Consider the following 115,343-nt stretch of genomic DNA (forward strand, 5'->3'; position numbering starts at 1 on the left):
GCTCCGGGTGCTCCGGGTGCGCCCGGCGTGCCTTCCGGTCCCGGCATGCCGCCGCCTCCCCCGGCCGCTCCCGGTGCTCCGGGTGCGCAGGGCTCGGCGGGAGGTGCGGGCGGTGCCGTGCACCACGCGCAGACCGTGCTGGCCTCGCCCTCGGTGGGCGGTCCCGGCGGCATCGGTGCGCCGCCGCCCCCGCCGCCCCCGCCCGGTGCCGTGCCGCCGCCCGGGCAGCCCGTGCCCGGTCCGCCGCAGGCGTACGGCTATCCGCCGCAGCCCACCGGTCAGCCGACCGTCGGCCCCGGCTACCAGGCCGTACTGCGCTACCGCGCCCAGGACGGTTCCGAGCAGCAGCTGATCCGGCGTTCCGCGCCGGGGACGCCGCACCCGGAGTGGCAGATCTTCCACGAGCTGCGGTCCATGAACGTGCCCCCGGACCAGGTGCTGGAGCTGCACACCGAGCTGGAGTCCTGCGAACTGCCGGGCGCGTACTGCGCGCGGATGATCCGGGAGCAGTGGCCGCAGGCGCGGATCACCTCGATCGCGCCGTACGGGCTGGACCACGCGAGCCGGCAGCAGGGCATGCAGCAGTTGCTGGCGCACCAGGGCGAGCTGCACCAGGTGGCCGACGGGCCCGCGCGGCCGGCGCCGGTGCGTGCTCCGCTGCCCCAGGTGCAGCCGGTGCCGCCGGTTCCGCCGGAGGCCATCGGGCAGGAGCTGGCGGGCGCGTTCGGTCCGGGAGTCTTCCGGTTCGAGCAGGCCGCGGTGTCCCGGCAGGGTGTGCCGCCGGTCGTGGCGCACACGCTGGTGGCCGCGGGGCTGCCGATGGACATGGGTCCGTTCTTCTGGGCGCAGGCCCAGCCGGGGCGCCCGGTGCCGACACTGGCGGAGCTGGCGGCCGAGCGCGGGGTGCAGCCGGCCTCGGACGCGGGGTCGTACCTCGTCGTGGGCAGCGACTTCGGCCGGGCGGTCTGTGTGCAGTACGGGACGGCGGCCATCGTGGCGGTTCCGGTGGAGGCGGGTCCGGGCGGTGCGCCCGTGCCGCCGCAGTTCGTGAACACGGGGCTGCCGGAGTTCGCGCGCTGCCTGGCGCTGCTGGGCCGGATGTGGCGGCTCAGGTTCGGTCTGAACCAGGAGCAGGCGGGCCGCTGGACGGTGGACTTCCAGGCGCAGCTGGCCGCGCTGGACCCGGCGGCGCTCGGGTCGCCGGAGAGCTGGTGGTCCGTGCTGCTGGAGCAGATGTGGGACGGGCTGCTGTGAGGCGTTCGCGCCGCTGACGTACCCGACGGGCGGGGCCCGGTCGACCTGTGAGTCGACCGGGCCCCGCCCGTTCGTGTGCGGTGTGTCGGATTATGTGGGCTTACGTCTGGTCCATAAAGTCGGTCAGGTCCATGTGATGCGGCAGGTTCACCACAAGCGTGACGCGAAGGGTGATTCAGGGGTGATGAGCGTGAGCGGTGCATCGGCTTCTCCCCACGGTTTCGTGACCGTACGCGGGCGCGAGCGCGGTTACCGTCCCGAGCAGGTGGAGGCGTACGCCGCGGCCCTCTCCGAGGAGCGCGACGCGGCCTGGGAGCGGGCCGCCCGGCTCACCGTGCTGGCCAGGGAGATGGAGGAGGACCTGGGCGACCTGGAGGAGGTGGTCGCGCAACTCGCCCCGCAGGACTACGAGGTGCTGGGGGAGCGCGCGCGAGACCTGTTCCGGCTCGGCGAGGAGGAGGCAGCGGCGGTACGGGATCGGGCGCGCGGTGCCGCGGAGGAACTGCTGGAGGACGCGCGGGCGTACGCGGCCGGTGTGCGGGAGGCGGCACAGACGCATGCCGACGCCGTACGCGCCGAGGCCGACGAACGGGCCAGGCAGCGGCTGCTCGCGGCGCGCGCGGAGGCCGACGAGGCGCGGATCGAGGCGCGGCGCGAGGTGAAGGCGGGGCGCGCGGAGGCGCTGTCAGCGCTGCGCGAGATGCGCAGGCGCAGCGCCGGAGCGGCCGCCGAGCAGAGCAAGGAACTGGCCGGGCGGTGGGCCGACGCCGAGCGGGCCGAGGAGGAGCGCGCGCGGGCCCTGGACGCCCGTCACGAGGAGTTGGTGGCGCGCGCGGAGCAGGGACTGCGCGACGCCGAGCAGGAACTGGCCGACGCCGGGGAGGCGGCCGAGCGGCGGCAGGAGGAGGCCCGCGCCCGGGCGGCCGAGGTGGTCGCCGAGGCTCGGGCGCATAGCGAGCGCATCGCCCGCGACACGGAACGGGTGCTGCGCGAGCACGGGGAGCGGTGGGACGAGTTGCAGGCCCACATGGCCTCCGTACGGAGCAATCTCAGCTCGCTGACGGGGCGGGCGGTGGAGTAACCCCCAGGCAGTGGCCGGGCCGGTGGGTCGGGCCGGACCGCCGACGGGCCGGACCGCGGTCCGCCGGTGCCGTTGCCGGTGCCCGCGCCCGTGCCGCGGTCCGTCGCCCCTGCGGACCGCGCCCGCCAGGATCCAGCCCTCCACCGCCTCCTAGTGCCGGCGCTGGTCCCGCGCCTCGCGCCGGCCGGAGCGCAGCGTGCCGCGCCAGCCGCAGGCGAAACCCAGCGGGATGGAGACCAGGCCCGTCGTGGTGAACGGGGTGTGCGGTGGGTGGTGGGGTGGGGGTGCGGGGCGTACGGGGACGCGGGCGGGGGCGGGCGGTGCGGGTACGACGGGGCCATGTACCCGGCCCCGCGCGCCCTCGCTTCCGCTTGCCCCTGACGTCGCGTGAGGGTGGACAGTCGATGCGTCCCGGGGTGGAGGACGACCCCGAGACCGCTCCACCGAAGGGTGGACTGCCCCTAGGGGTACCTCCGTACTACGGGTCGGGGAGGGTTCGTACCGACGGAGGACGAGAGGGGCCCGGCGGCGTCCTTAGTCTGGCTTTACGCCGCTGGGGGGCGGTGAACCGGACTCGCGGGGGTGGGGTTTTCCCCAGGAGAAGACTGCGCTGAACACCAGCGCGGTCGACCCCCGGCTCCGGACAGACTCTTCGAGACGGCAGCGCGGCACCCGCGACCCAGCACACCACGACGGTCGCGGCACCGGCGGCTCACTCGATGACCGACATAGGAGACTTGACATGACATCGGCCGTAAGTATTCCCACGCACGGGAGCACTGGAGGGCGTACGGCCGTTGCCGCGCGAGCGCGGCAGGTCGTGAAGGCCTACGGATCGGGCGAGACCCGGGTGGTCGCCCTCGACCACGTGGACGTGGACATCGCGCGCGGCCAGTTCACCGCGATCATGGGCCCTTCGGGATCCGGCAAGTCCACACTGATGCACTGCCTGGCCGGCCTGGACACGGTGACCAGCGGGCAGATCTACCTGGACGAGACCGAGATCACCGGTCTGAAGGACAAGAAGCTCACGCAGCTGCGCCGGGACCGGATCGGCTTCATCTTCCAGGCGTTCAACCTGCTCCCGACGCTCAACGCGATCGAGAACATCACGCTGCCCATGGACATCGCCGGCCGCAAGTACGACCGCGCCTGGCTGGACCGGGTCGTGGAGACCGTGGGGCTCGCCGGGCGGCTCAAGCACCGGCCCACCCAGCTCTCCGGCGGCCAGCAGCAGCGGGTCGCGGTGGCGCGGGCCCTCGCCGCCCGCCCGGAGATCATCTTCGGTGACGAGCCGACCGGAAACCTGGACTCGCGCGCGGGTGCCGAAGTGCTCGGCTTCCTGCGCCGGTCGGTCACCGAACTGGGCCAGACCATCGTGATGGTCACCCACGACCCGGTGGCCGCCAGCTACGCGGACCGGGTGCTGTACCTCGCCGACGGCCGGATCGTGGACGAGATGTACAAGCCGACCGCCGAGGCCGTCCTCGACCGCATGAAGGACTTCGACGCCCGGGGGCGCACGTCATGACCGTCGTGAAGACCTCGATGCGCAACTTCTTCGCGCACAAGGGCCGCATGGCGCTCTCGGCGGTGGCGGTGCTGCTGTCCGTGGCGTTCGTGTGCGGCACCCTGGTGTTCACCGACACGATGAACACCACCTTCGACAAGCTCTTCGCGGTCACCTCGTCGGACGTGACGGTGGCCCCGAAGGGCGCCAAGGCCGAGGACACCCCGCAGAACGGGGTGCCCGAGTCGCTGCCGGCGTCCACGCTGGAGAAGATCCGTTCGGTCGACGGCGTGAAGTCGGCCGAGGGCGCGGTCGTCTCGATGAACGTGACCGTCGTCAACGCCGACAACGACAACGTGGGGGCCACCAGCGGCGCCCCGACCCTCGCCGGGAACTGGACCAGGAACGACCTGCGGTCCATGGAGATCACCTCGGGACACGCCCCGCGCGGCCCGACCGAGACGATGGTCGACTCCGACACCGCCGACAAGCACGACCTGAAGATCGGCGACGAGCTGCGCACCATCGCGCAGACCGGCGACTTCAAGGCCAGGATCGTCGGCATCGCCTCCTTCACCGTCACCAACCCCGGTGCCGCGGTCGTCTACTTCGACACCCCCACCGCCCAGCGTGAACTGCTCGGCGGCCCGGACCGGTTCAGCCAGTTCAACGTCACCGCCGCCGCCGGTGTCACCGACGCGCGGCTCAAGCAGAACGTCTCCGGCGCACTGGGCGACACGTTCAAGATCCAGACGGCCAAGGAGGCGTCGGACGAAGGCCGCGAGGACGTCGGCGAGTTCATGGACGTCATCAAGTACGCCATGCTCGGCTTCGCCGGGATCGCGTTCCTGGTCGGCATCTTCCTGATCATCAACACCTTCTCCATGCTGGTCGCCCAGCGCACCCGGGAGATCGGTCTGATGCGGGCCATCGGCTCCTCCCGCCGGCAGGTCAACCGCTCGGTGCTGGTCGAGGCGCTCCTCCTCGGCATCGTCGGTTCGGTCCTCGGCGTCGCGGCCGGTGTCGGCATCGCCGTCGGCCTGATGAAGCTGATGTCGGCGGCGGGCATGAACCTGTCCACCGACGATCTGACCATCAAGACGGCGACCCCCGTGATCGGCCTGGTCCTGGGCGTCGTGGTCACCGTCCTGGCCGCCTACCTGCCCGCCCGCCGGGCCGGCAGGATCTCCCCGATGGCCGCCCTGCGCGACGCCGGCACCCCGGCCGACGGCAAGGCCGGCTGGATACGCGGCCTGATCGGCCTGGTGCTCACCGGCGCCGGTGTCGGCGCCCTGCTCACGGCCGCCTCCGCCGACAAGGCGAGCGACGGTTCCCTGATGCTCGGCGCGGGCATCGTGCTCTCCCTCATCGGCTTCGTCGTCATCGGCCCGCTGCTGGCCGGCTTCGTGGTCCGGGTGATCAGCGCGGTGCTGCTGCGGGCCTTCGGACCCGTGGGCCGCCTGGCCGAGCGCAACGCCCTGCGCAACCCGCGCCGCACCGGCGCCACCGGCGCCGCCCTGATGATCGGCCTCGCACTGGTGGCCTGCCTGTCCGTCGTCGGCTCCTCCATGGTCGCCTCGGCCACCAGCGAGCTGGACAAGACGGTCGGCGCGGACTTCATCGTCCAGGGCAACCAGCGGATCGTGCCGCCGGCCGAGAAGGCCATGACCGACACGCCCGGCCTGGAGCACGTCACCCGCTACAAGGTGCTCGACGCCACGCTGACCACGCCCGACGGCAAGACGGACGACGACGGCGTCACGGCCGCCGACCCGACCTACGCCGAGGACGTGCGCCGGGTGACGACGGAGGGCAAGCTCTCCGCGGCCTACGGCACCGACGCCATGTCGGTCGGCTCGGACTACGCCGCGAAGCACGGCGTGCACGTCGGCGACACCCTCACCGTCGCCTTCAAGGGCGGCGAGAGGGCGAAGCTCAAGGTCGCCGCGATCACCAGCGACGACGTGGCCATCGACCAGGGCGCCCGGTACATCGGCATCGAGACGATGAAGAAGTACCTGCCGGCCGAGAACGTCCCGCCGAACACGATCATGTTCGCCAAGGCGAAGGACGGCCAGGCCGACCAGGCGTACGCCGCGCTGAAGAAGTCGCTGGACGCCTACCCGCAGTACCAGGTGGCCGACCAGACCGACTACAAGCAGGAGCTGAAGGACCAGATCGGCCAGCTCCTGAACATGGTCTACGGCCTGCTCGCCCTCGCGATCATCGTCGCCGTCCTCGGTGTCGTGAACACCCTGGCGCTGTCGGTGGTGGAGCGGACCCGGGAGATCGGCCTGATGCGGGCCATCGGCCTCTCCCGCCGCCAGCTGCGCCGCATGATCCGCATGGAGTCCGTGGTCATCGCCCTCTTCGGTGCCCTGCTCGGCCTCGGCCTGGGCATGGGCTGGGGCGCCACGGCCCAGAAGCTGCTCGCCCTGGAGGGCCTGAACGTCCTCGACATCCCCTGGCCGACGATCATCGGTGTGTTCATCGGCTCGGCCTTCGTGGGCCTGTTCGCCGCCCTGGTCCCGGCCTTCCGGGCGGGCCGCATGAACGTCCTGAACGCCATCGCGACGGAGTGACACCCGACCCGAGAGCCACCGCACACGGGGGTTGCGGGGGAGGGCCCGGCGCCGACGTCCCAGGGGACGGAGGCGCCGGGCCTCTTTCGGGTTCACTTCTGGACCCACCGAGTCCGGTGGTGGCGGGCGTCGTCCACAGCCCCCGACGCCGGCGAGCAGACCGACGTAACCTGGACACCCCCGACCCTCACCGAGTCGGGCTACTCGTGTTGCCCCACCCCACCCACCCCAGGACGGAAGCGCCCCCTCCATGAGCCTGCACGGTCTGCTAGACGCCGTCGTCAAGGACACCGCCCTCGCGGAAGCGATCTCGGCGGCCGCAGACGGCAACCGCATGCACGTCGACCTGGTCGGCCCGCCCGCCGCCCGGCCCTTCGCGATCGCCGCCCTGGCCCGCGAGACGGGCCGCCCGGTGCTGGCGGTGACGGCGACGGGACGTGAGGCGGAGGATCTGGCGGCGGCGCTGCGCTCCCTGCTGCCGCCCGAGGGCATCGTGGAGTACCCGTCCTGGGAGACCCTCCCGCACGAGCGGCTCAGCCCCCGCAGCGACACCGTCGGCCGCCGCCTGGCCGTCCTGCGGCGCCTGGCCCACCCCCGCCCCGACGACCCCGAGACCGGCCCGGTCTCGGTCGTCGTCGCACCCGTGCGCTCCGTGCTCCAGCCGCAGGTCAAGGGCCTGGGCGACCTGGAGCCGGTGGCCCTGCGCACCGGGCAGAGCGCCGACCTGGAACAGGTCGTCCAGGCGCTGGCGGCAGCGGCGTACGCGCGGGTCGAGCTGGTGGAGAAGCGCGGCGAGTTCGCCGTGCGCGGCGGCATCCTGGACGTGTTCCCGCCGACCGAGGAGCATCCGCTCCGGGTCGAGTTCTGGGGCGACGACGTCGAGGAGATCCGCTACTTCAAGGTCGCCGACCAGCGTTCCCTGGAGGTCGCCGAACACGGCCTGTGGGCCCCGCCCTGCCGTGAGCTGCTGCTGACCCGGGACGTGCGCGAGCGGGCCGCCGCCCTCGCCGAGGACCACCCGGAGCTGGGCGAACTGCTCGGGAAGATCGCCGAGGGCATCGCGGTGGAGGGCATGGAGTCCCTGGCCCCGGTCCTCGTGGACGACATGGAGCTGCTCCTGGACGTGCTGCCCAAGGGCTCGATGTCCCTGGTCTGCGACCCGGAGCGGGTGCGCACCCGGGCCGCCGACCTGGTGGCGACGTCCCAGGAGTTCCTCCAGGCGTCCTGGGCGGCCACCGCGGGCGGCGGCGAGGCGCCGATCGACGTGGACGCGGCCTCCCTGTGGTCCATCGCCGACGTCCGGGAGCGGGCCCGCGAGCTGGACATGATGTGGTGGTCGGTCTCGCCGTTCGCCGCCGACGACGCGCTGGACGACGCCGACACCCTCAAGCTCGGCATGCACGCCCCCGAGACCTACCGGGGCGACACGGCCAAGGCGCTGGCCGACACCAAGGGCTGGCTCGCCGACGGCTGGCGCGCGGTCTACGTCACCGAGGCCCACGGCCCCGCGTCCCGCACCGTCGAGGTCCTCGGCGGCGAGGGCATCGCCGCCCGCCTCGACCACGACCTCGGCACCCTCAGCCCCTCCGTCGTGCACGTCTCCTGCGGCTCGATCGACCACGGCTTCGTCGACCCGGCCCTCAAGCTCGCCGTGCTCACCGAGACCGACCTGACCGGCCAGAAGGCCGCCGGACGCGAGGGCGCCCGGATGCCCGCCCGGCGCCGCAAGACCATCGACCCGCTCACCCTGGAGGCGGGCGACTACATCGTCCACGAGCAGCACGGCGTCGGCCGCTACATCGAAATGGTGCAGCGCACCGTCCAGGGCGCCACCCGCGAGTACCTGGTCGTGGAGTACGCCCCCGCCAAGCGCGGCCAGCCCGGCGACCGCCTCTACATCCCCACCGACCAGCTGGAGCAGATCACCAAGTACGTCGGCGGCGAGGCCCCCACCCTGCACCGCCTCGGCGGCGCCGACTGGACCAAGACCAAGGCCCGCGCCAAGAAGGCCGTCAAGGAGATCGCCGCCGACCTGATCAAGCTGTACAGCGCGCGGATGGCGGCGCCCGGCCACGCGTTCGGCGCGGACACCCCCTGGCAGCGCGAGCTGGAGGACGCCTTCCCCTACGCGGAGACCCCGGACCAGCTCACCACGATCGCCGAGGTCAAGGACGACATGGAGAAGACGGTCCCGATGGACCGCCTGATCTGCGGCGACGTCGGCTACGGCAAGACGGAGATCGCGGTCCGCGCCGCCTTCAAGGCCGTCCAGGACGGCAAGCAGGTCGCCGTGCTCGTCCCCACCACCCTGCTGGTGCAGCAGCACTTCGGGACGTTCGGCGAGCGCTACGCCCAGTTCCCGGTGAACGTGAAGGCGCTGTCCCGCTTCCAGGGCGACACCGAGTCGAAGGCGACCCTGGAGGGTCTGCGGGAGGGCTCGGTGGACATCGTCATCGGCACCCACCGCCTGTTCTCCGCCGAGACGAAGTTCAAGGACCTCGGGCTGGTCATCGTCGACGAGGAGCAGCGCTTCGGCGTCGAGCACAAGGAGCAGCTCAAGAAGCTGCGCGCCAACGTCGACGTGCTCACCATGTCCGCCACCCCCATCCCGCGCACCCTGGAGATGGCCGTCACCGGCATCCGCGAGATGTCCACGATCACCACCCCGCCGGAGGAGCGCCACCCGGTGCTGACCTTCGTCGGCCCTTACGAGCACAAGCAGATCGGTGCCGCCATCCGCCGCGAGCTGCTGCGCGAGGGCCAGGTCTTCTACATCCACAACCGCGTCGAGTCCATCGACCGCGCGGCGGCCAAGCTCCGCGAGATCGTCCCCGAGGCGCGCATCGCCACCGCCCACGGCCAGATGTCGGAGCAGGCCCTGGAGCAGGTCGTCGTCGACTTCTGGGAGAAGAAGTTCGACGTGCTGGTCTCCACGACCATCGTCGAGTCCGGCATCGACATCTCCAACGCCAACACCCTCATCGTCGAGCGCGGCGACAACTTCGGCCTCAGCCAGCTCCACCAGCTGCGCGGCCGCGTCGGCCGAGGCCGGGAGCGCGGCTACGCCTACTTCCTGTACCCGCCGGAGAAGCCCCTGACGGAGACCGCGCACGAGCGGCTCGCCACCATCGCCCAGCACACCGAGATGGGCGCGGGCATGTACGTGGCGATGAAGGACCTGGAGATCCGCGGCGCCGGCAACCTGCTCGGCGGCGAGCAGTCCGGCCACATCGCCGGCGTCGGCTTCGACCTGTACGTACGGATGGTCGGCGAGGCCGTCGCCGACTACCGGGCCTCCCTGGAGGGCGGTGTGGAGGAGGAGCCGCCGCTGGAGGTGAAGATCGAGCTGCCCGTCGACGCGCACGTCCCGCACGACTACGCGCCCGGCGAGCGGCTGCGCCTCCAGGCGTACCGGTCCATCGCCTCCGCCAACAGCGAGGCGGACGTCAAGGCCGTACGGGAGGAACTCGTCGACCGGTACGGCAAGTTGCCCGAGCCGGTGGAGAACCTGCTGCTGGTGGCGGGTCTGCGCATGCTCGCGCGGGCGTGCGCCGTCGGCGAGATCGTGCTCCAGGGCAACAACATCCGTTTCGCGCCGGTGGAGTTGCGCGAGTCCCAGGAGCTGAGGCTCAAGCGGCTCTACCCGGGCAGCGTCATCAAGTCGGGCACGCACCAGGTGCTCGTACCGCGCCCGAAGACCGCGAAGGTGGGCGGCAAGCCGCTGGTCGGGCGGGAACTGCTCGGCTGGGTGGGCGAGTTCCTCACCTCGATCCTGGGTTCCTAGCCCGCACACGGGAAGCCGTCCACGGGGACAGTTCCGTGGACGGCTTCGACGTGTCCGGGTTACGGGAAGCGGCTACTGCCGCTCCCGGCCGCCGCCCTGCTCGCGCCCGAAGCCGAGTTTGCCCTCGGCCTGCTGCTGCGCGGCGTCGACCTGCTTCTCGTACTTGCCGCCGGTCCTCTGGTTGACCTGGCGTTCGGCGGTGTCGGACATCTTCCTTGACTTGTCCTTGTCCTTGCCCGCCATGCTCTTCATCTTGTCGAGGATGCCCATGCAGAGCTCCTTCCGAGACGTGACTCACTGTCGACCGTACGACAGATATGTCTCGTGTGCCCACTAACGCCCATCTAAGGCCCCCTATGGCCCGGACCCCTCCCTCGCTACGGTGGTGGCCGCGAACGGCAAGGGGAGGGGCGCGCATGAGGCGGCACAGCAGGATCCGTACCGGATGGGCCGCCGGGGCGGCCCTCGCCCTGGCCCTGGTGACCGGCTGCGAAGGCCTGGACGCGGGCGACGGCGCCCCGGCCTCGGGCGGCGGCGCCGAGGCCCCCGCCTCCGGCCACGCCGTCAGCCCGCTGGACAACCCGGACGGCACCGAACCGGGCCTCGCCCCGGTCACGGGCGAGAGCCCGCGGGCGACGGCCCGCAAGCTGATCGACGGACTGAAGACCAAGGGGCGCGGCCCCAGGACGGGGTACGACCGCGACGAGTTCGGCTACGCCTGGATGGACACCGCCGACGGTGTCCCGCTCGCCCGCAACGGCTGCGACACCCGCAATGACCTGCTGAAACGCGACGGGCAGCAGGTGCGCTTCAAGCCCGGCTCGGACTGCGTGGTCATCGCGATGACGCTGGACGACCCGTACACCGGGACGAGTGTCGAGTGGCGCAAGCAGAAGGCGAGCGAGGTCCAGATCGACCACGTCGTGCCGCTGTCCTACAGCTGGCAGATGGGCTCCTCGCGCTGGCCCGAGAACAAGCGTGAGCAGCTGGCCAACGACCCGCTCAACCTCCTCCCCGTCGAGGGCCGCGCCAACTCCGCCAAGCGCGACTCCGGGCCGGCCTCCTGGCTGCCGCCCACCAAGTCGATCCGGTGCGCGTACGCCGTCCGCTTCGCCCAGGTCGCCGTCAAGTACGAGCTGGCGGTGACCGAGGCGGACCGGTCGATGATGTCGAAGCAGTGCCGGGGCTGACGCCTCCACCGCGCCGGTGTCGTCAGCGCCCCGAGGGCCGGGCGGAGCGGGGCCGCGCTGCGGTCGGCCGAGGCGTCCCGGGGACGAGGGCGGGCGCCCCGTGGCTCCGTGAACGGTTCGCGCGGTCCGGCGCTCAGAACTGGCCGTTGCCGAGCAGTTCGCCGTCGGCGTCGTAGATCGTGACGAGGCCGTTCTCACTGTCCTTCCAGTCGGCGAACGCGGAGGCGATGAGCTCGGCCGGGCCCGTGCCCTCGCCCATGATGCCGCCGGTGAAGTCGGTGTAGACGTCGGCGGCGTCGAGGATGTCGTTCTGCTCGTCGGCGCCCTGCACCTTGGTGACGTGGGAGACGGCGTCCTTCTCCTTGGGCGCGCCGTTCTTCCGCACGAACGCCTTGAACTGCTCGGCCTGGGACGCCTTCTCGACGGCCTTGTCCTCGGCGGGCTTCGCGTCGGACGCGCCGTCCGACTTCTCGCCGCCGTCCGTCTTCGCGCCGTCGCCCGCCTTCTCGCCCGAACTCGCGGAGGTCCGGCCGCCGCTCTCGGCGCCGCCGTCCCCGTCGCCCGAGTTCGCCGACAACGCGCCGATGACGGCGATCCCCACCACGGCACCCAGCGCGATCTTGGTCTTCATGCCCATGACGTCAGTCCTCTCCCCAGAGACAGATCAATCGACCGTGAACCGAAGCCCGTCGCCTCGGCCGGTTCGATGTGTCAATGAGACCAGAGGTTGTGAACCGAGTCAACACGGTTCACGGGAGTGTGGCAGTACACGACGTGAACCGGAGTCCGGCCGTGTTCACCGGTAGGATCGGCGTCACACACCAGGACGAGGGGGCCCCGAGCGTGCAGGACAACGGGACAGAGGTGACCGCCGCCGGTATCGCCCGGCTCGCCGGCGTCGGCCGCGCCGCCGTCAGCAACTGGCGCCGCCGCCACGCGGACTTCCCCCAACCGGTCGGCGGCACCGAGACCAGCCCGTCCTTCGCCCTCGCCGACGTCGAGGCGTGGCTGCGCGCCCAGGGCAAACTCGCCGAGATCCCCCCACGCGAACGCGTCTGGCAGCAACTCCTCGGCCACCCCGAGGGACCGGCCGCCGCCCTGGTGCACGCCGGCTGCGCCCTCCTGCTCGTCCACGACCGCCCGACGCTCTGGCTGGAGGCGAGCGCCGGCTCCGACGAACGCCTCGCCGCCGCGCTGCCCGCCGCCCTCGACCAGGTGCTCGACGCCCGCTTCGGCCCCGGCCCCGAGCGTGCCGTCACCACCCCGGCCGGCCCCCGGCTGCTCCCCTCCGCACCCCTCCTGCGCGGCGCCGCCGAACTGGCCGCCGGACCGGGCGCCCGCAAGGCGTACGAGTTCCTGCTCGGCCGGCACCTCGACGCCAACCCGCGGCAGTACACGCTCACCCCGGACCCCCTCGCCGAGCTGATGGCGGAACTCGCCGGCCCCGCGCGCACGGTCCTCGACCCCGCCTGTGGCACCGGGTCCCTGCTCCGCGCCGCCGCCGGCACCTCCCGGCCCGGACAGGAGCTGTACGGCCAGGACAGCGACCCCGCACTGGCCGCCCTCACCGCGCTGCGCCTCGCCCTGAGCACGGACGCCGCCGTGCGGATCGCCGCCGGAGACAGCCTGCGCGCGGACGCCCGCACCGGACTGCGCGCCGACACCGCGCTGTGCCACCCGCCGTTCAACGAGCGCAACTGGGGCCACGACGAACTCGCCTACGACTCCCGCTGGGAGTACGGCTTCCCGGCCCGCACCGAGTCCGAACTGGCCTGGGTGCAGCACGCCCTGGCCCGGGTCAGGGACGGCGGCACCGTCGTCGTCCTCATGCCGCCCGCAGCCGCCTCCCGCCGCTCCGGCCGCCGGATCCGCGCCGACCTGCTGCGCCGGGGCGCCCTGCGCGCCGTGATCGCCCTGCCGGTCGGCGCGGCACCTCCGTACAACCTCCCCCTGCACCTGTGGGTGCTGCGCCGCCCCGAGCGGGCGCCCGCGCAGCCCGGGCTGCTGCTCGCCGACGCGGGGCAGTTCGCCGGGGAGGGGCGCGGCGGACCGGACTGGCGGGCCGTGCGGGAGGCCGTGCTCGACGCCTGGGCCGACTTCGACCGCACCGGACGGCTCGACGACCGGCCCGGCCTGGCCCGCTGCGTGCCCGTCATCGAACTCCTCGACGACGACGTCGACCTGACCCCGGCCCGCCACCTGCCGCCCCCCGACGCCACCGGCGGCACCGGACGGCTCGCGGACGTGCGCGAGCGCCTGGACGAGACCCTGCGGCTGACCGCGGAACTCGCCCCCGCGACCCCCGGCACCGGACGCCCCGCGCCCCACCGGCCGCTCACCACCGTCGGTGAACTCGCCCGCGGCGGCGCCCTCACCCTGTACACCGGGACGAACGCCGGCCACGCGCGCGTACCCCTGCTCACCGACCACGACGTCCTCACCGGCACCGGCCCCTCGGGCACCCTCCCGGAGGGCGACGAGGAACCCGTGCTGACCGAACCCGGCGACGTCGTCGTGCCCGTGCTCGGCGGCGGCTCCGTCGCGCGCGTGATCGACGACGCCACGGCCGGCGCCGCCCTCGGGCGCAACCTCGTCCTGCTGCGCCCCGACCCCGCCGCCCTCGACCCCTGGTTCCTCGCCGGGTTCCTGCGCGGCACCGCCAACCACCGGCAGGCCAGCAGCTACGCCTCCACCGCCAGCCGCCTCGACGTACGGCGCCTCCAACTGCCCCGGCTGCCCCTCGACGCCCAGCACGGCTACGGGGACCGCTTCCGCGCCCTCGACGCGTTCGAGCGCGCGCTGCGGCGCGCGGGCCGCCTCGGGGAACAGCTGGTGCGAGGCATGTACGACGGGCTCACGGACGGCACGGTCGCCCCCGACTGAACGGCCCCGCGCGGGCCGAATGACCAGGACGACAACGGTTCGGCCCAACCCTGACCCGTTGTCCGTCCGGGCCTATACGCTTCGACTCCCACTCCGAACGGCTCGGTCCGTTCGCCACGTCGGCATCACCGGTCCAGGAGCAGTCATGTACGGCAACAGCGCCGGGCCGCCGCCCACCCGCGGCGCGGCCACTGTCATCACCCTGCGTGTGCTGTACGCCGCCGCCGGTTTCCTGACGTGCGGTCTGCTCGCCTGCGTACCCCTGTTCCGGGTCGCCGTCCTGCGCGGCCGCTGGTACGACTGGACGGCCGCCTGGGTGAGCATGCCCCTGTCCATCGCCTGCCTCGCCGTGGTCGGTTCGTTGCCCGAGACGGACCACCGGACGGACGCCGCGATGGCCGGGCTCCTGCTCATAGGGGCGGCGGCCACCGCGCACTTCCTGGTGGTCGACATACGCCTGCACGCCGCCCCGCGCCCCTTCGCCGGCCATCAGCCGCCCCACGCCCCCGTCGTCGCCCCGCACCCCGGTCCGGCGTACCCCGCGGGACCGTATGCGCCGCCACCGGCCGTGCAGCACCCCGTCGCTCCGCCGCCGCACCACTCGGCCCCCGCCCGCATCGACCAGGTCCGCGCCGAACTCGACGAGCTCAGCGACTACCTGCGCCACCACGACGGCAGCCACCACGACGGCCGCGACGGCCACCACCAGGGCGGAAGGTGACCGTGGCGGCGGGACGCGTCGTCGCCGGCCGGTACGAGCTGTCCACGCTCATCGGCCAGGGCGGCATGGGACAGGTCTGGACGGCCTACGACCGGCGCCTCGACCGGCGCGTGGCCGTGAAGCTGCTGCGCCCCGACAAGGTGGCCGGCCAGGAGGCCGACGAACTGCGCCGCCGGTTCGTGCGCGAGTGCCGGATCACCGCACAGGTCGACCACCCCGGCCTGGTCACCGTGCACGACGCGGGCAGCGAGGGCGAGGAGCTGTTCCTCGTCATGCAGTACGTCGACGGCGCCGACCTCTCCGACCACCTCGCCGAGCACGAGCCCTACCCGTGGCAGTGGGCCGTCGCGGTCGCCGCCCAGCTGTGCGCCGTCCTGAGCGCCGTGCACGCCGTGCCGATCGTCCACCGCGACCTCAAACCGCGCAACGTCATGGTCAAGCAGGACGGCACCGTCACCGTCCTCGACCTCGGCGTCGCCTCCGTCATGGACGCCGACACCACCCGCCTCACCCACACCGGCACCCCCATCGGCTCGCCCGCCTACATGGCGCCCGAGCAGGCCATGGGCGGCGCCGTCGGCCCGTACACCGACCTGTACGCACTCGGCGTACTGCTCCACGAACTGCTCAGCGGCGACGTCCCGTTCGCGGGCTCGACGGCCCTCGGCGTCCTCCACCGGCACCTGTACGAACCACCGCTGCCGGTGCGCCGCATCCGCCCCGAGGTCCCCGAAGCCCTCGAAGCACTCGTCCTGCGCCTGCTCGCCAAGGACCCGCAGCACCGCCCCGACTCCGCCCAGGAGGTCTACGAGCACCTCGCGCTGCTGCTGCCCGCGCGCGGCATGCCCACCGGCGGCCCCCTCGACCCCACCCGCCCCTTCGTACGCCCGCACGCCCCCTGGCCCGACCGCGCCCGCACCCCCGCGCCGCGGCCCGCGCCCGTACCGGCCGCCGCCGAGGCCGGGAAGCCGGACGTCGCCCGCGCCGTCGACGACGTCAAGCGCCTCCTCGGCGAGGGCCGCATCACCCAGGCCGTCGACATCCTCGGCGCGATCCTGCCCGCCGCCGCCGAACAGCACGGCGAACGCTCCCCGGTCGTGCGCACCCTGCGCAAGCAGTACGCGGCGACCCTCCTGGACGACGGCCAGTACCGTCGTGCCCTGCCCGAACTGCGCCGCCTCGCCGACGAACGCGCCGCCGAGGCCGGCCAGGCCGACCCGCAGTCCCTGCGCCACCGCTACGACGCCGCCCAGTGCCTGGAACAGCTCGGCGAACCCGCCGCCGCCCTCGCCGAGTACCGGGCACTGCTGCCGTACTACGAGAACCAGTACGTCGCCGGAGACCCCGACCTCGCCCACGACGTCCGCCGCCGCATCGGCCACCTCCTGCTCGCCCTCGGCGACCGGGCCGCCGCCCACGACACGCTGGCCCGGCTGCTGCACGACGTGGAGCGCGTCCACGGCCCCGGCCACCCGCTCGCGGGCGACATCCGGCGCACCCTCCAGTGGCTCGGTCAGATGCGGGGCTGACGACCGCCGGTGCGCGCGGGGGCGAGGCGGTGCCCGAAGTCCTGATGAATCGTTGGTCCAATGGGTTGGCCAGAGCCGGGCCACTGCCTAACATCGATCACCGCAAGACTTTGTGCACCGTCGCACAATCTCCAAACGGGAGGTTCCCTTGCACCGCCGCCGCCGTCGCCCCGCGCTTCTCCTCACCGCCGCGATCGCCGCAGCGGCACCCCTGCTCACCGCCTGCGGCAACGACGCGCATCCGGGCGCGGCGGCCGTCGTCGGCGACCAGCGGATCACCGTCGCCCAGCTGGAGAACCGCGTCGACGAGGTGCGCGAGGCCCAGCGCGCCGCCGTCCCCGACGCCACCCAGTACCAGCAGGTCGTCGCCCGGACCGGCACCCTCACCCGCGACACCCTGCACGGCATGGTCCTCGACCGGGTCCTGCACCGCGCCGCCCAGGACGCCGGAGTGACCGTCAGCCGCAAGGAAGTGCAGGGCATGCGCGGCGAGCTGGAGAAGCAGGCCGGCGGCCCCGAGCAGCTGGAGACCGCCTGGCTCCAGCAGTACGGCGTCGCCCCCGACCGCCTCGACGACAACCTCCTCGTCCAGATCGAGGCCCAGAAGCTCGCCCAGAGCCTCGGCACCGACACCAGCCGGCCCGAGTTCTGGCAGGCCCTGTCCGAGGCCTCCAAGAAGCTCGACGTCGACCTCAACCCGCGCTACGGCGCCTGGGACGTCCAGAAGAGCAGCCGCGTCGACACCCGGACGCCGTGGGTGCGGGAGATCACGGCGGCGGGGCCCCAGCAGCCGGCGTAGCCGCACCGACCTGCGGCGATACGGCCTCCTGTGGACAACTCGGGGGGCCGTCGGCGGCGTGCGTTAGGTTCGGAGAGTGAACGCAACCACCGCCGGCGCGACCGCCCCCGACCAGGGCCGCATCGTCCTGCTCACCACCAGCCACCGTGTCGCCCCCGGCCTGCTGTCCTGGCCCGCCTGGCAGGCCCTGCGCACCGCCGACCGCGTCCTGTGCGCCGACGGAGCCCACCCGCAGCTGCCGTACCTGCGCGAGGCGGGCATCCGGGTCGACGAGGCGGCCCCGACCGCCGAGGAGCTGGTGGACGCCTGCGCCGGCGGCCGCACCGCGGTGGTCGTCGCGACCGGCGAGGGCGACCCCGCGCTCACCGACGGCCTGGCCCGCCTCGCCGGTTCCGGCCGCGTCCCGATGCCCGACCTCGAACTGCTCCCCGCCTCCTACGACCTCCCGGGCGCCCGCCTCCTCGACCTCGTCCAGGTCATGGACCGCATCCGCCTCGAATGCCCCTGGTCCTCCCGGCGCACCCACAAGGGCCTGGCCAAGTACGCCATCGAGGAGGCGTACGAACTCGTCGAGGCCATCGAGGACGGCGACCGCGACGAGCTGCGGGAGGAGCTGGGCGACGTACTGCTCCAGGTCGTCTTCCACGCCCGTATCGCCGAGGAGGACCCCGACGCCCCGTTCTCCGTGGACGACGTGGCCGGCACCATCGTCGACAAGCTCGTCCACCGCCACCCGCACGTCTTCGGCGACGAGACGGCCGACACCCCCGAGGAGGTCCGGGAGCACTGGCTGCGCACCAAGGCCGCCGAGAAGCAGCGCACCTCGGTCACCGAGGGCGTCCCCCTCGGCCAGCCCGGCCTCGCCCTCGCCGCCAAGCTCGTCTCCCGGGTCCGCACCGCGGGCCTCGACGTCCCGCTGCCCTCCGGCGACGGCATCGGCTACGAACTGCTCGCCCTCGCCGCCCGCGCCGAGTCCGAGGGCACCGACCCCGAGGCGGCCCTGAGAGCGGCGGCCCGCACGTACCGGGACGCGATCCGGGCGGTCGAGGGATGACCGGCCGCCCGCCCATCCCCGGCCCTGCTTCCGGCCCCGCCCCCGAGCTGTTCACCTGGGAGTTCGCCAGCGACCCCTACCCGGCGTACGCCTGGCTGCGGGAACACGCCCCCGTGCACCGCACCCGGCTCCCCAGCGGGGTGGAGGCCTGGCTGGTCACCCGGTACGCCGACGCCAAGCAGGCCCTCGCCGACCCGCGGCTGTCCAAGAACCCTGAGCACCACGCCGAGCCCGCGCACGCCAAGGGCAAGACCGGCATTCCGGGGGAGCGGAAGGCCGAGCTGATGACCCATCTGCTGAACATCGACCCGCCCGACCACACCCGGCTGCGCCGACTGGTCAGCAAGGCGTTCACCCCCCGCCGGGTGGCCGAGTTCGCGCCCCGGGTGCAGGAGCTGGCCGACGGCCTCATCGACCGGTTCGCCGCCACCGGCTCCGCCGACCTGATCCACGAGTTCGCCTTCCCCCTGCCCATCTACGCCATCTGCGACCTGCTCGGCGTCCCCCGCGAGGACCAGGACGACTTCCGGGACTGGGCGGGCATGATGATCCGTCACGGAGGCGGCCCGCGGGGCGGCGTCGCCCGGTCGGTGAAGAAGATGCGCGGCTACCTCGCCGACCTCATCCACCGCAAGCGCGCCGCGCTGCCGCCCGAGCCGGCCCCCGGCGAGGACCTCATCTCCGGCCTGATCCGCGCCTCCGACCACGGCGAGCACCTCACCGAGAACGAGGCCGCGGCCATGGCCTTCATCCTGCTCTTCGCAGGTTTCGAGACCACGGTCAACCTCGTGGGCAACGGCACGTACGCCCTGCTCACCCACCCCGAGCAGCGGGAGCGGCTGCAGACCTCCCTGGCCGCCGGGGAACGCGGCCTGCTGGAGACCGGCGTCGAGGAACTCCTGCGCTACGACGGCCCGGTGGAGCTGGCCACCTGGCGCTTCGCCACCCGGCCGCTGACCCTCGGCGGACAGGACGTCGCGGCCGGCGACCCCGTCCTCGTCGTCCTCGCCGCCGCCGACCGGGACCCGGAGCGGTTCACCGACCCCGACACCCTCGACCTCGCCCGCCGCGACACCCAGCACCTCGGGTACGGCCACGGCATCCACTACTGCCTCGGCGCCCCGCTCGCCCGGCTGGAGGGACAGACGGCGCTGGCCACGCTCCTCACCCGGCTGCCGGACCTCCGCCTCGCCGCGGACCCGGCCGAACTCCGCTGGCGCGGCGGCCTCATCATGCGAGGTCTGCGCACCTTGCCGGTGGCGTTCACGCCGTTCGCGTCACCGGCCGACAACGGTCCGTCGACGACGCAAAAGTGACACGCGCTCAACTCTGTGATCTTCACGTGATCTGCGCGGCATGAACTTGTGACAAGCGATGATCTCCCTATACGTTCACGGATCAACGTGGTGTCGAGCGTCATCCGCCACGTGCTCCCCGTCGTCTCGTGAAAGGTCGTCGCATGCTCTCCGGGAACGGTCGTCACCGCCGCCCCCGCCAGGCACCCGCTCTGGTCGTCGCCGCCGGAGTGACCGGCTCCGCCATCGCGATCCCGCTGCTCGGCGCCACCGGCGCCCACGCGGCCGACTCGGCGTCCTGGGACCAGGTGGCCGAGTGCGAGACCGGCGGCGCCTGGAGCCAGAACAGCGGCAACGGCTACTACGGCGGTCTGCAGCTGTCCCAGGATGCCTGGGAGCAGTACGGCGGCCTGGACTACGCCCCCAGTGCCGACCGGGCCAGTCGCTCCCAGCAGATAAGAATCGCCGAGAAGATACACGCGGACCAGGGCATCGCCGCCTGGCCGACCTGCGGTCTCCTCGCCGGCCTGGGCAACGACTCCGGGGTCACGGGCGGCGGCTCGGACCCGGCCGGTGACGGGGCGTCGGAGGGTTCGGGCGCCTCGGAGGGGACGGATACCACCAAGTCGTCCGAATCGCCCACGACAACCGAAACGCCCGAGTCGTCCGGGTCATCCGGCTCGACCGGGGCGACGGAGTCGCCTTCCGAAGCGTCCTCTTCGTCCCCTTCGCCCTCTTCCTCGGAGTCGTCTGACGCGTCGTCCGACGGCTCGGGCGGCTCTTCGAGCGACTCGTCCGATGATGCCGACCGATCCGCCAAGTCGGACACTTCGCCCGAATCCGACCTCTCCGGCAGTGCCGAACCGCGGGAAACCGAGGGCTCGTCCGGCGCCGGCCGGCACCGCGGCGACAGCGCGGAGGAGGGCGCCGCGAAGGAGGGCCTCACGGACCCGGCGACGGGGCGGCACGCCTCGCGCGACGGTGACGCGCGGGAGGCCGGCGGCGGCCGTTACGTCGTGCGCACCGGCGACAGTCTGTGGGCCATCGCCGACTCCCTTGAGGTCGACGGCGGGTGGCATGCGCTCTACGCCGACAACGAGGCGGTCGTCGGTACCGACCCCGACCACATCCTGCCCGGTCAGACGCTCACGGTCACGGGCGAATCGGGCGAAAAGTAGGGGGAGTTCACGTCACGGTTAGAGATCTTATGTCCCTTTTGGATCTCGTGAGAGATAGGTCTCAGAAGCCGTGATCGTCTTTGAAAATCCGCGGAGCGCGTGTCTACGGTCATGACCGCTCGCCACCGCGGGCCCCGACAGCCGCAACGCCGAATCCTGCCAGCGGCCGTACGGGAACAGTCGTCGCGTCAAGCGCCGAAGGCAGGAGCGGGGGACCCAAGGTAAGCGCCGCACCGGGCAGTTGAGCCGGAGTGGCTAGGGGTGAAGCCGAGTTCCGCGAGGAACCCGGCCGGGCAACTCAACCGGCCCGAACCCGACAGCTCACCTCGCAGGCGTCGGTGAGGGGATCAACCATGCTGTTTTCCGGCAAGGGCAAGCACCGTCGTCCGTCCAAGGCCACCCGTGTCATCGCCGTCGCCGGTGTCACCGGTGCCGCCGTCGCCGCCCCGCTGATGGCGGCCGGCAACGCCTCCGCCGCCACCGCGTCCGAGTGGGACGCCGTCGCCCAGTGCGAGTCCGGCGGCAACTGGTCCATCAACACCGGCAACGGTTACTACGGCGGTCTGCAGTTCTCCGCCTCCACCTGGGCCGCCTACGGCGGTACGCAGTACGCCTCCACCGCCGACCAGGCGAGCAAGTCCCAGCAGATCCAGATCGCCGAGAAGGTGCTCGCGGGCCAGGGCAAGGGTGCCTGGCCGGTCTGCGGCACCGGTCTGTCGGGCGCCGCGTACACCGGCGGCGGCTCGCAGGACAGCGGTTCCGGCAGCTCCGAGAGCTCGCAGAGCCAGAGCAGCGGTTCCACCGCCGAGCGCTCCGCCGAGCAGAAGGCCTCCCGTTCCTCCGAGCGTCCGGCCGCGGAGCAGAAGACCGAGAAGGCCGAGAAGAAGACCGTCACCACCCCGACCGGCAAGAAGGTCGAGAAGGGCGACGGCGAGTACAAGGTCGTCAAGGGCGACACCCTCAGCTCGATCGCCCAGGAGCACGAGGTCAAGGGCGGCTGGGCGAAGCTGTTCAAGCTGAACGACGACATCGTCGACGACGCCGACCTGATCTACCCGGGCCAGCAGCTGCACCTCAAGTAAGCGGCGGCGGCCCCCGCGACTCCCGCCCCGGTGCGTGTTCCCCCGTACGCACCGGGGCGGGATTTTTCACGTCCCGCGTCCGCCGGGGCCCGCCCGCGGTTCCGTCCCGGTTTCCGGAAACGTCTTTGTTCCGTTCGGAAACAATTTACTCTCGGTTCTGTCCAGCGGGTGGGCGATCGGCTGGCCGATCGCCCGGAGCCGGTTAGGCTCGGTCCCGCAGAGCCGCCGCGGTCCTGCGGGACCCGCGCGTCACACCGAAGCGTCACATTGAAGAAGGAGATGCTCGTGCCGTCCATCGACGTCGTCGTAGCCCGGGAAATCCTGGACTCCCGAGGCAACCCCACGGTCGAGGTCGAGGTCGGCCTCGACGACGGCAGCACGGGTCGTGCCGCCGTTCCGTCCGGTGCCTCCACCGGTGCCTTCGAGGCCATCGAACTCCGTGACGGCGACCAGAGCCGTTACCTCGGCAAGGGCGTCGAGAAGGCCGTGCTGGCCGTCATCGAGCAGATCGGCCCGGAGCTGGTGGGCTACGACGCCACCGAGCAGCGCCTGATCGACCAGGCCATGTTCGACCTGGACGCCACCGACAACAAGGGCTCGCTCGGCGCCAACGCCATCCTCGGCGTCTCCCTCGCCGTCGCCCACGCCGCCTCCGAGGCCAGCGACCTGCCGCTCTTCCGCTACCTGGGCGGTCCGAACGCGCACCTGCTGCCGGTGCCGATGATGAACATCCTGAACGGCGGCTCGCACGCCGACTCCAACGTGGACATCCAGGAGTTCATGATCGCCCCGATCGGCGCGGAGTCCTTCTCCGAGGCGCTGCGCTGGGGCGCCGAGGTCTACCACACGCTCAAGAAGGTCCTGAAGAACAAGGGCCTGGCCACCGGCCTGGGCGACGAGGGCGGCTTCGCCCCGAACCTCGGCTCCAACCGCGAGGCCCTCGACCTCATCCTCGAGGCGATCAAGGAGGCCGGCTACACCCCCGGCGAGCAGATCGCCCTCGCGCTCGACGTCGCCGCGTCCGAGTTCTACAAGGACGGCTCCTACTCCTTCGAGGGCAAGGAGCGCACCGCCGCCGAGATGACCGAGTACTACGCCGAGCTGGTCGACGCGTACCCGCTGGTCTCCATCGAGGACCCGCTGTTCGAGGACGACTGGGACGGCTGGAAGACCATCACCGCCAAGCTCGGCGACAAGGTGCAGCTGGTCGGTGACGACCTGTTCGTCACCAACCCGGAGCGCCTGGCCCGCGGCATCGAGGAGAACTCGGCCAACGCCCTGCTGGTCAAGGTCAACCAGATCGGTTCGCTGACCGAGACCCTGGACGCCGTCGAGCTGGCCCAGCGCAACGGCTTCAAGTGCATGATGTCCCACCGCTCCGGCGAGACCGAGGACGTCACCATCGCCGACCTGGCCGTCGCCACCAACTGCGGCCAGATCAAGACCGGCGCCCCGGCCCGCTCCGAGCGCGTGGCCAAGTACAACCAGCTGCTGCGCATCGAGGAGATCCTCGACGACGCCGCGGTGTACGCCGGCCGCAGCGCCTTCCCCCGCTTCAAGGGCTGACCCCCGCCCGCAAGAGGCAGCGTCGTACGTACGTCCCCGTACTCGGTCCCGTACCGTGTGCGGGGACGTACGCACGTATGACGGACGACGCACGAAGGCTGAGGCGGGGCGACATGGCGGTGAAGGACCGGGACCGTTTCTCCACCGCGACCAGGATCCGGATCATCGGGGAGCAGACCGCGGCCCGGGTCTACCGCTCGCAGACCAGGCGCCAGGCCCGGCGCTCCCGGCTGACCGGCCGGGCCGCGCTGCTCGCGATGGTGCTCTGCTCGCTCGTCGTGGCGCTCGCCTACCCGATCCGGCAGTACGTCGCCCAGCGCGCCGAGATCGCCGATCTCCAGCGGGAGCAGCGGGAGACCCGGCAGCGGGTCGAGGACCTGCGCGATCTCAAGGCACGCTGGCAGGACGACGCCTACGCCGAGCAGCAGGTCCGGCTGCGGCTGCACTATGTGATGCCGGGGGAGACGGGGTTCGTGGTCGTCGATCCGAAGGCGGCCGAGCAGACCCGCGCCGAGGCCGGCGCCGCCGACCGCCCCTGGTACCGGAACGTGTGGGACGGGGTCGACAAGGCCGACGCCGCCGCCGCCCGCCGGCAGTGAACCGACCGCGCCGACCGCACTGACCGCGCCGACCGCTCCGGCAGTGACTCAACAGGAAGACCAGCAGAAGACAGTCATGCAGACTCCCCCGCCGACCACCCCGCGCACCGAGCCGACCGACGCGGACGTGGCGGCCTTCAAGCAGCAGCTCGGACGCCCCCCGCGCGGCCTGCGCGCCATCGCGCACCGCTGCCCGTGCGGTCAGCCGGACGTCGTGGAGACGGCGCCGCGGCTGCCCGACGGCACGCCCTTCCCCACGCTGTACTACCTGACGTGCCCGAAGGCGGCCTCCGCCATCGGCACGCTGGAGGCGAACGGCGTGATGAAGGAGATGACCGAGCGCCTGGGCACCGACCCGGAGCTGGCCGCCGCCTACCGCGCCGCGCACGAGGACTACGTCCGGCGCCGCGACGAGATCGAGGAGCTGACCGGCTTCCCGAGCGCGGGCGGCATGCCGGACCGGGTGAAGTGCCTGCACGTGCTGGTCGCCCACTCGCTGGCCGCCGGTCCCGGCGTCAACCCGCTGGGCGACGAGGCGATCGCGATGCTGCCCGAGTGGTGGCGCAAGGGCCCCTGCGTGACGCCCACCGACCGGACCGGCCAGGAGGACGCCCAGTGACCCGGGTCGCCGCCGTCGACTGCGGTACCAACTCCATCCGGCTGCTGGTGGCCGACGCGGACCCCGAGACGGGCGAGCTGACGGACCTGGACCGCCGTATGACCATCGTGCGGCTCGGCCAGGACGTCGACCGCACCGGGCGGCTGGCGCCCGAGGCGCTGGAGCGGACCTTCGCCGCCTGCCGGGAGTACGCCGAGGTCGTCAAGGCGCACGGCGCCGAGCGGCTGCGCTTCGTCGCGACCTCCGCCTCCCGCGACGCGGAGAACCGGGACGACTTCGTGCGCGGGGTGCTGGACATCCTGGGCGTGGAGCCCGAGGTGATCTCGGGCGACCAGGAGGCCGAGTTCTCCTTCACCGGGGCGACGAAGGAGCTGACCGGCCGCGCCGACCTCGACAGGCCCTACCTGGTCGTCGACATCGGCGGCGGCTCCACCGAGTTCGTCGTCGGCGACGACCACGTGCGCGCCGCCCGCTCCGTGGACGTGGGCTGCGTCCGGATGACCGAGCGGCACCTGGTGCGCGACGGCGCGGTGACCGACCCGCCGTCCGAGGACCAGATCGCGGCCGTACGGGCCGACGTCGAGGCGGCCCTGGACCTCGCCGAGCGGTCCGTTCCGCTGCGCGAGGCGCGCACGCTGGTGGGTCTGGCGGGTTCCGTGACGACGGTGTCCGCGATCGCTCAGGAGCTGCCCGAGTACGACTCGGCCGCCATCCACCACTCCCGCGTCTCCCGCGACCGGGTCCGGGAGATCACCGACTGGCTGCTGCGCTCCACCCACGCCGAGCGCGCGGCGGTCCCCTCCATGCATCCGGGCCGGGTCGACGTGATCGCGGCCGGGTCCCTGGTGCTGCTGGCGATCATGGAGCGGACGGGTGCGGAGGAGGTCGTCGTGAGTGAGCACGACATCCTCGACGGCATCGCGTGGTCGATCGCGTAGGGCGTTCGCGGGGGGCGGCGCGGTAGCGGTCTGAGCAGCACGGACAACGATTGAGCGGGTCTCGGGGGCCTCCCGGGGCCCCTCCGTGACGTGCCGTCGGGAAAGTTCGTGAAGTTCTTCACAAGGAATTGGCCCCCGTCGGACGACGAAAGCGCGCGCGCTGACCCTTTTGGGGTGTCAACTGCCCTTTGAACGTGTTCAGGTCGGTGTCGCGAAGGGGTCCCGCGGAGTCCTCACGGAAGGGTGGTCCACCGTCCCGGCGACGCGGAGGCGCAGCTCACGCGGCATTGACAACGGGGTGCACTACACGCTGGTTCCTTCGTCCGCCATGATCTCCGTCACGTGGGCGGCGGATGGTAGCACAGCCTCCACCCAACCTTGTGAAGGGGCGCACGATCCACCCCCCTCAGTCGGGTGGATACTCGATGGCATGAGCACCACGGAGCGTCCCAGGATCCTCGTAGTAGGCGGTGGGTACGTAGGCCTGTACGCAGCTCGACGCATCCAGAAGAAGATGCGTTACGGCGAGGCGACCGTCACCGTCGTCGACCCGCGGTCGTACATGACCTACCAGCCCTTCCTCCCCGAAGCCGCCGCCGGCAGCATCTCCCCGCGGCACGTCGTCGTCCCCCTGCGGCGCGTGCTTCCGAAGGCGGAGGTCCTCACCGGTCGGGTCACCACCATCGACCAGGACCGCAAGGTCGCCACGATCGCCCCCCTGGTGGGCGAGGCGTACGAGCTGCCGTTCGACTACCTGGTCATCGCCATGGGCGCGGTCTCCCGCACCTTCCCGATCCCCGGCCTCGCCGAGCAGGGCATCGGCATGAAGGGCATCGAGGAGTCCATCGGCCTGCGCAACCACGTCCTGGAGCAGCTCGACAAGGCCGACTCCACCACCGACGAGGAGATCCGCCGCAAGGCGCTCACCTTCGTCTTCGTCGGCGGCGGCTTCGCCGGCGCGGAGACCATCGGTGAGGTCGAGGACATGGCCCGCGACGCGGCCAAGTACTACAACAACGTCTCCCGCGAGGACATGCGCTTCATCCTCGTGGACGCCGCCGACAAGATCCTCCCCGAGGTCGGTCCCAAGCTCGGCCAGTACGGCAAGGAGCACCTCGAGGGCCGCGGCGTCGAGGTCTACCTGTCCACCTCCATGGACTCCTGCGTCGACGGCCACGTGGTGCTCAAGAACGGGCTGGAGGTCGACTCCAACACCATCGTGTGGACGGCCGGCGTCAAGCCCAACCCGGCGCTGGCCCGCTTCGGCCTGCCGCTCGGCCCCCGCGGCCACGTCGACACCCAGGCGACCCTCCAGGTCCAGGGCACCGACTACATCTGGGCCGCGGGCGACAACGCCCAGGTGCCGGACCTCGTCGGCCGCAAGGCGGGCAACGAGAACGCCTGGTGCCCGCCGAACGCCCAGCACGCGCTGCGCCAGGCCAAGGTCCTCGGCGACAACGTGATCTCCGGTATGCGGGGCTTCCCGCAGAAGGAGTACAGCCACGCCAACAAGGGCGCGGTGGCGGGCCTCGGCCTGCACAAGGGCGTCGCGATGATCGTCATGGGCAAGATGAAGATCAAGCTCAAGGGCCGTCTCGCCTGGTACATGCACCGCGGCTACCACGGCATGGCGATGCCGACCTTCAACCGCAAGATCCGCGTCTTCGCGGACTGGACGCTCGGCATGTTCCTCAAGCGCGAGGTCGTCTCCCTCGGCGCGATGGAGACCCCGCGCGAGGAGTTCTACGAGGCCGCCAAGCCGGCCCCGAAGCCCGTCGCGCCGAAGGCAGCCGACCAGGGCGAGCAGGCCGCGAAGCAGGAGAAGACCGAGGCCAAGGCCTCCTGACCCCGGTCGCTCCCAGCCGTAGCAGTCCTCAGCAGTACCCCTCGAAGGGGCCGTCCGCCATCCGTGGTGCGGGCGGCCCCTTCGTGCTGTGCGCGTGCTGCGCCGCCCGGGCGACAAAGCCGTTGGTGTGTACAGCTATTTTGCCGAGTCGTAACGCGCGCCGGGGACTGTACGGCGGCCTCCCAGGTGTTTACGTGGTGTTGGACATTCCGGGATCGCTCGTCACGGAGGACGCCATGGCTGACGCCGCGCTGCGGCTGCAGAACCTCTTCGAACAGTTGCTGGGAGCACCTCTTCCGGTGCGCATCCGCGCCTGGGACGGTTCGCAGGCGGGTCCGCCGGGCGCGCCGACCCTCGTCGTCCGCAACCGCAGGGCCCTGCGCCGCCTGCTGTTCAAACCCGGTGAACTGGGCCTGGCCCGCGCCTGGGTGGCCGGCGACATCGGCATCGACGGAGACCTCTACACCGCCCTCGGTCTGATGTCCGGCCTCATCTGGGAGCGGGGCGAGGACGCCCGCGGTCTGGTCGAGGCGCTGCGCGACCCCGAGGTCCGGGCCGCCGTACGCGGCCTGGTGAAGCTCGCCGGCCCGCCGCTGCCGCCCGCCCCGCCGCCGGAGGAGATCCGCCGGGCCCGCGGCCACCTGCACACCAAGCGCAGCGACAAGCGGGCCATCAGCCACCACTACGACGTCGGCAACGACTTCTACGAACTCGTCCTCGGCCCCTCCATGGTGTACTCCTGCGCCTACTGGCCCGCCCCGCCCGACGAGGGCGGCACCCTGGAGGACGCCCAGCGCGACAAGCTCGAACTGGTCAGCCGCAAGCTGGACCTGAGACCCGGTCAGCGGCTCCTCGACGTCGGCTGCGGCTGGGGCTCCATGGCGATCCACGCGGCCCGCGAGCACGGTGTGAGCGTCGTCGGCGTGACCCTGTCCCAGGAGCAGGCCGCCTACGCCCGCAAGCGCGTCGCCGACGAGGGGCTCACCGACCGGGTGGAGATCCGCGTCCAGGACTACCGGGACGTCGCGGACGGGCCGTACGACGCGATCTCCTCCATCGGCATGGCCGAGCACGTCGGCGCCGAGCGCTACCTGGAGTACGCCAGCGACCTGCACAAGCTCCTCAAGTCCGGCGGCCGGCTGCTGAACCACCAGATCGCCCGCCGCCCCCAGCGGGACGAGTCCGCCTACAGCGTCGACGAGTTCATCGACGCCTACGTCTTCCCCGACGGCGAACTGGCCCCCGTCGGCACCACTGTCACCCAGTTGGAGCGTGCCGGGTTCGAGGTCCGCGACGTGGAGTCGATCCGCGAGCACTACGCGCTCACGCTGCGCCGGTGGGTAGCCAACCTGGAGTCCGACTGGGCGACGGCCACCCGGCTCGTCAGTCCGGGCCGGGCCCGGGTCTGGCAGCTGTACATGGCCGCCTCCGCCCTCGCCTTCGAGCGCAACCGCATCGGCGTCAACCAGGTCCTCGCCGTGAAGACGCCCGAGTCGGGCGCCTCCGGGATGCCGCTGCGGGCCCGCGTGTGGGGCGCGCCCGGCCGAGTCTGATCCGCACACGACCCGAAGGGCCGGACCCCCGCGCGGGGGTCCGGCCCTTCGGGTCGTGTCGGGGCGAGGTCACTCGGCCTTGATCGCGTTCAGCATGTTCAGCCGGGCGGCGTTGCGGGCCGGCCACATGGCGGCCAGGACGCCCACCAGTCCGGCCAGCACCACGAAGATCCCGATCCGGTCCCAGGGCAGGACCAGCGCGTACCCCGGGATCTCCTCGGCGACGGTCTCGCCGATCGCCCAGCCGAGGAACGTGCCGAGACCGATGCCGACCACCGCGCCGAACACCGAGATGACGACCGCCTCCAGCCGGACCATCCGCTTCACCCGGCGCCGGTCCAGACCGATCGCGCGCAGCATGCCGATCTCCTGCTGCCGTTCGAAGACGGACATCGCGAGGGTGTTGACGACGCCGAGGACCGCGATGATCAGCGCCATCGCCAGCAGTCCGTACATGACGTTCAGCAGGGTGTTGATGGCGCCGCCGAACTCGTCGCGGATGTCCTGCCGGTCCATCACGGTGATCGCGGGGTTGTCGCCGAGCGCGTCGACGATGACCTTCTCGTTCGCCGCGGACTGGCCGCCGTCGACCTTCACGAAGATCTGCTGGATGGACGGCTTCGCCTCGTGCCGGTCCATGACCTTCCGGTCGACGAGGACGGGGGAGAGGAACTCGCTGTCCTTGTAGACGGCGCCGACCGTCAGCGTGGCCTTCCGGTCGTCGTCGAAGGTGACGGGGACGGTGTCGCCGGGCTTCCAGCCCCTGTTCTCGGCCGTCTTCTCGGCGACCGCGATCCGGCCCTGGGCGAGCGAGCCCGCGTCGCCGCTGACGACGTCGACGGTCAGGACCTTCTCGATGTCGCCCGGCGTGACCGCCGAAGCGGACACGAAGTCGCCGTCGACCCGGAAGTAGGCGTCCTGCTGCGGAGACACCGCGGACACGCCGTCGGCCTTCTCCAGAGCCGTCAACGCGGACTGGTCGAGGCCGCCCCCATTGGCCATGGAGACCATGTAGTCGGCCTTGATGTTGTCCGTGGTCATCTTGTCGATGGCGGTGCCGACCGTGACGCCGAGCACCGACAGGCCGGTCACCAGCGTCAGCCCGATCGCCAGCGCCGAGGCGGTGGCGCCGGTGCGGCGCGGGTTGCGGACCGCGTTCTGGCCGGCCAGCTTGCCCGCCACCCCGAAGGGCCCGACGAGCAGCGGACGGACGAGTGCGATCACCGGCCGGGACAGCAGCGGGATGAGGATGATCACGCCGATCAGGGCGAGGAACGCGCCCGCGCCGATGTACATCCGGCCGTTGTCGCCGCCGGTCGAGGCGCCCGCCACGATCCCCGCCGCACCGAGGGCGGTGACGGCCGCACCGATGGAGTTGCGCAGCACCAGTGACTTGGTGGTGGCCACCGCGTGGACGCTGTTCATGGCCGCCACCGGCGGGATCTTCGCGGCCCGGCGGCCGGGCAGCCAGGCGGCGAACACCGTGATCAGCACGCCCACCGCGAACGCCGCGAGCACCGGCGTGGCGGACAGCACCAGCGGGCCGTCCGGCATCTTCATGTCGGCCGCGGCCATGCCGGAGCGCAGTCCGACGGCCAGACCGACGCCGAGGGCGAAGCCGACGGCCGAGGCCACCAGACCCACCAGCGCGGCCTCGGCGAGCACCGAGCGGGTGACCTGCCTGCGGGACGCGCCGACGGCGCGCATCAGGGCGATCTCCTTGGTGCGCTGGGCGACCAGCATCGTGAAGGTGTTGGAGATCAGGAAGATGCCGACGAACAGCGCGATGCCCGCGAAGCCGAGCAGGACCTGCTTGAGGTTGCCCAGGCCCTGCTCGATCTGGTCGGCCTGCTCGTCGGCGAGCGCCTGGCCGGTCTGGGCCTCGGCGGTGTCCGGCAGCAGCGGCTCGACCGCGGCCAGGACCTTGGCGTCGTCGGCGCCGGGGGCCGCGGTGACGGTGGCGTCCTCGAAGTAGCCCGGTTCGAGGTACTGCTTCTGGGCGACGGCGGTGTCGAAGAGGACGAGGCTGCCGCCGGCGTTGACGGCGCCGTCCTCGGTGGTGAACACACCGCTGAGGGTGTACTCCTTCACCGGGCCGTTGGTCGCGACGCGCACCCGGTCGCCGACCTTGTACTCGCCCTTGGCGGCGGACTCCTCGTCCAGGGCGATCTGGTCGTCCTTCACCGGGCCCGAGCCGTCGGTGAACGTATAGGCGGTGTCCTTGCCGTCCTTGCCGGGGGCGAAGTTGGAGCCCTTGTTGGACCAGCCGACGCCGATCAGCTTCCCGTCGGGGTCGGCGACGCCGGCGAAGCCCTCGACGCGGCCGTACACCCCGGCGACGCCGTCCACGGCGGAGATCCGGTCGAGGACCTCGCCGGAGAGGCCGGGCTCCTCCTTGGGGTTGTCCGGGTCGGCGTACGAGGTGACGGCGACGGCGACGTCGTCGTAGCTCTTCGCCGACTGGTTGCGGAAGGCGTTGGAGAGGGTGTCGGCGAAGACCAGGGTGCCCGAGACGAACGCCACGCCGAGCATCACGGCGAGCACGGTCATCAACAGCCTGGCCTTGTGCGCGAAGACATTGCGCAAGGCGGTACGGAACATGGGTCTTCTCTGTCCAGACGTACGGGGTACGGGGTGGGGGAGCGGACGGGGGACGTCAGCTGGTGCGGCCCTTGGCGTCGAACCGCTTCATGCGGTCCAGCACCGAGTCGGCCGTCGGCCCGTACACCTCGTCGACGATGCGTCCGTCCGCGAGGAAGACCACCCGGTCCGCGTAGGAGGCGGCCACCGGGTCGTGGGTCACCATCACCACGGTCTGGCCCAGCTCCCGCACCGAGTTGCGCAGGAAGCCCAGCACCTCGGCGCCGGAACGGGAGTCGAGGTTGCCGGTCGGCTCGTCACCGAAGATGATCTCCGGCCGGGAGGCCAGCGCCCGCGCCACGGCGACGCGCTGCTGCTGCCCGCCGGAGAGCTGGGCCGGCCGGTGCCCGAGGCGTCCGGACAGTCCGACCATCTGGATCACGGAGTCCAGCCACTGCTTGTCGGGCTTGCGGCCCGCGATGTCCATCGGGAGGGTGATGTTCTCCAGCGCGGTGAGCGTCGGCAGCAGGTTGAACGCCTGGAAGATGAAGCCGATCTTGTCCCGGCGCAGCTTGGTCAGCTGCTTGTCCTTGAGCGAGCCCAGCTCGGTCTCGCCGATGCACACCGAGCCGGACGAGAAGGTGTCCAGGCCCGCGACGCAGTGCATCAGCGTGGACTTGCCGGAGCCGGAGGGGCCCATGATCGCGGTGAGCTCGGCCTGCCGGAAGTCGATGGAGACGCGGTCCAGGGCGACCACCTGGGTCTCGCCCTGGCCGTAGATCTTGGAAAGCTCCGTGGCGCGCGCGGCCACGAGGGTGGACCGGTCGGCGATGGGTGCGGTGGTCACGGGAAGGGCGCTCCTGTCGGTACGGCGTGTGCGGTGGGCACGGTGTGTGCGGTGGGCACGGTGTGTGCGAGGGCACGGTCTGTGCGGTCGGCACGGTGTGTGCTCGGGGACTTCGTCCATCGTCCCGGCCGTACGGCGCCTTGTAGTCAGCCGCTGTTCCGGTTCCGGGGGGCGACTTCGGTCGGACTGGGCGGGCCGGTGTCATACCTGCGGATGACGGCCGACCCCGACGGCACGCGCCGTCCCGCCCGGGGAGCGGGGTGGTGCGGGGGCGGCGCGAGAACGGGGCGGGCGCCCTTGTCGTGACGGTGAAATCCCGTCATTCCGCACACGGCGCGGAGCGTCGCACGCAAGGCTGTTGGCATGTGCTGATGGCCTGACCCGGTATCTGATGGACCCTCAGGCATCAATAAAATAAGACAACATCGGTCGTCCCGCCCAAGGTCCGGGAGGTGCGTCCCGATAGGCTCGTGGCGCGCTACGCGGAGCCCATGGCCTGCCCGGATGGTGGAATGCAGACACGGCGAGCTTAAACCTCGCTGCCCCTTCGAGGGCGTGCCGGTTCAAGTCCGGCTCCGGGCACAACCATCGATCGCCGCCCTGTGCGGGCCGCCGGCCGTTCGGGCGTCGATCTCTCCTCTCATGTTCCTCCCGCATCCCTCCCGTATCCCTCCCGCCGACCGTTGACAGCGGTGTGCGGCGGACTGGAAACTCATCGCGTACTGGTGAAGGAAATTTCACCATGCGAACGCGCTGGTTCGAGCAAGGCAACGACGCCGATCGAAGGGAACGACCGATGCGCACCACCGTCGGCATCATCGGGGCAGGCCCCGCCGGGCTGCTGCTCGCCCGGCTGCTCCACAACGCCGGGATCGACTCGGTCGTCCTGGAGAGCCGCGACCGTGCCTACGTCGAGCGCAGGCAGCGCGCCGGGATCCTGGAGCAGGGCACGGTGGACGTGCTGCGCGAGGCGGGGGCAGGTGAGCGGATGGACCGCGAGGGGCTGCGCCACGACGGCATCGAGCTGCGGTTCGCCCGGCGCCGCCACCGCGTCGACTTCCCCGCGCTCACCGGCGGCAGGTCCGTCATGGTCTACGCCCAGACCGAGGTCTGCAAGGACCTCATCGCCCTCCAGCTCAAGGAGGGCGGCCCGCTGCTGTTCGAGGCGGAGGCGCTGGCGGTGGAAGACGCCGGGACGGACCGGCCGCGCGTCCGCTTCCGCCACCAGGGCGCCGCGGACGTCCTGGAGTGCGATTACGTCGTCGGCTGCGACGGCTACTGGGGAATCGCCCGGGCCGCCGTCCTTGACGGGCGGACCTTCGAACGGACGTACCCCTTCGGCTGGCTCGGCATCCTCGCCGACGTCGCCCCCTCGCACGACGAGCTGGTCTACGCCCGCCACGAGCGGGGCTTCGCCCTGCTGTCCATGCGCTCCCCGTCCGTCTCCCGCCTCTACCTCCAGGTCCCCGCGGACACGGACGCCGACAGCTGGAGCGACGAGGAGATCTGGGACGAGCTGGAGCGCCGCTTCGAGACCGACGACGACTGGAGCCTGAGGCGGGGCCCCATCACCCAGAAGTCGGTCACGCCGATGCGCTCCTACGTCCACGAGCCCATGCGGCACGGCCGCCTCTTCCTGGCCGGCGACGCCGCGCACATCGTGCCGCCCACCGGCGCCAAGGGCCTCAACCTCGCCGTCGGCGACGTGGTCACCTTCGCGCGGGCGCTGGCCCACCGCACCGCGACCGGCTCCGACGCGCTGCTCGACGCCTACTCCGCGACCTGCCTGCGCCGCGTCTGGCAGGCCGAGCGGTTCTCGTACGACATGACGACGCTGCTGCACGCCGCCCCGGGCGCCACGCCCTTCGAGGACCGGCTCCAGCTGGCCCGCCTGGACCGGATCGCCTCCTCCCGCGCCGCCGAGACCGACCTGGCCGAGGCGTACACGGGGTTCCCGATCGGGTGAGCACCGCCCGGCACCCCACGGGGCCCCGGCCGTGAGGGGAATCACTGATCGGCGTAGCGTGTTGAGTCGCAAGGCGAGGGAAAGATCCTCCCCAAGCAGTAGGGTCATTCCTTTGCCGTTCTATTACTCTTGAGCCAAGGCTGCGCCGTGTGGCCATGGAGGAGTGAAATGAGGAGCAGAAACCCGGTCTTCTCGCGACGGGGGTTCAGCCGCGACAACGGCTACGCGGGCTTCAACGCCGCGCCGCAGGCCGGGGGACCCGCCGTCGCCACGCAGGCCAACCCGTACGCGCAGGGCGCCCAGGGCAACCCGTACGCCCAGCCGTCCGCCGGCAACCCGTACGCGCAGAACCCGTACGCCCAGCAGGACCTTCAGTACGGCACGCCGCCGCAGGCGCCCGCCACCACCGGCCGGATGACGATGGACGATGTCGTCATCCGTACGGCGAGCACGCTCGGCGTGCTCGTGGTGACGGCCGCGCTCGCGTGGGCGCTGCTGCCCGTGGACGACGCCAACATCAACCGCTCGTACGGCATCGGTATCGGCGCCGCGCTGATCGGCATGGTCCTGGCGCTCGTCCAGTCCTTCAAGCACAAGCCCACTCCGGCGCTGATCCTGCTCTACGCGGCGTTCGAGGGTGTCTTCCTCGGCGTCGTCTCCAGCGTCGTCGACAACCGCATCGCGGACGGTGCGGCCATGCAGGCCGTGATCGGCACGATGGCGGTCTTCGCCGGTGTGCTGATCGCCTACAAGGCGGGCTGGATCCGGGTCAACCGGCGCTTCTACGGCTTCGTGATGGCCGCCGCGCTCGGCTTCGTCATCCTGATGATGGTGAACCTGCTGTTCGCCGTCTTCGGCGGCGGCGACGGCCTCGGCTTCCGCAGCGGTGCGCTCGGTGTCGTCTTCGGCATCGTCGGCATCATCCTCGGCGCCTGCTTCCTCGCCCTCGACTTCAAGCAGGTCGAGGACGGGCTCGCCTACGGCGCCCCGCGCGAGGAGGCCTGGTTCGCCGCGTTCGGCCTCACGCTGACGCTGGTCTGGATCTACCTGGAGTTCCTGCGCCTCATCGCGATCTTGAACAGCAACGACTAGCAGGACCGCGCAGTCCAGCAGGACCGCACAGAGGAAGGGCCCCGGGCTTCGTGCCCGGGGCCCTTCGTCGTCGTGCGGGCCGGCGCCCGCTCACAGCAGCTTGCGGGCGGCCCTTCTCAGGTCGTACTCGTGGACGAGCGCCTTCGCGTGGCCGTACGCGAGGTTGTGTTCGTGGCGGAGCCAGCTGACCTTCTCCTCGAAGCGGAAGAGGGCGGGGCCGTCCTCGACGGCGCGCAGCCAGTCGGAGATCTCACGGCCGGTGCACTGGGGGATACGGGCGAGCAGATTGCGGTGGGTCTCCTCGGAGAAGACTTGGGACATCGGCGCCTCCGGGCGAAAGGGGTTGTAAGCCGGTCCTTCAGGTCACCGTGCCTGAGCGTTCGCCCGTTGGCAACAGTCCCGGACGGCCGCGTACGCTCGCGCCGTGGTTGATACGACGCCTTTGACCCGTGCCGTGGACGATTTCGCCGACCGGCTGCGGGCCGCCCCGCAGAGCAGGCTGCAACGCGGCGCCGCCGCCGAGGCGCTGGAGCTGGCCAGGGAGTTGGCCCGGCGCGCCCAGCTGGTGGAGGAACCCGGGGCCGAGCCCCGCGAGATGCCGGACGCGGGCATGTTCGCCGCCGCCGACCAGATCGCCGTCGCCGCACACGACTTGGCCCTCGTACTGGAGGACGAGGGCCAGGTGGAAGAAGCGGCGGCGCTGGTGGAGGAGGCCCGCAAACGGGCCGGGGTCTGACGCGACCGACGTGACTACAGGGACGCGATGACGCGGTCCGCCAGGATGTAGACGTTCTCCTCGCCGCAGGCGAAGGTCAGCGTGTAGGCACCGGAGATCCCCGAGCCGCCGAGGAGGTACGGCGTCTGACCCGCGCCCAGCGCGGCGGCCAGGCGCTCCGCGGTCTCGCGGTGCCCCGGGGTCATGCACAGGGTGGTGCCGTCGGCGAAGACGTACACGTCGAGGGTGCCCAGCGGACCCGGACGGACGTCGGCCAGCGCGACGCTCGACTCGGCCAGCTCCTCCAGGGTCGCCACGGTGCGGTCGTGGTCGTTCACGGCCGGGGACGGGTTCGGCACGAAGTCCGGGTGGGAGGGGTGCCGGCGGCGGGCGGCGGCCAGCTCGGCGGACTCCCTGGGACCGGCGTGGCCCGCGTCCTGCGAGGACGGCTCGTCGGTGTCCGCGGCCGGCTCGATCACGGGCTCCAGTCCCACCAGGTCCGCCTGCCGGGGCAGGAACAGCTCACTGTCGGACAGACCGAGCAGCAGGGGCGCGTCGGAGGCGTCCCGGGTCTCCTGGGCGGCCCAGAAGGCCCGCGCCTCGGCGAGTTCCCGCTCGCGCTCCTCGGCGAGCGCGTCGGCGACGGCGGCGCGTATCTCCTCGGCGTCGGCGGTGGTGCGGGCGGCGGGCACCCGGCCCCGCGCGGCGGTGGCCCGGCTCTCGGCCAGCTCGGCGCGCAGGGCGGTCACCTGCCGGCGCAGCACCAGGATGCTGCGCAGGACGGCGACGCCCACGGCGCCGGTGGCGGCCGTGGTGAGCAGCAGGGCGATCGGCATGGCGCTCACTGACGTACTCCCGGTTCAAAGTCGACCCCCGACTTCCTACATCAGCTTGAAGGGAGGACTAACCGTCTGTCAGTGCGTAACGTCACGAAACGGACAGGACTTTGGGCCCGGAAGGGAGGGGTGGGACGGGTCTGACCAGCGTAAATCCAGGGGGCGGGAGAGGTAGGTCACATCCTGGGGGAGTTTGGGTCACAAAACGGCCCAGAACCCTGGGGCGAACAGGGTCCCGGACCGTCTCGTCACCCTGGGTCCGCCGGGTGCTACTGACGGTCCCTCAGCGGCCTCTTCGGCGGCGGGTCAGCTCAGGCGCTCGATGACCATGGCCATGCCCTGGCCGCCGCCGACGCACATGGTCTCCAGGCCGAACTGCTTGTCGTGCGTCTGGAGGGAGTTGATCAGCGTGCCGGTGATGCGGGCGCCGGTCATGCCGAAGGGGTGGCCGACGGCGATGGCGCCGCCGTTGACGTTCAGCTTCTCCAGCGGGATGCCGAGGTCGCGGTAGGAGGGGATGACCTGCGCGGCGAACGCCTCGTTGATCTCGACCAGGTCGATGTCGCCGACGGTCAGCCCGGCGCGGGACAGCGCCTGCTTGCTCGCCTCGACCGGACCCAGGCCCATGATCTCCGGGGACAGGCCCGAGACGCCGGTGGAGACGATGCGGGCGAGCGGGGTCAGGCCCAGCTCGCGGGCCTTGGTGTCGCTCATGATCACCAGGGCGGCGGCGCCGTCGTTGAGCGGGCAGCAGTTGCCGGCGGTGACCAGGCCGTCGGGGCGGAAGACGGGCTTGAGGCCCTGGACGCCCTCCAGGGTGACGCCGGCGCGGGGGCCGTCGTCCTTGGCGACGACGGTGCCGTCGGGGAGGGTCACCGGGGTGATCTCGCGCTCCCAGAAGCCGTTCTTGATGGCTTCCTCGGCGAGGTTCTGGGACCGGACGCCGAACTCGTCCATGTCCTGCCGGGTGATGCCCTTGGCGCGGGCGAGGTTCTCCGCGGTCTGGCCCATCGCGATGTACGGGTCGGGGACCAGGCCGTCCTCGCGCGGGTCGTGCCAGGTGGTGCCCTCCTGCTGGGCGACCTCGGCGGTACGGGCCTCGGCCTCGGCGAAGAGCGGGTTGTGGGTGTCCGGCAGGCTGTCGGAGTTGCCCTTGGCGAACCGGGAGACCATCTCGACACCGGCCGAGACGAAGACGTCGCCCTCACCGGCCTTGATGGCGTGCAGGGCCATGCGGGAGGTCTGCAGGGACGAGGAGCAGTACCGGGTGACGGTGCAGCCGGGCAGGTGGTCCATGCCCATCTCGACGGCGACGATCCGGCCGAGGTTGTTGCCCTGCTCGCCGCCGGGCAGGCCGCAGCCGAGCATCAGGTCGTCGATGTCCCTCGGGTCCAGCTCGGGGACCTTCGCGAGGGCCGCCTGGATGATCGTGGCGGCCAGGTCGTCGGGGCGCAGGTCCTTCAGGGAGCCCTTGAAGGCCCGGCCGATGGGGGAACGGGCGGCAGAGACGATCACGGCTTCGGGCATCACGGCTCCAGTGATGAGGGGTTGGCGGCTGCTGGGGAAGTTACCCGGCCGTATGGCCCGGGTCACGGGTGCGGCGGTGTGACATGGGCCGCAACTGTCTAAGCGCTTGCTTTTGCCTCCGGTGGTGGGGCGGTGCTTCTTCCGCCGGGGGTGGCGGCGGGCGTACCTGGGGGCTGCGCCCCCAGGCCCCCTTTTCGGCCCGGACGGCCTCGTCATCGAGCGCCGGACGGGCTGGTGGGGTCCGTCTGCGCCAGCCGAGGCGCGGGCTCGGTTTCAGACGCCGGACGGGCTGGTCGGTTCCGCCTCCGTCACCCGGCGCCGCCTGCGGCGTTTCAGTAGCGCCCAGGGTCCCCGCGGTCCCGTGGGCATCGCGGCGGCGACCTCCGTGCCGGCCTCGGACGCCGCCTCCGCGGCCGCCCTGGCCACCGGCAGGAAGCCCTCGCGGCGCAGCGCGTCCGGGTGCTCCTCCTCGGCCGGCCAGAGGCCGAGCGCGGCGCACACCGACGGCAGTACGGCCATCGCGGCGGTCGCGTACCCCTCGGCGGAGGGGTGGTAGTTGTCGGGGCCGAACAGCTCACGCGGGTTCTGCGCGAACTCCGGGCCCAGCAGATCGCCCAGCGACACCGTGCGCCCGCCCTGCTCGACGACGCCGATGGTCTGCGCCGCCGCGAGCTGCCGCGAGGCCCGCCGGGCCAGCCAGCGCAGCGGTTGCCGCACCCGCTCGATCGTGCCCAGGTCCGGACAGGTGCCGACCACCACCTCCGCGCCGGCCGTGCGCAGCCGCCGTACCGCCCCGGACAGGTGCCGCACCGAGCGGGTCGGCGGCATCCGATGGGTGACGTCGTTGGCGCCGACCATGATCACGCAGATGTCCGGCACCCGGCCGGGATCCGCGAGCACCAGCGCCACCTGCCGGTCCAGGTCGTCCGAGCACGCCCCCGGCTGCGCGACCGACCCCAGCCGCACCGGCCGCTCCGCCACCGCCGCGAGCCCCGACGCCAGCAGCGCGCCCGGCGTCTGCCCGGCCCGGTGGACGCCCTGCCCGGCGGCCGTGGAGTCGCCCAGCATCATCAGCCGCAGCGGGGGATCACCGGCCGTCGGCAGGGTGCCGCCGTACAGCCCCTGCGCGTTCGGCACCCGGGTCGGCGTGCCCACGCCCACCCGGCGCCTGGCCAGCTGCACCTCCGCCACCACCAGACCGACCGCCGCCGCCCCCGCCAGCCCGATACCGCCGCCGCCGTACGCCGCGCCGGCCGCGATCCGCCGCGCCACCCGCGCCCTCGACATGCTCGTCATGCGTCGCCGCCACCTCCTCCAACCCGTACACCCACTCCTTGCCCCGTACGGACGGTCGCCCAATCTCAACGCAGGGTGAACGACCGTCACGGGGCAGCCGCGGGCCCGCAGGCCATAGGCTGGCCGTACCGATATCGACCCCTCATTTGCGGCATCCGGAGACCACGGTGCAATTCCACGACTCGATGATCAGCCTCGTCGGCAACACCCCGCTGGTGCGGCTCAACAGCGTGACCAAGGGGGTCAGGGCCACCGTCCTGGCCAAGGTGGAGTACTTCAACCCGGGCGGCTCGGTGAAGGACCGCATCGCCCTGCGCATGATCGAGGCCGCGGAGAAGAGCGGAGAGCTGCAGCCGGGCGGCACGATCGTCGAGCCGACCAGCGGCAACACGGGCGTGGGGCTCGCCATCGTGGCCCAGCAGAAGGGCTACAAGTGCATCTTCGTCTGCCCCGACAAGGTGTCCACCGACAAGATCAACGTACTGCGCGCGTACGGCGCCGAGGTCGTCGTCTGCCCGACCGCGGTCGACCCCGAGCACCCCGACTCGTACTACAACGTCTCCGACCGGCTGGTCCGCGAGACGCCGGGCGCCTGGAAGCCGGACCAGTACTCCAACCCGAACAACCCGCTCTCGCACTACCACTCCACGGGCCCCGAGCTGTGGGAGCAGACCGAGGGGAAGATCACCCACTTCGTGACCGGCGTCGGCACCGGCGGCACCATCTCCGGCACCGGCCGGTACCTGAAGGACGCCAGTGACGGCGCGGTGAAGGTGATCGGCGCCGACCCCGAGGGCTCCGTCTACTCCGGCGGCTCCGGGCGCCCCTACCTGGTCGAGGGCGTCGGCGAGGACTTCTGGCCGACGGCGTACGACCGCGAGGTCGCGGACGAGATCGTCGCCGTCTCCGACAAGGACTCCTTCCAGATGACCCGCCGCCTCGCCAAGGAGGAGGGCCTGCTGGTGGGCGGCTCCTGCGGCATGGCGGTCGTCGCGGCCCTGGAGGTGGCGGCGCGGCTCGGCGAGGACGACGTGGTGGTCGTGCTGCTGCCGGACAGCGGGCGCGGCTACCTCAGCAAGATCTTCAACGACGAGTGGATGGCCGACTACGGCTTCCTCGAGGACGCCGGCTCCAGCGCGCGCGTCGCCGAGGTGCTGAACCACAAGGAGGGCGGCCACATCCCCTCCCTCGTCCACATGCACCCGGACGAGACCGTCGGCGAGGCCATCGAGGTGCTGCGCGAGTACGGCGTCTCGCAGATGCCGATCGTCAAGCCCGGCGCCGGCCACCCGGACGTGATGGCCGCCGAGGTCGTCGGTTCGGTCGTGGAGCGCGAGCTGCTGGACGCGCTGTTCGCCAAGCGTGCCTCGCTGGAGGACCCGCTGGAGAAGCACATGTCCGCCCCGCTGCCCCAGGTCGGCTCCGGCGAGCCCGTCGCGGACCTGATGTCGGTGCTCGGCGGCGCCGACGCGGCGATCGTCCTCGTCGAGGGCAAGCCGACCGGTGTGGTGAGCCGGCAGGACCTGCTGTCCTTCCTCGCCAAGGGCAAGTAGGGCACGGGGATCCGCGACCCGGTCCGTGATCTTCGCGGACTTCGCGGAAGTGGTACGCGCGCGTCATGTGCGCGCAGCAGTCGCTTAACACGGGACCGGCAGAGTACGGGGTGTCGGCAGGGAAGGCGGGGGCACCGCCCAGGCGTTCAGCACTGGGGGAGGCTCCCCCGACCCGCCGACACCGAACGGCGTCACGGACCTTCCGGAGCGGCTCCCGGACCTCCAAGGACGCCACGGACGCGCCGCCCCGGCCGTGAGGCCCGGCACAGCGCGCGTCCCCCGCGGGGACCGCCGTCGTCCCGCCCCCCAGCGATGGGGGTGCGGCGGTCCCCGCGCAGTCTTCCCCCTCCGGTCCTTCCGCGGCCCTCAGCCCTCCCAGGCGTCGTCCCGGTCCCTGCGGCGGCGACGTCCGAACAGGTCCGGGTTGGTGCGGGCGACCTGGACCACGTTGACCCCGACGATGCCGGCCCAGGCGACCAGCATCCCCGGCAGGTGCGCCACGCCGCCGCCGATCGCGGACAGCGGGACCGCGAGCACCAGCGAGACGATGCCGAAGCCGAAGCGCTCGCCGAAGGAGTCCGTGGGCCCCGGCGACCGGCTGTCCCGGGCGGCCGTCATCTGCTGCTCGGCGAGCTGCCGGCGCACCCGGCGCTCCACCGCTCCGTCGATGCGCTGGTCGACCTTCTCCAGGAACGAGTCGACCAGCGCGGACTCGTACTCCTCACCCAGCTCCCTGCGGGTCTGCAGGGTGGCGTCGAGTTCCTTCTTGAGGTCGGCGTCCCGCGCGTCCATTCCCGTCATGCCACTCAAGGTAGGCGGCCGGGCAGGCGGCGGCACTGGGGACAGCCCCCGTATCCGGTGGGGGTCCTCCCGTAGGGGTCCGGGAGGGCGGGGCGAGGTCACGCCCGCCCGGTTCCCCCGGTGCTCGCGGCGTGGACCTGGCGGACGAAGCGCCGTTGCCAGGGCACCTCCACGGCACGGGGGTGGTAGTTGCGCCGCACCCACTTGACCGCCTCCTTGGGGTCCATGCCCTCGAAGACGCAGAGCGCCGACAGCGCGGTACCGGTCCGGCCGATGCCGCCACCGCAGCAGACCTCCACGCGCTCGCCCGGCGCGCGCTCGTAGGCGTCGCGGAGCGTGCGCATCGCGTCCATCGGGTCGGCGGGGAGCCAGAAGTCCCGCCAGGGCACCCAGACCGACTCCCACGGCGGGCTGGGCGGCTCGTGATCCGTCAGGTGCACAGTGAACGTCGGCGTCTGTCCCTCCGGCAGGTCGTAACGGAGGCCGCGTCCCCTGAGCCTGCGGCCCGAGGGCAGCTCAACCAGCTTGGGGGTGTCAGCGTTCCATAACTCGGTCATCCTGAATCCTGTTCCGATCGGTCGCGTAGCAATGAATTGCCGGCCATTGTCATCATCCCCAGAGGAATCTGCGGAAGCACTTGTTGGGCATGGAAGACCAGTGCGAAGGCCAACCCTTCCGCCTGACCGAGGACGCCCGCCGTCGCGCCCAGGACCGCCGCCTCGAAGGTGCCCAGCTGCCCCGGCAGCGTCGGCAGGATGTTGGACACCTCGATCGACAGCAGGACGAGCACCAGCACGGCCGCCGACAGCTCCAGGCCCAGGGCTTTCGCGACGGCCGTCGCCGCCACGAGGTCGAGCCCCCGGGTGGCGACCCCGGCCGCGCCCACCTCGCAGAAGACCCGCGGGTGGCGCACCGGCCCGAGCGAGGTGCGGGCGTCGAAGACGATCCGCCTCAGCCGGCCCTCCCGTGCCGGGCCGGAAGGCGTGCGCGCGACCCGCACGATCAGCACGGACTCCGCCGTCAGCACCGCCAGGTACGCCCAGGCGACGGCCACGGCCCAGCCGGGTACTCCACTGCCCGGCCACCAGAGGACCACCAGGAACGGCACCAGGCCGAGGCTGGAGAAGAACTTGCGGACCAGCATGAGCGTGACGGTCACCGTCCGCGTCACCCCCTCGCGCAGGAGGTAACCGACCCGGACGAATTCACCGACCCCCTCCGGGCTGACGGCCGCCGCGGCCTGGACGGCGAACTCGATCCGCACCAGCAGGGGGAACCGGATCCGGGACTCGGTGAACATCGCGTTCCAGCCGAGTGCCCTGGTCACCTGGGAGACCACGTTGGCCAGTACGGCCACGGCCAGCCAGCGAGGGTCGGCCGCGGCCAGCGCCGTCCACAGGTGGTCGGGATCCATGCCCCGCAGGGTGAAGACCAGGCTGACGGCCACCGCGGCGAACAGCAGGCCCCGGACCACCCGGTCGCGCGTGCCGCGGTTCTTGGGCGTCGGTGCGGCCGAGGTCACGCTTCCCCCAGCAGCCGGACGGTGCCGGAGTCGCCGTCGACGGTCAGCATGTTCCCCGTGACGATCCGCGACGTCGCGGTCCTCACGCCCATCACCGCCGGAATGCCGTACTCGCGTGCCACCACCGAGCCGTGCGACAGCGCGCCCCCGACGTCGGCCACCACCGCTCCGACGCGGGCCAGGAGCGGTGCCCAGGCCGGCGTCACCTGACGGACGACGAGGATCTCTCCCCGCTCCAGCGCGTCCGCCTCCGCGATCTCGTGGACGACCCGGGCCCGGCCGGTGTAGCTGCCCGGGCTCACCGCGGATCCGCTCAGGCCGTCCTCCCGCTCCTCCTGGCGCTCCACCCCGAAGAGCGCCAGGGAGGTGATGTCCGTCCCGAAGAGCATGATCCGGGCGTCGGCGGGGACCACGTCGGGCGGGTTGAGCCGCCGCTGCCACTGGCGCCGCAGTCGGCGCTCGCTGACCAGGTCGCGCCAGTGGGCGTCGCCGGCGCCCGTGCTCACCCAGCCGCTCAGTTCCTCTCCGGTCAGGTAGAAGACGTCGTCGTCGGCGTCGAGCAGGCCGGCGCGCACCAGCCGGCCGCCGAGTTCGAGGTATCCCGCCCGCATGAACGGCCAGCCCAGCGTGAAGTGGTGCAGTGCCTCGTCCCGTACGCCGCTCCAGTGGTGCGCCCAGCGGTAGATCCGCAGCCGTGTCCGGCCCAGTGGCCCGCGTCCGAGCCGGCGGACCGGATCGCCGTCGCCACCGGACCCGGGTAACGGCGCCCGGGTGCCCGGCTCCCCGCCGTCGCGGCGGCCGGCGACCACCGAGCGGAGCATCGAGGGGTCGTCGATCGCGGTGGCCTCGGCCGGGTCGAGGCTGTACACCAGGTGACCGAACCGCTCCAGGTACTCGCGGAGCAGTTCCTCCTCCGCCGCCGGATCGGCCGCCGCGATCCGCTCCAGGGCCCGATCGGCCTGGTGGGCGAGTCGTTCCCCGCCCACGAGCAGGGAGCCCGCCGTCAGTCCCGCGGTGCGGCGGCCGCCGCGTGCCAGGACCGCGTCCAGTAGCCACTCGGAGGTGTTCCAGTGCCAGGCGAGGCCACCGATCACCGCCCAGTAACGGGCGCTCAGCTCCTCCACGGTCCGGATCCGCCGCAACACCTCGACCGGCGCAAGGTCGGCGAGCGGCGTGTCCCGCGCCCGCTCCAGGCCGTCCCGGAGCGCGGGCAGCACTTCGCCGCGCCAGCGTCGCTCGACGCGCGAGAGGTGGAAGCCCAGCCACCGGGCGGTGAGCCGCAGGGTGCGCAGCGGATGCCGGGACAGGGGGAAGTCGAACCGCAGGTAGGCGAAGCCGTTGACGGTTCCGTGCATCGGCTCCGGGATCAGCGGGCTTCGCCTGCGCAGCGCGGTGGGACCACCCCAGTTGGTCGCCCACCGGTCGATCAGCGTCGGGAAGAGGGTGCTCGCGAAGAGCGGGGAGAGCGGATCGGACAACCACGAGTCGCAGATGCTCATCCGGGCCCACCGTGCCCCGGGAAGCTCGCTCACCCAGTCGCCGAAGCGCGTCGGATGCGGGACGGCGGCGGTGATCGGACGGGCCTGCAGCACATGCAGTCCGTCGTCGTCCAGGGCCCATTCGATGTCCTGCGGCCCGCCCAGTGCCTCCTCCACCGCCAGCGCGGTCCGCACCAGTGCGCGGAGGGGACCCGAACGCCCCGCCGACTCGCCCATCCGTTCCCCGAACGAGTTGCTGAACGCGGGCGCGTGCGGCTCGCGACGGGAGAACGCCGCCCGGCTCGGCTCCACGAGCCCGTCGACGAGCCGGGTGCCGAGTCCCTCGACCGCCTCCACGAGAACCAGGTGATCGGCCCGTGCCACCGGTCCCTCGGCCGTGAACACCACTCCGGCCCAGGTCGGCGCCACCATCGCCTGCACCACGACGGCCATCGCCGGGGCCTCGTCGTCCACACCGATCCGGCCGCGGTAGGCCTCGGCGCCGGCGGAGTGCCGGGAGCGCCGGCAGCGGCCGACGGCGGCCAGCAGTTCCTCGAAGGTGCGGACCCCGAGCACGCTCTCGTACTGGCCGGCGGCGCTGCTCGTCGTGCCGTCCTCGCTGGTGGCCGACGACCGCACGGCGACGCCGTGCGGGGCGTGCAGGGTCTCCCAGCGGGCTCGCGCCCGGGCGACCGCGTCGGGCAGCAGCCCCGATCTCCCGGCGTCCTCCTCCTCCGCCCCGTCCGCGGAGGCGGCGAACGCGTCCACCGTGAGACAGAATCCGGGGGGCACCGGGAATCCCGCCGCCACCAGCCGGCCCAGTCCCCTGGCCTTGCCCCCGACCTGCTCCAGGGGCAGCTCGGCGGCCTCGATCAGATCCACGACGTCCTCAGCCACGCTGCGCCAACTCCACCCACTGTTGGTAGAACCGCCTGAACCGCCGGACCGCCTCGTCCCCGGGCACGTAGATGCCGTGCCGGTCCCCCGGCAGCAGGGTGTCGAAGACCGGGAGGTCCTGGCGTGCGGCCACCTGCACCTCGGCGCGGTGGACCAGCGAGCGCAGCCACCCGACGATCCCCGCACCGTCGGCGTCCACGGCCGCGTTGATGTGCTGGACGCTGTGGTGCTCCCCGATCGGGGTGACGGCGAGGACCATCCGGTACAGGCGCCGGCCGTCGGCGAAGTACTCGATCTCCTGGCAGCTCGCCCAGCCGCGCAGCCGCAGGGTGAACTCGTCGGCGTTGAGTCCGAACGCGTTGGACACCGTGCCCAGCGGTCCCCGGTACGAGGGCCAGGTCAGGGTCGCGTCGCAGCGGTCCTCCGGGCCGCCGCCGGCCGCCGTCGCGCCGCCGTCCGCCGTACCCGGCGCGGCGCCGCTCAGCGCCTTCCCGCCGGCGGCGGGGAAGGTGATCCGGGCCTCTCCGGCCACCGTCAGCCCGTGCAGGGCCACCAGGTGGTCGGGATCGTAGGTGTTCTCCAGGATCCGCCGGGTGGTGGCCCTGGTCGGGTCGGCCAGGCGGAAGCCGCGGATACCCGGGAACCGGCGGGCATCGAGTCCCGGCAGGTCCGGCGGTTCGTAGCGGGGTGGGCCGGCCCCGTACCACACCCACACGTAGCCGGAGCACTCGCGCGTGGGCAGTGCGGTGACGGCGGCCCGGGCCGGCGGGCGCCTCCCCGGCACCGAGACGCACGCCCCGGACCCGTCGAACCGCCATCGGTGGAAGGGGCATTCCAGGGTGCCGTCGACCACCCGGCCGCCGAACAGGGCGGCGCCCGCGTGCGGGCAGACCGCACCCTGCACATGAGCCTGGCCGTCCTCGCCGCGCCAGGCGACGTGGGCGGTGCCGAACAGGGTGGCCCGGCGAGGCCCGGTCCTCAGCTCGGCCGAGGGGAGCGCGACGTACCAGCCTGAGGCGAGGTTGGTGACCGGCCGGGCCGACGCGGCCAGGCGTTCCGACGTCTTCCGCCTCATCCGCTCTTCCCCTCGTCGATCCGCCGCCGGTCCCGCGTCGTGTCCCTCATCGCGGCCCCCGCCCGGTCCAGCGGCGATGGAACTGGCGGAACCGCAGCACGCCCTCGTCGTCCGGGGTGTTGATCGAGCCGTCGGTCTCCTCGGCGTCCCGGTAGATCCGCAGGTCCGCCCGGGTTCCCCACCAGTGCTGGAGCCGGTAGGCCCAGAAGACCGGGGCGGAGCCCAGCAGACCGCCGGCCCGGGGCACGACGGTCCAGCCGTGCATCGTGGTCCTGTCCCGCGCCACCGGCGTCACGGCCAGCAACTCGTGTGCGACCGGCCGGTCGTCGAGCTCGAAGGTCAGCACCTGGTACGAGGGCGTCGAGCGCAGGTGCAGGCAGAGCCGTCCCAGACCTCCGGGGCGCCTGTCCAGGGGGGCGGGCAGGGCGATCGAGTCCGTGGTGATGCGCGCCCCCATCGTGTGCTTGTTCTCCTCGGCGTCCCAGGTGAGCCGCAGATCTCCCGCGATGCCGTGGACCACCGGGAAGTGGGGCAGGTCGAAGCCGTTCTCCAGGACCCGGCGGGGCGTGGCGTTGGTGTCGAAGGCGAAGCGGTAGCGCCGGTGGGCCGGCGACGCCGGGCCGAGGTGCGGGAAGTCCGGCGGCGGGTACTCGGGCACTGCCGAGCCCCTCCAGGTCCAGACGTAGCCGAGCCCCTCCCAGGAGGGGTGGACCCGGGCCGTGGCGCCGCGCGGCACGCGCCGGGTGGACGGGGCGGCCACGCAGGTCCCCTCCCCGTCGAACCGCCAGTGGTGGAACGCGCACCGCAGTTCCCCGTCCACCACCCGGCCCAGCTCCAGTGCGGCCCCCTGGTGGGGGCAGAAACGGTCCATGACCACGGCGGCGCCGTCGCCCGTGCGCCAGACCACCACTTCCGTCCCGGCCACGACCGCGGGCCGGGGCCGCCGTCCCACCCGGGTGGAGCGCTCGGCCACGTACCATCCCCGCGCCAGGTCGCGGGGGGCTTCGAGATCGCGGGGCGGCCGGCCCCGCACCGGCGCGGGACTCATGTGCCGGCCTTTCCGTCGTCCGCCGCGCGGTCGACCCACGACTGGTAGTAGCGACGGAACCGGAGGAGCCCGTTGTCGTAGCGCACGTAGACCGTGGGCTGGGCGTTGCGGGTCGAGTCGTAGACCGGCACGTCCTGGAAGGTCCCCGCCCGGTTCTGGACCCAGAACAGGACGTAGTGGAAGAGGGTGCGGTGCCAGTGTCCCGTGCGGCGCACGCCGGCCCATCCGACCTGCCGGGTGGCCCGGTCCCCCTCGGGGACGATCCCCATGATCACTTTGTAGATCTCGGTGCCGTCCACGTACGCCGTGAAGCGCTGCCCACCGGGCCAGCCGTCGACCAGCAACTGCATGCGGCGGCCCATCGCGAACGTGGAGACGACGGCGGTCAGCCAGGCGAACGGGGCGCGGCGCAGCGGCGGCCGCCATGGCCGTCCGGAGAACCGGACACCGAACCAGGCGTCGTCCCGCGACAGCGGCGGGCCGTTGTCCGCCGCCTCGGACTGAGCGGTCAGGACGCGGAAATCCACCTCCTCCAGGTCGAGTCCGTGCAGCGCGCTGAAGTGCTGGTGGTCGACCGCGTTCTCCAGTAGCTGCCGGACCGTCCCGGTGGTCGCGTCGTCGTAGTGGAAGCCGAGGTAGCGGCGGGGCCTGTCGGACAGGGCGGGAAACTCCGGCAGTTCGAAGAGGGGCTCGGCGGTTCCGTACCAGACCCAGACGAATCCGTGCGCCTCGCGGGTGGGGTAGGACCGCGTCCGGGCGGTCGTGGGGATGCGCGAGACGCCCGGGATGGCGGAGCAGGTGCCGTTCCCGTCGAACCGCCAGTGGTGGAAGGGGCAGCGCAGTTGCCCGTCGACGACGTCACCCAGACCCAGGTTGGCGCCCTGGTGGGGGCAGTGCGCGGTGACGCACCGTGCCGTTCCCCATCCGTCACGCCACAGCACCACCTCGCGTCCGAACAGCCGCATCCGGTGCGGTCCCTTGCCCAGCCGCGAACCTCTGATCGCCGCGTACCAGGAAGCGGCGATGTTCGCCCCCGCGGGGTTCGGCGGGAGGGCCGAGACGGGAGTGGTCTCCAGCTCCTCCCCGGAGCCGTCGGCGCCGATCATGCGGCGGCCCGGTCGTGGACGACCTGAGCGGCCCACCGGAGCATGGACGCGCGCTCGCCGAAACCGTCGAGTTCCGCCACGGCGTGCGCGATCAGTTCGCGTACCCGCTGCCGCGCCTTCTCCACGCCCATCAGCCGGGGGTACGTCCATTTCCCCGCGGCCCGGTCCTGGCCGACCTCCTTGCCGAACTCGTCGAAGGTCGACGTCTCGTCGAGTATGTCGTCCACGATCTGATAGGCGAGCCCGAGGTCTCTCGCATACGTCGTCAGACGCGCTATGTCTTCCTGTGACGCGCCTCCGAGTATCGCCCCGGTGACCACCGAGGCCTCGATGAGCGCCCCGGTCTTCTTGACGTGCATCTCCTCCACGGTCCACGGGTCGACCTGGTCGAGTCCCTGGCAATGGAGGTCGAGCGCCTGGCCGCCGGAAAGCCCGGAGGGGCCGACCACCTCGATCAGTTTGGCCATGACGCCCAGAAGTTTCTCCGGGTGCAGGGTTTCGGCGTTGTGGAGAATGAACTCCAGCGCGTACGCGAGAAGTGCGTCTCCTGCCAGCAGCGCCATTCCCTCACCGAACACCCGGTGATTGGAGGGGCTGCCGCGGCGGAAGTCGTCATCGTCCATGGACGGCAGGTCGTCATGGATGAGTGATGCCGTGTGCAGCATTTCCAGGGCACAGGCCGTGGGCAGGGCAGTGGCCACATCGGTGTCGAACATCTCGAAGGCCAACAGGCACAGGGTGGGCCGGATGCGCTTTCCGTCGGCCAATAAGGAATAGGCCATCGCCTCACGCAGCCTGGGCGGCCCCACCGAGTCCACCGAGGAACGCAGTCGTTCGTTCACCTGGCGGCGGAAATTCTCCATCGGGACGGGATAGTCCACGTCCGCCTGGGTGTTTCCTACGGGCAATGACATGAGCGTTCACTTCCCCCGTGTATTCGCAGAACGAGTCATCGACTGACTGTGTACGGACGTGGTGCGGCCGGTCGCCAGGACCTCGTGCTCAGAGAAATGACGGCCGGCCAGGTGCGCTGCGGGACAGCGACCGGTGGTCGGGCGGGCCGGTCACCGTGCTGTCGCCGGCCACGCTCAGCCGCTTCAGCCAGCGGTCCGTGCCGTCGTATCGCGGCTGGAAGGCACGACGGCCGTGCACGGCGCGGTAGTTGTCGACGATGAGCACGTCTCCCTCGCCGACCACCACGTCCCGTTGGGCGCGGCTCAGCTCGTCGACGACCACGGTCAGGGCTTCGGCGGCCTCGTCGTCGCCGGGCAACGCGGTGGTGTAGGGCGCGTCGATCCGCAGGCACGGGGAGCCCGGAGTGCCGAAGAAGAGGGCGACCGGCTCCGGGTCCTCGTTCATCGCGTGGGCGCGCCGCAGGATCTCGCTGCCGGGAGCGTAGTCGGCCAGCTGGCGCAGATGTTCCAGGTCCGGGCGGATCAGGAAGCGCTTCTCGCGCAGCACGGACCGGTGGCGTTCGCTCAGCCGCACGTCGTGGACGCTGCCGATCGTGGTGGGCACGCGGTCGGGGTTCCGGATGCCGAGCAGTGCCAGGTAGCGGCACCGGTCCTGGTGGAAGCCGTCTTCCGTGTGCCACTCCAGGGCGACCGAGCCGTGACCGCTCTGCTCCCGGCGGTCGCTCTCGACGGGGACCAGGTTCTGCACCATCCGTCCGCGCTGGATGGTGGGCCACGCGAAGATCCCGCCCAGCCGGGAGGCCACCAGCGCCAGTTGCGCCTCCTCCGGGGCCTGGCGGGTGTCGTCCAGGCCCTCCTGCCAGGTGAGCGGGGTGGGCCCGCACCGGTCCGGGTCCACCCGGACGCCCGAGATGCGCAGCGCGCACAGCGTGGGGGATTCCCGGAGTTCCCGCAGAACGGCACGCAGCGACGCCGGTATTCGACGGGCGTGCTCTTCCACTCCCTTATAGAAGGAGGGAATCGAAGGCGATCCTTGGGTGATCAGCGCGGCACGGGCTGCCGCGTGTAATTCATCTGCTTCTGCGGCGGACAGTGAATGCTCTAAAACGGCGTCCAATGCATACCCCCGTGGTCTGGACGACAACCATTTGCGGCAGGTCTTGCAGCTGAGCCTGAGCTGTAGAAGTCGATATGGTACACCATATTGACCACCCGTTCGGATGGCCGCAACCCGGAATTTCCCCTTCCGTCACGGTGGTTGTGCGCCCGCAGGTCATATGGATCATGCGGTTTCGGCTCTAGGAGGCTGGATTGAGCAGCATCAGAACCCTGAGGTTGTCGGCTTCTGGGCGGGTCAAACGCCTGTTGACCTCGGCCGTCGCCCAAGTCGCCCCGCCGTTGCGCCGCGGTACCGAGACGGCCGTCGGTGAAGGCATCCATCGCCCCGCCCTGGGGTCCTCCCTGAAATGGCAACTTCAGGTCACTCCCGCACGCTTGACAGTGCGCTACCTGGCATCCGCGATGAAACGCGGACGTCTCGCGGCCCTTGCTCCGGAACCTGTGGGAGGGCGGATTTTCGGCCAACTTTCAGGTCTCAGGGACGCCTGTATCGAAAGAGTTCTCGCACGTCTCTGTGCCCGCATTCCCGATGGCGCGCGCCTGCATCAGGACATCGCGGAACTGGCCGAAACCGAATTCGCGGTCCGCCGGGGGATCGCGGAACCGAGGCAGTTGCGGCGCCTCATGGAACTGGCCCCCGGCGAGCTGCGCGTGGTCCGCGACCTCGGCCGGTCGTGGGACCGCCCCGGTGCCGAGGCGCTCCGCGAGGCGCTCCGGCCCGCCGAGACGCTGGCCTATGTCGCGTGGGACGTGACGCGGTACGCGACCGGTCCCGAGACGATCAAGCGCACCAACATCTACGCGGCCTTCATCGACACCCACGGTGCCGCGGCCGCGGACCGGCTGCGCGAGGAAGTGGACGACTTCAGAGCCCAGTTGGAGAAACGGCTGCAGTCCGTCGGCGCCGCGGACCGGGAACGGCTCCAGCGGGCGGTGGCACTCCACTGCGCCCCCGCCTGGGGCGACTATCCGGAACCGGCGCCCGAACGGCACGAGGAGGAGGCCACGGCCGACGGAGTGTCGAGCGCCGTCGTCCTGTTCGGCATGCTGTGCGTGGTCGGTTGGCTGGTCGCCTACGTGGCGATCATCTACCGGGGCTTCGCCGACCAGACCTACGGCGTGCCGCTCGCCGCTCTCTTCGCCAACCTGACCTGGGAGTTCGCCTACGGCTTCCTCCTCGACCCGCTGGGCGACTACTTCCACACCGCGAGCATCTTCGGGTTCCTGGTCGACGCCGTGATCGCCTGGCAGGTGTGGAAGTACGGCGCGGCGCAGTTCCCGGACAGCGCGCTCGGGCGCTACTTCCGCCCCCTGTTCGGCCTGTTCGTGGCCGTCGCCCTGTCGGTCAACTACCACGCCTTCATCGACCTGGCCGATCCCGACGGGGAGTACACCGGATTCGGGATCAACCTGATGATGTCGATCCTGTACATCAAGATGCTGGAGGACCGCGGGTCGCCCGCCGGCCAGTCGATGTACATCGCCCTCGGCAAGTGGCTGGGCACGCTGTGCGCCTGGATCGCCACGGCACTCACCGTCACCACCTCGCCGCAGCGGACCTGGCCGACGAGCTGGTCCGACTTCGGGCGCAAGGCGCTGGGCAACCGCTCGTACCCGCTGACCCCGCTGATCAACGTGATGTACGGGTGGACGTTCCTGCTCGACGCCGCCTACTGCGTCCTCCTCCACCGCCGTCTTCGAGCCGCCGGCATGTCGCCCTGGCGCCGGTTCTAGGAAGGGAATGCCCGTGAACGCGAGCCGTCAACAGGTCGTCGACTACTTCGAGGGAACACGCTGGGACTACCGCCACCTGTGGCGCAGCGAGAAGGCCGGGGCCCTGCACTTCGGCTTCTACGACCAGGGGATCCGGAACCACGTCACCGCGCTGCGGCGTATGACCGGCTATCTAACGTCCGTCGTCGGGATCACCCCCGAGGACCGCATCATGGACGCCGGCTGCGGGATCGGCGGGTGCGTGATCCGCATCGCCGAACGGTTCGGCTGCCGGGCGACCGGCGTGAACATCACTCCCTTCCAGGTCACGGCCGCCCGGGAGGCTGCCCGTCGGGCGGGCGTCGAGGACAACGTGGAGTTCGTGGAGGCCGACTTCACCGACACCGGGCTCCCCGCGGGCTCGCACACCGTCGTATGGGCGCTGGAGAGCGTCGTTCACGTCGACGACAAGGAGGCCTTCGTCCGCGAGGCCCACCGGGTGCTGGCTCCCGGCGGCCGACTGATGATCGCCGAGTACCTGGTCCGCGAGGAGCCCGCGCTCACCCCGGCCGAGGAGGACGAGCTGCGGACCTGGTGCCAGGGGTGGGCGATGCCCGGTCTGCTCTCGGAGGCCGAGTACGAGCGGCTGTTGCGCAAGCAGGGCTTCGAGGAGATACGAATCCTCGACATCTCCCACCACGTCGCCCCGTCGCTGCGGCGGCTGGGATGGCTGGTGCGGCTGCTCGGCCCCACCGCCCCGGCCTTCCGGCGGATCGGAGTGCTGGCTCCGGTACCGGCCGACAACCTGATCGCGTCCGCGGCGCAGATCCGGATGTTCGACGCCGGCGTCTGGCGCTACAAGGTGGTCACGGCCAGGAAGCCCGGTGACGCCGACTCGGCCGCGGGCACCCCCGCCGAGCCCGCCCCGTGACCGGGGCCGAGGCTTCGGCCGGGGCGGTGGCCGCCTCCCGGCACCTCGTCGCATCGGCGGTCTCGGCGGTGGCGCTCCTGGTGCTGGCCGTGCAGGTGACGGCCCGGAGCGATGCCGTCAGGACGTTCGACGCCGACGCCCGCGCATGGGCCGACCGTTCGCTCGGGGCGCCGGACGGACCCTGGGCGGGCGCCGGCGGGTGGGCGGACCTGGCGGGCTCGGCCCTGCTCGCCGCGGGTGTGCTCGCGGTCCTCGGCCTGCTGCTGTGGCGTCGGCGTCTCGGCGCCGCCCTCTGGGTGCTGGCCGGACTGAGCGTGCAGTTCGCCGCCGAGATGCTGCTCGAACCCCTGGTGGGGCGGCCCGCCCCGGTCCCGGCCGACGGCGGGCCCCAGGACGCCGGGTTCAGCTTCCCGTCCGGCCACATGGCCTCCGCGACCCTCGTCCTGGTGGTGGTGCTGGTGATGGTGCGCGGGGGCACGTGGCGGTGGTGGCTGTCCCTGGGTGCGGGCGCGCTCCTCGTGTCGGCCGTCGGCGTCTCCCGCGTCCTGGCCGAGGCCCACCACGCCGTCGACGTCGCGGGCGGCTGCCTGCTGGGACTGACGGTCGGCTGTGCGGTCGCCTGGCGCCTCGACGCCCGAGATCCGAACTCCTGCGGAAAGGAAGCCAGATGAACACTCCGGCCGTCCTGGCGGCGACTCCCCTGGGGAAGGCCGCGGGCATCGTGCGGGACTACGTCCTGCGGATGTACTACGTAGTGGACGAGGTGCCGCGCCGACAGCGCCTGCGGCTGACGCCCGTGCTGCTCGGCGTCGAGTACCTGGTCTATCGCGTCGACTCGCTGGCCGAACGGAACGCGGCGGTGGACCTCGATGCCGTGCGGGGCAGCGACTACGAGGCGTTCCACACCTACAAGAGGGCCTTCGAGAAGGTGCTGCGGCTACTGAGGGCGTGGAACGACGATGTGGCCTTCCTCGTCGACGAGGCGGAGCGGTTCATCCGGCTGGAGAACGGCACCACGTCGCGCGGCACCGTCGCCCGGGAGGACGTTCTCGCCATGGTCGAACTACGGCCCACCGACGTGCGCCTGCTGCGCGCCATGACCTTCGCCCTGCGCGGGCGTCCGATGGATCCGGCGACCCGGGACCTGCTCTGGCCGGTGGAGGTGCTCGCCGACATCGCCAACGACCTGCGGCACTACGAGCAGGACGTCGCCGCGGGCACCCTGAACGTCTACGCCGCCTTCGTGGAACTCTTCGGGGACGCGGCCGCCACGGAGCTTCGACGCGAGGTCGACCGCTACGAGGCCATGTTCCTGGAGCGCCTGTCGGCGCTGCCGCCCGATCGGCGGGCACGGATCGCCGACGTCTGCCGGCGCCGCTACGCGGAAGCCGTGAAGCCGTACCCCCGGACCGCCGGCCACCGCCCTGCCCCCGCGCCTGCTTCCTCCTTCGGCACCGGCCTGCGCAAGGGCGTCGCCGTGGGCGGTGCGCTGACCGTGGGCGCGCTCGCCGCCGCGGCGTACCGGCGCGGCAGGACGCCGGCCTCGCCGACGCCCGTCCCCTTACCGCCCCACATCGAGACAGGACGCACCTCATGAGCGGCGCGACGCGTCGGACACCGGTCATGTTCAATCCGCTCTCCGACGGATTCATGGAGGACCCGCACCCCCACTACGCCGAGATACGCCGGCACGCACCGGTGCATGCGCACCCGGGGGGATTCTGGGTGGTCTCCCGGTACAAGGACGTGGAGGCGTTGCTGCGCGCGGACCACTCCGTCGACAAACGCAACGCGCGGGGCGCCGGCGACTCCCGCCGGTCACCGCGCCTCAAGGGGCTCGCGCTGATCGACCAGGACCCCCCGCACCACACCAGGCTGCGCAGGCTCGTCTCCCAGGCGTTCACCCCCCGCGCGATGAGCGGCATCGAGCCGGTGGTGCGCGGCCTGGTCGACAAGGCGCTGGACGGCCTGGACTCGGCCGGGGGAGGGGATCTCGTGGAAACCCTCGCCTTCCCCCTCCCGTTCGCCGTGATCACCCGGATCCTCGGCATGCCACCGGTCGACACCGTGCGCCTGCGCGAGTTGACCAGTCTGCTGATCCGACTGGGAGAGCCCGGGGCCGGCGCCGGGGCGGATGTCGAGGCAGCCGACGCCGAGATGGTGGACCTGGTCTCCGACGCGATCTCCCGCAAGCGGCGGGAACGCGCCGACGACCTGCTCACCGCCCTCATCGACGCGGAGGACGACGGCGACCGGCTCAGCCACGACGAACTGGTCGCCCAGGTCGCCATGATCTACGTCGCCGGCTACGAGACGACCGTCAACCTGATCTCGGGCGGGACCCTCGCGCTGCTGCGCCATCCCGATCAGCTCGGCCTGCTGCGCGCCGCACCCGGCCTCGATCGCAACGCCGTCGAGGAACTGCTCCGCTACGAGCCGCCCGTCCACCTCGCCAGGCGCGTCACGCTCGACGCCCAACTGCTGGGCGACCACGAGATCCCGGCCGGTTCGGTGGTCCTCGCGAGCCTGGCCGGGGCCAACCGCGACGAGGAGTTCTGGGGCCCGGACGCCGACCGGCTGCGACTGGACCGCGAGAACGCCCGTCGTCACGTCTCCTTCGGCGGTGGCGCCCACTACTGCATCGGCGGCGTGCTCGCCCGGATCCAGGCCCGGATCGCCATCGGCGAGCTGGTCCGCCGCTTCCCGGGCCTGGAACAGGCCGAGGAGGTCCGCTGGAACGGACTGCTGAGCCTGCGGGGCCCCGCACGTCTCGCGGTCCGTTTCTGACCTGGCGGTACCGCCTGAGTCGAGGAGTCGAGGAGGCGAGGGCCGGGGGAACGGCGCCGGCGGTACCGGAGCGGGCGCTCTCGGCCGTCCCTCGGCCTCGTGCCCTCCGGCGCCTCGCTGTATAACGGTATGCAGTGACCGGGCGACGTGAATAGATCTAGGGGGAGCAGGCCATGAGCGGGACCAGTGGGGCCGGTGCGCGTGGTGGGACGGACGGGGCCGACAGCCCGGCCGCACGGCTCCAGGCCCTGTTCGAGGGGCACCGGCTGACGCCGACCCAGCGGCGCATCGCGCACAGCATGGTGCGCCGCGCGTCCGAGGTGCCTTTCCTGTCGAGCGTCGAACTGGCCGAAGTGGCCGGGGTCAGCCAGCCGTCGGTGACCCGCTTCGCCGTCGCCCTCGGCTTCGACGGCTACCCGGCGCTCCGCCGCCATCTGCGCGAGGTCGCCCCCGCGGAACCGGTCGCGGACACCGGCGCCGTCAACGAGTACCAGCAGGCCGTGGCCGCCGAGATCGAGAACCTGCGGCACCTCGCGGAGGTACTGGCCGACCCGGCGCCGGTGCGGGAGGCGGGCCGGCTGCTCGCCGGGAGCCGGCCGCTGCCGGTGCTCGGCCTGCGGGCCGCCGCCGCCCAGGCACACGGCTTCGCCTACTTCGCCGCCAAGGTCCACCCGGACGTCCGGCTCCTCGGCGAGGGCGGCACCATGCTCCACGACCGCATCGACGCCGCCGTCCGGGCCGGGGCGCGCACGCTGCTCTGCTTCGCCCTGCCCCGGCACCCGCGCGAGGTCGTCGAGGCGCTCGCCCACGCCAAGGAGGCCGGGCTCACGGTGGTGACCGTCGCCGACTCCGCCTTCGCTCCGGTCGCCAAGGTGTCCGACCTGCTGCTGCCCGCCGCCGTCGGCACCGGCCTCGCCTTCGACACCGCCTGCGCGCCGATGCTGCTCGGCCGGGTGCTGCTGGAGGCGATGTGCGACGACCTGCCGGACGCGCAGGCCCGGCTGGAGGAGTTCGACGCCAAGGCCGCGGCGCGGGGGCTGTTCGTGGACTGACCCGGGAGTGCCCCGGAGGTGACCCGGACGGCGGACGGGTTCTCAGGTTCGTCTCAGCTTGCCCCGTTACAGTGCGGCGCCTGACACACCTTTCAGACGCATCGCACAGGCAGGAACGAGACAGGAGGCAGGACGTGGCGCGCGGAGGACAGGTGGGGCTGGCTCGGGTCGCCGTCGTCGTACGGGCGGGCGCCGCACCACTGTGGTGGCTGGGCGTTTTCGCTGCGGGTATCGGCGTGCTGGTACCGGGGCTCACCGGACGCCGGATCGGGGTGCTGGCGGGCGCCGCCCTCTTCATCGTCGCCACGGCCGTCGTGACGTGGGTGCGCCGGCGGCGCTACACCGCCCTGGCCGGTTCGGCCGCCCGCGCGGGCAAGCACGACGTGCTCCAGGACCGCCGGGTCACCGTTCGCAACTGGCGCCGGGGCCACCGCTGGTGGCTGCTCCTCGCCTTCCTCGCCGCCCTCGGCAGCGCCTTCGCCGTGCCCGCCGCGGGCGGGCTGCTGCTGGCCGGCTGCGGCGCCGGGCTGTGGCTCAAGTCCGCCTGGATCGGCCGCCGGGAAGAGGCCGGGGACGCCCTGCTGTGGGTCCGCGTGGACTGGCTCGCCGACAACGCCGGCCGCCCCGCGGGCAAGAGGGTCAAGGCCTACCGCAGCACGGGCATCGCGGCGGGCGACGCGGCACCGGGTGGAGCGAGGCGTAAGACGGCGGTTTCCGTCTGACGGCGGTGCGGGTCTGAGGGCGGTGCGGGTCTAGGGGCGGTGCCCGTGTGACGCGGGTGCCGGTCCTGACGCGTGCGCGTCTGACACGGGTGCCGGTCCTGACGCGTGCGCGAGCGCGGTGCGGGGCGCTCGCCCGGTAGCGGCGGGCCGGGACTTCAGCAGGGCGCCGCGGCGCTCCGGCCCCTGAGGGTTGCCCGCGCCGACGCGGGAACCGGAGGAGACGCCCGTGCCGCAAAGACGCCCGTGCCGCGGAGGCGTGCAGCGCGGGCGTCCCCGGGCGCCGGCACCCGGGATCGATGTCCCCGCCCGAGCAGCCCTGCCCGACGGCCGCCGCGCCGTCACTCACGTGCGCCTCCACGACGCTGCCGCCTGCCCTGACGCCCTTTCCCGCACTCGCGCCCGCACCGCGCGGGGCACGGCCCTGTTGACTAGCTCTATTCAGGAGGCGAGGATATGAATATCCGTAGCAACAATCCGCCGGGAGCAAGCCACCAGGAGGCAGACCATGTCCGGACCTCGTCCTGTCCGAGCGCCACGCGGTACCGAGCCGAGCGCCCTGGGCTGGCAGCAGGAGGCCGCCCTGCGGATGCTGCAGAACAACCTCGACCCGGAGGTCGCCGAGCACCCCGACAAGCTCGTCGTCTACGGCGGCACGGGGAAGGCGGCCCGCGACTGGCGCTCCTTCGACGCGATGGTGCGGACGCTGCGCACCCTCAAGCAGGACGAGACGATGCTCGTCCAGTCCGGCCGCCCGGTCGGCGTCATGCAGACCCACGAGTGGGCCCCGCGGGTCCTCATCGCCAACTCCAACCTGGTCGGCGACTGGGCCAACTGGGAGGAGTTCCGCCGCCTGGAGGCCCTCGGCCTGACCATGTACGGGCAGATGACGGCCGGCTCCTGGATCTACATCGGCACCCAGGGCATCCTCCAGGGCACCTACGAGACCTTCGCCGCCGTCGCCGCCAAGAAGTTCGGCGGCACGCTGGCCGGAACCATCACCCTCACCGCCGGCCTCGGCGGCATGGGTGGCGCCCAGCCGCTGGCCGTCACCATGAACGACGGCGTCGTGATCTGCGTCGACTGCGACCCGCGTGCCATCGACCGCCGCATCGAGCACCGCTACCTCGACGTGAAGGCCGACTCCCTCGACCACGCCCTCCAGCTGGCCACCGAGGCCCGGGACCGGCGCAAGCCGCTGTCCATCGGCGTCCTCGGCAACGCCGCCGAGCTGGTCCCGCAGCTCCTCGCCATGGGCGCCCCGATCGACATCGTCACCGACCAGACCTCGGCCCACGACCCGCTGGCCTACCTGCCCACCGGCATCGCCTTCGAGGACATGGCCGACGCCGCCGAAAAGGACCCGGCCGGCTTCACCACCCGGGCCCGCGAGTCCATGGCCCGGCACGTCGAGGCCATGGTCGGCTTCCAGGACGCCGGTGCCGAGGTCTTCGACTACGGCAACTCCATCCGCGGCGAGGCCCAGCTCGCCGGGTACGACCGGGCCTTCGCCTTCCCCGGCTTCGTACCGGCGTACATCCGCCCCCTGTTCTGCGAGGGCAAGGGCCCCTTCCGGTGGGCCGCCCTGTCCGGCGACCCCGCCGACATCGCCAAGACCGACAAGGCGATCCTCGACCTCTTCCCGGAGAACGAGTCCCTGGCCCGCTGGATCAAGATGGCGGGGGAGCGGGTCCACTTCCAGGGCCTGCCCGCCCGCATCTGCTGGCTCGGCTACGGCGAGCGCGACAAGGCCGGTGAGCGGTTCAACGACATGGTCGCGAGCGGCGAGCTGGCCGCCCCGATCGTCATCGGCCGCGACCACCTCGACTGCGGTTCCGTCGCCTCCCCGTACCGCGAGACCGAGGCCATGCTCGACGGCTCCGACGCCATCGCGGACTGGCCGCTGCTCAACGCCATGGTCAACGTGGCCTCCGGCGCCTCCTGGGTCTCCCTCCACCACGGCGGCGGCGTCGGCATGGGCCGTTCCATCCACGCCGGGCAGGTCACCGTCGCCGACGGCACCCCGCTCGCCGGGGAGAAGATCCGCCGGGTGCTCACCAACGACCCCGGCATGGGCGTCATCCGGCACGTCGACGCCGGGTACGACATCGCCGAGTCGGTGGCGGCCGAGCGCGACGTGCGGGTGCCGATGCGCGAGGGCGATGAGGCCGCCGCGGGTGGCGCAACGGCCGAGGGTGACGGCGCGTGAACTTCCACAGCATGTGGGCGGAGCTGCTGCCGGTCGGCCGCAGCTCCGCCTCCGGCGGCTACCGCCGCTACGCCTGGACCGGCGCCGACGCCGACTGCCGGGCCTGGTTCCAGGAGCAGGCCGAGGCACGCGGGCTCACCCACGAGACCGACCGCAACGGCAACCAGTGGGCCTGGCTCGGCGACCCGGCCGCCGGGAACGCCGTCGTCACCGGGTCCCACCTGGACTCCGTGCCCGACGGCGGCGCCTTCGACGGCCCCCTCGGCGTCGTCTCCGCCTTCGCCGCCCTGGACGAACTGCGCGGGCGGGGAGCGCGGTTCACCAGGCCGCTGGGCATCGTCAACTTCGGTGACGAGGAGGGCGCCCGCTTCGGCCTCGCCTGCGTCGGCTCCCGGCTCACCTCCGGCGCGCTCACCGTCGAGCAGGCCCACCGCCTCACCGACGGCGACGGCATCACTCTCCCGCGGGCCATGGAGTCCGCCGGGTTCGACCCGGACACCCTCGGACCCGACCCCGAACGGCTCGCCCGCATCGGTGCCTTCGTCGAACTCCATGTCGAACAGGGCCGCGCCCTCGACCTGTCCGGCGACCGGATCGGCATCGCCTCCGCCATCTGGCCGCACGGACGCTGGCGGTTCGACTTCCGCGGCGAGGCCAACCACGCCGGCACCACCCGCCTCGCCGACCGGCACGACCCGATGCTGCCGTACGCCGAGACCGTCCTCGCCGCCCGCCGCGAGGCCGAACTCGCCGGCGCCGTCGCCACCTTCGGCAAGGTCGGCGTCGAACCCAACGGCGTCAACGCCATCCCCTCCCTGGTGCGCGGCTGGCTCGACTCCCGCGCCGCCGACCAGGCGAGCCTGGACACCGTGGTCACCGGCATCGAGAAGGCCGCCCGCGAGTACGCCGCCGCCCACGGCGTGGACCTCGACGTCGTCCGCGAGTCCTTCACGCCCGTCGTCGACTTCGACCACGCCCTGCGCGACGAACTCGCCCGCATCCTGGGCACCGAGACGGAACTGAGGGTCCCCGTCCTCGGCACCGGCGCCGGACACGACGCCGGAATCCTCTCCGACCGCGTCCCGACCGCCATGCTGTTCGTACGCAACCCCACCGGCGTCTCGCACTCCCCGGCCGAGTACGCCGCCGAGGACGACTGCGTGGCCGGGGTGAACGCACTCGCCGACGTACTGGAAGGGCTGGCCTGCACGTGACCACCTCCGAGCGGACCCGCACGTACTGGCTGGAGCACGCCTGGCTCGGCACCCACGTCGAGCCGGACGTCGCCGTGGAGGTGGCAGACGGCCGCATCACCGCCGTCCACCAGGGCGTCGCCACCCCGCCGCCCGGCGCCGAGATCCTGCGCGGACTGACCCTGCCGGGACTGGCCAACGCCCACTCGCACGCCTTCCACCGGGCTCTGCGCGGCACCGTGCAGGTCGGCTCCGGCACCTTCTGGACCTGGCGCGAGGTGATGTACTCCGTCGCCGACCGGCTGACCCCGGACACCTACCACGCCCTCGCCCGCGCCGTGTACGCCGAGATGGCACTGGCCGGCATCACCACCGTCGGCGAGTTCCACTACGTCCACCACGCGCCCGGAGGCACCCCCTACGCCGACCCCAACGCGATGGGCGACGCCCTGATCGAGGCCGCCGCCGAAGCCGGTGTCCGCATCACCCTCCTCGACACCTGCTACCTGTCCTCCGGCTTCGGCGAGCCCCCGAACACCCACCAGCTCCGCTTCTCCGACGGCACGGCCCAGGCCTGGGCCGAACGCTGTTCAGTTCTCAAGGAACGGGATCACGCACGGATCGGGGCCGCGATCCACTCCGTACGGGCCGTGCCCGCGGACCAGTTGGCGACCGTGGCCCAGTGGGCGCAGGCGCGGCGGGCCCCGCTGCATGTGCACCTGTCCGAGCAGACCGCCGAGAACGACGCCTGCCGACAGGCCCACGGCTGCACGCCCACCCGGCTCCTCGCCGACCACGGTGTGCTGGGCGCCCGCACCACCGGCGTCCACAACACCCACCTCACCGACGAGGACATCGCCCTGCTCGGCGGCAGCCGCACCGGCACCTGCATGTGCCCCACCACGGAACGGGACCTCGCCGACGGCATCGGACCCGCCCCCGCCCTCCAGCGGGCGGGCTCGCCGCTCTCCCTCGGCTCCGACAGCCACGCCGTCATCGACCTGCTGGAGGAAGCACGCGCCATGGAGCTGAACGAGCGCCTGCGCACCCGCGCCCGCGGCCACTGGACCGCCGCCGCACTGCTGCGTGCCGCCACCGCCGACGGCCACGCCGCCCTCGGCTGGGACGACACCGGCCGCATCGAGGCCGGAACCCGCGCCGACCTCACGACGATCGCGCTGGACTCGGTCAGGACCGCGGGGCCGCTGCCCAGGCTCGGCGCCGAGACGGCCGTATTCGCCGCGACGGCAGCGGACGTACGGCACACGGTCGTGGGCGGGCGGCACGTCGTACGCGACGGGGCGCACGCCCTCGTACCGGATGTGCCGCAGGCCCTGGCGCGGGCCGTCGAAGCCCTGCGCGCCTGACCACCCGACCCCGCCCCCACGAGGACGTCACGGACACCATGAGCAGCAGCACCGTCATCACCAACATCGCCGCACTCGTCACCAACGACCCCTCCCTCGGCGACCACTCCCCGCTCGGTCTGGTCCGGGACGCGGCCCTCGTCATCGAGGGTGACCGCGTCGTGTGGACCGGTGAATCAAGCAAAGCACCCGCCACTGACAATCGGGTCGACGCCGCTGGCCGGGCGGTCCTGCCCGGCTTCGTGGACTCCCACTCCCACCTCCTCTTCGCGGGCGACCGCACCGAGGAGTTCAACGCCCGCATGTCCGGCCGTGCCTACAGCGCGGGCGGCATCCGCACCACCGTCGCCGCCACCCGCGCCGCGAGCGACGCGGAACTGGAGGCCGGGCTCACCCGCTACCTCGCGGAGGCCCTGCGCCAGGGCACCACCACCTTCGAGACCAAGTCCGGCTACGGCCTGACCACCGCCGACGAGTCCCGCGCCCTGCGCGTCGCCGCCCGCCACACCGACGAGGTCACCTTCCTCGGCGCCCACATCGTCGCCCCCGAACTCGCCGACGACCCCGCCGCCTACGTCGACCTGGTCACCGGCGAGATGCTCGACGCCTGCGCCCCGCACGCCCGCTGGATCGACGTGTTCTGCGAGCAGGGCGCCTTCGACGGCGACCAGGCACGGGCGATCCTGACGGCGGGCAAGGCGAAGGGCCTGCACCCCCGCATCCACGCCAACCAGCTCTCCTACGGCCCCGGCGTCCAGCTCGCCGTCGAACTCGACGCCGCCAGCGCCGACCACTGCACCCACCTCACCGACGCCGACGTGGACGCCCTCGCGGGCAGCCGTACGGTCGCGACCCTGCTGCCCGGCGCCGAGTTCTCCACCCGCGCCCGGTGGCCGGACGCCCGGCGCCTCATCGACGCCGGTGCCACGGTCGCGCTCTCCACCGACTGCAACCCCGGCTCGTCCTTCACGTCCTCCGTGCCCTTCTGTATCGCGCTCGCCGTACGGGACATGGGGATGACGCCGGACGAGGCGGTCTGGTCGGCCACCGCGGGCGGTGCCGCCGCCCTGCGCCGCGACGACGTCGGCCGCCTCACCCCGGGTGCGTACGCCGACCTGACGCTGCTCGACGCCCCGAGTCACGTGCACCTGGCCTACCGGCCGGGCGTGCCGCTGGTCGCGGGCGTGTGGCGGCGGGGCGTGCGTAGGGTGTGACCGGCGGGTGAGCCGGGGAGCGGGGGACGGATGGCCAAGTACTGGTGGACGCCGTTCCTGGTGAACGTGCTGCTCGGGATTCCAGGCGTCGTGCCGTTCTGGCTCGTGTGGTACCTGCTGGTCAACTGGCCGCTGGCGGAGCTGGGCTGGACCGTGCGCGAGCCGACGGAGAACGACGGCATGGCGCTCTGGCTGGTGATCGTCGTCCCCGTGGTGGCGCTCTTCGCGATGATCTGGTGGCTGGTCAACGCGCCGTTGCGACGCCGCACCTCCCTCGCGCCGCGCACCTTCTGGCTCCTGTGCGGGCTGACCCCGCTGCTGCCGACGGCGGCGCTGATCGCCGCCTCCCCGTGACGGGCCGGGCAGCCCGAAGGGGGGCGGCCCGGCTTCGGACCACCCCCCTGGAGGGCAAGCGTCACGCGGTGCGGACTACTCCTCGACCGTGAGCCCCTTGCGCAGCCGTACGAGGGTCCGCGACAGCAGACGTGAGACGTGCATCTGGGAGATGCCCAGCTCCTCGCCGATCTCCGACTGGGTCATGCCGGCGACGAAACGGAGCGAGAGGATCTTCCGGTCCCGCGAGGGCAGTTCGGCGATCAGCGGCTTCAGTGACTCGACGTACTCGATGCCCTCGAGCCCGTGGTCCTCGTAGCCGATGCGGTCGGCGAGCGCGCCCTCCGCGTCGTCCTCCTCGGGCTGGGCGTCCAGCGAGGAGGCGGTGTAGGCGTTGGACGCCGCCATGCCCTCGACGACCTCGTCCTTGGACAGGCCGAGGTGCTCGGCCAGCTCGGTCACCGTGGGGGCGCGGTCCAGGCGCTGGGCCAGCTCGTCGCCGGCCTTCGCCAGGTCGAGCCGCAGCTCCTGGAGGCGCCGCGGGACGCGCACGGACCACGAGGTGTCGCGGAAGAAGCGCTTGATCTCGCCGATGATGGTCGGCATCGCGAACGTGGGGAACTCCACACCGCGCGACAGCTCGAAGCGGTCGATCGCCTTGATCAGGCCGATGGTGCCGACCTGGATGATGTCCTCCATCGGCTCGCTGCGCGAGCGGAAGCGGGAGGCGGCGAACTTGACCAGCGCGAGGTTCAGCTCGACGAGCGTGTTGCGTACGTACGCGTGCTCGTGGGTGCCTTCCTCCAGCGACTCCAGCCGCTCGAAAAGGGTCTTGGACAGGGCCCTGGCGTCCGCCGGAGCGACCTCGTCGTAGGCGGGGATGTCCGGAAGCCCGGCGAGTGCGCCGTCGTGGTCGACGACGGCGTCGTGGTGCTCGATGGGATCCAGATGTTCCGGAGGGAGTGTCGACGTCGCTTGGTGGGTACGCGATCCGTCGAGCCGGGGTGACATGATGTCCTCCATCGTTCTCGGCATGCGGCTGCCGAAGCCAAATACGTGCACTGCGGTGTGCGGCGCCTCCAAAGCCGGCCGTGTCGGTTTACGTGTCCTACTAGCCCTACCGGGTTTACCGAGCCGACCGCAAGTGTGTTATGTGTGAGTATGTCCGTTTGTGTGCGGTTGTTCGGGTGTCGGAGTGCAGTGGGTTGGCGTAGTGTTCGACGGCGTCAGCAGCAGTCACGACCTCGGGAGAGAGAAACGGCATGGACCGCGGGACGGTCGGCAGTGCCCAGTCGGGCCGGCTTCTGGTCGAGGTACGGGAAGAGGGCCCCAGTGCCGTCGTGACACCGGCGGGTGAGCTGGATCACCACACCGCCGATCTGTTGCGCGAGCCGCTGGAGGAGTGTCTCGCCAAGGGATTCAACCGGCTCGTCGTGGACTGCTCACGGCTGGAGTTCTGCGACTCCACGGGGCTCAACGTCCTGCTCGGTGCCCGGCTGAAGGCGGAGGCCGCGGGAGGCGGAGTGCATCTGGTGGCCATGCAGCCGGTGGTGGCCCGCGTGTTCGAGATCACGGGGGCCGAAGCTGTCTTCACCCTCCACGACACGCTTGAGGCCGCTCTGGCCGACGCGTCCGACTGAGCCGTCCTTGTCCGGCCGACGGAGGGGCGTGTGCGCATCCCGGGGCGGGTGTTTTCGAGCCGCACCGGGTTTCGTGCGCAATACAGGGGTGTTCGTACGGTCCCGTCGGGCAGGAGAGACCCTGAACCGGCTGTGTACGACTTTGCTGTCTAAGACTTTGAAACGTGAACTGGTGAATCGGTGAGGTGAAGCGCTGATGAGCACCACCCGGCCTTACTCGCCGGGCGACCGCGGTCCGGAGCCCAGCGGCGCTTCCGGGGCGTCCGAGGGGGGCGCGACCGGGGAGTCCGACGGGGGAGTGCCCGCGGGGCAGGCTGCGATGCTGGGGGCCTCCGCTCCCGCGCCCGCGGCTGCCTCGGGGGCGACGTCCGCGTCCCCGCCCGCGTCCGGGGAGGGCGGCGGACGGCAGGCCCGCAGGCTGACCTTCGAGGATGCGACCGGGGTCGTCCCGCTGGCCCGTGATTTCACCCGCGAGGCGCTGTACGCCTGGGGCTGGCTGCCCTCCGCCACCGCGGACCAGCGGGCCGCCGCCGAGGACGTACTGCTCGTGGTGTCCGAGCTGGTCACCAACGCCTGCCTGCACGCCGAGGGGCCGGACGAACTGCGGATCACCTGCGAGAAGAAGGTGATCCGGCTGGAGGTCTCCGACCGGGGTACGGGGCAGCCGTCACCGCGGACTCCGCACCGCGCCGGGCGCCCGGGCGGCCACGGGATGTTCATCGTGCAGCGGCTGTGCCTGGACTGGGGCGTCGTACGGACGCCGGGGGTCGCGGGCAAGCGGGTGTGGGCGGAGCTGGGCGCCCCGGCGTAGGCGTGGGCCTGCGGCGCTTGCGCCGTGTCCGCCCGTCCGTCCACCCGTCTCGATAGGCCAGGCACCCGGCCTCCTGGGGCTCTGCCCCAGTCCCCGGCGCGGACTTCGTACCCCGCACCCCTTCGCCGACTGTCTCGGTAGGCCAGGCAGCCGGCCTCCTGGGGCTCTGCCCCAGTCCCCGGCGCGGACTTCGTACCCCGCACCCCTTCGCCGACTGTCTCGGTAGGCCAGGCAGCCGGCCTCCTGGGGCTCTGCCCCAGTCCCCGGCGCGGACTTCGTACCCCGCACCCCTTCGCCGACTGTCTCGGTAGGCCAGGCAGCCGGCCTCCTGGGGCTCTGCCCCAGTCCCCGGCGCGGACTTCGTACCCCGCACCCCTTCGCCGACTGTCTCGGTAGGCCAGGCAGCCGGCCTCCTGGGGCTCTGCCCCAGTCCCCGGCGCGGACTTCGTACCCCGCACCCCTTCGCCGACTGTCTCGGCAGGCCAAGCAGCCGGCCTCCTGGGGTCCCGCCCCAGACCCCGGCGGGGGCTTCGTCCCAGTGCCCCTTCGCCCACCTGTCTCGGTCGGCCAGCAGCCAGCCCTCTGAGGGCTTCTCCCAGCGCCCGGCCGGGGATTCGTCCCCTGGGCCCCTCCCCGGGCCGTGCCCCGGCCCCTGGCGTTCCTGGACTCCGTCCGCGCGCTGCCGCCCGGCGAGCCGGTGCATGAGTCCCGCCTCCAGGGCCTCGCGCAGTTGCAGCATTCGTGCTCCGCGTGCCCCGGTCCTGCGGGACGGGTGTCGCTCCCAAAAGGCGGGAGGGCCACCTCATCCGGGGCGGATGAGGTGGCCCTCCCGAAAGACGGCCGCCGCAGGGCTCAGCGCACGTCGCCCATGAGGTCCTTGACCCGCTTGCGGTACATCCAGATCGCGAGGCCCGCGACCACCGCGAGGGTCGCCTCCGCGGCGACGATGCCCGTCTTGTTGAGGTCGACGCCGGCGATGGAGAGCAGGCCGGTCGTGGCGTCACCCGCGGTGACGGCCAGGAACCAGACGCCCATCATCTGCGAGGCGTACTTCACCGGCGCCATCTTCGTCGTCACCGACAGGCCGACCGGGGAGAGCATCAGCTCACCGCAGGTCTGGACGAAGTAGATCGCCACCAGCCACATCGCCGCCGCCTTGTGGCCGCCCTCGGCGATGCCCAGCGGGGCCAGGAAGAGGAAGAAGGACGCGCCGACCAGGACCAGGCCGCCGCAGAACTTGACGACGGTGCTCGGCTCCTTGCCGCGGCGGGCGAGCGCCAGCCACAGCGTGGCGAAGACCGGAGCGAGGGCCATGATGATGACCGGGTTGACCGACTGGTACCAGGAGACCGGGAAGTCCCAGCCGAAGACGCTGTTGTCGGCCGAGGAGTCGGCGAACAGCGACAGGGTCGAGCCGCCCTGGTCGTAGATCATCCAGAACACGGCGGCGGCGACGAAGAACCAGATGTACGCCGACATCTTGGACTGCTCGGCGCGGTCCAGGGACTTGTCGCGCTTGATGTTGGTCAGCACCAGCACCGGGATGATCACGCCGAGCAGGGTCAGCGGGACCAGGATCCAGTTCAGGGTGTAGTGGCCGGAGAAGCCGACGATCGCGTAGAAGACGACGGCCAGCGCGGCCCAGAAGGCGGCCTTGCGCAGCGTCGAGGTCTTCTCCTCCACGGACAGCGGCTTCGGGACCACGCTGGAGTGCGGGTCCAGGTGGCGGCTGCCGATCAGGAACTGGATCACGCCCAGGCCCATGCCGACCGCGGCGAGCGCGAAGCCCAGGTGCCAGTTGACGTTCTCGCCGATGGTGCCGATGGTCAGCGGCGCCGCGAAGGCGCCGAGGTTGATGCCCATGTAGAAGACGGTGAAGCCACCGTCGCGGCGCGGGTCGTCGGGGCCGTTGTAGAGCTGGCCGACCATCGTGGAGATGTTGGCCTTCAGCAGACCCGAGCCGATGGCGACCAGACCCAGGCCCGCGTAGAACGTGCCGGAGGACGGCAGCGCCAGCGTGAGGTGGCCGAGCATGATCACACCGCCGGCGATGGCGACGGTCTTGCGGGGGCCCCAGACCCGGTCGCCGAACCAGCCGCCCGGCATCGTGAGCAGGTACACCAGCGAGAGGTACACCGAGTAGATCGCGGTCGCGGTGCCGGCGCCGAGGCCGAGGCCACCCGGGGCGACGAGGTACAGCGGGAGCAGAGCCCTCATGCCGTAGTAGGAGAACCTCTCCCACATCTCGGTCATGAAGAGTGTGGCCAGTCCGCGGGGGTGGCCGAAGAAGGTCTTCTCGGAGCCGGGGGTGCCCGGGGTGACCGAGTCCTTCGTCAGGCTGGACGCCATGGTCGATCCTTGCTGGTCGGGACGCGCTCATGAGGCGATGCGCGCCCGGTGGGGGGCGGCCGGCACCGGCGGCCTTCCCCGCCCGTCCCACGCCTGGGGGATTCCGCTCCGGATTGCGAAGCGGTGGGCGGCGGCCACCGGGATCCACGCCTCGGCGCGCGTCACTGCACGCGGTGAGGCCCGGCCACAGGTCATTCCTTTCAAGGCCGGCCGTGGGGGCCGGCCCGCACACAAAAGTGACCTTCAGCGTCGAACTGTCGCCAAAGGTCCGCAGGGTGCTACAGGCGCTGATTCACCATACGGCAGGACACCGCCCGGTATGGAAGGACTTGAGACACGGATCACAGGTAATAGTGGAACCGCGAACGATCTTTCGAAGGTCCATCACAGGATGGCACCCCACAGCCCCAGGTCCGGACGCGGGGTCGACGGGACGGGTCGTACGGCGTCCGTCCGGGGAGTGTCCGGCGGGTGTCCGGCTTGTCCCTTGTACGTCGGCCGTGGCAGCGATCTTGCCCCGGGCGTTGCTCCGAGCGGTCTACCATCAGGCCATGACCCGTGTACTGCTCGCCGAGGACGACGCGTCCATCTCGGAGCCGCTGGCCCGCGCACTGCGCAGGGAAGGGTACGAGGTCGAGGTGCGTGAGGACGGACCCACCGCACTCGACGCCGGGCTGCAGGGCGGCATCGACCTGGTCGTGCTGGACCTGGGCCTGCCGGGCATGGACGGTCTGGAGGTCGCCCGCCGGCTGCGGTCCGAGGGCCATGCCGTGCCGATCCTGATCCTGACCGCGCGTGCCGACGAGGTGGACACCGTCGTCGGCCTGGACGCGGGCGCCGACGACTACGTCACCAAGCCCTTCCGCCTGGCCGAGCTGCTCGCCCGGGTCCGGGCCCTGCTGCGGCGCGGCGCCGTGGAGACCCCGCAGCCGCCCGCCACCCACGGCGTGCGCATCGACGTCGAGTCGCACCGGGCCTGGATGGGCGAGGAGGAGCTCCAGCTCACCGCGAAGGAGTTCGACCTGCTGAGGGTCCTGGTGCGCGACGCCGGCCGGGTCGTCACCCGCGACCAGCTGATGCGCGAGGTCTGGGACACCACCTGGTGGTCGTCGACCAAGACCCTCGACATGCACATCTCCTGGCTGCGCAAGAAGCTGGGGGACGACGCGGCCAACCCCCGTTACATCGCCACCGTGCGCGGCGTGGGCTTCCGTTTCGAGAAGAACTGAGCGAGCCCCGCGGGGGCCTTCCGGGTAAGAGGACATGCGCCGTCGACTGATCCAGTCCACGCTCGCCGTGGTACTCGTCGTGATCGCCGTCTTCGGCGTCTCCCTCGTCATCGTCGAGACCCGGACCATCAGCAGCACCGCCCAGGAACGGGTCGACCTGGAGGCGGTGCGGCTGGCCAGCATCGTCGACAGCCGGCTCATCGGCACCGGCTCCGTCGACGGGGACTTCCTGCGGGAGCAGATCCGCGACGCCCGGTACGCCGTGATCCGCATTCCCGGCGAGCCGGTCATCGAGGTCGGCGACAAGCCGTCCGGAGACGTCCTCCAGGGCAGGGCCACCGGTGAGGAGGGCGAGACGGTCCTCGTCGAGGAGCCCAGCTCCTCGGTCACCCGGGAGGTCGGGCGCACGCTGCTGATCATCGGGCTGGTGGCGCTGCTCGCGGTGATCGCGGCCGTACTGCTGGCGATCCGGCAGGCCAACCGCCTCGCCTCGCCGCTCACCGACCTCGCCGAGACCGCCGAACGCCTCGGCTCCGGCGACCCGCGCCCGCGGCACAAGCGGTACGGCGTCCCCGAGCTGGACCGGGTCGCGGACGTGCTGGACTCCTCCGCGGAGCGCATCGCCCGGATGCTCACCGCCGAGCGCCGGCTGGCCGCCGACGCCTCCCACCAGCTGCGTACGCCGCTGACCGCACTGTCGATGCGGCTGGAGGAGATCACCCTCACCGACGAGCCGGAGACGGTGAAGGAGGAGGCGACGATCGCGCTGTCGCAGGTGGAGCGGCTGACCGACGTCGTGGACCGGCTGCTCACCAACTCCCGCGACCCGCGCAGCGGCTCCGCCGTCACCTTCGAGCTGGACGACGTCATCCAGCAGCAGATCGCCGAGTGGCGGCCGGCCTACCGCGGCGAGGGCCGGGCCATCGTCAGCTCCGGCAAACGCCATCTGACGGCCGTGGGCACCCCGGGCGCCGTGGCGCAGGTGCTGGCCGCGCTGATCGAGAACTCCCTGATGCACGGCGGCGGCACGGTGGCCCTGCGGACCCGGGTGACCGGCAACCAGGCCGTGGTCGAGGTCACCGACGAGGGCCCCGGCGTCCCGGGCGACCTGGGGGCGCGGATCTTCGAGCGCGCGATCAGCGGACGCAACTCCACCGGCATCGGCCTCGCCGTCGCCCGCGACCTGGCCGAGGCGGACGGCGGCCGCCTGGAGCTGCTCCAGAGTCGCCCACCGGTCTTCGGGCTGTTCCTGTCCCGTACGCCGCCCTCGAAGAAGTCCTCGACGGACGGCGGGGAGACGGTGCGCTGAGGGCCCCGGGCGGAGGCGGGCGGGTCAGCGGTGGCCGGCGGGGGCGCCGTCCGCGCGCGGGACCGCGGTGGGGTGCTCGTGCTCCAGGAAGGTCTCCGCCCGCGTCACCGGCTCACGGGCGGGCAGCGCGCGGAAGACCCAGCTGCGGTACGACCAGAAGCGGAACAGCGTGCCGATGCCGATGCCGAGGAACTTGAAGATGTTGCTCTGCAGCGGGCTGTCCCAGCCGAACCCGTACGTCGCGGTGTAGAGCACGCCGTTCTCGATGACCAGCCCGACCGCGCTGAACAGCAGGAACAGCGACATCTCGCGGGTCTGGCCGCTCTTGTCGCGGTCCCGGTAGGTGAAGTAGCGGAAGCCCACGTAGTTGAAGACGATCGCGGCGACCGTGGCGATGATGCTGGCCCGCACCACCTGGAGGTCGGTGACCTGCCGCACGAAGTTGAAGACCAGGAGGTTGACCAGCACCCCCGCGCCGCCCACGGCGCCGAACTTCACGACCTCACGCACGAACCGGTCGACCCGGTCCCGCATCCCGGCGCGCTGCGCCGCGGGCGCGGAGGGAGCCGTGTGAGCACCCGAGGAACCATGTCCCATGGCCGTGCAGGCCCCCGTCCATCGGTTGGCGTCAATCCGTTCATGCTAACCACCCGGACGCGCGATCTTCCTGCGGACGGTCCTACGGGAGCCGGAACGGGCGTCTGGACCGGCTGGAAACGGCCGGTAAACAGGTGGGCTCCGCGCGGCCGATACGCTAGGGGTGTGACGTTCCCGGTAGTCGGCATGGTCGGCGGTGGCCAGCTCGCTCGTATGACACACGAGGCGGGCATCCCGTTGGGCATCAGGTTCAAGCTTCTCAGTGACACTCCTCAGGACTCTGCGGCGCAGGTCGTGAACGAAGTCGTCGTCGGCGACTATCGCGATCTGGACACGTTGCGCGAGTTCGCGCGCGGCTGTGACGTGATCACCTTCGATCACGAACACGTGCCGACCGAGCACCTCAAGGCCCTGGAGGCGGACGGCATCCCCGTCCGTCCCGGTCCCGAGGCGCTCGTGCACGCCCAGGACAAGGGCGTGATGCGCGCGAAACTCGTCGCGATCGGTGTGCCCTGCCCGCGGCACCGGATCGTGCGCGATCCGGCCGACGTGGGCGCCTTCGCGGACGAGGGCGACGGTTTCCCCGTCGTCCTGAAGACGGTGCGCGGCGGGTACGACGGCAAGGGCGTGTGGGTCGTGGACTCCGTCGAGGAGGCGGCCGAGCCCTTCCGCGCGGGGGTGCCCGTGCTGGCGGAGGAGAAGGTCGACTTCGTCCGCGAGCTGGCCGCCAACGTGGTCCGCTCCCCGCACGGCCAGGCGGTGGCCTACCCCGTCGTCGAGTCCCAGCAGGTCAACGGCGTCTGCGACACCGTGATCGCCCCGGCGCCCGACCTCGACGAGGCGCTGGCCCTGCGTGCCGAGGAGATGGCGCTCGGCATCGCCAAGGAGCTGGGTGTCGTCGGCCACCTCGCCGTCGAGCTGTTCCAGACCCGTGACGGCCGCGTCCTCGTCAACGAACTGGCGATGCGCCCGCACAACTCCGGCCACTGGACGATGGACGGCGCGATCACCTCGCAGTTCGCCAACCACGTCCGCGCGGTCCTCGACCTCCCCCTCGGCGACCCGCGCCCGCGCGCGAAGTGGACCGTGATGGTCAACGTCCTGGGCGGCGACTACCCGGACATGTACTCCGCGTACCTGCACTGCATGGCCCGCGACCCGCAGCTCAAGATCCACATGTACGGCAAGGACGTGAAGCCCGGCCGCAAGGTCGGCCACGTCAACACCTACGGCGACGACCTGGACGACGTGCTGGAGCGCGCCCGTCACGCTGCCGGCTACCTGAGAGGGACGATCACCGAATGAGCCAGGCCAGCCCGGTGAGCCCGGTCGTAGGCATCGTCATGGGGTCGGACTCCGACTGGCCCGTCATGGAGGCCGCCGCCAAGGCCCTCGACGAGTTCGAGATCCCCCACGAGGTCGACGTCGTCTCCGCGCACCGCATGCCGCACGAGATGATCGCGTACGGCGAGCAGGCCGCCGGACGCGGGCTGAAGGCGATCATCGCCGGGGCCGGGGGCGCCGCCCACCTGCCCGGCATGCTCGCCTCCGTCACCCCGCTGCCGGTCATCGGCGTCCCGGTGCCGCTGAAGTACCTGGACGGCATGGACAGCCTGCTGTCCATCGTGCAGATGCCGGCCGGTGTCCCCGTCGCCACCGTCTCCGTGGGCGGTGCCCGCAACGCCGGTCTGCTGGCCGCCCGCATCCTCGCCGCCCACGACGAGGAGCTGCTCGGCCGGATGCGCGAGTTCCAGCAGGAGCTCAACGACCAGGCCACCGAGAAGGGCAAGCGGTTGCGCAACAAGGTCGGGGGCTCCGCGGCCGGCTTCGGATTCGGCAAATGACGGAAGGGACGGAAGGGACGCACATGACGACCTCCACGACCTCCTCGGCCTCCCTCGGCCGGGCCCGCGAGCTGCTGCGCGAGTTCCCGGTCGTCGACGGGCACAACGACCTGCCCTGGGCGCTGCGCGAACAGGTCCGCTACGACCTCGACGCCCGCGACATCGCCGCCGACCAGTCCGCCCACCTGCACACCGACCTGGCCCGGCTGCGGTCCGGCGGCGTCGGCGCGCAGTACTGGTCGGTGTACGTCCGCTCCGACCTGCCGGGCGCGGTGACGGCCACGCTGGAGCAGATCGACTGCGTACGGCGGCTGATCGACCGCCACCCCGGGGAGCTGCGGGCCGCACTGACCGCCGCCGACATGGAGGCCGCGCGGGCCGAGGGCCGGATCGCGTCCCTGATGGGCGCCGAGGGCGGCCACTCCATCGACAACTCGCTGGCCACGCTGCGCGCCCTGTACGCGCTCGGCGTGCGCTACATGACGCTCACCCACAACGACAACGTGGCGTGGGCGGACTCGGCGACCGACGAGCCCGGCGTCGGCGGTCTGTCCGCCTTCGGCCGCGAGGTCGTGCGGGAGATGAACCGCGAGGGCATGCTGGTCGACCTCTCGCACGTCGCCGCGACGACGATGCGGGACGCGCTGGACACCTCCACCGCGCCGGTGATCTTCTCGCACTCCTCCTCCCGCGCCGTCTGCGACCACCCGCGCAACATCCCCGACGACGTCCTGGAGCGGCTGCCCGCCAACGGCGGCATGGCGATGGTGACGTTCGTGCCGAAGTTCGTGCTCCAGGCGGCCGTGGACTGGACCGCCGAGGCCGACGAGAACATGCGCGCGCACGGCTTCCACCACCTCGACTCCAGCCCCGAGGCGATGAAGGTGCACGCCGCCTTCGAGGAGCGCGTCCCGCGTCCCGTCGCCACCGTGTCCACGGTCGCCGACCACCTCGACCACATGCGCGAGGTCGCGGGCGTCGACCACCTCGGCATCGGCGGCGACTACGACGGGACGCCCTTCACCCCGGACGGCCTCGGCGACGTCTCCGGCTACCCGAACCTGATCGCCGAGCTGCTCGACCGCGGCTGGTCCCAGGCCGACCTGGCCAAGCTGACCTGGAAGAACGCGGTCCGCGTACTCGACGCCGCCGAGGAGGTGGCCCGGGGGCTCCAGGCCGCGCGGGAGCCGTCCAACGCGTCGCTGGAGGAGCTCGACGGCTGAGCCGTCACCTCTGGCAGGGCGGGGCAGCCGGTGTGTCCGGCCGCCCCGCCCAGGTACGTCCGGGGGGTTGAGCCGCGTACCCCCGAACGCTCCATCCACCAGGAAGCCCTTTCCGCTCCGTGCGACGGTGGCCGTACCTCACGACGACCGTTCGGAGCCCGTCATGGCAGACCTCCAGGACGACCTGCACACCGGTACCGAGGCCGGTGGGCTCGACGACCTGCCCTTGCCGCTCGCCGCGGAGGCCTTTCCGCCGGAGCCCTACGCGCCCGTGTCCGACCCCGACGACGAGCCGCTGACCCGGGCGCTGGCCGTACTCTCGGCCCACCCCGTCGCCGACGGCTGCAACGGCCTGCCCTGGGCGCTCAGGCACCTGCCCTGGTACGACCTGGAGCTGGGCGAGAGCGCCGTCGACACCGACGTGCCGCGGCTGCGCGCGGGCCGCGTGGGCGCGCTGCTGTGGTCGCTGCACCTGCCCGAGTCCCTCGACGGGGACCGCGCGGTCGGCGCGACGCTGGAGCAGCTCGACCTGGTCAAGACGGTCGTGCGGGCCCACCCGGAGGGGCTGCGCCTGGCCTACGACGCGGGGCAGGCCATCGACGCCCGCAACTGCGGCCGGGTCGCCGTGCTGCCCGGTCCCGCGGGCGCCGCCGCCCTCGGCGACTGCCTCGGCATCCTGCGCTCACTGCACGCCCTCGGCCTGCGCGCCCTGACGCTGTCCGGGGTGAGCTGGGCGAGCGAGGCGGGGCTGACCCGGTTCGGCGAGGAGGTCGTCCGGGAGATGAACCGCCTCGGTGTCGTCGCCGACCTCTCCGGCGCCTCCGCGGAGACCGTCCGCCGTACCCTCGCCGTGTCCAAGGCGCCCGCGCTGTGCACCCGGTCCGCCGCCCGTGCCCTGCGCCCGCACCCCGCCAACCTCCCCGACGACCTGCTGGTGGAGCTGGGCGCGGCCGGCGGTCTGTGCATGGTGCCGCTGACCGCCGAGCAGACCGGCCCGACCGTCCGGGACGTCGCCGACCACCTCGACCACGTGCGCACGGTGGCCGGGCCGCAGAGCGTGGGCCTGTCCGGCACCTTCGACACCGGCGCCGCCCACCCCTTGGAGCTGGGCGACGCCTCCTGCTACCCCCGGCTCATCGCCGAACTGCTCAGGCGCGGCTGGGACGAGGCGGACGTGGCCCTGCTGACCTGGGGCAACGTCCAGCGCGTCCTGCGCGCCGCGGCCTTCACCGCGAAGGCGGCCCAACTGCGCCGCGAGCCGTCCACGGCGACCATCGGGGACCTGGACGGATAATCCGCGCGAGCGTCACGTGTGCTCGATCCGGCACAGGCAGAACGGGTGTCCCGCCGGATCGGCGTACACCATGAAGTCCTTCTTCTCCCGGTCCTCCAGGTCCAGCGGCCGGGCGCCCAGCGCGAGCACCCGCTCGTGCGCGGCGTCCATCTCCGCCCAGGTCGCCCCGCCCTCGAAGTCGAGGTGGAACTGCTGGGCGTTGCGGTCGGAGCGCGGCCACTCGGGCGGGGTGAGGCCCGGCGCCCGCTGGAAGGCCAGACGAGGTCCGCCCGGCACCTGGAGGACCACCCAGTCCGGGTCCTCCTCGTCGGGCGTGCCGCCCCCGACCGCCGCGTAGAAGCGGGCCAGCTCACGGGGCTCGGGACAGTCGACGACGACGGAACGGAAACGTGCCGCGGGTGCCATGCGGGTACCTCCCGGGATCGGTGGATCGGTGGATCGGCGGATCGGCGGATCGGCGGATCGGCGGATCGGCGGATCGACGCTCAGCAGGCGCACAGGCAGAACGGGTGCCCGGCCGGGTCGGCGTAAACCCGGAAGGTACGGGTGCGGTCCTCCGCGTCCAGCGGCCGCGCGCCCAGCTCGAGCACCGCCTTCTCGGCCGCGTCCAGGTCCGGGACGGTCAGGTCGAGGTGGAACTGCTGCGAGTCGTCGGGCGCGGGCCACTTCGGCGGCACGAACCCGGGGGCGGCCTGGAACGCCAGCGCCTGTCCGCCCGGCAGCTTCAGGTCGACCCAGTCGCCCTCGCCCTCGACGGTGCCGCCGAGCACGCCGGCGTAGAAGCGGGCCAGTGCACGGGGCTCGGGACAGTCCAGGACGACGACACCCAGTTCGGCGACAGCCATGACTTCCTCCTTGAAGCACGCGGTCTTCGGCTCACCGGCGGTTACCAGCACTGCGCGGGTAACCGGTAACGGTTACTGCATGCTCCCCTATTGGGGGTAACGTCGCAAGCATGAGTGAGCGATCGCCCGCACCGGGCGGCCTGGAACTGGTCGAGGCCCTGGTGAACACGCTGCTGGACGTCAAGACGGGCGCCGACTCGCTGGACACCCCGGAGAACCGGGCGCGTTTCGGACTGACGGAGGACGACCTGTCCGCGGCCCGCGAGCTGCGCGAGTCCCTGCGCGCCACCCTGCTCGCCCACGCCGGCCATCCGCCGCACCGCCCGGTGACCCCGCTGGGCGAGCTGCTGGCCGCCGCCCCGCTGGTCGTCGCCGTCGACCCGGCCGACGGTTCCGCGGCCCTCGCCCCCGCCCGCGAGGGCACCCTCACCGCGCGCGTCGCCGCCGCCGTCGCGGAGGCGCTGGTGGCCGGCACCTGGAGCCGCTTCAAGGCGTGCGAGGCCGCCGACTGCCACTGGGCGTACTACGACCGCAGCCCGGGCGGACGAGGCCGCTGGTGCTCGATGCAGGTGTGCGGGGCGCGCGCCAAGATGCGCCGGTACCGGGCCAAGGAGGCGTAAACCACAAGGGGTTCACCGGCCGCCGCACCGCTTCGTGGGGCAGAATGCGGACGACGCCGGTTCGGCCGACTGAGCCTCGGCCGAACCGGCGTCGCCTTCACGGGCCTCCGGCAGCCGTCAGGCCGTCGGGCGGCCCATCGCCCGGTACGTCCAGCCGGCCTTCCGCCAGAGCGTCGGGTCCAGGGCGTTGCGCCCGTCCAGGATCACCCGGGCCGCCGTGGCCTCGCCGAGCGCCTCCGGGTCCAGCTCACGGAACTCCCGCCACTCGGTGAGGTGCAGGACCACGTCCGCGCCCCGCACCGCCTCCAGCGCCGAGTCGGCGTAGCCGAGGGTCGGGAAGAGCCGCCGGGCGTTCTCCATGCCCTTGGGGTCGTACACCGTCACCTGGGCGCCCTGGAGGTGGACCTGCCCGGCGACGTTCAGCGCGGGGGAGTCGCGGACGTCGTCCGAGTCGGGCTTGAAGGTGGCGCCGAGCACCGCGATCCGCTTGCCGAGGAAGGGGCCGCCGCCCAGCGCCTGCCGGGTCAGCTCCACCATCTGGCCGCGCTGGCGCATGTTGATGGAGTCGATCTCCCGCAGGAAGGTCAGCGCCTGGTCGGCGCCCAGCTCGCCGGCGCGGGCCATGAAGGCGCGGATGTCCTTGGGCAGACAGCCGCCGCCGAAGCCGATCCCGGCCCGCAGGAACTTCTTGCCGATCCGGTCGTCGTACCCGATCGCCTCCGCCAGCTTGGCGACGTCGCCACCGGCCGCCTCGCAGACCTCCGCCATCGCGTTGATGAAGGAGATCTTGGTGGCGAGGAAGGAGTTCGCGGCGGTCTTCACCAGCTCGGCCGTCGGGAAGTCCGTGACGACGAACGGCGAGCCCTCAGCGATCGGCGTCGCGTACACCTCGCGCAGCAGCTTCTCGGCCCGCTCGCTGCGCACGCCGACCACGAGCCGGTCGGGGTGCAGGGTGTCCTCGACGGCGAAGCCCTCACGCAGGAACTCCGGGTTCCAGGCCAGCTCGGCCTCGTCGCCCGCCGGCGCGTGCTCGGCCAGGTAGGCGGCCAGCCGGTCGGCGGAGCCCACCGGCACGGTCGACTTGCCGACGACCAGCGCCGGGCCGGTCAGGTGCGGCGCCAGCGAGGCCAGCGCGGAGTCGACGTACGACATGTCGCAGGCGTACTCGCCGTGCTTCTGCGGGGTGTTCACGCACACGAAGTGCACGTCGCCGAAGGCCGCGACCTCGGCGAAGTCGGTGGTGAAGCGCAGCCGCCCGCTGGAGCCCTCGATGCCGGCGACGTGCCGGCGCAGCAGTTCCTGAAGACCCGGCTCGTACATCGGGACCTCGCCCCGCTGGAGCGTCTCGATCTTCTCGGGCACCACGTCGAGACCCAGCACCTCGAAACCGAGCTCGGCCATGGCCGCCGCGTGGGTGGCGCCGAGATAGCCGGTACCGATCACGGTGATCTTCAGGGCCATGGGTGCTCCAGAGGTGTACGGCACGGTTGCGCGCCCGAGCATATCCGGGACGCGGCACAGGCCCTTCGGTCGGCTGTCGTCAAGCTCACCTATCCACCGGCACGGCCGGGGCTCTAAAATTTGGGTTACTTAACGGTAGTTAGCGTGCGCAGCAGCACAGCGTTTTGGAGCGTGAGACACCTTGGCCGGATCGGCTGACTTCGACCTGTACCGCCCGTCCGAGGAGCACGACATGCTCCGGGACGCCGTCCGCTCGCTGGCCGAGGCGAAGATCGCGCCGTACGCCGCCGCGGTGGACGAGGAGGCCCGCTTCCCGCAGGAGGCCCTGGACGCCCTGACCGCGAACGACCTGCACGCGGTCCACGTCCCCGAGGAGTACGGCGGCGCGGGCGCCGACGCGCTCGCCACGGTCATCGTGATCGAGGAGGTGGCCCGCGCCTGCGCCTCCTCCTCCCTCATCCCGGCCGTGAACAAGCTCGGCTCGCTCCCGGTGATCCTCTCCGGCTCCGAGGAGCTGAAGAAGAAGTACATGACCCCGCTCGCCAAGGGCGACGGCATGTTCTCCTACTGCCTCTCCGAGCCCGACGCGGGCTCCGACGCGGCCGGCATGAAGACCAAGGCCGTCCGCGACGGCGACTTCTGGGTGCTCAACGGCGTCAAGCGCTGGATCACCAACGCCGGCGTCAGCGAGTACTACACGGTGATGGCCGTCACCGACCCGAGCCGGCGCTCCAAGGGCATCTCCGCCTTCGTCGTGGAGAAGTCCGACGAGGGCGTCTCCTTCGGCGCCCCGGAGAAGAAGCTCGGCATCAAGGGCTCCCCGACCCGCGAGGTCTACCTCGACAACGTCCGCATCCCCGCCGACCGCATGATCGGCGCGGAGGGCACCGGCTTCGCCACCGCGATGAAGACGCTGGACCACACCCGCATCACCATCGCCGCCCAGGCCCTCGGCATCGCCCAGGGAGCCCTCGACTACGCCAAGGGCTACGTCAAGGAGCGCAAGCAGTTCGGCAAGCCGATCGCCGACTTCCAGGGCATCCAGTTCATGCTCGCCGACATGGCCATGAAGATCGAGGCCGCCCGGCAGCTGACGTACGCCGCGGCCGCGAAGTCGGAGCGCGGTGACAGCGACCTCACCTTCCAGGGCGCCGCGGCCAAGTGCTTCGCCTCCGACGTGGCCATGGAGGTCACCACGGACGCGGTCCAGCTGCTCGGCGGCTACGGCTACACCCGTGACTACCCGGTGGAGCGCATGATGCGCGACGCCAAGATCACCCAGATCTACGAGGGCACCAACCAGGTCCAGCGCATCGTCATGGCGCGCAACCTGCCGTAACCGGCACCCGCGCGCCGAGGCGCCCGGGAGGACTCAGTCCGCGTACCCCTCCGCCACCCGTCGCTCGCGCAGTTCCATGATCGCGCGGCGTCGGGCCAGGCGGTGGGTGCGGCGGATCTGGGCCTCCTGGTGGCGGCGCTTGTCCTTCTCGGTCTCGGGCAGCACCGGCGGCACCGTGCGCGGCTTGCCGTCGGCGTCCACGGCGGCGAAGACCAGATAGGCCGAGCCGACCTGGGTGGCGGGCGTGGACTCGTTCCAGCGCTCCGCCATGACCCGCACGCCCACCTCCATGGAACTCCGGCCGGTCCAGTTGACCTGCGCCTTCACATGCACGAGGTCGCCGACGCGGACCGGTTCGAGGAACGCCATCTCGTCCATGGACGCGGTGACGGCGGGCCCGCCGGAGTGCCGTCCGGCCACGGCGCCCGCCGCGTCGTCGACGAGCTTCATGATCACACCGCCGTGCACCGTACCCAGCAGGTTGGTGTCGCTGTGCGTCATGATGTGGCTGAGGGTGGTGCGGGAGGCCGAGGTCGGCTTGCCCGGGATCTCCGGGAGCGCCTGCTGCGCGGCCGAGGCCTGTTCTGCCTGGTCTGTCATGCCCTCCACCTTATGCCGGGGCTACACCGGCGTGTATTTGTGTCGGGTTCGCAACAGCACTGCCCTGATTTTCCGACATACCTTGTAACCCCCACAGTGCGGGCCTGCACACTGGTGCGCATGAATGATTGGCCCGAGGGATGGTCCGGTGACAACCGCGGCAGCGGATACGGACGCGGCAGCGCGAACGCGCGGCCCGAGAGCGCACGTGTGATGCGTCAGGTCCGCCGCGGCGCGACGCCGCCGCCCGGACCGGGCCCGTCGGCCCCGCCGTACGGCGCCGGGGTGCCCCAGCAGCCGTCGTACACCGACGGCCAGGGACACGGCGGTGACGGATACGACAGCGGCTACAACACCGGCCAGGTCTACGGCGGCAGCGGCGGCGGCCAGGGCCCCGGCCGCCAGGTCCGGGACCGGCCCGCGCCGGACTGGCGCCGCCGGATCAAGTGGACCGCGATCACGGTGGTGACCGTGCTGGTCGTCACCACCGTCGGCACCTACTTCTGGGCCGACTCCAAACTCAACCGCGAGGTCGACCTGTCCAAGGTCATCGAGCGGCCCGGGGCGGGCGAGGGCACCAACTACCTGATCGTCGGTTCCGACAGCCGCGAGGGCATGACCGCCGACCAGAAGAAGGACCTCCACACCGGCTCCGCCGAGGGCAAGCGCACCGACTCGATGATGATCCTGCACACCGGGGACAACGGGTCGACGCTGATCTCGCTGCCCCGCGACTCGGACGTGGAGATCCCGAGCTTCGTCGGCTCCGAGTCCGGCAAGAAGTACCCGGGCACCGGCCGGCACACCAAGCTGAACGCCGCCTACGCCGAGGACGGCCCCGAGCTGCTGGTGCGCACCATCGAGCACAACACCGGGCTGCGCCTGGACCACTACGTGGAGATCGGCTTCGCCGGCTTCGCGAACATCGTGGACGCGGTCGGCGGCGTCGAGATGGACATCCCGCAGGACATCAAGGACAAGAAGTCCGGCGCCGACTTCCAGAAGGGCAAGCAGACCCTGAACGGCGAGGAGGCCCTCGCCTTCGTCCGCACCCGGTACGCGCTGGCCGGCTCCGACCTGGACCGCACCAAGAACCAGCAGAAGTTCCTCTCGGCGCTGGCGAGCCAGGTGGCCACCCCGTCGACGGTCCTCAACCCGTTCAAGCTCTACCCGACCATGGGCGCCGGTCTGGACTCCCTGATCGTCGACAAGGACATGGGCCTGTTCGACCTGGCGAGCATGTTCTGGGCGATGAAGAGCGTCAGCGGCGGCGAGGGCACCTCGATGAACATGCCGATCTCGGGCAGCGTCGGCGGCAACCTGAAGTGGGACGACGCCAAGGTGAAGAAGCTCGTCGAGGAGCTGAAGAACGACGAGAAGGTCACCGTCTCCGGGAACTGAGCGGGCGCGCGCCGGGGCCCGGCGCGCCTCACTCCTTGCCGCAGACCACCTCGTCGCCCCGCACCACCGTGCCCGACTCCTGCGGCGGGTCGGCCGGCCGCACCCTCGCCACCTTCTTGAAGTCGGCGCCCGCGATCACCTTCAGCGTCGCGCCCTGGCCCTTGACCGGCTTCAGCTCGCTGCCGGGCAGGGCCGCGGCCAGCGACTTCGCCGACTGGTCCCAGCGCGGGTCGTAGGCGACCACGGTCCGCCCGACCGCCCGGTCCCGGGCGTTCCTCGGTGCCCTGGTGGTGCGGAACCCGGTCGAGGCCAGCGCGTCGTCCACCCGCTTGCCGAGCCCGGGGGTGCGGGTGCCGTTCTCCACCTGGACGCGGATCTGCTTCGGGTCCACCGGGACCCGCACCGGCGGCGGCCCCTTCGGCTTCGGCTTGGGCGCGGCCAGCGGCTTGTCCTCGCGCAGGGCGTCGAAGAGCCGCTCGGACTTCGCCGGGTCCCACTTCAGGGTCGAACCGACGCCCTTGACGGCGTAGCCCATCCGCCCGATCGGCACGGTGGTGAACTCGGAGGACGACGGCGAGAAGTTCCGCATCGCCCGCCCGAGCGTCAGCAGCTCGTCGGTGCCGAAGCCCTGGTCGGCCCGGACCGAGCCGAGCACGGCCCGCGTGACGTCGCGGAACTTCAGCGGGTTCAGCAGGAGCCCCGAGGAGGTGGCCCGGTCGATCAGGGCGGCCAGGAAGCGCTGCTGGCGCTTCATCCGGCTCAGGTCCGAGGCGCCGTCGAGGTGGCGGGCCCGCACGTACTGCAGCGCCTGCCCGCCCATCAGGGTGTGGGTGCCGGCCGGCAGGTCGAGCCCGGTGTAGCTGTCCTTGAGCGGCTGGACCGTGCAGATCTTCACCCCGCCGAGGACGTCCACCGTCTTCATGAAGCTGGTGAAGTCGACCTCCAGATAGTGGTCGATCTTCACGCGGGTCATGTTCTCCACGGTGCGGATCGTCAGCTGCGGGCCGCCCTCGGCGTAGGCCGCGTTCAGCTTGAGCGGGTGCCCCTTGTGGTGCTCGCCGGTGGTGCGGTCGGTGTGGCCGGGCGTGACGGCGTACGAGTCGCGCGGCAGGCTGACCACGCTCGCGCGCTCCCGGTCCTCCGAGATGTGCACAATCATGATGGTGTCGGTGCAGTGGCAGGGGGCGCCGCCCAGCCGGTACTTGCGCCGCTCCTCCTCGGTGATCTCGTCCCGGCCGTCGGTGCCGACCATCAGGACGTTCATGCCGTCGCCCGCCCGCGGCCGGTTCTTCATGTCCTTGAACGCGTCGAACCGCGAGATGTCCGAGTCCAGACCGGAGAGCACCGCGTGCCCGATCCCGGCGGAGGCCAGCACCACCACCGACAGCGCGGTCACCGCCCGCATGGCCCAGCGCGGCTTCTTCCGCCGTACGGGGGGCCTGGGCGGACGTCCGGGCGGGCGGGGGCCACCGCCCTGCGGCGGAGGACCGCCCCGGGTGGTCGAGGCCGGGACCCGGGACGAGCGGGGCGGCGTGGGCAAGGGGACACCTCCGCGGGGACGGGGCCCTGGGCGTGGACCATGAGGCCGGACGTGGGATTCGTGAGCACCGTAGGCCCATACGATCTGCTGCCCGGGGCTGCGACCCCTGCGGCGCGCACCCGTGTCCCCCGTTCGCGGTAACGTGAGCTGCGATGAACGCCAAGTCCGACGTGCGGCCGCCCGCCGTTTCCGTGATCATGCCCGTCCTCAACGAGGAGCGGCATCTGCGCGGCGCCGTCCGCGCCATCCTCGCCCAGGAGTACGCCGGTGAGATGGAGGTCGTGATCGCCGTCGGTCCCTCCACGGACCGCACGGAGGAGATCGCCGCCGAACTCGTCGCCGAGGACCCTCGCGTCCACACCGTGCCGAACCCCACCGGCCGTACGCCCGCCGCGCTGAACGCCGCGATCAAGGCCTCCCGCCATCCGGTCGTCGTCCGTGTCGACGGCCACGGCATGCTCTCGCCTGACTACATCGCCACGGCGGTACGGCTCCTCGAGGAGACCGGCGCGCAGAACGTCGGCGGCATCATGCACGCCGAGGGCGAGAACGCCTGGGAGGACGCCGTCGCCGCCGCGATGACGTCGAAGATCGGCGTGGGCAACGCCGCGTTCCACACGGGCGGCGAGGCCGCGCCCGCCGAGACCGTCTACCTCGGCGTGTTCCGCCGCGAGGCGCTGGAGCGGCAGGGCGGGTACAACGAGGAGTTCGTCCGCGCCCAGGACTGGGAGCTGAACTTCCGCATCCGCGAGGCCGGCGGCCTGATCTGGTTCTCGCCCGAGCTGCGGGTGTCCTACCGCCCCCGGCCGTCGGTGCGGGCGCTGGCCAAGCAGTACAAGGACTACGGCCGCTGGCGGCACGTCGTCGCGCGCTACCACTCCGGCTCCATCAACCTGCGTTACCTCGCCCCGCCGACCGCCGTGTGCGCCCTCGCGGCCGGTGTCGTGGTGGGCGCCGCGCTGACCCCGTGGGGCTTCGTCGTGCCCGGCGGCTACCTCGCGGCGATCGTGGTCGGCTCGCTGCCCGCCGGAAAGGGGCTCGGGCTGAAGGCGCGGGCGTGGATCCCGGTGGCGCTCGCGACCATGCACATGTCCTGGGGCTGGGGCTTCCTGACCAGCCCCAAGTCGCTGGCCAGGAAGGTCATCGCCTCGCGGCGCCCGGCGGTCCAGCCGGCCCCGGACGCCGCCGCTGCTCGGTGACGCCGTCCGTCAGGACCAGGTGAACGCCGGGTTCACCTGCATGCAGGCGCTGTCGTCCGCGCCGTTGAGGGCCTCGGCCGACTCGGGGATGCTGTCGTCGCTCTGGGGCGTCTTGTACGCCGTGCCCTCGCGCCAGTCGGCGCCCACGACGAGGGTGACCCCGGAGACGTCCGTCGAGCGCTTCACCGAACTGGCCGGGATCCCCAGGGACTTGGCGACGCGCCGGGCGTCGCCCTCCAGGTCGGCGCTCGGGTAGCGGACCACCGTACGGTCCTCGCTGGGCAGCACCGACGGGTCCGCGACGGCCTTCGTGAAGCCGTGGTCCGCCAGGAGGCCGGTGACCGTGTTCGCGCGTCCGGGGGCCGTGCCCAGTGCGTCCGTGCGGGTGCCGTTGCGGACCTGCACCGCGATCTCGTCGTCCGGCGCGGCCGGGTCGGCCGGGGGCTCCGGCTCCGCGTCGGGCTTCTTCTTCGCGTCCTTGCCGTCGAGGGCGATGTCCTCGCGCACCAGCCGGAACAGCCGCTCCGCGTCCTCGGTCGGCTCTACGCGGGCGCCCACGTACCGGTTGGGCATCGTGGTCATGGTGATGCGCTCGGGCTTCACCCCGCGCAGCTCGTTGCTGAGGTCGTACAGCTTCTTGACGGAGTCCAGGCCCGGGTCGACGGTGAGCGCCGCGGTGGCCTCCTCGGCGAGCCTGCGCAGCTGGTTCGGGCTGCTCAGGGTCGCGTTCTCGCGCAGCACCCGCACCATCGAGTTCAGGTACATGTGCTGGGCCTTGGCCCGCGCGAGGTCGCTGCCGTCCTCGAAGCCGTACCGGGTGCGCAGCCACTGCAGGGCCTGCTCGCCCTTGACCGGGTGGGTGCCCTTCGCCAGTTTCAGACCGGAACCGTGGCCCGAGCCGTCGCGCGAGTGGATGTTGGCGTCCACACAGACCGGGACGCCTCCGACGGCGTCCGCCATCGAGACCACGCCCGCGAAGTCGACCATCACGAAGTGGTCGATGTGGATGCCGGTCAGCTCCTGCCAGGTGGCGACGGTGCAGCCGGGACCGCCATGACCGAGGCTCTGGTTGGTCATCACCCGGCCCTCGCTCGCCGGGTGGACCTCGCCGTCGTCCGGGTCGGTGCACTTGGGTATCTCCAGCAGCGTGTCGCGCGGCATGCTGACCACCGACATGTTGCTGCGGTCGGCGGACAGGTGCACCAGCATCTGCACGTCCGCCAGCGGCGTGGAGCCGAACGTCTCGCGGGCGCCGCCCAGTTGCTGGTTCTCCTCGCTGTCCCGGGCGTCCGAGCCGATGACGAGGATGTTCAGCGGGGTCTGCCCGGCCGCGTTCGGCGTCGGCGCGGCGACCTTGCTGTCGCCCAGGTTCAGGACGTCCTGCTTGATGTTGTCGTTGAGGTGCTCGTAGTAGAGGTAACCCGCCCCGGCCGTGCCGGCCAGGACCACGGCGAGCACCACCGCGGTCCAGCGCAGGACCCGGCGGCGGCGCCGCGTCGGGCGGGGGCCCTCGGGCTCGCCGTCGTCGCTGCTGTCGTCCCTGGTGCTGCTCCCGGTGTCCTCGACACCGTTGTCGCCGTCCCCCCGGACGGTCTCCTCACGATCGGGGGCGTCTGTCGCGCCCTCGTCCGTGTCCTCCCCCTGCACACTGCTCCGCGTCACTTCCGCGTCCCTCCCCGCCCCCGGGCCACCGCGTGGGCCCGTCGCCGTCCTGTGAGACGTACGACAGGCCCCTCAGGTCAACTGGCGCACTGCTTCTGGTCGGCCGTGGACTTGTCCAGGTCCGGCGTCTCGATGGACTTGGCGTCGAGCTTGACTCCGGCGCCCTTGAAGTCCTTGCCGAGGGTGAGGGTCATGGTGGGCAGGCCCTGGGAGTTGGTGACGCTCTCGCCGGGTTTCATGGCGGCGCCGGACAGGCCGAGGATCTCGGCGAGGGCGCGGGCCTGGTCGGCCTGGTCGGGGGCGTACTCCAGCGTGGTCCTGGCGAGTTCGGCGGGGGCGTTGCCCGCGTTCTCGGACTTGGCGACGCCGGCCTGGGTCTGGAGGTAGGCCAGTTCCTGCTGGGCGCTGCCGGTGGGGGCGCCGCCGTTCATGACCCGGACGCGGACCTCGCCGGGCTCGGACTTCTCGCCCTTGAGCCGGGCGGCGACGGCGGCCTTCTCCTTCTTCTCCTTCTGTTTGACCTCGGTGAAGGAGATGTCGTTCCTGATCATGTCGAAGACCTGGGGGCCCTTCGACTCGTTCACGACCACCGTCGCCTTGACCTTCTCGGCCGGGTTGTCGATCACCGGCACCGTGGTGAACGTGATGTTCTTCGGCGGCACCTTCTTCAGCTCCAGGGCCATGTCCTTGAGCGTGCCCACCTTGCCGATGGCGCTGTCCACGGTGAGGGCCTTGGTCGCGGCCTCGGCGAGCTTCACCAGCTTGGTGGGGCTGGTGAGGGTGTCGCTGGAGGACATCTTCCGCATGAGCGAGCCGAGGAACTGCTGCTGCACCTTGATGCGGTCCAGGTCGCCCTCGTTGCCGAAGGCGTGCCGGGTGCGGACGAAGGCGAGGGCCTGCTCGCCCTTGACCGTGGACTCGCCCGCGGGCAGCTTGAGGTGGGACTTCGGGTCGTCCACGGCGTGCTCCACGCACACGTCCACGCCGCCGACCGCCGAGGTCAGCGTCTTGACCGCGTTGAAGTCGGCCATCATGAAGTGGTCGGGCTTGATGCCGGTCGTCTCCGCCACCGTGCGCATCGTGCAGCCCGCGTCCCGGCCGAGGTCGCCGAGGCTCTGGTTGAAGCGGACGCCCGAGGAGCCGGGGATGACCTTCTTCGTCCCGTCCTCCTGCGTGGTCTCGCAGTCGGGGATGTCGACGATCAGGTCGCGCGGGATGCTGAGCGCGGTGGCGTTGGAGCGGTCCTCGGAGACGTGCAGCAGGATGTTGGTGTCCGCGTGCCCGACGCTGCCCTTGTCGCCGTAGCCCTCGTTGCCCTCACCGGTGCGCTTGTCGGTGCCGATGATGAGGATGTTGAAGGCCTCGTTCTTCTTGAAGCTGCTGCTTCCGGCGGTGCCGACGTCCGTCGTCGAGACGTTGCCCTCAAGGTGCTTGAGGTAGAGATAGCCGCCCGCACCGGCCACCAGGACGACGAAGGCCATGCTGCCGCCGGTCCACAGCAGGGCCCGCTTGCCCCGGGACTTCTTCTTCTCCGGCCGGCGTCCGCGCCGTCCGGGCACCGGTGCCTCGGGCTCCGGACGGCGCCGCCGCTGGGGCGGCACCTCACGGCCCGGGGCACTGGTCCGGCGCCCCGCCGCGCGGGGCCCGGGGACGGGCGGCGACTGCGGTGCGGAGGGGGACAGTCGCAGTTCGTATTCACCGGTCTGCGGATTCAGCACCCACTGGTCTGCGGGATCCACGTCGTCTGCCCGCCCACGTCCTTGCGCGTCCACGGTCTCCCAATCCTCCGTCGGGGGCCACGCGGCACCTTCCCCTGAAGGTGCACGGTAAAGAGTCAACAAGTGCACGACGCCAGGGCGGACCTCGCGGCAGGGGGCACTGGAGCGCTCACACTATCCGCCCGGTTCGGCGTCGAACGACACTGGTGTCACGATCGTCACCCCTACAACAGGGCATTCCCTCCTATTTTCGTGAACTCCTACCATCGATACGGCTTGTAGACGTCCATGCACTTGCTGGTGTCCGAGCCGTTGAGGGCGTCGCTCGTCTCCGGCAGGTCTCCGGCCTCGGGCGTCTTCTGCTTCGGATAGGACGTCCCCTCGCGCCAGTCAGCTCCCACGACGAGAGTGATCCCGGACACGTCCGCGGACTTGCGCACCGAATTCGCCGGAATCCCCATCGCCTCGGCCACGCGCCGTGCGTCGCCCGCCAGCTCGTCGCTCGGGTAACGCACCACGGTCCGCTCCTCGGAATGCGCCGCAGAGGTGTCCGTGGTCGCCTTGGCGAAGCCCTTCTCCACCAGCGACCCGGCGATCGCACCGGCCCGGCCGGTGACCGGGCCGAGGGTGGCCGAGCGGGTGGCGTTCTGCACGCGGACACCGATCTCGGCGTCGGCGGCGGGCTCGTCGGAGGGCTGCCCGGCGGCGCCGTCTCCGGCGGCGTCCTCGCCGTCGCCCTTGCCCGTGCCCTTCTTCTCCTTCGTGCCCTTGTCGTCGAAGGACACGTCGTCGCGGAGCATCGCCCACATCTTGTCGGCGTCGGAGGCCGGAAGCAGGTGGTTCCGGTCCTCGGGGTCCTCGACGGTGGGGATCGTCGTCATGGTGATGCGGTCCGTGGGCACCGTCTTGAGCTGCGTGCCCAGGTCGTAGAGCTTCTTGACGGTGCCGATCTCCTCGGAGACCGTCAGCGACTTCGTGGCGGCCTCGGCCAGGTCCATCAGCCGGCCGGCGTCCGTGAAGACGTTCTGGCTCTTCAGCGTGCGGATCATCGAGTTCATGTACATGTGCTGGGCCCGGGCCCGCAGCGGGTCGCTGCCCCAGGCGTGCCGGGTGCGCAGCCACTGCAGCGCCTGCTCGCCCTGGACCTTCTTCCGGCCGGCGGTCATCTTCAGGCCGGAGCCGCCGGAGCCGCCGGGCACGCCGGGCAGCGGGCGGTCCCACACGTTCTGGTTCACGCACACCTCGACCCCGCCGATGGCGTCCGCCATCGAGACCACGCCCGCGAAGTCGATCGTCATCCAGTGGTCGATGTAGACCCCGGTGAGGTTCTCCCAGGCGGCCAGGGTGCAGCCGGCGCCGCCGCGGGCCAGCGACGTGTTGATGATGTCGTTGGTCGCCGGGAACTTCTTCCCGGTGTCGGGGTCCTCGCAGGCCGGGATGTCGACCCGGGTGTCCCGGGGGATGCTCACCACCGCGGCGCTCTTGCGGTCGGCGGCCAGGTGGATCAGCATCTGCACGTCGGCCAGCGGCGGGTTGTCGCGGTGGTCCTTGCCGCCGCCCAGCGCCACGTTGGCGTCGGAGGCGCGGCTGTCGGAGCCGAGCAGCAGGATGTTCAGGGGCGTCTGTCCGGCCGCGTTCGGCTCGGCCTTGTGCGCCTTGGAGTCGCCGCTGCTGCGCTCGCCCTTGTCGATGTTGCCGTTCAGGTGCTGGTAGTAGAGGTATCCGGCGCCGGCCGTGCCGAGTATCAGCACCGCGAGGGTCGTCGCGGACCACCTCAGCGCCCGGTGCCGGCGCCCGCCGGCGCGCCGCCGTCCGGAGCGTCTGCCGTCGCCGCCGCCGTGGCCGCCCGAGCCGCCCTGCCCGCCGGTGCCGCCCTCTTCACGTCCGCCGCGTCCGGCTCGCCGGCCGCGGGCGTGCCGGACCGTGTCGGGTCGCGTTCCCTCCCCGCGCACACTGCTCTGCGTCATGCCTCTCCCACCCTCGGGCCCGCGAACGTGCTCCCGCACGCGACCTGTTCGCACAGTTGGACGTACGAAGCCGCGCGTTGGCTGTACGACGCCCGGTGGTTTGTTCGCGGTTGGACCGGTTGACCGATGGACTGTCGTACTGTCAGACGGTCGTGGGGCCCCTCAGGTCACTTCGCGCACTCGACCTTGTCCGCCGTGGACTTCTGGAGGTCCTCCGGTGCCTGCGCGGAGGTGGCGTCGAGCTTGACTCCGGCGCCCTTGAAGTCCTTGCCGAGGGTGAGGGTCATGGTGGGCAGGCCCTGGGAGTTGGTGACGCTCTCGCCGGGTTTCATGGCGGCGCCGGACAGGCCGAGGATCTCGGCGAGGGCGCGGGCCTGGTCGGCCTGGTCGGGGGCGTACTCCAGCGTGGTCCTGGCGAGTTCGGCGGGGGCGTTGCCCGCGTTCTCGGACTTGGTGACACCCGCCTCGTTCTGGAGGTAGGTCAGCTCCCGCCCCGCGCTGCCGGACGAGGCGCCGCCGTTGAGGAGGCGGACGCGGATCTCACCGGGCTCGGACTTCTCGCCCTCCAGGCGGGCGGCGACCGCGGCGTCCTCCTTCTTCTGCTTCTCCTTCTCCTTCTTCTTGACCTCGGTGAAGGAGACGTCGTTCTTGACCATGTCGAAGACCTGCTGGGCGGGCCCGTCCTTGAGGACGACGGTCACCGGGGTCTTCTCGGCCGGGTTGTCCTTCACCGGCACGGTGGCGAAGGTCAGGTTCTTGGTGTTGAGCTTGCCCAGCTCCAGACCGAGGTCCTTCAGCTTGCCGATGCTGTCCAGCTTGGCATCGACGGTCAGCGCCTCGGTGCCCGCCTCGGCCAGCTTCACCATCTTCGTCGGGCTGGTGAGCGTGTCGTTGGACTTCAGCTTGCGCATCAGCGAGCTGAGGAACTGCTGCTGGATCTCGATGCGGCTCAGGTCGCCGCCGAAGCCGACGGAGTGCCGGGTGCGGACGAAGGCGAGGGCCTGCTCGCCCTCGACGGTGTGCTTGCCCGCGGGCAGCTTCAGGTGCGAGTCCGGGTCGTCGATGTCCTTCGCCAGACAGACCTCGACGCCGCCGACCGCCGAGGTCAGCGTCTTGACCGCGTTGAAGTCGGCCACCATGAAGTTGTCGGGCTTGACGCCGGTCAGCTCGGTGACGGTCCGCATGGTGCAGCTGGGCGTACGGCCGCCCTGGCCGAGGCTGGTGTTGAAGCGGACGCCGGTGGAGCCCGGGATGACCTTGGTACTCCCGTCCTCCTGCGTGGTCGGGCAGTCGGGGACGTCGACGATCAGGTCGCGGGGGATGCTCAGGGCGGTGGCGTTGGAGCGGTCCTTGGAGACGTGCAGCAGGATCGTGGTGTCGGCGTGGCCGGCACTGCCCTTGTCGCCGTAGCCGTCGTTGCCGGAGCCGGTGCGCTTGTCGGTGCCGATCAGCAGGATGTTGATGGCCTGGTCCTTCTGGAAGCCACCGGTGCTCGCGCCGTCGTCGGGGAGGGATTCGATGTTGTCGTTGAGGTGCTGCAGGTAGAGGTATCCGGCGGTGCCGGCGGCGAGGATGACGAACGCCATCGTGCCGCCGGTCCACAGCAGGATCTTCTTGCCCCGCGACTTCTTCTTCGCCGGCCGCCGGCGACCGCGCCGTCCCGGCGGCGGCTCCTCCGGCGCCGCACGGCGCCTGCGGGGCGCGGGAACCTCGGGGGCAACCGGTGCCGGCGAGGCCCGGCGGGGGGCCGGGATCGGTGACTGCGGTGCGGAAGGGGGCAGTCGCAGTTCGTAGTCGCCGGTGTCCGGATTGAGTACCCACTGGTCTGCGGGGTCGATGTCCTCCGCCCGCCCACGGCCTTGCGCGTCCACGGTTGTCCGAATCCTCCGTCGGGGCCACGCGGCGCCCTCCCCTCCGGGCGCCCGGTCTCGCTCACGTCAGTTCAGTGCGTGGCCAGGGCAGAACTCCGCGGCCGGGCACACCGGATCGCTCACATTAACCGTCCCGTCGGGCACGGGGCGACGGCAGTGACGCATTCCACGACCTTTACAACTGGGCAATACGGCGCATTTATCGGACAATTGTCCGCACGCGCATGCCTTCTTGCACCCGGGGTTGCCCCTTCTTGGAGTGCGCTTTACTCGCAGATGTTCTCGTCGGCCGTGTTCCCGCTGAACGTCGGCGCCGGGGAATCGGCGTCACGGGGTTCGCCGGAATGCGTCGTACCGCCCGTCGAGTCCTGCCGGGAAGCCGCGATCGTCACCGGCTCGTCCGTCCGCAGGCGGGTGAACAGCTTCTCGGCGTCGGGCTGCACGAGCTGGTCCCGATTGGCGTCGGCCGCGTACGACTCCCGCGGGACGGTCAGGAATTGCACGCGTTCGGTGGGAATCCCGCGCAGCCCGCGCACCAGGTCGTACAAACCGCGCAGATTCGCCAGGTCCGGGTCCGTGGTGAGGGACGACGTGGCGGCGTCCAGAACGGGATACAGCTTCACCGGATTCAGCAGCACGTCATTGCTCTGCACCTTGTTCACGAGCGCGCCCAGAAAGCGCTGCTGCCGGTCCATCCGGTCGGTGTCGCTGCCGTCGCCGAGCGACTTGCGGGCCCGGACGTACCCGAGCGCCTGCTCCCCGTCGAGCGTCACCCGGCCCGCGGGCAGTTTCAGCTTGGCGTCCTTGTCGTCGACCGGTTTCCGCAGGCACACCTCGACACCGTCGAGCGCGTCGACCATCTCCTTGAAGCCCGCGAAGTCGACGACCACGTGGTGGTCGACGCGGATGCCGGTCAGCTTCTCCACCGTACGGATCGAGCACGCCGAACCACCCGCCGCGAAGGCGTAGTTGAACTGCTGGAGCGCCGGTTCGGTGCGGGACCCGTCCGGGCGGTGACAGCCGGGTACGCGCACCATCAGGTCGCGGGGGAGGGAGACGGCGGTGACGCTGTCCCGGCCCGCGGCCAGGTGCAGCAGGATCGTGGTGTCCGACCGCTCGGTCCCGGAATCCCGCCCGTAGCGCGCGTTGCCGTCCCCGGCCCGCGAGTCCGATCCGATCAGCAGTACGTTCTGCGCGCCGCGCACCAGCGAGGTGGGCCGCTCCTTCTCGTACCGGGCGAGTTCGGCCGCGGCCGCCTCGTCCGACGTGATGTTGCCGCTCAGCTTTGCGTACACCGCCCACCCGACGCCCACCGCGCCCCCGGCCAGCGCGACGACCACGATCCCGGCGATCCCCAGCCGCCGCCTGCGTCGCCGCCGCTTCAGCCCGGTCCCGCTCGCGGACGCCCCGCGCCCCGGGTCCCCGCGGGAGGCCGCCGTACCCGCGTCATCACCCACGCCTGCCTCCGTCCACACCCACGCGCTGGTACGACCATGCCCCGAGCCGGGCTCGAAGACGGAACGGACGTAGGCCGAACGGGGGCGCGCCCCCCAAGCTGCGGGCATTCGTGCCTCCCCCAGTGCCTGAACGGCCTGGGAGGTACCCCCAGGGCGGCACGGGTGGGCGCGGGCGGCACCCCGTCAGCGCCGGGCCGCGCAGCCCACCCCGCGCCGAGACCGACGCCGAGCACAGGCCCGGCACCGGTCACCGACTCACCGGCGTCACCTCGACGCCGGTCCACCACCCAACCGGCAGAGACTCACCGCGCCGTCGCCGACACCCGCTCCGCCTCGATCCGCTGATCCACCACACCCGCCCCCGCCAGCTCCAGATGCCGGCACAACACCACCGACCCCCCACTCGCCAGCGGCCCGTACAACCCCGCGCTCAGCCCCTCCCAGGTGTCGTACGGCAACCCCGACAGGATCCGCGCCCCCGGCCCCGTGAGCCCCAGCCCCGACGCCTCCGCCCGAGCCCGCTCCACGACCTCCGCCCCGCTGAACTCCCGCCCGGCCACGATCAGCGCCGGCGCCTCCGGGTCCACCGGCACGTACGGCACGAACCGGTCCCCCTGACCCGGCACCTCCACCGCGTAATCGGCGAAGCCCTCCGGCGGCGCCGGCGCGAACCGGCCCCCCAGCGGCCGCAACGCCAGCGCGATCCGCGCGCCCGAGCACGCCCGCGCCGCCTCCAGCGACTCCGGCTCGGGCCCGCTCACGACCACGTCCGCCGCCCCGGGGTCGCCCGCCACGTCGGCGACGACACCCACCGAGGCGCACGCCAGCAGCCACACGGCCGTCTGCCAGTGCGCGGGCAGCAGCAGCGCCACCCGGTCGCCGGGTTCGACGGACAGTTCGTCCTGGAGGAGGTTCGCGGTCTTGGCCACCCAATTGGCGAAGGTGGCCACGGACAGTTCGACGCGTTCGCCCGTGGCGTCGTCGTAGAAGGTCACCAGGGGGCGTCCCGGGTCCGCGGCGAGCGCGGAACTCAGCAGGTCGGCAGGGGTGCGGTCGGTCGCGTTCACCCGCGCAAGCGTACGCGGGCCGGGCAACGGGCACCGAGCGGACGGCGTACCGCACCACCACCGGATCGGACCAAAACACCCTACGGCCCGTCAGATCCCAAGTAGACATATTTGTCTGACCATGTCCAGGATCAGGGGCATGCGTGGATTCCTAGCTTCCTCGACCGGCGTCACGTGCGCGGCGGCCCTCGCCCTCCCGCTCGCCCCGCCCGCGGCAGCCGCCACCTCCTCGGCCCCACCCGCGACGAGTTCGACCGCACGGCACGGGGCGTACGCCCCCGGCGGCACCCAGTCGCTGCCCCTCGCCCCCCTCGCCCGCGACCGTGCACCCGGTGCGGCCGAACAGGGCCTGCGCCGCCGGGACGTACGGCGCTTCTCGCTCGTCGGCGTCGTCTGGGACAGCCCCGCCACCGAACTCCACGGTCGCGTCGAGGTCCGTACCCGGACCGTCGCCACCGGCACCTGGTCCGGCTGGCAGGAACTGGAGACCCACAACGCCGACCACTCCGCCGACCCGGACACGCCGGAGAGCACCTCGGGCCGTGTCCGCGGCGCCACCGCACCCCTGTGGGTGGGCGAGTCCGACGGCGTCGAGGCGCGGGTACGGGGCGAGAAGCCGCCCGGCACCACCCGGTCCGCCGCGCCGCTCCCCACCGGCCTGCGGCTCGAACTCGTGGACCCCGGCGAGGACACCCCCCAGGCGACGACCCGTGCGCGGGCCCAGGCGGAACCCGCCGTGCTTCCAGCGCTTCCCGCACGCCCCGCACTTCCCGCACGGCAGAAGGCCGAGCCGCATGTCGGTCCCCGCCCGAGCATCATCACGCGCCGCGGCTGGGGCGCCGACGAGAAGCTGCGCGAGCAGGGGTACGTGTACACGAAGAAGGTCAAGACGGCCTTCGTGCACCACTCGGCCACCGGCAACAACTACCGCTGCGCACAGGCGCCGTCCGTCATCCGCGGTATCTACCGCTACCACGTCAACAGCATGGGCTGGCGTGATCTCGGCTACAACTTCCTCGTCGACAAGTGCGGACACATCTACGAGGGCCGGGCCGGAGGCGTGTCCAAGCCGGTGCTGGGCGCCCACACCCTGGGGTTCAACTCCAACAGCATGGGAATCGCCGTGCTCGGCACCTACAGCTCGAAGAAGCCGTCGTCGGCCGCGCTGAAGGCGATCGCCCGGCTCACCGCGTGGAAGGTCGGGCTCTACGGCATGAATCCGCGCGGGAAGACATACCTGAAGTCCGGGGGTGGCAACCTCTACCGAAAGGGCAAGAAAGTACGACTGGACGTCATCTCCGGTCACCGTGACGGCTTCGCCACCAACTGCCCCGGCAAGAAGCTCTACGCCAAGCTCGGCACGGCCCGTTCGAAGGCGGCGAAGTACCAGGGCCGCTGAGCGCGGGAACGGTCTGCATACACTGGCCCGCCGAAAGACAGTTCGGCCGGTCCCGGCAGGAAGCAGAGACGACAGGTGACAGAAGCGATCCTCCTGGTCGGCGGCAAGGGCACGCGGCTGCGCCCGCTCACGGTGAACACGCCCAAGCCCATGGTCCGGGCTGCCGGAGTGCCGTTCCTCACGCACCAGCTGGCGCGGGCCAAGGCGGCCGGCGTCGAGCACATCGTGCTCGCGACGAGCTACCTGGCCGAGGTCTTCGAGCCGTACTTCGGCGACGGCTCGGCGCTGGGCCTGCACCTCGAGTACGTCACGGAGGAGGAGCCGCTCGGCACCGGCGGCGCCATCCGCAACGTGGCGTCCCGGCTGCACTCGGGCCCCGAGGAGCCGGTGCTGATCTTCAACGGCGACATCCTGACGGGCCTGGACATCGGCGCGCTGGTCCGCACCCACGAGACGACGGGCGCGGACGTCTCCCTGCACCTGACGCAGGTGACCGACCCGAGGGCGTACGGCCTGGTCCCCACGGACGACACGGGCAGGGTGCTCGCCTTCCTGGAGAAGCCCCAGACCCCGGAGGAGATCGTCACCGACCAGATCAACGCGGGGGCGTACGTCTTCCGCCGCTCCGTCATCGACACGATCCCGACGGGGCGCCCGGTCTCGGTCGAACGCGAGACCTTCCCCGAGCTGCTCGCCACCGGCGCGCACCTCCAGGGCATGGTCGACTCCACGTACTGGCTGGACCTGGGCACCCCGGCGGCCTTCGTCCGCGGCTCGGCCGACCTGGTCCTGGGCCGCGCCCCGTCCCCGGCCGTGCCGGGCCGCTGCGGCGACCGCCTCGTCCTGCCCACGGCGCAGGTCGCTCCCGACGCCAAGCTGGCCGGCGGCACGGTGGTCGGCGAGGGCGCCTTCGTGGCGGAGGGCGCGCGGGTCTTCGGCAGCACGATCCTGCCGGGGGCCGTCATCGAGCCGGGGGCCGTCATCACCGACTCCCTCATCGGCACCCGGGCCCGCGTCGGCACCCGCTCGGTCCTCGCCGACACGGTCATCGGCGACGGCGCGGTCATCGGCGCCGACAACGAACTCCGCTCCGGCGCCCGGATCTGGTGCAACGCCCACATCCCCCCGGCATCCCTGCGCTTCTCCCCGGACGCCTCGTAGACCCTCGCCGCCGCGGGCAGTCGTGCCGCCCTCGGCCGCCGTTGCCCCCAGCTGCGGGCAGTCGTGCCGCCCCCGGTGTCTGAACGGCCTGGGAGGTACCCCCGGGCGGCACGGGTGGGCGCAGCGGCACCCCGCGACGCCGGGCCGCGCGACTCACCCCCGCGCCCACACCCAGGCAGGGTGCGAAGGAACCCCGGACCACCTACAGCCGCTCAATCCCCCGCGGAGCCATCCGCGGCGCCCGCCTCCCCGGCACCCGCCCACTCAACAGCACCAGCCGAGCCGCCCGATGCCGCTGCCCCGCGTACGGCTCCAGCAAGCGCAGCATCTCCGCGTCATCCGCATACCGGTCCCCACCCAGCGCGAACCCCACGATCCCCGGCAGATGCAGATCGCCCACCGTCACCGCGTCCGGCGCCCCATGACTGCGCTGCACGGTCTCCGCCGACGTCCACGGCCCGATCCCGGAGACCAGCTCCAGCCGCTCCTGCGCGGCCGCCGGCTCCATCCCCGCCGCCTCCTCCAGCCGCGCGGCGACCCGCACGGCCCGCAGGATCGTCGACGCCCGCTTGTTGTCCACCCCGGCCAGATGCCACTCCCAGGACGGGATCAGCGCCCACGTCCGCGCCGACGGCATCACGCACATCCGCCCGGGCGCGGGCCCCGGCGCCGGCTCCCCGAACTTCCGTACCAGCAGCCGCCACGCCTGGTACGCCTCCAGCGTCGTGACCTTCTGCTCCAGGACCGACGGGATCAACGACTCCAGCACCAGCCCGGTCCGCACCAGCCGCAGCCCCGGACGCCGGTGCGCGGTCAACGCCAGCAGCCGGTGCCGCGGCACGAACGCCGCCGACTCGTCCTCGGCGCCCAGCATCCGCGGCAGCCGCTCCAGCAGCCACTCGGCCCCCGGCCCCCAGGCCTCGCCCCGCAGCTCACCGCCGCGCGCGGTGACCCGCAGCGTGCCCGGCCCGGCGGGCGTCCGGCTGGCCCGCCACACCGACCCGTCCGGCATCGTCCGGAACGTCGGATCGCCCGGCCCGCGCCGCAGCGGACCGAGCACCAGCCCCAGGTCCAGCGGCCCGTCCGGCACCCACACCCGCACCCGGCCCGGCGCGGGCGGCTGCCGAGGTATCCCGCCGCGCACGGCGGCGCGCGGGGGCCGGGGAGCGAAACGTCCTGCCACGAGTGAGGTCCTTGGGCGAAGCGGGAAGGCCGGGGTGAGAGCCCTGCCGAGAAGAGAACGGGACGAGAGCCCTGCCGGGAAGAGAACGAGAGAGCCCCTACGAGGGTAGAGGGCTCACCGCACCTCGATGAACGCCTCCGCGTCCCGCTCCGCCCGGGCCTTCGGCTCCTCGGCCGGATGCCCGACCGCCACCGCCCCCATCGGGTCCCAGTCGCCCGGCAGCCCCAGCACCTCCCGCACGACGTCCCGGCAGAACATCGTCGAGGACACCCACGCGGATCCCAGCCGCTCCCCGGCGAGCGCGACGAGCAGGTTCTGCACGCCCGCGCCGGTGGCGACCACGAACATCTCCCGCTCGGCCCCGTCGCGCCGCGCGTCCCCGTAGGTGTGCGAGCCGTCCATGACCAGGCAGGGGACGACCAGGTAGGGCGCGTTGCGCAGGACGTCGCCGCGCCGCACGCGCTTGGCGATGGACTCCTCGCTCTTGCCGTCGCGCCGCAGGTCCGCGATCCAGGCGTCCCGCATCGCGTCAAGGAGCCGGGTGCGGGAGCCCTCGGACTCCAGCAGCACGAACCGCCACGGCGTGGTGTGGTGCGGCGCCGGCGCGGTCACCGCCGCGGCCACCGCCCGGCGCACGGCGTCGGGGTCGACCGGCTCGTCCGTGAAGGCCCGTACCGTGCGCCGCTGCGTGACCGCCTGCCGTACCGCCTCCGAGGTGCCGAGACGGAACATGTCGTCGCGCGCGACGCGCACCATCGCCCGCGCGCCCTCGCCGTCGTCCCCGGCGACCACCTGCGGCAGCCCGCGCACCACGGCGACGGGCAGGCCCGCGGCCTTGCCCTTGACCAGGTCGCCCGCGGCGGCCAGCTCGTCGGCGGTGGCGACGACGGTGGCGCCGAGCGGGTTGCCGTGCGCGTCCGTGCCGCCGCGCAGGTCGTCGAGGACGCGGACGCCGGCGGCGCCGATCGCCACGTCCGTGAGCCCGGCCCGCCAGGGCCGCCCGAAGGTGTCGGTGACGATGACGCCGACGTCCACGCCCAGCGTGTCGCGGAGCCCCTCGCGGATGCCGCGCGCGGAGGCGTCGGGGTCCTCGGGGAGCAGCAGTACGGTCCCGGGCGGGGTGTTGGAGGCGTCGACGCCGGCCGCCGCCATGACCAGGCCCTGACGGTTCTCGACGATGCGCAGCGGGCCGCGCCGGGCCACCACCCGTACGGTCTCCGCGTCGATCGCGGCCTCCCGGTCGGCGGCCTCCACGACCCGGCCCTCGGCCTTGGAGACGATCTTGGACGTGACGAGCAGGACGTCCCCGTCGGCCAGGGCGGGCTCGGAGGCCGCGATCAGCTTGGCCAGGTCGTCGCCGGGGCGCACCTCGGGCAGGCCGGGCAGGGCCCACACCCGGTAGCCGTCCCCGCGGCCGGGGGCGCCGTCGCGTGTCTCCTCGCTCATGCCTCCCGCACCTCCTCGGCCAGCGTCAGCGCCTCGCGGGCCATCTGCGCCGTCGCGTCGAGGTCGGTCATCATCAGCGGTACGGCGCGGCAGAGGATGCCGGCCGCCCTCACCCGGGTGACGGCGTCCGCGTCGACCGTGTCGACCAGCCAGCCGTCGAGCAGGCCCGAGCCGAAGTGCTCGGCGACCGCGGCGGCCGTGGACTCCACGCCGACCGCGGCGAGCACCTTGTCGGCCATCCCGCGCACGGGCGCGTTCCCGACGATGGGGGACAGGCCCACCACCGGCACCCCGGCGTCGGCGATCGCCTCCCGGATGCCGGGCACGGCGAGGATGGTGCCGACGGAGACGACCGGGTTGGAGGGCGGGAAGAGGATCACGTCCGCCTCGGCGATGGCCTCCAGGACGCCGGGCGCCGGCTTGGCCTGCTCCGCGCCGACCGGCACGACCGCCTCGGCGGGGACGGAGGCGCGCAGGCGCACCCAGTACTCCTGGAAGTGGACCGCCTTGCGCTCCCCGTCCAGCTCGACCGCCACGTGCGTCTCCACGCGGTCGTCGGTCATCGGGATCAGCCGCACCCCAGGCTTCCAGCGGTCGCACAGCGCCTCGGTCACCGCGCTGAGCGGAAAGCCCGCGGTGATCATCTGTGTCCGCACGATGTGCGTGGCGAAGTCGCGGTCACCGAGGCCGAACCACTCGGGGCCGACGCCGTACGCCGCCAGTTCCTCCTTGAGGTGGAAGGTCTCGTCGGCCCGTCCCCAGCCCTGCTCCTCGTTGATGCCGCCGCCGAGCGTGTACATCACCGTGTCGAGGTCCGGGCAGACCTTCAGCCCGAAGAGGTGGATGTCGTCCCCGGTGTTGCCGATGACCGTGATGTCCGCGTCCGGCGCGGCCTGCTTGAGACCACGCAGGAACCGGGCACCACCGATGCCGCCTGCCAGAACCACAATGCGCATGGGCCCAGTCTTGCAGGCGGGTACGACAACTCGTCAGCCAGTTCTCACCGTGCCGGTGCGGCGTCGGCCGTGGCGTCCTCGGGCGCGGCGGCGGCCGAGCACTGCGGGGCGTGCATCGGCATCTCGGTCAGGCCCGGGTAGTAGACGTGCAGGCTGACCGCCGGCTCCAGCGCGTCGTTGACCACCTCGTGCACGTACCCCGGCGCGGACACGCGCTGCGTACCGGCGCCCAACGCGTGCGTGCCGCGCGCCGTGTGCTCGGTGAGGGTGCCCTCCAGGACCGTCCACACGCCGGAGGAGTGGCCGTGGTCGTGGCGTCCGCTGCCCTGTCCCGGCACCCAGGACAGCAGCCAGACCTCGTACCCGGGCCCGGTGCGCAGCCGGTGGTACCAGCGTGTCGTCGCGTCGTACCGGACGAGGTGCTCCCACGCGGAGCGGTCGGCGGCGATGGAGCGGACGAGACCGGCGAACTCGGCGACGGTGGCCGGGTGCTCGCGCGGAGCCTGGAGCAGGTGGGGGACTTCGAGGATGTCGCCGGCGATCTGGAGGTCGCTGTCGCTGTTCATGGGTGCGGTGGTTCCTCGGCGGAAGAGTGCGGGGAGCGGAGCGAATGACGAAGAGACGCCCTGGTGGGGCGGGAACGCGGCAGTCGAGTCGCGTGGACTCGGGGACAGCCGGAGCGCGGTTGGCTCAACAGCTGGAACAGCGGCAACAGCTACAGCGAGCGCGGGCAGCACCGTGGGACCCGGCGGTGCGGGTCGAGGTGGGCGCCAAGTTCGCGAGCATGCCCTCAAGGACAGCGGTTCACACCAGCACTGTCAACTCGATGCCCGTTATGTGGGACATGTTTCACCTCATCCGGTTGATCGCGATGGCGAAAGGTTTGCTCAGACGACTTCCGGGACACATGGCGCACAAGCCGGGTGCACAACCCTCGTTGCGATCCCGTGATCCGAATGTGATCAGGTTCGCTTCGGCGCGTGTATCGGAACGGGATCGAACGCCGGGGCGTCCTTCCTGGTGCAGGTGTGAATCGGGACGGGTGTCCTTCGGGCCTCTTTGGTATGTCAAGGTTTATGGCGATTTGAACACTTACTGCATGGCCTTGGTTCCGCAGAGTGAATAAGGGGCTCAATAGCAGATCTCGGCTTGACTCGCCCGGAGCAGCACACTTGTAATTTCACTCGTGTCGTTCAGCCGGAATCGGTAACGGCTAGATCACGGGGACGCGAAAGACAGACGAGGGGCGCACATGACCGAGCTGGTGCAGCAACTGCTGGTCGACGACGCGGACGAGGAACTCGGCTGGCAGGAGCGCGCACTGTGCGCCCAGACCGACCCCGAGTCCTTCTTCCCCGAGAAGGGCGGCTCCACCCGCGAGGCCAAGAAGGTCTGCCTCGCCTGTGAGGTCCGCTCCGAATGCCTCGAGTACGCCCTTGCCAACGACGAGCGCTTCGGCATCTGGGGCGGCCTGTCCGAGAGGGAGCGCCGCCGGCTGAAGAAGGCGGCGGTCTGACGGTCGTGGCCTGACGCGGCGGCAGAAACGGTCCGGACAGCGGGAACGGCCCGTCGCCGGTGGGTTGTCCACAGGCGGCGGGCCGCCCCTGTGTCCAGCCGATAGTGTGGGCGCTCGTCCGAGACGCCCCGCCGTTCCCCATAGGCACGGGCGTCCACCGCAGTCCACCGAACCGGGGCCCGTACCTCGATGTCCGTGCAGAGTCACACGGCAGCCCAGCACGACCTCGCTGCCACACCTGAGTTCCCGCGTCACGTGGTGACCGCGGTTCTCGTCGCCCACGACGGAGCCCGCTGGCTGCCCGACGCGCTCGCCGGGCTGCTCGGCCAGGAGCGCCCGGTCCAGTACGCCGTGGCCGCCGACACCGGCAGCGCCGACGAGTCCTCCCGGCTGGTCGCCGACGCCCTCGGCGACGACCGCGTGCTCCACCTCGCCCGGCGCACCGGCTTCGGCCAGGCCGTCGAGGAGGCCGCCCGCACCGCCCCCGTGCTCACCCCCGAGGACCTGCCGTACCTGAGGCGGCCCAGCGGCTGGGACCCCGTCACCCGCACCTGGCGCGACGACGCCTACGACCTGCCGGACCTCCCCCACGGAGAACCGGTCCACTGGCTGTGGCTGCTGCACGACGACTGCGCGCCGGAACCCGAGGCCCTCGCCCAGCTGCTGCGCGTCGTGGACACCGAGTACGAACTCGGCCGCGACGACGTCGCCGTCGTGGGTCCCAAACTCCGCGGCTGGTACGACCGCCGGCAGCTGCTCGAGGTCGGCGTCTCCATCGCCAACTCCGGCCGCCGCTGGACCGGCCTGGACCGCCGCGAGCAGGACCAGGGCCAGCACGACCACGTCAGGACCGTGCTGTCGGTGTCCACCGCCGGCATGCTGATCCGGCGCGACGTCTTCGAGCGGCTCGGCGGATTCGACCGCCGACTGCCCCTCATGCGCGACGACGTCGACCTGTGCTGGCGCGCCCACGCCGCCGGACTGCGTGTCCTCGTCGCCCCCGAGGCGGTCGTCCGCCACGCCGAGGCGGCCTCGCGCGAACGCCGCGCCGTCGACTGCGCGGGCCGCACCACCGCCTCACCGCACAAGGTGGACAAGGCCGGCGCCGTCCACACCCTCCTCGTCAACGTCCGCACCGCCGCCCTGCCCTGGGTGCTGCTGCGCATCGTCCTCGGCACGCTGCTGCGGACCGTCGCCTACCTCGTCGGCAAGGTCCCCGGGCAGGCCCTCGACGAGATCCGGGGCCTGCTGAGCGTCCTGCTGCGCCCCGAGCGGATCATCGCGGGCCGGCGCGAACGCGGCCGCCCGCAGGTCGAGAAGGACGAACTGCGGCCCCTGTTCCCGCCCCCCGGCGCGACCGTCCGCGCCACCGTCGAGCAGGTCGCGGGCGACCTCTTCGGCAGCTCCGACGCCGAGGCCGCCGCGGGCGCCGGACGGCACGGCAGCGCCATCGAGTCCGGACCCGGCGGCGACGACGCCGACTTCCTGGAGATCGAGCAGTTCGCCCGCCTCAAGCGCATCGCCCGCAAGCCCGGCCCGGTGCTCTTCCTGGTGCTGCTGCTCGTCTCCCTGGCCGCCTGCCGCGCGCTCCTCGGCGGCGGCGCCCTGTCCGGCGGCGCACTGCTGCCCGCACCGGCCGGCGCGGGCGAGCTGTGGTCGCGGTACGTGGACGCCTGGCACACCGTCGGCACCGGCGGCACCGCCTCCGCGCCGCCCTACCTCGCGTTCGTCGCCACGCTCGCCTCCGTACTGCTCGGCTCCACCGGATTCGCCGTCACCCTGCTGCTGGTCTGCTCGGTGCCCCTGGCCGGTGCCACCGCGTACTTCGCCTCCCGGCCGCTGGTCCCGTCCCGGCTGCTGCGCGCCTGGGCCGCCGTCGCCTACGCCTTCCTGCCCGCCGCCACCGGCGCGCTCGCCGGTGGCCGCATCGGCACCGCCGTCCTCGCCGTGCTGCTGCCGCTCATCGCGCGCGCGGCTGTCGCGGCGGCCGGCCTGACGAGCTCCTCAGGCGCCCGCGGGAGCTGGCGCGCCACCTGGGCGTACGCCCTGCTGCTGACCATCACCACCGCCTTCACGCCCGTGGTGTGGCCCGTCGCGCTGGTCCTCGGCGTCGGCGTCCTCGCCCTGCGCCGCGGCGAGATCACGGCGTACGGGCCGCGCTTCCTCGCCCAGCTCGGCACCCCGCTGCTGCTGCTCGCGCCCTGGTCGCTGTCGCTGCTGCCGTTCGGCTTCTTCGACGAGGCCGGGCTCGAGTACGGCGCCTCGGCCGCCTCCGCGCTCGACCTGCTCGGCGCCAGCCCCGGCGGCCCCGGCACGGTGGGCGGACTGCTCCTCGTCGGCGTCGTGCTGGCCGCGCTGGCCGCCCTGCTGCGCTCCGAGCGGCAGTTGGGCATCCGGACGGCCTGGGTCGTCGCCCTGGTCGCCCTCGTCTTCTCGGTCCTGGCCAACCGCTCCGCCTGGGCCGGACCCGCCACCCTCGTCTACGGCATCGCCCTGCTGTCCGCCGCGACCCTCGGCGCCGACGGGGCGCGCTTCCGGGTGGCCGAACAGAGCTTCGGCTGGCGCCAGCCGGTCGCCGCCCTGATCGCCCTCGCCTCGGCCCTCGGCCCGCTGATCGCCGCCGTCGGCTGGATGATCGGCGGCGCCGACGGCCCCGTTGAGCGGCGCGACCCCGTCCAGGTGCCCGCGTTCGTCGCCGAGGAGAGCCACACCCGCGACCAGGCCCGCACCCTCGTGCTCGACAGCGACTCCGCCGCGCACGTGGGCTACATGCTGGTCCGCGGCTCCGGCGCCCGCCTCGGCGACGGCGAACTGGCCTCCGGGGACGGCGGGAACAGCACCCTCGACAAGGTCGTCGCCAACCTCGTGGCCGGCTCCGGCGCCGACCAGGCCGACCAGCTCGGCGGCTTCGCCGTTCGCTATGTGCTCGTGCACAAGGGCGCACCCCGCGAGGTCACCCGCGTCCTGGACGCCACGCCCGGACTGAGCAGGCTCAGCCAGCAGGACGGCAGCGGACTGTGGCGGGTGGACCAGGAGGTCGCGCGCGCGACCATCGTGTCCGGCGCCAAGTCCGGTGCCGGGACGTCCGGCGGCGGCGAGCCCGAGCCCGTGGCGGCGGGGCCCGTAGAGATCCACACCGACATCAAGGCGGGCGCCGACGGCCGTGTGCTGCGCCTCGCCGACACCGCGGCCGAGGGCTGGACCGCCACCCTGGACGGCAAACCGCTCACCCGCACCACGGTCGACGGCTGGGCCCAGGGCTTCCAACTCCCCGCTTCCGGCGGCCGACTGAACGTCACCTACGACGACCCGTTCACGCACACGGCCTGGCTGTGGGTCCAGGGACTCCTCGGCCTGGTGCTGGTCGTGCTCGCCCTGCCCGGCAGGCGCCGCGACGTCGACGACGACCTGCCCGACGAGCCGCTCGTCCCCGCCCAGCCCGTCGAGGGCGAAGGACGCCGGGCGCGGCGACTGCGGGCCCAGGCCGAGGCCGAGGCCGAGGCGGCGGCCGGCGGGCCGGCGGAACCGGGTCCCGAGGCGGCGGGAGACGCCGCCGAGATGCCCGAGCCGCCCCCGGAGGCACCCGCGCCGGTCCCGCAGCAGCCCGCGTACGGGGAATGGGACGCGACGGGGTACACCGGCGCCGACTACGGCTCCTACGGCGGCGGCTACGGCGACCAGTACCAGGGCGCCCAGCAGTACGACCAGGGCGCGTACGGGCAGCAGCCGTACCAGGCGGCGGACCCGTACCAGCCGGACGCCTACCAGGGCGGGCACGGCGGCCAGGGCGCGCAGTACGGGGCGGGCCAGTACGACCCCTACGCCTACGGCGACCCGACGCAGGCTCAGGAGGGCGGCTACGACCCCGCCTTCGACCAGGCGTACGGCCAGGGCGGATACGACACGCCGTACGACCCTTCCCAGCCCCAGCAGCAGCCCCACGGCACGGGCAGTGAGCGTCCCGACGGGAGCCAGCAGTGAAGCGCACGACCCTGTCCCTGATCGCCTGTGCGACGGCGCTCGCCGCCGTCACCGGTTTCGCGGCCGTGTCCGCCCCGGACGGCTCGGGCACGGACACCGCGGCACCGGCCGCCCGGCTGCCCGTGGAACGCACCAGCCTGCTGTGCCCGGCGCCCAGCACCTCCGACCTCGCCGAGACCGCGTACACGTCCTTCACGCCCGTCACGAAGGGCGCGGACGAGAAGGGCAGCGCGACGCTCACGACGGCGGAGTCGGCCGACGCCACCGAGGACGGCAAGTCCGACGAGAAGGACGACAAGGGCGAGAAGAAGGAGAAGCCGGTCCTCCAGCCCGAGGCACCCGGCACACCCGCCGCCGGGAAGACCACCGGCGCCGACACCCCCGCGCTGATCGGCACCGCCGAGGGCGGCCACGCGCCGGGCTGGACGGTCCAGCAGACCACGGAGGTCGCCGCCGGGACGGGCCGGGGCCTCCAGGGCGTCAACTGCGGCGCCCCGGACACGGAGTTCTGGTTCCCGGGCGCCGGCACGACGACCGGCCGCACCGACTACGTGCACCTGACGAACCCCGACGACTCGGCGGCCGTCGTGGACATCGAGCTGTACGGCAAGGACGGCGCCCTGAAGACCACGGTGGGGGAGGGGGTCACGGTGCCGCCGCACAGCAGTGAGTCCATCCTGCTGTCCACGCTCAGCGAGGTGAAGCAGACCGACCTGACCGTGCACGTCGGCGTGCGCAGCGGACGGGTCGGCGCCGCGGTGCAGGCCCTGGACGACAAGACCGGCGGCGACTGGCTGACCGCGGCCGCCGACCCGGCGAGCGACCTCGTGCTGCCGGGCATCCCGAAGGACGCCACCGCCGTACGCCTGGTGCTGTTCACGCCCGGTGGCACCGACGCCGACCTCAAGGTGCGGCTCGCCTCGCCGTCCGGGCTGATCACGCCCGCCGGTCACGAGACGGTGCACGTCAAGGCCGGTATGACGACCGGCGTCGACCTCGGTGAGGTCACCCGCGGCGAGGCGGGTTCGCTGGTGCTGACCCCGACGGACCGGGCCGTGCCGGTCGTGGCCGCGGTCCGGGTCGTGCGGGGCAAGGGCGACGAGCAGGAGTCGGCGTTCATCCCGGCCTCCGATCCGGTCGGGGCGCGCGCGACGGTCGCGGACAACCGCGCCAAGAGCACGACCCTGGCCCTGTCCGCGCCCGGCGAGGCCGCGCAGGTCAAGGTCACGGCGTCGGCGGGCACCGAGGGCGGCACGCCGGCGACCAAGACGTACACGATCAAGGCCGGCACCACCCAGAACGTCGAGGCACCGGTCCCCGCCGGACTCAAGGGCTCCTACGCGCTGACCGTCGAGACGGTCTCGGGCGGCCCCGTCCACGCGTCCCGCACCCTGACGGGTTCGGACGACGACGTGGCGGCCTTCACGGTCCAGACCCTCCCCGACGACCGGGGCACGGTCTCGGTGCCGAACGCGGACGAGGACCTGTCGGTAGTACAGAAGTAGTGGCCGGGGGCGACCGGGCCCCCGCCGCTCAGTCCTCCCCGTACCGGGGGTCCACCGTCTCCGGCGTCAGCCCCAGCAGCTCCGCGACCTGCTCGACGACGACCTCGTGCACCAGCAGCGCGCGCTCGTCCCGCCCCTTGGTCCGGATCTCCACCGGCCGCCGGTACACCACGACCCGCCCCCGCCGCCCGTCCCGCGAGGGCACCGTGCCCCCGAGCGGGACCGCCTCGTCCTGCCACGCCTCCCCGGCCGCGGGCGGGCGTGGCACGTCGAGGACGAGGAAGTCGATGTCGGCGAGCTGCGGCCACCGCCGTTCCAGGCGCTCCACGGAGTCCTGCACCAGGTCCGCGAACACCTCGCCACGGCTCGCGGCGAGCGGCACCTGCGGGGGCGCGACCGGGCCGCGCATGCCCCGACCGTGGCGATCACGACGGCGGGGTCCTGGGCGGCCGGCCTCACGGGGCGTCACGGGGTTGTCCATCACTGGTGAAGGGTAGTCCCCGCCGAGGCGGCGTGCCCGACCGCGCGCGCACCGCGGGCGGCGTGGCGGCGGCCCGCTCCGCTTGTCGCCGGATGACCATTCCAGCCAAGGTTGGGCTCGATTCCGTATCTCTCCACGACCGCGGAACTCAAGGCAAATGTCGTTGTTTGTATCAGGTCGTGACCGCCCGGCGCGTCGCACGGGACCGGTGAGGCGGACGTCCGCGCAGGTCAAAGGGGGCTGTTCCGGAGGGTCGGCAGGTCGTTTCACGCCACGACACGGGGGTGTGACCTGGTGGAGAGTCGTCGCGGCCCGCTCAAGAGTGCGGTACCGTCCAACATCGTGAGCCCTGTACGTCGCTGTTCGCGCACCGCCTGCGGCCGTCCCGCCGTCGCGACGCTGACGTACGTCTACGCCGACTCGACCGCGGTCCTCGGCCCGCTCGCCACCTACGCCGAACCCCACTGCTACGACCTGTGCGCCGAGCACTCCGAGCGCCTCACCGCCCCCCGCGGCTGGGAGGTCGTCCGCCTGCTCGACGGATCCGCCCCGGCCCGCCCCAGCGGCGACGACCTGGAGGCGCTCGCCAACGCGGTGCGCGAGGCGGCCCGGCCCCAGGAGCGGGCGGCCGAGGCAGGGGGCGCGCGGAGGGCCGACCCGATGGAGGTCGCGCGCCGCGGTCATCTGCGCGTGCTGCGCTCGCCGGACAACTGAGCCCCGCCCGACGGGTTCTCACCTTTCACTCACCGTGTCCCCGGTCGCATCCGTTGCTGCACACCCATTGACGCCTCGTTGTCGCGGACACGACCATTCCGGAAGCCGCGAGAAATCGCTTTCGCATGGCGGAATCCGGGGAGGCGTGCGTGTACGTACAGGAACTGGAACCCGTCGCCGGTTCACTCGGCCTGTCGGCCCTGGTGGCGGCGCTGCCACTGGTGATCGTCCTGGTCCTGCTGGGCGGCGTCCGCATGAAGGCCCACCTGGCGGGCCTCATCGGTCTCCTGGCCGCCGTACTGGTCGCCTGGCTCGCCTACGGCATGCCGCTGGACCAGACGGCCTCCAGCGCCGCCCAGGGAGCGGTTTTCGGCCTCTTCCCCATCCTGTGGATCGTCGTGAACGCCCTGTGGGTCTACCGGATGACGGTCCGCACCCGGCACTTCGACATCCTGCGCCGCTCCTTCGGCCGCCTGTCCGACGACCCCCGCATCCAGGCCCTCGTCGTCGCCTTCTGCTTCGGCGCCCTGCTGGAGGCCCTCGCCGGGTTCGGGGCGCCCGTCGCGATCTGCTCCGTCATGCTCGTCGCCCTCGGCTTCGACCCCGTGCGCGCCGCCGTCGTCTCCCTGGTCGCCAACACCGCGCCGGTCGCCTTCGGCGCGATGGGCACCCCGGTGGTGACGCTGGCCCAGGTCACCGGGCTGCCCCTGGACGACGTCGCCTCCGTCGTGGGCCGCCAGACGCCGCTGCTGGCCCTGGTCGTACCGCTGCTCCTCGTCGCTCTGGTGGACGGGCGGCGCGGCCTGCGCGAGACCTGGATCCCCGCGCTGGCCTGCGGGGTCGCCTTCGCCGTCGCCCAGTTCGTCGCCTCCAACTACGTCTCCGCCCAGCTCGCCGACATCGCCGCCGCCCTGATCGGCGCCGGCGCCCTGGTCGCCGTACCGCACTCCCGCCGGCCCGCCGCCGAGCCCGTACGGGCGTCCGTACTGACCGGCGTGCGCAGCGAGGAACTGGACGAGCGGGACCCCGCCCGGGAGGTGGTGCGCGCCTACGCGCCCTACGCGCTGATCGTCGCCGTCTTCTCCGTGGCGCAGATCCCCGCGGTCAAGGACTGGCTGGCGAAGACCACGCAGTCCTACGACTGGCCGTTTCTCGACGTGGTCGACCCCGGGGGCGAGCCGGTCGGCGGCAACGTCTTCTCCTGGCCGATCGTCTCCACCGGCGGCACCCTCGTGCTGTTCGCCGGACTGGCCACGGCCGTCGTCCTCGGCGTGCACGCGCGCGCGGCGGTCAAGGAGTGGCTCGCGACCGTGCACGAACTGCGCTTCGCGATCCTCACCGTCACCTCGGTCCTCGCCCTCGCCTACGTCATGAACCTCTCCGGACAGGCCGCCACCATCGGCCACTTCGTCGCCGCGGCGGGCGCCGGACTCGCCTTCCTCTCCCCGGTGCTCGGCTGGTTCGGCGTCGCCGTCTCCGGCTCCGACACCTCGGCCAACGCGCTCTTCGGCGCCCTCCAGGTGACCGCCGCGCGGGAGTCCGGCCTCTCGCCCGAACTGCTGGCCGCCGCCAACAGCTCCGGCGGCGTCCTCGGCAAGATGATCTCCCCGCAGAACCTCACCATCGCCTGCGCCGCCGTCGGACTCGCGGGCCGCGAGGGCGACCTGCTGCGCAAGGTACTGCCCTGGAGCCTGGGCCTGCTGCTGATCATGTGCCTGATCGTGGTCGGACAGTCCACGGCGGTGCTGGGCTGGATGCTGCCCTGACCTCGGGCAACCGCCCGGACGGCCCGCCGGTCCTCACGGGGTAGTTTGTGGGCTCCGACAGGACTTTCAGGAAGGTTGGCCGTGGCTGCTGATCTGTCGCAGATCGTGAAGGCGTACGACGTGCGCGGTGTCGTCCCGGACCAGTGGGACGAGTCGCTGGCCGAGCTGTTCGGCGCGGCCTTCGTCGAGCTGACCGGCGCGGGCGCCGTCGTGGTCGGCCACGACATGCGGCCCTCGTCACCGGGCCTGTCCGGCGCCTTCGCGCGCGGGGCGGCGGCCCGTGGCGCCGACGTGACCGAGATCGGCCTGTGCTCCACCGACCAGCTGTACTACGCGTCCGGCGCGCTCGACCTGCCGGGCGCGATGTTCACGGCCTCGCACAACCCCGCGCGGTACAACGGCATCAAGCTGTGCCGCGCGGGCGCCGCCCCGGTCGGCCAGGACACCGGCCTGGCCGAGATCCGCGCCCTGGTGGAGCGCTGGAGCGACTCCGGAGCCCCGGAGCCCGCGTCCCGTCCGGGCACCGTCACCCGGCGCGACACGCTCGCCGACTACGCGGCCCAACTGCGCTCCCTCGTCGACCTGAGCACCATCCGGCCCCTCAAGGTCGTCGTCGACGCGGGCAACGGCATGGGCGGTCACACCGTCCCCACGGTCTTCGCCGGCCTGCCCCTCGACCTGGTGCCGATGTACTTCGAACTGGACGGCACCTTCCCCAACCACGAGGCCAACCCGCTCGACCCGGCCAACCTCGTCGACCTCCAGCAGCGCGTCCGCGAGGAGGGCGCCGACCTCGGTCTCGCCTTCGACGGCGACGCCGACCGCTGCTTCGTCGTCGACCAGAACGGCGACCCGGTCTCCCCGTCCGCCGTCACCGCCCTCGTGGCCGCCCGCGAACTGGCCCGCAACGGCGGCGAGGGCACGGTCATCCACAACCTGATCACCTCCTGGTCCGTCCCGGAGGTCGTGCGGGAGCACGGCGGCACACCGGCACGCACGCGCGTGGGCCACTCCTTCATCAAGGCCGAGATGGCCAGGACCGGCGCCATCTTCGGCGGCGAGCACTCCGCGCACTACTACTTCCGCGACTTCTGGAACGCCGACACCGGCATGCTGGCCGCCCTCCACGTCCTCGCCGCCCTCGGCGAGCAGGACGGCCCGCTGTCCGCCCTGGTCGCCGCGTACGACCGCTACACCGGCTCCGGCGAGATCAACTCCACCGTCGACGACCAGCGGGCCCGCCTCGCCGCGATCCGGGCCGCGTACGAGGGCCGCGACGACGTCACCGTGGACGAGCTGGACGGCCTCACCGTCACGACGGCCGACTGGTGGTTCAACGTCCGCCCGTCCAACACCGAGCCGCTGCTCCGCCTCAACGCGGAGGCCCGCGACGAGGCCACGATGACCAAGGTGCGGGACGAGGCGCTGGCGATCATCAGGGCCTAGCCGCCGTCGGCGGGCAGTAGTGCCGCCCCGTAAGTGCCGGGCCGCGCACCCCTCCAGCACCAACGCCGGGTTCCCGTGGGCCACCCGCACGAGCCTCGCCCCGGCGGTACCCTGACCAGCACATCCACACAAGCCCCACCGCCCCGAAGGGAACCCCCATGCCGCTCGAAGCCGGCCTCCTGGAGATCCTCGCCTGCCCCGCCTGCCACGCCCCCCTCAAGGAGCAGGACGCGGAGCTGATCTGCACCGGACAGGACTGCGGCCTGGCGTACCCGGTGCGCGACGGCATCCCCGTCCTCCTCGTCGACGAGGCCCGCCGCCCCGAATAACCGCCGGCCAGGCCACCGGCAACCCGGCGACGACCCCGCGCAATCGAACGAACGCCCCGGCGATCGGAGACCTGCCGCCATGCTCGACGAATCGCTCCTCGACGCCCCGGAGCGCCTCACCGAGGCCGACCGCCGAGGTCTGCTCCGCGGCGCCGCCGAGGCCGGTGCCCGCGTCCGCACCGCCGCCCGGCACGCCGCCGAGGCCGGTGTCGGCAACCTCAAGCCGGACGGCCGCCCCCGCGCCGTACTGATCGCAGGGCCCGGCGCCGCCGCCACCCACGCCGCCGACCTCCTCGGCACCCTCGCCGGCGCGGGCAGCCCCGTCACCCGCCTCGCCCCCACCGGCGTGGCCCCCGCCGCGGGCGCCCTGCGCTGGGAACTGCCCGGCTGGGCCGGTTCCGTGGACCTCCTGCTGATCGCCACCCCCGACGGCGCCGAGCCGGGCCTGTCCCTGCTCGCCGAACAGGCCTACCGCCGGGGCTGCACGGTCGTGGCCGTCGCCCCGGCCGGCTCCCCGCTCAACGATGCGGTGAGCAGCTCGCGCGGCCTGTTCATCCCGATGGCGACCGCGCCGTACGACCACGACGAGCCCCTCGCCGGTGCCGCCCCCGGCGTCCTGTGGGCGCTGCTCACCCCGCTCCTCGCGCTGCTGGACCGCACCGGCCTGCTCGAAGCGCCGCCCGAGGCCGTCGACAAGGTCGCCGACCGCCTCGACGCCGTCGCCGAACGCTGCGGGCCCGCCATCGTGACCTACAGCAACCCCGCCAAGACGCTGGCCTCCGAGCTGGCCGAGTCCCTCCCCGTCGTCTGGACCGAGGGCACCTCCGCCGGACCCGCCGGCCGCCGCTTCGCCGCCGCCCTGGCCGAACTGTCCGGCACCCCCGCGGTCGTCGCCGAGCTGCCCGAGGCGCTCGCCGCGCACAGCGCCCTGCTCGCCGGCCGGCTCGCCGCCGGAGCCGACCCCGACGACTTCTTCCGCGACCGCGTCGAGGAGCCGACCGCCCTGCGCGCGCGTGTGGTGCTGCTGCGCGACCGTCCCAGCGGTGGACTCACCGCCGCCCCCCACGCCCGTGACCTGGCCCTCGGCCACGACACGCCGATCAGCGAGCTGGAACCGGAAGCGGGCGCCGAACTGGAGACCCTCGCCGAACTGATCGCCATCACGGATTTCGCCGCCGTTTACCTGGCGCTCGCCTCGGGAGCCTGACCCCGGCCCACCATCGCCCACGCACCCGCACGCACCGGCAGAGAGAGCTCATGGACCGCCTCGACAACACCGTCCGCCCCTACGCCTGGGGTTCCACCACCGCGATCCCGACCCTCCTCGGGACCGAGCCGACCGGCGAACCGCAGGCGGAGATGTGGATGGGCGCCCACCCCGGCGCCCCCTCCCGCACGGGCCGGGGCACGCTCGCCGAGGTCGTCGACGCCGACCCCGAGAAGGAACTGGGCGCAGCCTCGGTG

General features: G+C 72.1%; 95 protein-coding genes, 1 tRNA gene and 1 riboswitch (1 of these 97 running past the window's edge). Of the genes, 60 read left to right on the forward strand and 36 right to left on the reverse strand.

The annotated features are described in order from the left end of the window. From BZZ08_RS12185 to mfd, 5 genes are all read left to right on the forward strand, one after another. Positions 1-1,254: SUKH-4 family immunity protein (locus tag BZZ08_RS12185; RefSeq protein WP_241965448.1), on the forward strand; the 1,254-nt coding region annotated here is incomplete at its 5' end. A gap of 190 nt (positions 1,255-1,444) precedes the next feature. Beyond that, positions 1,445-2,335 (forward strand): cellulose-binding protein, encoded by an 891-nt coding sequence (locus BZZ08_RS12190; protein ID WP_104632289.1) that lies wholly within the window; start codon positions 1,445-1,447, stop codon positions 2,333-2,335. Positions 2,336-3,077: 742 nt separating this feature from the next. After that, positions 3,078-3,866, forward strand: coding sequence for an ABC transporter ATP-binding protein (locus BZZ08_RS12200; RefSeq protein WP_104632207.1), 789 nt, complete (start codon positions 3,078-3,080; stop codon positions 3,864-3,866). Then, positions 3,863-6,427, forward strand: a complete 2,565-nt coding sequence (locus BZZ08_RS12205) for an ABC transporter permease (RefSeq protein WP_104632208.1) — start codon at positions 3,863-3,865, stop codon at positions 6,425-6,427. The genes BZZ08_RS12200 and BZZ08_RS12205 overlap by 4 nt, the downstream gene beginning before the upstream one ends. A 250-nt stretch (positions 6,428-6,677) precedes the next feature. Further along, on the forward strand, positions 6,678-10,211 hold the full coding sequence (mfd, locus tag BZZ08_RS12210) for a transcription-repair coupling factor (protein ID WP_104632209.1): 3,534 nt from the start codon (positions 6,678-6,680) through the stop codon (positions 10,209-10,211). Between the two features lie 72 nt (positions 10,212-10,283). Here mfd and BZZ08_RS12215 read toward each other — a convergent pair whose 3' ends face one another. After that, positions 10,284-10,481, reverse strand: a complete 198-nt coding sequence (locus BZZ08_RS12215; RefSeq protein ID WP_104632210.1) for an antitoxin — start codon at positions 10,479-10,481, stop codon at positions 10,284-10,286. Positions 10,482-10,627: 146 nt separating this feature from the next. On the opposite strand from BZZ08_RS12215, the gene BZZ08_RS12220 reads away from it, so the two are divergent. Beyond that, positions 10,628-11,401, forward strand: coding sequence for an HNH endonuclease family protein (locus BZZ08_RS12220; protein WP_104632211.1), 774 nt, complete (start codon positions 10,628-10,630; stop codon positions 11,399-11,401). Between the two features lie 133 nt (positions 11,402-11,534). Here BZZ08_RS12220 and BZZ08_RS12225 read toward each other — a convergent pair whose 3' ends face one another. Continuing rightward, positions 11,535-12,038: a hypothetical protein gene (locus BZZ08_RS12225; RefSeq protein ID WP_104632212.1), complete on the reverse strand. Its 504-nt coding sequence runs from the start codon at positions 12,036-12,038 to the stop codon at positions 11,535-11,537. A gap of 206 nt (positions 12,039-12,244) precedes the next feature. On the opposite strand from BZZ08_RS12225, the gene BZZ08_RS12230 reads away from it, so the two are divergent. From BZZ08_RS12230 to BZZ08_RS12295, 14 genes are all read left to right on the forward strand, one after another. Continuing rightward, on the forward strand, positions 12,245-14,284 hold the full coding sequence (locus BZZ08_RS12230; RefSeq protein WP_104632290.1) for an N-6 DNA methylase: 2,040 nt from the start codon (positions 12,245-12,247) through the stop codon (positions 14,282-14,284). A 145-nt stretch (positions 14,285-14,429) separates the two neighbouring features. Continuing rightward, positions 14,430-15,005: a hypothetical protein gene (locus BZZ08_RS12235; RefSeq protein ID WP_104632213.1), complete on the forward strand. Its 576-nt coding sequence runs from the start codon at positions 14,430-14,432 to the stop codon at positions 15,003-15,005. 38 nt (positions 15,006-15,043) lie between these two features. Beyond that, positions 15,044-16,534, forward strand: coding sequence for a serine/threonine protein kinase PkaE (gene pkaE / locus BZZ08_RS12240; protein ID WP_274543265.1), 1,491 nt, complete (start codon positions 15,044-15,046; stop codon positions 16,532-16,534). A 148-nt stretch (positions 16,535-16,682) separates the two neighbouring features. Then, complete coding sequence (locus BZZ08_RS12245; RefSeq protein ID WP_104632215.1) at positions 16,683-17,333, forward strand: SurA N-terminal domain-containing protein; 651 nt, start codon at positions 16,683-16,685, stop codon at positions 17,331-17,333. A 76-nt stretch (positions 17,334-17,409) separates the two neighbouring features. Beyond that, positions 17,410-18,387 carry a nucleoside triphosphate pyrophosphohydrolase gene (locus tag BZZ08_RS12250; RefSeq protein WP_104632216.1) on the forward strand — a complete coding sequence of 326 codons (978 nt, stop codon included), beginning with the start codon at positions 17,410-17,412 and terminating at the stop codon, positions 18,385-18,387. Continuing rightward, entirely contained in the window at positions 18,384-19,703 is a 1,320-nt protein-coding gene (locus tag BZZ08_RS12255; RefSeq protein WP_198601435.1) for a cytochrome P450 family protein, read from the forward strand. The genes BZZ08_RS12250 and BZZ08_RS12255 overlap by 4 nt, the downstream gene beginning before the upstream one ends. A 143-nt stretch (positions 19,704-19,846) precedes the next feature. Then, the gene (locus BZZ08_RS12260) at positions 19,847-20,860 is read left to right on the forward strand and encodes a transglycosylase family protein (RefSeq protein ID WP_104632217.1); all 1,014 of its coding nucleotides are present in this window, start codon (positions 19,847-19,849) and stop codon (positions 20,858-20,860) included. A gap of 183 nt (positions 20,861-21,043) precedes the next feature. Continuing rightward, positions 21,044-21,210: riboswitch (cyclic di-AMP (ydaO/yuaA leader) on the forward strand. 3 nt (positions 21,211-21,213) lie between these two features. Further along, positions 21,214-21,942: a resuscitation-promoting factor protein RpfA gene (rpfA, locus tag BZZ08_RS12265; protein ID WP_104632218.1), complete on the forward strand. Its 729-nt coding sequence runs from the start codon at positions 21,214-21,216 to the stop codon at positions 21,940-21,942. A gap of 285 nt (positions 21,943-22,227) precedes the next feature. Next, positions 22,228-23,508: a phosphopyruvate hydratase gene (gene eno, locus BZZ08_RS12270; RefSeq protein ID WP_104632292.1), complete on the forward strand. Its 1,281-nt coding sequence runs from the start codon at positions 22,228-22,230 to the stop codon at positions 23,506-23,508. 113 nt (positions 23,509-23,621) lie between these two features. Beyond that, complete coding sequence (gene divIC / locus BZZ08_RS12275; RefSeq protein ID WP_104632219.1) at positions 23,622-24,107, forward strand: cell division protein DivIC; 486 nt, start codon at positions 23,622-23,624, stop codon at positions 24,105-24,107. Between the two features lie 76 nt (positions 24,108-24,183). Continuing rightward, on the forward strand, positions 24,184-24,726 hold the full coding sequence (locus BZZ08_RS12280) for a DUF501 domain-containing protein (protein WP_104632220.1): 543 nt from the start codon (positions 24,184-24,186) through the stop codon (positions 24,724-24,726). After that, complete coding sequence (locus tag BZZ08_RS12285) at positions 24,723-25,664, forward strand: Ppx/GppA phosphatase family protein (RefSeq protein WP_104632221.1); 942 nt, start codon at positions 24,723-24,725, stop codon at positions 25,662-25,664. Before BZZ08_RS12280 ends, BZZ08_RS12285 begins: the two co-directional genes overlap by 4 nt. Before the next feature lie 430 nt (positions 25,665-26,094). After that, on the forward strand, positions 26,095-27,510 hold the full coding sequence (locus tag BZZ08_RS12290) for an NAD(P)/FAD-dependent oxidoreductase (RefSeq protein ID WP_104632222.1): 1,416 nt from the start codon (positions 26,095-26,097) through the stop codon (positions 27,508-27,510). A gap of 236 nt (positions 27,511-27,746) precedes the next feature. Continuing rightward, the gene (locus BZZ08_RS12295) at positions 27,747-29,063 is read left to right on the forward strand and encodes an SAM-dependent methyltransferase (RefSeq protein ID WP_104632223.1); all 1,317 of its coding nucleotides are present in this window, start codon (positions 27,747-27,749) and stop codon (positions 29,061-29,063) included. Positions 29,064-29,132: 69 nt separating this feature from the next. Here BZZ08_RS12295 and BZZ08_RS12300 read toward each other — a convergent pair whose 3' ends face one another. Both BZZ08_RS12300 and BZZ08_RS12305 read right to left on the reverse strand, forming a co-directional pair. Continuing rightward, the gene (locus BZZ08_RS12300) at positions 29,133-31,664 is read right to left on the reverse strand and encodes an ABC transporter permease (protein ID WP_104632224.1); all 2,532 of its coding nucleotides are present in this window, start codon (positions 31,662-31,664) and stop codon (positions 29,133-29,135) included. A gap of 55 nt (positions 31,665-31,719) precedes the next feature. After that, the gene (locus BZZ08_RS12305) at positions 31,720-32,490 is read right to left on the reverse strand and encodes an ABC transporter ATP-binding protein (RefSeq protein WP_104632225.1); all 771 of its coding nucleotides are present in this window, start codon (positions 32,488-32,490) and stop codon (positions 31,720-31,722) included. Between the two features lie 498 nt (positions 32,491-32,988). Between BZZ08_RS12305 and BZZ08_RS12315 the strand changes: the two genes are divergently transcribed. From BZZ08_RS12315 to BZZ08_RS12325, 3 genes are all read left to right on the forward strand, one after another. Next, a tRNA-Leu gene (locus BZZ08_RS12315) sits at positions 32,989-33,072 on the forward strand. Between the two features lie 214 nt (positions 33,073-33,286). Continuing rightward, positions 33,287-34,456: a 4-hydroxybenzoate 3-monooxygenase gene (locus BZZ08_RS12320; protein WP_104632226.1), complete on the forward strand. Its 1,170-nt coding sequence runs from the start codon at positions 33,287-33,289 to the stop codon at positions 34,454-34,456. 168 nt (positions 34,457-34,624) lie between these two features. Continuing rightward, on the forward strand, positions 34,625-35,548 hold the full coding sequence (locus tag BZZ08_RS12325) for a Bax inhibitor-1/YccA family protein (protein WP_104632227.1): 924 nt from the start codon (positions 34,625-34,627) through the stop codon (positions 35,546-35,548). Between the two features lie 90 nt (positions 35,549-35,638). Here BZZ08_RS12325 and BZZ08_RS12330 read toward each other — a convergent pair whose 3' ends face one another. Next, positions 35,639-35,869, reverse strand: a complete 231-nt coding sequence (locus BZZ08_RS12330; RefSeq protein ID WP_104632228.1) for a DUF4287 domain-containing protein — start codon at positions 35,867-35,869, stop codon at positions 35,639-35,641. Between the two features lie 103 nt (positions 35,870-35,972). Between BZZ08_RS12330 and BZZ08_RS12335 the strand changes: the two genes are divergently transcribed. Further along, positions 35,973-36,284, forward strand: coding sequence for a hypothetical protein (locus BZZ08_RS12335; RefSeq protein WP_174256326.1), 312 nt, complete (start codon positions 35,973-35,975; stop codon positions 36,282-36,284). Positions 36,285-36,298: 14 nt separating this feature from the next. Here the strand turns inward: BZZ08_RS12335 and BZZ08_RS12340 are convergent, their stop codons facing one another. From BZZ08_RS12340 to BZZ08_RS12350, 3 genes are all read right to left on the reverse strand, one after another. After that, complete coding sequence (locus BZZ08_RS12340) at positions 36,299-37,108, reverse strand: hypothetical protein (RefSeq protein ID WP_104632229.1); 810 nt, start codon at positions 37,106-37,108, stop codon at positions 36,299-36,301. Positions 37,109-37,405: 297 nt separating this feature from the next. Then, entirely contained in the window at positions 37,406-38,626 is a 1,221-nt protein-coding gene (locus BZZ08_RS12345) for an acetyl-CoA C-acetyltransferase (RefSeq protein WP_104632230.1), read from the reverse strand. 273 nt (positions 38,627-38,899) lie between these two features. Next, complete coding sequence (locus BZZ08_RS12350) at positions 38,900-39,922, reverse strand: SGNH/GDSL hydrolase family protein (protein ID WP_104632231.1); 1,023 nt, start codon at positions 39,920-39,922, stop codon at positions 38,900-38,902. 167 nt (positions 39,923-40,089) lie between these two features. Between BZZ08_RS12350 and BZZ08_RS12355 the strand changes: the two genes are divergently transcribed. After that, the gene (locus BZZ08_RS12355) at positions 40,090-41,475 is read left to right on the forward strand and encodes a cystathionine beta-synthase (RefSeq protein ID WP_104632293.1); all 1,386 of its coding nucleotides are present in this window, start codon (positions 40,090-40,092) and stop codon (positions 41,473-41,475) included. A gap of 366 nt (positions 41,476-41,841) precedes the next feature. On the opposite strand, the gene BZZ08_RS12360 is transcribed toward BZZ08_RS12355, so the two are convergent. The 9 genes from BZZ08_RS12360 to BZZ08_RS12400 all read right to left on the reverse strand — a co-directional run bounded on the left by BZZ08_RS12360 (position 41,842) and on the right by BZZ08_RS12400 (position 51,316). Then, positions 41,842-42,267, reverse strand: coding sequence for a hypothetical protein (locus BZZ08_RS12360; RefSeq protein WP_198601440.1), 426 nt, complete (start codon positions 42,265-42,267; stop codon positions 41,842-41,844). A gap of 107 nt (positions 42,268-42,374) precedes the next feature. Then, on the reverse strand, positions 42,375-42,833 hold the full coding sequence (locus BZZ08_RS12365) for a protein-tyrosine phosphatase family protein (RefSeq protein WP_104632233.1): 459 nt from the start codon (positions 42,831-42,833) through the stop codon (positions 42,375-42,377). Further along, the gene (locus BZZ08_RS12370) at positions 42,830-43,798 is read right to left on the reverse strand and encodes a lysylphosphatidylglycerol synthase transmembrane domain-containing protein (protein WP_104632234.1); all 969 of its coding nucleotides are present in this window, start codon (positions 43,796-43,798) and stop codon (positions 42,830-42,832) included. The genes BZZ08_RS12365 and BZZ08_RS12370 overlap by 4 nt, the downstream gene beginning before the upstream one ends. Next, on the reverse strand, positions 43,795-46,173 hold the full coding sequence (locus tag BZZ08_RS12375) for a PEP/pyruvate-binding domain-containing protein (RefSeq protein ID WP_104632235.1): 2,379 nt from the start codon (positions 46,171-46,173) through the stop codon (positions 43,795-43,797). The genes BZZ08_RS12370 and BZZ08_RS12375 overlap by 4 nt, the downstream gene beginning before the upstream one ends. Next, entirely contained in the window at positions 46,166-47,248 is a 1,083-nt protein-coding gene (locus tag BZZ08_RS12380; RefSeq protein ID WP_104632236.1) for a Rieske 2Fe-2S domain-containing protein, read from the reverse strand. Before BZZ08_RS12380 ends, BZZ08_RS12375 begins: the two co-directional genes overlap by 8 nt. A gap of 46 nt (positions 47,249-47,294) precedes the next feature. Continuing rightward, positions 47,295-48,296 (reverse strand): Rieske 2Fe-2S domain-containing protein, encoded by a 1,002-nt coding sequence (locus tag BZZ08_RS12385; protein WP_104632237.1) that lies wholly within the window; start codon positions 48,294-48,296, stop codon positions 47,295-47,297. Continuing rightward, entirely contained in the window at positions 48,293-49,402 is a 1,110-nt protein-coding gene (locus BZZ08_RS12390; protein WP_104632238.1) for a Rieske 2Fe-2S domain-containing protein, read from the reverse strand. The genes BZZ08_RS12385 and BZZ08_RS12390 overlap by 4 nt, the downstream gene beginning before the upstream one ends. After that, positions 49,399-50,283, reverse strand: a complete 885-nt coding sequence (locus tag BZZ08_RS12395) for a polyprenyl synthetase family protein (protein WP_241965449.1) — start codon at positions 50,281-50,283, stop codon at positions 49,399-49,401. Before BZZ08_RS12395 ends, BZZ08_RS12390 begins: the two co-directional genes overlap by 4 nt. Positions 50,284-50,404: 121 nt before the next feature. Continuing rightward, entirely contained in the window at positions 50,405-51,316 is a 912-nt protein-coding gene (locus BZZ08_RS12400; RefSeq protein ID WP_104632239.1) for a TauD/TfdA family dioxygenase, read from the reverse strand. 743 nt (positions 51,317-52,059) lie between these two features. On the opposite strand from BZZ08_RS12400, the gene BZZ08_RS39495 reads away from it, so the two are divergent. The 12 genes from BZZ08_RS39495 to BZZ08_RS12460 all read left to right on the forward strand — a co-directional run bounded on the left by BZZ08_RS39495 (position 52,060) and on the right by BZZ08_RS12460 (position 64,974). Continuing rightward, the gene (locus BZZ08_RS39495) at positions 52,060-53,169 is read left to right on the forward strand and encodes a transmembrane-type terpene cyclase (protein WP_241965450.1); all 1,110 of its coding nucleotides are present in this window, start codon (positions 52,060-52,062) and stop codon (positions 53,167-53,169) included. 13 nt (positions 53,170-53,182) lie between these two features. Beyond that, a complete protein-coding gene (locus BZZ08_RS12410) occupies positions 53,183-54,079 on the forward strand; it encodes a methyltransferase domain-containing protein (protein WP_157953335.1) in 897 nt (298 codons plus the stop codon). Beyond that, entirely contained in the window at positions 54,076-54,750 is a 675-nt protein-coding gene (locus BZZ08_RS12415; protein ID WP_104632241.1) for a phosphatase PAP2 family protein, read from the forward strand. Before BZZ08_RS12410 ends, BZZ08_RS12415 begins: the two co-directional genes overlap by 4 nt. Then, on the forward strand, positions 54,747-55,676 hold the full coding sequence (locus BZZ08_RS12420) for a hypothetical protein (protein ID WP_104632242.1): 930 nt from the start codon (positions 54,747-54,749) through the stop codon (positions 55,674-55,676). Before BZZ08_RS12415 ends, BZZ08_RS12420 begins: the two co-directional genes overlap by 4 nt. Further along, positions 55,673-56,866 (forward strand): cytochrome P450, encoded by a 1,194-nt coding sequence (locus BZZ08_RS12425; RefSeq protein WP_104632243.1) that lies wholly within the window; start codon positions 55,673-55,675, stop codon positions 56,864-56,866. The genes BZZ08_RS12420 and BZZ08_RS12425 overlap by 4 nt, the downstream gene beginning before the upstream one ends. A gap of 173 nt (positions 56,867-57,039) precedes the next feature. Further along, positions 57,040-57,918, forward strand: a complete 879-nt coding sequence (locus BZZ08_RS12430) for a MurR/RpiR family transcriptional regulator (RefSeq protein ID WP_104632244.1) — start codon at positions 57,040-57,042, stop codon at positions 57,916-57,918. A 134-nt stretch (positions 57,919-58,052) separates the two neighbouring features. Continuing rightward, positions 58,053-58,640, forward strand: a complete 588-nt coding sequence (locus tag BZZ08_RS12435; RefSeq protein WP_104632245.1) for a hypothetical protein — start codon at positions 58,053-58,055, stop codon at positions 58,638-58,640. 505 nt (positions 58,641-59,145) lie between these two features. Next, positions 59,146-60,846 carry a urocanate hydratase gene (gene hutU / locus BZZ08_RS12440; RefSeq protein WP_104632246.1) on the forward strand — a complete coding sequence of 567 codons (1,701 nt, stop codon included), beginning with the start codon at positions 59,146-59,148 and terminating at the stop codon, positions 60,844-60,846. Then, entirely contained in the window at positions 60,843-62,060 is a 1,218-nt protein-coding gene (locus tag BZZ08_RS12445; protein ID WP_104632247.1) for an allantoate amidohydrolase, read from the forward strand. The genes hutU and BZZ08_RS12445 overlap by 4 nt, the downstream gene beginning before the upstream one ends. Further along, a complete protein-coding gene (locus BZZ08_RS12450) occupies positions 62,057-63,406 on the forward strand; it encodes a formimidoylglutamate deiminase (RefSeq protein ID WP_104632248.1) in 1,350 nt (449 codons plus the stop codon). Before BZZ08_RS12445 ends, BZZ08_RS12450 begins: the two co-directional genes overlap by 4 nt. Before the next feature lie 38 nt (positions 63,407-63,444). After that, on the forward strand, positions 63,445-64,620 hold the full coding sequence (gene hutI, locus BZZ08_RS12455) for an imidazolonepropionase (protein WP_104632249.1): 1,176 nt from the start codon (positions 63,445-63,447) through the stop codon (positions 64,618-64,620). Positions 64,621-64,650: 30 nt separating this feature from the next. After that, entirely contained in the window at positions 64,651-64,974 is a 324-nt protein-coding gene (locus BZZ08_RS12460; protein ID WP_104632250.1) for a hypothetical protein, read from the forward strand. Positions 64,975-65,049: 75 nt separating this feature from the next. Here the strand turns inward: BZZ08_RS12460 and BZZ08_RS12465 are convergent, their stop codons facing one another. Further along, complete coding sequence (locus tag BZZ08_RS12465; RefSeq protein WP_104632295.1) at positions 65,050-65,964, reverse strand: RNA polymerase sigma factor SigF; 915 nt, start codon at positions 65,962-65,964, stop codon at positions 65,050-65,052. Between the two features lie 251 nt (positions 65,965-66,215). Between BZZ08_RS12465 and BZZ08_RS12470 the strand changes: the two genes are divergently transcribed. Both BZZ08_RS12470 and BZZ08_RS12475 read left to right on the forward strand, forming a co-directional pair. Further along, on the forward strand, positions 66,216-66,593 hold the full coding sequence (locus BZZ08_RS12470) for an STAS domain-containing protein (RefSeq protein WP_104632251.1): 378 nt from the start codon (positions 66,216-66,218) through the stop codon (positions 66,591-66,593). A gap of 196 nt (positions 66,594-66,789) precedes the next feature. Continuing rightward, entirely contained in the window at positions 66,790-67,404 is a 615-nt protein-coding gene (locus BZZ08_RS12475; protein WP_104632252.1) for an ATP-binding protein, read from the forward strand. 852 nt (positions 67,405-68,256) lie between these two features. Here BZZ08_RS12475 and BZZ08_RS12480 read toward each other — a convergent pair. After that, positions 68,257-69,753, reverse strand: coding sequence for an MFS transporter (locus BZZ08_RS12480; protein WP_104632253.1), 1,497 nt, complete (start codon positions 69,751-69,753; stop codon positions 68,257-68,259). A gap of 551 nt (positions 69,754-70,304) precedes the next feature. On the opposite strand from BZZ08_RS12480, the gene BZZ08_RS12485 reads away from it, so the two are divergent. Together BZZ08_RS12485 and draK are read left to right on the forward strand one after the other, a co-directional pair. Next, positions 70,305-70,982 carry a response regulator transcription factor gene (locus tag BZZ08_RS12485; protein ID WP_104632254.1) on the forward strand — a complete coding sequence of 226 codons (678 nt, stop codon included), beginning with the start codon at positions 70,305-70,307 and terminating at the stop codon, positions 70,980-70,982. A gap of 34 nt (positions 70,983-71,016) precedes the next feature. After that, positions 71,017-72,291 carry a two-component system sensor histidine kinase DraK gene (gene draK / locus BZZ08_RS12490; RefSeq protein ID WP_104632255.1) on the forward strand — a complete coding sequence of 425 codons (1,275 nt, stop codon included), beginning with the start codon at positions 71,017-71,019 and terminating at the stop codon, positions 72,289-72,291. A gap of 24 nt (positions 72,292-72,315) precedes the next feature. Here draK and BZZ08_RS12495 read toward each other — a convergent pair whose 3' ends face one another. Next, positions 72,316-72,888, reverse strand: coding sequence for a GtrA family protein (locus tag BZZ08_RS12495; protein WP_104632256.1), 573 nt, complete (start codon positions 72,886-72,888; stop codon positions 72,316-72,318). A 165-nt stretch (positions 72,889-73,053) separates the two neighbouring features. Here BZZ08_RS12495 and BZZ08_RS12500 point away from each other — a divergent pair, with 165 nt between their 5' ends. From BZZ08_RS12500 to BZZ08_RS12515, 4 genes are all read left to right on the forward strand, one after another. Then, positions 73,054-74,193 carry a 5-(carboxyamino)imidazole ribonucleotide synthase gene (locus tag BZZ08_RS12500; RefSeq protein ID WP_104632257.1) on the forward strand — a complete coding sequence of 380 codons (1,140 nt, stop codon included), beginning with the start codon at positions 73,054-73,056 and terminating at the stop codon, positions 74,191-74,193. After that, positions 74,190-74,732 carry a 5-(carboxyamino)imidazole ribonucleotide mutase gene (gene purE, locus BZZ08_RS12505; RefSeq protein WP_104632258.1) on the forward strand — a complete coding sequence of 181 codons (543 nt, stop codon included), beginning with the start codon at positions 74,190-74,192 and terminating at the stop codon, positions 74,730-74,732. The genes BZZ08_RS12500 and purE overlap by 4 nt, the downstream gene beginning before the upstream one ends. 23 nt (positions 74,733-74,755) lie before the next feature. After that, positions 74,756-75,955, forward strand: a complete 1,200-nt coding sequence (locus BZZ08_RS12510; RefSeq protein ID WP_104632259.1) for a dipeptidase — start codon at positions 74,756-74,758, stop codon at positions 75,953-75,955. A gap of 163 nt (positions 75,956-76,118) precedes the next feature. Continuing rightward, the gene (locus tag BZZ08_RS12515; RefSeq protein WP_104632296.1) at positions 76,119-77,249 is read left to right on the forward strand and encodes a dipeptidase; all 1,131 of its coding nucleotides are present in this window, start codon (positions 76,119-76,121) and stop codon (positions 77,247-77,249) included. Between the two features lie 12 nt (positions 77,250-77,261). Here BZZ08_RS12515 and BZZ08_RS12520 read toward each other — a convergent pair whose 3' ends face one another. Together BZZ08_RS12520 and BZZ08_RS12525 are read right to left on the reverse strand one after the other, a co-directional pair. Beyond that, a complete protein-coding gene (locus tag BZZ08_RS12520; protein WP_104632260.1) occupies positions 77,262-77,654 on the reverse strand; it encodes a VOC family protein in 393 nt (130 codons plus the stop codon). A gap of 80 nt (positions 77,655-77,734) precedes the next feature. Then, positions 77,735-78,094, reverse strand: coding sequence for a VOC family protein (locus tag BZZ08_RS12525; protein WP_104632297.1), 360 nt, complete (start codon positions 78,092-78,094; stop codon positions 77,735-77,737). Positions 78,095-78,204: 110 nt separating this feature from the next. On the opposite strand from BZZ08_RS12525, the gene BZZ08_RS12530 reads away from it, so the two are divergent. Further along, positions 78,205-78,714 (forward strand): CGNR zinc finger domain-containing protein, encoded by a 510-nt coding sequence (locus BZZ08_RS12530; RefSeq protein WP_104632261.1) that lies wholly within the window; start codon positions 78,205-78,207, stop codon positions 78,712-78,714. A 117-nt stretch (positions 78,715-78,831) separates the two neighbouring features. On the opposite strand, the gene BZZ08_RS12535 is transcribed toward BZZ08_RS12530, so the two are convergent. Beyond that, positions 78,832-80,175: a UDP-glucose dehydrogenase family protein gene (locus BZZ08_RS12535; RefSeq protein WP_104632262.1), complete on the reverse strand. Its 1,344-nt coding sequence runs from the start codon at positions 80,173-80,175 to the stop codon at positions 78,832-78,834. A gap of 181 nt (positions 80,176-80,356) precedes the next feature. On the opposite strand from BZZ08_RS12535, the gene BZZ08_RS12540 reads away from it, so the two are divergent. Next, complete coding sequence (locus BZZ08_RS12540; RefSeq protein WP_104632263.1) at positions 80,357-81,514, forward strand: acyl-CoA dehydrogenase; 1,158 nt, start codon at positions 80,357-80,359, stop codon at positions 81,512-81,514. A 33-nt stretch (positions 81,515-81,547) separates the two neighbouring features. On the opposite strand, the gene BZZ08_RS12545 is transcribed toward BZZ08_RS12540, so the two are convergent. Further along, a complete protein-coding gene (locus BZZ08_RS12545) occupies positions 81,548-82,114 on the reverse strand; it encodes an acyl-CoA thioesterase (protein WP_104632264.1) in 567 nt (188 codons plus the stop codon). A gap of 120 nt (positions 82,115-82,234) precedes the next feature. On the opposite strand from BZZ08_RS12545, the gene BZZ08_RS12550 reads away from it, so the two are divergent. After that, the gene (locus BZZ08_RS12550) at positions 82,235-83,515 is read left to right on the forward strand and encodes an LCP family protein (RefSeq protein WP_198601436.1); all 1,281 of its coding nucleotides are present in this window, start codon (positions 82,235-82,237) and stop codon (positions 83,513-83,515) included. A 28-nt stretch (positions 83,516-83,543) separates the two neighbouring features. Here the strand turns inward: BZZ08_RS12550 and BZZ08_RS12555 are convergent, their stop codons facing one another. Beyond that, a complete protein-coding gene (locus BZZ08_RS12555; RefSeq protein WP_446750254.1) occupies positions 83,544-85,055 on the reverse strand; it encodes an LCP family protein in 1,512 nt (503 codons plus the stop codon). Positions 85,056-85,207: 152 nt separating this feature from the next. Between BZZ08_RS12555 and BZZ08_RS12560 the strand changes: the two genes are divergently transcribed. Then, a complete protein-coding gene (locus tag BZZ08_RS12560) occupies positions 85,208-86,254 on the forward strand; it encodes a glycosyltransferase family 2 protein (RefSeq protein WP_104632267.1) in 1,047 nt (348 codons plus the stop codon). Between the two features lie 9 nt (positions 86,255-86,263). Here the strand turns inward: BZZ08_RS12560 and BZZ08_RS12565 are convergent, their stop codons facing one another. The 6 genes from BZZ08_RS12565 to BZZ08_RS12590 all read right to left on the reverse strand — a co-directional run bounded on the left by BZZ08_RS12565 (position 86,264) and on the right by BZZ08_RS12590 (position 95,996). Further along, a complete protein-coding gene (locus BZZ08_RS12565; protein ID WP_104632268.1) occupies positions 86,264-87,916 on the reverse strand; it encodes an LCP family protein in 1,653 nt (550 codons plus the stop codon). A gap of 77 nt (positions 87,917-87,993) precedes the next feature. After that, a complete protein-coding gene (locus BZZ08_RS12570; protein ID WP_198601437.1) occupies positions 87,994-89,688 on the reverse strand; it encodes an LCP family protein in 1,695 nt (564 codons plus the stop codon). A 206-nt stretch (positions 89,689-89,894) separates the two neighbouring features. Continuing rightward, entirely contained in the window at positions 89,895-91,601 is a 1,707-nt protein-coding gene (locus tag BZZ08_RS12575) for an LCP family protein (RefSeq protein WP_198601438.1), read from the reverse strand. A 167-nt stretch (positions 91,602-91,768) separates the two neighbouring features. Further along, positions 91,769-93,472 carry an LCP family protein gene (locus BZZ08_RS12580; protein WP_104632269.1) on the reverse strand — a complete coding sequence of 568 codons (1,704 nt, stop codon included), beginning with the start codon at positions 93,470-93,472 and terminating at the stop codon, positions 91,769-91,771. A gap of 266 nt (positions 93,473-93,738) precedes the next feature. Continuing rightward, a complete protein-coding gene (locus BZZ08_RS12585; protein WP_104632270.1) occupies positions 93,739-94,929 on the reverse strand; it encodes an LCP family protein in 1,191 nt (396 codons plus the stop codon). Between the two features lie 302 nt (positions 94,930-95,231). Beyond that, entirely contained in the window at positions 95,232-95,996 is a 765-nt protein-coding gene (locus tag BZZ08_RS12590; protein ID WP_198601439.1) for a TIGR03089 family protein, read from the reverse strand. A 139-nt stretch (positions 95,997-96,135) separates the two neighbouring features. Between BZZ08_RS12590 and BZZ08_RS12595 the strand changes: the two genes are divergently transcribed. Then, positions 96,136-97,395 carry a peptidoglycan recognition protein family protein gene (locus BZZ08_RS12595; protein WP_104632272.1) on the forward strand — a complete coding sequence of 420 codons (1,260 nt, stop codon included), beginning with the start codon at positions 96,136-96,138 and terminating at the stop codon, positions 97,393-97,395. A gap of 75 nt (positions 97,396-97,470) precedes the next feature. Continuing rightward, on the forward strand, positions 97,471-98,556 hold the full coding sequence (locus BZZ08_RS12600) for a nucleotidyltransferase family protein (RefSeq protein WP_104632273.1): 1,086 nt from the start codon (positions 97,471-97,473) through the stop codon (positions 98,554-98,556). Between the two features lie 202 nt (positions 98,557-98,758). On the opposite strand, the gene BZZ08_RS12605 is transcribed toward BZZ08_RS12600, so the two are convergent. From BZZ08_RS12605 to BZZ08_RS12620, 4 genes are all read right to left on the reverse strand, one after another. Beyond that, complete coding sequence (locus BZZ08_RS12605; RefSeq protein ID WP_104632274.1) at positions 98,759-99,739, reverse strand: DNA-3-methyladenine glycosylase family protein; 981 nt, start codon at positions 99,737-99,739, stop codon at positions 98,759-98,761. Between the two features lie 114 nt (positions 99,740-99,853). Then, the gene (locus BZZ08_RS12610) at positions 99,854-101,185 is read right to left on the reverse strand and encodes a coenzyme F420-0:L-glutamate ligase (protein ID WP_104632275.1); all 1,332 of its coding nucleotides are present in this window, start codon (positions 101,183-101,185) and stop codon (positions 99,854-99,856) included. After that, positions 101,182-102,141 carry a 2-phospho-L-lactate transferase gene (cofD, locus tag BZZ08_RS12615; protein ID WP_104632276.1) on the reverse strand — a complete coding sequence of 320 codons (960 nt, stop codon included), beginning with the start codon at positions 102,139-102,141 and terminating at the stop codon, positions 101,182-101,184. Before cofD ends, BZZ08_RS12610 begins: the two co-directional genes overlap by 4 nt. 44 nt (positions 102,142-102,185) lie before the next feature. Next, positions 102,186-102,707: a cysteine dioxygenase gene (locus tag BZZ08_RS12620; protein ID WP_104632277.1), complete on the reverse strand. Its 522-nt coding sequence runs from the start codon at positions 102,705-102,707 to the stop codon at positions 102,186-102,188. Positions 102,708-103,393: 686 nt separating this feature from the next. Here BZZ08_RS12620 and BZZ08_RS12630 point away from each other — a divergent pair. The 3 genes from BZZ08_RS12630 (at position 103,394) to BZZ08_RS12640 (ending at position 109,143) form a co-directional block, all read left to right on the forward strand. After that, the gene (locus BZZ08_RS12630) at positions 103,394-103,657 is read left to right on the forward strand and encodes a WhiB family transcriptional regulator (RefSeq protein WP_003975777.1); all 264 of its coding nucleotides are present in this window, start codon (positions 103,394-103,396) and stop codon (positions 103,655-103,657) included. Positions 103,658-103,846: 189 nt separating this feature from the next. Continuing rightward, positions 103,847-107,638 (forward strand): glycosyltransferase family 2 protein, encoded by a 3,792-nt coding sequence (locus BZZ08_RS12635; protein ID WP_104632278.1) that lies wholly within the window; start codon positions 103,847-103,849, stop codon positions 107,636-107,638. Further along, entirely contained in the window at positions 107,635-109,143 is a 1,509-nt protein-coding gene (locus BZZ08_RS12640) for a DUF5719 family protein (protein WP_104632279.1), read from the forward strand. Before BZZ08_RS12635 ends, BZZ08_RS12640 begins: the two co-directional genes overlap by 4 nt. A gap of 28 nt (positions 109,144-109,171) precedes the next feature. Here BZZ08_RS12640 and BZZ08_RS12645 read toward each other — a convergent pair whose 3' ends face one another. Continuing rightward, a complete protein-coding gene (locus tag BZZ08_RS12645) occupies positions 109,172-109,624 on the reverse strand; it encodes a metallopeptidase family protein (protein WP_198601441.1) in 453 nt (150 codons plus the stop codon). A gap of 294 nt (positions 109,625-109,918) precedes the next feature. Between BZZ08_RS12645 and BZZ08_RS12650 the strand changes: the two genes are divergently transcribed. The 6 genes from BZZ08_RS12650 to manA form a co-directional block, all read left to right on the forward strand. Then, a complete protein-coding gene (locus tag BZZ08_RS12650) occupies positions 109,919-110,338 on the forward strand; it encodes a DUF3499 domain-containing protein (protein ID WP_104632280.1) in 420 nt (139 codons plus the stop codon). 149 nt (positions 110,339-110,487) lie between these two features. Further along, a complete protein-coding gene (locus tag BZZ08_RS12655; protein ID WP_104632301.1) occupies positions 110,488-112,104 on the forward strand; it encodes an L-lactate permease in 1,617 nt (538 codons plus the stop codon). 81 nt (positions 112,105-112,185) lie between these two features. Next, on the forward strand, positions 112,186-113,550 hold the full coding sequence (locus BZZ08_RS12660; RefSeq protein WP_104632281.1) for a phosphomannomutase/phosphoglucomutase: 1,365 nt from the start codon (positions 112,186-112,188) through the stop codon (positions 113,548-113,550). Positions 113,551-113,708: 158 nt separating this feature from the next. Then, positions 113,709-113,879, forward strand: coding sequence for a Trm112 family protein (locus BZZ08_RS12665; RefSeq protein WP_007450268.1), 171 nt, complete (start codon positions 113,709-113,711; stop codon positions 113,877-113,879). A 79-nt stretch (positions 113,880-113,958) separates the two neighbouring features. Then, positions 113,959-115,086 (forward strand): SIS domain-containing protein, encoded by a 1,128-nt coding sequence (locus BZZ08_RS12670; protein WP_104632282.1) that lies wholly within the window; start codon positions 113,959-113,961, stop codon positions 115,084-115,086. A gap of 50 nt (positions 115,087-115,136) precedes the next feature. Then, positions 115,137-115,343, forward strand: the beginning of a protein-coding gene (gene manA / locus BZZ08_RS12675; protein WP_104632283.1) for a mannose-6-phosphate isomerase, class I. 945 nt of this gene lie beyond the right edge of the window; 207 of the gene's 1,152 nt are visible here — the first part of the coding sequence; the start codon lies at positions 115,137-115,139; the stop codon falls past the right edge of the window.

This window comes from Streptomyces sp. MH60 (assembly GCF_002939385.1).
GTDB lineage: Bacteria > Actinomycetota > Actinomycetes > Streptomycetales > Streptomycetaceae > Streptomyces.

Excerpts from the sequence above, each read along its gene's own strand:
- BZZ08_RS12205 (WP_104632208.1), top strand. The coding sequence starts at position 3,863 with ATGACCGTCGTGAAGACCTCGATGCGCAACTTCTTCGCGCACAAGGGC.
- BZZ08_RS12430 (WP_104632244.1), top strand. The coding sequence starts at position 57,040 with ATGAGCGGGACCAGTGGGGCCGGTGCGCGTGGTGGGACGGACGGGGCC.
- BZZ08_RS12360 (WP_198601440.1), bottom strand. The coding sequence starts at position 42,267 with ATGGACGCGCGGGACGCCGACCTCAAGAAGGAACTCGACGCCACCCTG.
- divIC (WP_104632219.1), top strand. The coding sequence starts at position 23,622 with ATGGCGGTGAAGGACCGGGACCGTTTCTCCACCGCGACCAGGATCCGG.
- draK (WP_104632255.1), top strand. The coding sequence starts at position 71,017 with ATGCGCCGTCGACTGATCCAGTCCACGCTCGCCGTGGTACTCGTCGTG.
- BZZ08_RS12480 (WP_104632253.1), bottom strand. The coding sequence starts at position 69,753 with ATGGCGTCCAGCCTGACGAAGGACTCGGTCACCCCGGGCACCCCCGGC.
- BZZ08_RS12520 (WP_104632260.1), bottom strand. The coding sequence starts at position 77,654 with ATGGCACCCGCGGCACGTTTCCGTTCCGTCGTCGTCGACTGTCCCGAG.
- BZZ08_RS12350 (WP_104632231.1), bottom strand. The coding sequence starts at position 39,922 with ATGACGAGCATGTCGAGGGCGCGGGTGGCGCGGCGGATCGCGGCCGGC.
- BZZ08_RS12510 (WP_104632259.1), top strand. The coding sequence starts at position 74,756 with ATGACGACCTCCACGACCTCCTCGGCCTCCCTCGGCCGGGCCCGCGAG.
- hutU (WP_104632246.1), top strand. The coding sequence starts at position 59,146 with ATGTCCGGACCTCGTCCTGTCCGAGCGCCACGCGGTACCGAGCCGAGC.
- BZZ08_RS12290 (WP_104632222.1), top strand. The coding sequence starts at position 26,095 with ATGAGCACCACGGAGCGTCCCAGGATCCTCGTAGTAGGCGGTGGGTAC.
- BZZ08_RS12200 (WP_104632207.1), top strand. The coding sequence starts at position 3,078 with ATGACATCGGCCGTAAGTATTCCCACGCACGGGAGCACTGGAGGGCGT.
- BZZ08_RS12220 (WP_104632211.1), top strand. The coding sequence starts at position 10,628 with ATGAGGCGGCACAGCAGGATCCGTACCGGATGGGCCGCCGGGGCGGCC.
- mfd (WP_104632209.1), top strand. The coding sequence starts at position 6,678 with ATGAGCCTGCACGGTCTGCTAGACGCCGTCGTCAAGGACACCGCCCTC.
- BZZ08_RS12390 (WP_104632238.1), bottom strand. The coding sequence starts at position 49,402 with ATGATCGGCGCCGACGGCTCCGGGGAGGAGCTGGAGACCACTCCCGTC.
- BZZ08_RS12330 (WP_104632228.1), bottom strand. The coding sequence starts at position 35,869 with ATGTCCCAAGTCTTCTCCGAGGAGACCCACCGCAATCTGCTCGCCCGT.
- BZZ08_RS12280 (WP_104632220.1), top strand. The coding sequence starts at position 24,184 with ATGCAGACTCCCCCGCCGACCACCCCGCGCACCGAGCCGACCGACGCG.
- BZZ08_RS12525 (WP_104632297.1), bottom strand. The coding sequence starts at position 78,094 with ATGGCTGTCGCCGAACTGGGTGTCGTCGTCCTGGACTGTCCCGAGCCC.
- BZZ08_RS12635 (WP_104632278.1), top strand. The coding sequence starts at position 103,847 with ATGTCCGTGCAGAGTCACACGGCAGCCCAGCACGACCTCGCTGCCACA.
- BZZ08_RS12295 (WP_104632223.1), top strand. The coding sequence starts at position 27,747 with ATGGCTGACGCCGCGCTGCGGCTGCAGAACCTCTTCGAACAGTTGCTG.
- BZZ08_RS12255 (WP_198601435.1), top strand. The coding sequence starts at position 18,384 with ATGACCGGCCGCCCGCCCATCCCCGGCCCTGCTTCCGGCCCCGCCCCC.
- BZZ08_RS12385 (WP_104632237.1), bottom strand. The coding sequence starts at position 48,296 with ATGAGTCCCGCGCCGGTGCGGGGCCGGCCGCCCCGCGATCTCGAAGCC.
- BZZ08_RS12420 (WP_104632242.1), top strand. The coding sequence starts at position 54,747 with ATGAACACTCCGGCCGTCCTGGCGGCGACTCCCCTGGGGAAGGCCGCG.
- BZZ08_RS12465 (WP_104632295.1), bottom strand. The coding sequence starts at position 65,964 with ATGTCACCCCGGCTCGACGGATCGCGTACCCACCAAGCGACGTCGACA.
- BZZ08_RS12365 (WP_104632233.1), bottom strand. The coding sequence starts at position 42,833 with ATGACCGAGTTATGGAACGCTGACACCCCCAAGCTGGTTGAGCTGCCC.
- hutI (WP_104632249.1), top strand. The coding sequence starts at position 63,445 with ATGAGCAGCAGCACCGTCATCACCAACATCGCCGCACTCGTCACCAAC.
- BZZ08_RS12260 (WP_104632217.1), top strand. The coding sequence starts at position 19,847 with ATGCTCTCCGGGAACGGTCGTCACCGCCGCCCCCGCCAGGCACCCGCT.
- BZZ08_RS12425 (WP_104632243.1), top strand. The coding sequence starts at position 55,673 with ATGAGCGGCGCGACGCGTCGGACACCGGTCATGTTCAATCCGCTCTCC.
- rpfA (WP_104632218.1), top strand. The coding sequence starts at position 21,214 with ATGCTGTTTTCCGGCAAGGGCAAGCACCGTCGTCCGTCCAAGGCCACC.
- BZZ08_RS12235 (WP_104632213.1), top strand. The coding sequence starts at position 14,430 with ATGTACGGCAACAGCGCCGGGCCGCCGCCCACCCGCGGCGCGGCCACT.
- BZZ08_RS12225 (WP_104632212.1), bottom strand. The coding sequence starts at position 12,038 with ATGGGCATGAAGACCAAGATCGCGCTGGGTGCCGTGGTGGGGATCGCC.
- BZZ08_RS12645 (WP_198601441.1), bottom strand. The coding sequence starts at position 109,624 with ATGGACAACCCCGTGACGCCCCGTGAGGCCGGCCGCCCAGGACCCCGC.
- BZZ08_RS12325 (WP_104632227.1), top strand. The coding sequence starts at position 34,625 with ATGAGGAGCAGAAACCCGGTCTTCTCGCGACGGGGGTTCAGCCGCGAC.
- BZZ08_RS12595 (WP_104632272.1), top strand. The coding sequence starts at position 96,136 with ATGCGTGGATTCCTAGCTTCCTCGACCGGCGTCACGTGCGCGGCGGCC.
- BZZ08_RS12610 (WP_104632275.1), bottom strand. The coding sequence starts at position 101,185 with ATGAGCGAGGAGACACGCGACGGCGCCCCCGGCCGCGGGGACGGCTAC.
- BZZ08_RS12630 (WP_003975777.1), top strand. The coding sequence starts at position 103,394 with ATGACCGAGCTGGTGCAGCAACTGCTGGTCGACGACGCGGACGAGGAA.
- BZZ08_RS12535 (WP_104632262.1), bottom strand. The coding sequence starts at position 80,175 with ATGGCCCTGAAGATCACCGTGATCGGTACCGGCTATCTCGGCGCCACC.
- BZZ08_RS12545 (WP_104632264.1), bottom strand. The coding sequence starts at position 82,114 with ATGACAGACCAGGCAGAACAGGCCTCGGCCGCGCAGCAGGCGCTCCCG.
- BZZ08_RS39495 (WP_241965450.1), top strand. The coding sequence starts at position 52,060 with ATGGAACTGGCCCCCGGCGAGCTGCGCGTGGTCCGCGACCTCGGCCGG.
- BZZ08_RS12495 (WP_104632256.1), bottom strand. The coding sequence starts at position 72,888 with ATGGGACATGGTTCCTCGGGTGCTCACACGGCTCCCTCCGCGCCCGCG.
- BZZ08_RS12470 (WP_104632251.1), top strand. The coding sequence starts at position 66,216 with ATGGACCGCGGGACGGTCGGCAGTGCCCAGTCGGGCCGGCTTCTGGTC.
- BZZ08_RS12550 (WP_198601436.1), top strand. The coding sequence starts at position 82,235 with ATGAATGATTGGCCCGAGGGATGGTCCGGTGACAACCGCGGCAGCGGA.
- BZZ08_RS12475 (WP_104632252.1), top strand. The coding sequence starts at position 66,790 with ATGAGCACCACCCGGCCTTACTCGCCGGGCGACCGCGGTCCGGAGCCC.
- BZZ08_RS12575 (WP_198601438.1), bottom strand. The coding sequence starts at position 91,601 with ATGACGCAGAGCAGTGTGCGCGGGGAGGGAACGCGACCCGACACGGTC.
- BZZ08_RS12380 (WP_104632236.1), bottom strand. The coding sequence starts at position 47,248 with ATGAGGCGGAAGACGTCGGAACGCCTGGCCGCGTCGGCCCGGCCGGTC.
- BZZ08_RS12620 (WP_104632277.1), bottom strand. The coding sequence starts at position 102,707 with ATGAACAGCGACAGCGACCTCCAGATCGCCGGCGACATCCTCGAAGTC.
- BZZ08_RS12515 (WP_104632296.1), top strand. The coding sequence starts at position 76,119 with ATGGCAGACCTCCAGGACGACCTGCACACCGGTACCGAGGCCGGTGGG.
- BZZ08_RS12320 (WP_104632226.1), top strand. The coding sequence starts at position 33,287 with ATGCGCACCACCGTCGGCATCATCGGGGCAGGCCCCGCCGGGCTGCTG.
- BZZ08_RS12300 (WP_104632224.1), bottom strand. The coding sequence starts at position 31,664 with ATGTTCCGTACCGCCTTGCGCAATGTCTTCGCGCACAAGGCCAGGCTG.
- BZZ08_RS12665 (WP_007450268.1), top strand. The coding sequence starts at position 113,709 with ATGCCGCTCGAAGCCGGCCTCCTGGAGATCCTCGCCTGCCCCGCCTGC.
- BZZ08_RS12670 (WP_104632282.1), top strand. The coding sequence starts at position 113,959 with ATGCTCGACGAATCGCTCCTCGACGCCCCGGAGCGCCTCACCGAGGCC.
- BZZ08_RS12215 (WP_104632210.1), bottom strand. The coding sequence starts at position 10,481 with ATGGGCATCCTCGACAAGATGAAGAGCATGGCGGGCAAGGACAAGGAC.
- BZZ08_RS12530 (WP_104632261.1), top strand. The coding sequence starts at position 78,205 with ATGAGTGAGCGATCGCCCGCACCGGGCGGCCTGGAACTGGTCGAGGCC.
- purE (WP_104632258.1), top strand. The coding sequence starts at position 74,190 with ATGAGCCAGGCCAGCCCGGTGAGCCCGGTCGTAGGCATCGTCATGGGG.
- BZZ08_RS12485 (WP_104632254.1), top strand. The coding sequence starts at position 70,305 with ATGACCCGTGTACTGCTCGCCGAGGACGACGCGTCCATCTCGGAGCCG.
- BZZ08_RS12345 (WP_104632230.1), bottom strand. The coding sequence starts at position 38,626 with ATGCCCGAAGCCGTGATCGTCTCTGCCGCCCGTTCCCCCATCGGCCGG.
- BZZ08_RS12560 (WP_104632267.1), top strand. The coding sequence starts at position 85,208 with ATGAACGCCAAGTCCGACGTGCGGCCGCCCGCCGTTTCCGTGATCATG.
- cofD (WP_104632276.1), bottom strand. The coding sequence starts at position 102,141 with ATGCGCATTGTGGTTCTGGCAGGCGGCATCGGTGGTGCCCGGTTCCTG.
- BZZ08_RS12460 (WP_104632250.1), top strand. The coding sequence starts at position 64,651 with ATGGCCAAGTACTGGTGGACGCCGTTCCTGGTGAACGTGCTGCTCGGG.